Annotated in this window: 106 protein-coding genes and 2 pseudogenes (2 of these 108 running past the window's edge); 44 read left to right on the top strand and 64 right to left on the bottom strand. The window is 67.2% G+C overall.

Translation table 11 applies throughout. From position 1 onward, the window contains the following. Positions 1-17: the final stretch of a TetR/AcrR family transcriptional regulator gene (locus ON22_RS13700; protein WP_033241807.1), read on the top strand. 577 nt of this gene lie to the left of the window's left edge; only the last 17 of its 594 coding nucleotides appear in the window; its start codon lies beyond the left edge, outside the window; it ends in the stop codon at positions 15-17. Positions 18-32: 15 nt separating this feature from the next. Here the strand turns inward: ON22_RS13700 and ON22_RS13695 are convergent, their stop codons facing one another. Then, positions 33-998 (bottom strand): phosphatase PAP2 family protein, encoded by a 966-nt coding sequence (locus tag ON22_RS13695; protein WP_033241808.1) that lies wholly within the window; start codon positions 996-998, stop codon positions 33-35. A gap of 112 nt (positions 999-1,110) precedes the next feature. Between ON22_RS13695 and ON22_RS13690 the strand changes: the two genes are divergently transcribed. Beyond that, on the top strand, positions 1,111-1,962 hold the full coding sequence (locus ON22_RS13690) for a hypothetical protein (protein WP_033241809.1): 852 nt from the start codon (positions 1,111-1,113) through the stop codon (positions 1,960-1,962). A gap of 34 nt (positions 1,963-1,996) precedes the next feature. Here the strand turns inward: ON22_RS13690 and ON22_RS13685 are convergent, their stop codons facing one another. Then, positions 1,997-2,230 carry a metallothionein gene (locus ON22_RS13685; RefSeq protein ID WP_033241810.1) on the bottom strand — a complete coding sequence of 78 codons (234 nt, stop codon included), beginning with the start codon at positions 2,228-2,230 and terminating at the stop codon, positions 1,997-1,999. A gap of 292 nt (positions 2,231-2,522) precedes the next feature. On the opposite strand from ON22_RS13685, the gene ON22_RS13680 reads away from it, so the two are divergent. The 5 genes from ON22_RS13680 to ON22_RS13660 all read left to right on the top strand — a co-directional run bounded on the left by ON22_RS13680 (position 2,523) and on the right by ON22_RS13660 (position 5,392). Next, complete coding sequence (locus ON22_RS13680) at positions 2,523-3,488, top strand: DUF389 domain-containing protein (protein WP_033242389.1); 966 nt, start codon at positions 2,523-2,525, stop codon at positions 3,486-3,488. Between the two features lie 87 nt (positions 3,489-3,575). Further along, positions 3,576-3,989 carry a DUF7144 family membrane protein gene (locus ON22_RS13675; protein WP_033241811.1) on the top strand — a complete coding sequence of 138 codons (414 nt, stop codon included), beginning with the start codon at positions 3,576-3,578 and terminating at the stop codon, positions 3,987-3,989. A gap of 104 nt (positions 3,990-4,093) precedes the next feature. Beyond that, positions 4,094-4,522, top strand: a complete 429-nt coding sequence (locus tag ON22_RS13670) for a DUF6325 family protein (protein ID WP_033241812.1) — start codon at positions 4,094-4,096, stop codon at positions 4,520-4,522. Positions 4,523-4,532: 10 nt separating this feature from the next. Further along, complete coding sequence (locus ON22_RS13665) at positions 4,533-4,871, top strand: SHOCT domain-containing protein (protein WP_033241813.1); 339 nt, start codon at positions 4,533-4,535, stop codon at positions 4,869-4,871. Between the two features lie 32 nt (positions 4,872-4,903). Then, positions 4,904-5,392, top strand: coding sequence for a DUF1269 domain-containing protein (locus tag ON22_RS13660; protein ID WP_033241814.1), 489 nt, complete (start codon positions 4,904-4,906; stop codon positions 5,390-5,392). A 12-nt stretch (positions 5,393-5,404) separates the two neighbouring features. On the opposite strand, the gene ON22_RS13655 is transcribed toward ON22_RS13660, so the two are convergent. Then, positions 5,405-6,154 (bottom strand): MHYT domain-containing protein, encoded by a 750-nt coding sequence (locus tag ON22_RS13655; protein WP_231507994.1) that lies wholly within the window; start codon positions 6,152-6,154, stop codon positions 5,405-5,407. Between the two features lie 466 nt (positions 6,155-6,620). Here ON22_RS13655 and ON22_RS13650 point away from each other — a divergent pair, with 466 nt between their 5' ends. Beyond that, positions 6,621-7,322 (top strand): class I SAM-dependent methyltransferase, encoded by a 702-nt coding sequence (locus tag ON22_RS13650; protein ID WP_033241815.1) that lies wholly within the window; start codon positions 6,621-6,623, stop codon positions 7,320-7,322. A gap of 708 nt (positions 7,323-8,030) precedes the next feature. Beyond that, entirely contained in the window at positions 8,031-9,128 is a 1,098-nt protein-coding gene (locus ON22_RS13645) for a DUF4185 domain-containing protein (protein WP_033241816.1), read from the top strand. A gap of 9 nt (positions 9,129-9,137) precedes the next feature. Here ON22_RS13645 and ON22_RS13640 read toward each other — a convergent pair whose 3' ends face one another. After that, complete coding sequence (locus tag ON22_RS13640; protein WP_033241817.1) at positions 9,138-10,736, bottom strand: GMC family oxidoreductase; 1,599 nt, start codon at positions 10,734-10,736, stop codon at positions 9,138-9,140. 20 nt (positions 10,737-10,756) lie between these two features. After that, positions 10,757-12,472, bottom strand: coding sequence for an aldehyde dehydrogenase family protein (locus ON22_RS13635; protein ID WP_051157598.1), 1,716 nt, complete (start codon positions 12,470-12,472; stop codon positions 10,757-10,759). 168 nt (positions 12,473-12,640) lie between these two features. Between ON22_RS13635 and ON22_RS13630 the strand changes: the two genes are divergently transcribed. Continuing rightward, positions 12,641-13,840: a PucR family transcriptional regulator gene (locus ON22_RS13630; protein ID WP_033242392.1), complete on the top strand. Its 1,200-nt coding sequence runs from the start codon at positions 12,641-12,643 to the stop codon at positions 13,838-13,840. A 16-nt stretch (positions 13,841-13,856) separates the two neighbouring features. Here ON22_RS13630 and ON22_RS13625 read toward each other — a convergent pair whose 3' ends face one another. The 16 genes from ON22_RS13625 to ON22_RS13550 all read right to left on the bottom strand — a co-directional run bounded on the left by ON22_RS13625 (position 13,857) and on the right by ON22_RS13550 (position 31,942). Then, complete coding sequence (locus ON22_RS13625) at positions 13,857-14,936, bottom strand: phosphotransferase (RefSeq protein ID WP_033241818.1); 1,080 nt, start codon at positions 14,934-14,936, stop codon at positions 13,857-13,859. 78 nt (positions 14,937-15,014) lie between these two features. Then, on the bottom strand, positions 15,015-15,365 hold the full coding sequence (locus ON22_RS13620; RefSeq protein ID WP_033241819.1) for a hypothetical protein: 351 nt from the start codon (positions 15,363-15,365) through the stop codon (positions 15,015-15,017). Between the two features lie 144 nt (positions 15,366-15,509). Further along, positions 15,510-17,132, bottom strand: coding sequence for an NADH-quinone oxidoreductase subunit NuoN (gene nuoN, locus ON22_RS13615; RefSeq protein WP_033241820.1), 1,623 nt, complete (start codon positions 17,130-17,132; stop codon positions 15,510-15,512). Beyond that, entirely contained in the window at positions 17,122-18,744 is a 1,623-nt protein-coding gene (locus ON22_RS13610; protein ID WP_033241821.1) for an NADH-quinone oxidoreductase subunit M, read from the bottom strand. The genes nuoN and ON22_RS13610 overlap by 11 nt, the downstream gene beginning before the upstream one ends. Then, positions 18,741-20,627, bottom strand: a complete 1,887-nt coding sequence (gene nuoL / locus ON22_RS13605) for an NADH-quinone oxidoreductase subunit L (RefSeq protein ID WP_033241822.1) — start codon at positions 20,625-20,627, stop codon at positions 18,741-18,743. The genes ON22_RS13610 and nuoL overlap by 4 nt, the downstream gene beginning before the upstream one ends. A gap of 1 nt (position 20,628) precedes the next feature. Next, positions 20,629-20,928 (bottom strand): NADH-quinone oxidoreductase subunit NuoK, encoded by a 300-nt coding sequence (gene nuoK, locus ON22_RS13600; protein WP_033241823.1) that lies wholly within the window; start codon positions 20,926-20,928, stop codon positions 20,629-20,631. Beyond that, complete coding sequence (locus tag ON22_RS13595) at positions 20,925-21,821, bottom strand: NADH-quinone oxidoreductase subunit J (RefSeq protein WP_051157597.1); 897 nt, start codon at positions 21,819-21,821, stop codon at positions 20,925-20,927. The genes nuoK and ON22_RS13595 overlap by 4 nt, the downstream gene beginning before the upstream one ends. After that, positions 21,818-23,629, bottom strand: a complete 1,812-nt coding sequence (gene nuoH, locus ON22_RS13590; RefSeq protein WP_033241824.1) for an NADH-quinone oxidoreductase subunit NuoH — start codon at positions 23,627-23,629, stop codon at positions 21,818-21,820. Before nuoH ends, ON22_RS13595 begins: the two co-directional genes overlap by 4 nt. Beyond that, positions 23,622-26,105, bottom strand: coding sequence for an NADH-quinone oxidoreductase subunit G (locus tag ON22_RS13585; protein ID WP_051157596.1), 2,484 nt, complete (start codon positions 26,103-26,105; stop codon positions 23,622-23,624). Before ON22_RS13585 ends, nuoH begins: the two co-directional genes overlap by 8 nt. Then, positions 26,102-27,430, bottom strand: coding sequence for an NADH-quinone oxidoreductase subunit NuoF (gene nuoF, locus ON22_RS13580; RefSeq protein ID WP_033241825.1), 1,329 nt, complete (start codon positions 27,428-27,430; stop codon positions 26,102-26,104). The genes ON22_RS13585 and nuoF overlap by 4 nt, the downstream gene beginning before the upstream one ends. After that, entirely contained in the window at positions 27,427-28,146 is a 720-nt protein-coding gene (gene nuoE, locus ON22_RS13575; RefSeq protein ID WP_033241826.1) for an NADH-quinone oxidoreductase subunit NuoE, read from the bottom strand. The genes nuoF and nuoE overlap by 4 nt, the downstream gene beginning before the upstream one ends. After that, the gene (locus tag ON22_RS13570) at positions 28,143-29,525 is read right to left on the bottom strand and encodes an NADH-quinone oxidoreductase subunit D (RefSeq protein WP_081595552.1); all 1,383 of its coding nucleotides are present in this window, start codon (positions 29,523-29,525) and stop codon (positions 28,143-28,145) included. Before ON22_RS13570 ends, nuoE begins: the two co-directional genes overlap by 4 nt. Then, on the bottom strand, positions 29,525-30,250 hold the full coding sequence (locus tag ON22_RS13565) for an NADH-quinone oxidoreductase subunit C (protein WP_033241827.1): 726 nt from the start codon (positions 30,248-30,250) through the stop codon (positions 29,525-29,527). Before ON22_RS13565 ends, ON22_RS13570 begins: the two co-directional genes overlap by 1 nt. Next, the gene (locus ON22_RS13560; RefSeq protein WP_033241828.1) at positions 30,247-30,801 is read right to left on the bottom strand and encodes a NuoB/complex I 20 kDa subunit family protein; all 555 of its coding nucleotides are present in this window, start codon (positions 30,799-30,801) and stop codon (positions 30,247-30,249) included. Before ON22_RS13560 ends, ON22_RS13565 begins: the two co-directional genes overlap by 4 nt. 68 nt (positions 30,802-30,869) lie before the next feature. Beyond that, the gene (locus ON22_RS13555; RefSeq protein WP_033241829.1) at positions 30,870-31,250 is read right to left on the bottom strand and encodes an NADH-quinone oxidoreductase subunit A; all 381 of its coding nucleotides are present in this window, start codon (positions 31,248-31,250) and stop codon (positions 30,870-30,872) included. A 281-nt stretch (positions 31,251-31,531) separates the two neighbouring features. Then, positions 31,532-31,942, bottom strand: coding sequence for an Rv3143 family two-component system response regulator (locus ON22_RS13550; RefSeq protein ID WP_033241830.1), 411 nt, complete (start codon positions 31,940-31,942; stop codon positions 31,532-31,534). A gap of 84 nt (positions 31,943-32,026) precedes the next feature. Here ON22_RS13550 and ON22_RS13545 point away from each other — a divergent pair, with 84 nt between their 5' ends. Continuing rightward, positions 32,027-32,431 carry an NUDIX hydrolase gene (locus ON22_RS13545; protein WP_051157595.1) on the top strand — a complete coding sequence of 135 codons (405 nt, stop codon included), beginning with the start codon at positions 32,027-32,029 and terminating at the stop codon, positions 32,429-32,431. 110 nt (positions 32,432-32,541) lie between these two features. Here ON22_RS13545 and ON22_RS13540 read toward each other — a convergent pair whose 3' ends face one another. The 6 genes from ON22_RS13540 to ON22_RS13515 all read right to left on the bottom strand — a co-directional run bounded on the left by ON22_RS13540 (position 32,542) and on the right by ON22_RS13515 (position 37,496). Next, positions 32,542-33,162 (bottom strand): GTP-binding protein, encoded by a 621-nt coding sequence (locus tag ON22_RS13540; RefSeq protein WP_051157594.1) that lies wholly within the window; start codon positions 33,160-33,162, stop codon positions 32,542-32,544. Next, positions 33,143-33,517, bottom strand: coding sequence for a DUF742 domain-containing protein (locus ON22_RS13535; RefSeq protein ID WP_033241831.1), 375 nt, complete (start codon positions 33,515-33,517; stop codon positions 33,143-33,145). Before ON22_RS13535 ends, ON22_RS13540 begins: the two co-directional genes overlap by 20 nt. A gap of 16 nt (positions 33,518-33,533) precedes the next feature. Further along, entirely contained in the window at positions 33,534-33,953 is a 420-nt protein-coding gene (locus ON22_RS13530) for a roadblock/LC7 domain-containing protein (protein WP_033241832.1), read from the bottom strand. After that, complete coding sequence (locus tag ON22_RS13525; protein ID WP_033242398.1) at positions 33,954-36,299, bottom strand: sensor histidine kinase; 2,346 nt, start codon at positions 36,297-36,299, stop codon at positions 33,954-33,956. A gap of 182 nt (positions 36,300-36,481) precedes the next feature. Next, the gene (locus ON22_RS34635; RefSeq protein WP_156052198.1) at positions 36,482-36,874 is read right to left on the bottom strand and encodes a DUF779 domain-containing protein; all 393 of its coding nucleotides are present in this window, start codon (positions 36,872-36,874) and stop codon (positions 36,482-36,484) included. A 313-nt stretch (positions 36,875-37,187) separates the two neighbouring features. Beyond that, positions 37,188-37,496 (bottom strand): hypothetical protein, encoded by a 309-nt coding sequence (locus ON22_RS13515; protein ID WP_033241833.1) that lies wholly within the window; start codon positions 37,494-37,496, stop codon positions 37,188-37,190. 122 nt (positions 37,497-37,618) lie between these two features. Between ON22_RS13515 and ON22_RS13510 the strand changes: the two genes are divergently transcribed. From ON22_RS13510 to thpD, 11 genes are all read left to right on the top strand, one after another. Next, positions 37,619-38,500 carry a TIGR03621 family F420-dependent LLM class oxidoreductase gene (locus tag ON22_RS13510; protein ID WP_033242400.1) on the top strand — a complete coding sequence of 294 codons (882 nt, stop codon included), beginning with the start codon at positions 37,619-37,621 and terminating at the stop codon, positions 38,498-38,500. 229 nt (positions 38,501-38,729) lie between these two features. Continuing rightward, on the top strand, positions 38,730-40,271 hold the full coding sequence (locus ON22_RS13505; RefSeq protein WP_033241834.1) for a flavin-containing monooxygenase: 1,542 nt from the start codon (positions 38,730-38,732) through the stop codon (positions 40,269-40,271). Positions 40,272-40,330: 59 nt separating this feature from the next. Further along, positions 40,331-41,704, top strand: a complete 1,374-nt coding sequence (locus ON22_RS13500; RefSeq protein ID WP_033241835.1) for an FAD-dependent oxidoreductase — start codon at positions 40,331-40,333, stop codon at positions 41,702-41,704. 133 nt (positions 41,705-41,837) lie between these two features. Beyond that, positions 41,838-42,947: a PP2C family protein-serine/threonine phosphatase gene (locus ON22_RS13495; protein ID WP_051157592.1), complete on the top strand. Its 1,110-nt coding sequence runs from the start codon at positions 41,838-41,840 to the stop codon at positions 42,945-42,947. Between the two features lie 211 nt (positions 42,948-43,158). Beyond that, positions 43,159-43,464: a hypothetical protein gene (locus ON22_RS13490; RefSeq protein WP_033241836.1), complete on the top strand. Its 306-nt coding sequence runs from the start codon at positions 43,159-43,161 to the stop codon at positions 43,462-43,464. A gap of 160 nt (positions 43,465-43,624) precedes the next feature. After that, the gene (locus ON22_RS13485) at positions 43,625-44,338 is read left to right on the top strand and encodes a response regulator transcription factor (RefSeq protein WP_033241837.1); all 714 of its coding nucleotides are present in this window, start codon (positions 43,625-43,627) and stop codon (positions 44,336-44,338) included. A 3-nt stretch (positions 44,339-44,341) separates the two neighbouring features. Next, positions 44,342-45,436 carry a sensor histidine kinase gene (locus tag ON22_RS13480; protein ID WP_051157591.1) on the top strand — a complete coding sequence of 365 codons (1,095 nt, stop codon included), beginning with the start codon at positions 44,342-44,344 and terminating at the stop codon, positions 45,434-45,436. 72 nt (positions 45,437-45,508) lie between these two features. Next, positions 45,509-46,120: a diaminobutyrate acetyltransferase gene (ectA, locus tag ON22_RS13475; protein ID WP_081595551.1), complete on the top strand. Its 612-nt coding sequence runs from the start codon at positions 45,509-45,511 to the stop codon at positions 46,118-46,120. Next, on the top strand, positions 46,120-47,379 hold the full coding sequence (gene ectB, locus ON22_RS13470; RefSeq protein ID WP_033241838.1) for a diaminobutyrate--2-oxoglutarate transaminase: 1,260 nt from the start codon (positions 46,120-46,122) through the stop codon (positions 47,377-47,379). Before ectA ends, ectB begins: the two co-directional genes overlap by 1 nt. Positions 47,380-47,393: 14 nt before the next feature. Next, positions 47,394-47,789, top strand: coding sequence for an ectoine synthase (locus ON22_RS13465; RefSeq protein WP_033241839.1), 396 nt, complete (start codon positions 47,394-47,396; stop codon positions 47,787-47,789). An 18-nt stretch (positions 47,790-47,807) separates the two neighbouring features. Continuing rightward, the gene (gene thpD / locus ON22_RS13460) at positions 47,808-48,677 is read left to right on the top strand and encodes an ectoine hydroxylase (protein WP_033241840.1); all 870 of its coding nucleotides are present in this window, start codon (positions 47,808-47,810) and stop codon (positions 48,675-48,677) included. A 68-nt stretch (positions 48,678-48,745) separates the two neighbouring features. Here thpD and erm read toward each other — a convergent pair whose 3' ends face one another. The 6 genes and pseudogenes from erm to ON22_RS13420 all read right to left on the bottom strand — a co-directional run bounded on the left by erm (position 48,746) and on the right by ON22_RS13420 (position 60,028). Next, the gene (gene erm / locus ON22_RS13455; protein WP_051157590.1) at positions 48,746-49,588 is read right to left on the bottom strand and encodes a 23S ribosomal RNA methyltransferase Erm; all 843 of its coding nucleotides are present in this window, start codon (positions 49,586-49,588) and stop codon (positions 48,746-48,748) included. 393 nt (positions 49,589-49,981) lie between these two features. Beyond that, complete coding sequence (locus tag ON22_RS13450; RefSeq protein WP_081595550.1) at positions 49,982-51,535, bottom strand: MFS transporter; 1,554 nt, start codon at positions 51,533-51,535, stop codon at positions 49,982-49,984. 414 nt (positions 51,536-51,949) lie between these two features. Further along, complete coding sequence (locus ON22_RS13440; RefSeq protein WP_033241842.1) at positions 51,950-54,478, bottom strand: hypothetical protein; 2,529 nt, start codon at positions 54,476-54,478, stop codon at positions 51,950-51,952. Between the two features lie 54 nt (positions 54,479-54,532). After that, positions 54,533-56,898: pseudogene (locus ON22_RS38695) on the bottom strand (protein kinase domain-containing protein). 390 nt (positions 56,899-57,288) lie between these two features. Next, complete coding sequence (locus ON22_RS13425) at positions 57,289-58,548, bottom strand: cytochrome P450 family protein (RefSeq protein WP_033241843.1); 1,260 nt, start codon at positions 58,546-58,548, stop codon at positions 57,289-57,291. 181 nt (positions 58,549-58,729) lie between these two features. Next, on the bottom strand, positions 58,730-60,028 hold the full coding sequence (locus ON22_RS13420; protein ID WP_033241844.1) for a PucR family transcriptional regulator: 1,299 nt from the start codon (positions 60,026-60,028) through the stop codon (positions 58,730-58,732). 230 nt (positions 60,029-60,258) lie between these two features. On the opposite strand from ON22_RS13420, the gene ON22_RS13415 reads away from it, so the two are divergent. The 7 genes from ON22_RS13415 to ON22_RS34615 all read left to right on the top strand — a co-directional run bounded on the left by ON22_RS13415 (position 60,259) and on the right by ON22_RS34615 (position 66,226). Next, a complete protein-coding gene (locus ON22_RS13415) occupies positions 60,259-61,017 on the top strand; it encodes an ABC transporter ATP-binding protein (RefSeq protein WP_051157588.1) in 759 nt (252 codons plus the stop codon). Positions 61,018-61,085: 68 nt separating this feature from the next. Then, positions 61,086-61,907: an ABC transporter ATP-binding protein gene (locus ON22_RS13410; RefSeq protein WP_033241846.1), complete on the top strand. Its 822-nt coding sequence runs from the start codon at positions 61,086-61,088 to the stop codon at positions 61,905-61,907. After that, entirely contained in the window at positions 61,904-62,791 is an 888-nt protein-coding gene (locus tag ON22_RS13405; RefSeq protein ID WP_231508002.1) for a branched-chain amino acid ABC transporter permease, read from the top strand. Before ON22_RS13410 ends, ON22_RS13405 begins: the two co-directional genes overlap by 4 nt. After that, a complete protein-coding gene (locus ON22_RS13400; protein WP_231508004.1) occupies positions 62,788-63,846 on the top strand; it encodes a branched-chain amino acid ABC transporter permease in 1,059 nt (352 codons plus the stop codon). The genes ON22_RS13405 and ON22_RS13400 overlap by 4 nt, the downstream gene beginning before the upstream one ends. After that, complete coding sequence (locus tag ON22_RS13395; protein WP_033241847.1) at positions 63,836-65,089, top strand: ABC transporter substrate-binding protein; 1,254 nt, start codon at positions 63,836-63,838, stop codon at positions 65,087-65,089. The genes ON22_RS13400 and ON22_RS13395 overlap by 11 nt, the downstream gene beginning before the upstream one ends. A 73-nt stretch (positions 65,090-65,162) precedes the next feature. Next, complete coding sequence (locus ON22_RS34620; protein WP_051157587.1) at positions 65,163-65,897, top strand: DUF8020 domain-containing protein; 735 nt, start codon at positions 65,163-65,165, stop codon at positions 65,895-65,897. A 134-nt stretch (positions 65,898-66,031) separates the two neighbouring features. After that, positions 66,032-66,226, top strand: a complete 195-nt coding sequence (locus ON22_RS34615) for a hypothetical protein (protein ID WP_051157586.1) — start codon at positions 66,032-66,034, stop codon at positions 66,224-66,226. A 117-nt stretch (positions 66,227-66,343) separates the two neighbouring features. Here the strand turns inward: ON22_RS34615 and ON22_RS13380 are convergent, their stop codons facing one another. Continuing rightward, a complete protein-coding gene (locus ON22_RS13380) occupies positions 66,344-67,408 on the bottom strand; it encodes a YeiH family protein (RefSeq protein WP_086007724.1) in 1,065 nt (354 codons plus the stop codon). A gap of 57 nt (positions 67,409-67,465) precedes the next feature. On the opposite strand from ON22_RS13380, the gene ON22_RS13375 reads away from it, so the two are divergent. The 3 genes from ON22_RS13375 to ON22_RS13365 all read left to right on the top strand — a co-directional run bounded on the left by ON22_RS13375 (position 67,466) and on the right by ON22_RS13365 (position 70,569). Beyond that, entirely contained in the window at positions 67,466-68,371 is a 906-nt protein-coding gene (locus tag ON22_RS13375; RefSeq protein ID WP_033241848.1) for a LysR family transcriptional regulator, read from the top strand. Positions 68,372-68,541: 170 nt separating this feature from the next. Next, positions 68,542-69,393, top strand: coding sequence for a crotonase/enoyl-CoA hydratase family protein (locus tag ON22_RS13370; protein ID WP_033241849.1), 852 nt, complete (start codon positions 68,542-68,544; stop codon positions 69,391-69,393). 126 nt (positions 69,394-69,519) lie between these two features. Continuing rightward, positions 69,520-70,569 (top strand): hypothetical protein, encoded by a 1,050-nt coding sequence (locus ON22_RS13365; protein ID WP_051157585.1) that lies wholly within the window; start codon positions 69,520-69,522, stop codon positions 70,567-70,569. 178 nt (positions 70,570-70,747) lie between these two features. Here the strand turns inward: ON22_RS13365 and ON22_RS13360 are convergent, their stop codons facing one another. Next, positions 70,748-71,596, bottom strand: a complete 849-nt coding sequence (locus ON22_RS13360) for an alpha/beta hydrolase (RefSeq protein WP_033241850.1) — start codon at positions 71,594-71,596, stop codon at positions 70,748-70,750. 642 nt (positions 71,597-72,238) lie between these two features. On the opposite strand from ON22_RS13360, the gene ON22_RS13355 reads away from it, so the two are divergent. Continuing rightward, positions 72,239-73,459 (top strand): MFS transporter, encoded by a 1,221-nt coding sequence (locus ON22_RS13355; protein WP_373280860.1) that lies wholly within the window; start codon positions 72,239-72,241, stop codon positions 73,457-73,459. Between the two features lie 112 nt (positions 73,460-73,571). Here ON22_RS13355 and ON22_RS13350 read toward each other — a convergent pair whose 3' ends face one another. The 5 genes from ON22_RS13350 to ON22_RS13330 form a co-directional block, all read right to left on the bottom strand. Continuing rightward, a complete protein-coding gene (locus ON22_RS13350) occupies positions 73,572-74,021 on the bottom strand; it encodes a DUF4440 domain-containing protein (RefSeq protein WP_051157584.1) in 450 nt (149 codons plus the stop codon). A 154-nt stretch (positions 74,022-74,175) separates the two neighbouring features. Beyond that, a complete protein-coding gene (locus ON22_RS13345; protein WP_033241852.1) occupies positions 74,176-75,531 on the bottom strand; it encodes an FAD-dependent oxidoreductase in 1,356 nt (451 codons plus the stop codon). A gap of 29 nt (positions 75,532-75,560) precedes the next feature. Further along, a complete protein-coding gene (locus ON22_RS13340; protein ID WP_231508006.1) occupies positions 75,561-76,388 on the bottom strand; it encodes an SDR family NAD(P)-dependent oxidoreductase in 828 nt (275 codons plus the stop codon). Beyond that, a complete protein-coding gene (locus ON22_RS13335; protein WP_051157583.1) occupies positions 76,385-77,428 on the bottom strand; it encodes an extracellular solute-binding protein in 1,044 nt (347 codons plus the stop codon). Before ON22_RS13335 ends, ON22_RS13340 begins: the two co-directional genes overlap by 4 nt. A 105-nt stretch (positions 77,429-77,533) precedes the next feature. Beyond that, positions 77,534-79,477: an oxidoreductase gene (locus tag ON22_RS13330; protein WP_033241854.1), complete on the bottom strand. Its 1,944-nt coding sequence runs from the start codon at positions 79,475-79,477 to the stop codon at positions 77,534-77,536. A gap of 122 nt (positions 79,478-79,599) precedes the next feature. Here ON22_RS13330 and ON22_RS13325 point away from each other — a divergent pair, with 122 nt between their 5' ends. The 5 genes from ON22_RS13325 to ON22_RS13305 are packed head-to-tail and all read left to right on the top strand — an operon-like array spanning position 79,600 to position 85,133. After that, entirely contained in the window at positions 79,600-80,637 is a 1,038-nt protein-coding gene (locus ON22_RS13325) for an ABC transporter substrate-binding protein (RefSeq protein WP_033241855.1), read from the top strand. Between the two features lie 40 nt (positions 80,638-80,677). Further along, positions 80,678-81,460 carry an SDR family NAD(P)-dependent oxidoreductase gene (locus ON22_RS13320; protein WP_033241856.1) on the top strand — a complete coding sequence of 261 codons (783 nt, stop codon included), beginning with the start codon at positions 80,678-80,680 and terminating at the stop codon, positions 81,458-81,460. A 1-nt stretch (position 81,461) separates the two neighbouring features. Next, entirely contained in the window at positions 81,462-82,625 is a 1,164-nt protein-coding gene (locus ON22_RS13315) for an ABC transporter ATP-binding protein (protein WP_033241857.1), read from the top strand. Continuing rightward, on the top strand, positions 82,625-84,322 hold the full coding sequence (locus tag ON22_RS13310) for an ABC transporter permease (protein WP_033241858.1): 1,698 nt from the start codon (positions 82,625-82,627) through the stop codon (positions 84,320-84,322). The genes ON22_RS13315 and ON22_RS13310 overlap by 1 nt, the downstream gene beginning before the upstream one ends. A 46-nt stretch (positions 84,323-84,368) precedes the next feature. Then, a complete protein-coding gene (locus ON22_RS13305; protein ID WP_033241859.1) occupies positions 84,369-85,133 on the top strand; it encodes an SDR family NAD(P)-dependent oxidoreductase in 765 nt (254 codons plus the stop codon). Positions 85,134-85,290: 157 nt separating this feature from the next. Here ON22_RS13305 and ON22_RS13300 read toward each other — a convergent pair whose 3' ends face one another. The 14 genes from ON22_RS13300 to ON22_RS13235 form a co-directional block, all read right to left on the bottom strand. After that, a complete protein-coding gene (locus ON22_RS13300) occupies positions 85,291-86,310 on the bottom strand; it encodes an MBL fold metallo-hydrolase (protein WP_033241860.1) in 1,020 nt (339 codons plus the stop codon). Further along, on the bottom strand, positions 86,307-86,642 hold the full coding sequence (locus ON22_RS13295) for an EthD domain-containing protein (RefSeq protein WP_033241861.1): 336 nt from the start codon (positions 86,640-86,642) through the stop codon (positions 86,307-86,309). The genes ON22_RS13300 and ON22_RS13295 overlap by 4 nt, the downstream gene beginning before the upstream one ends. Positions 86,643-86,781: 139 nt before the next feature. Then, complete coding sequence (locus ON22_RS13290) at positions 86,782-87,405, bottom strand: TetR/AcrR family transcriptional regulator (protein WP_033241862.1); 624 nt, start codon at positions 87,403-87,405, stop codon at positions 86,782-86,784. 44 nt (positions 87,406-87,449) lie between these two features. Then, the gene (locus ON22_RS13285; RefSeq protein WP_033241863.1) at positions 87,450-88,967 is read right to left on the bottom strand and encodes a class I adenylate-forming enzyme family protein; all 1,518 of its coding nucleotides are present in this window, start codon (positions 88,965-88,967) and stop codon (positions 87,450-87,452) included. Between the two features lie 71 nt (positions 88,968-89,038). Further along, complete coding sequence (locus ON22_RS13280; protein WP_033241864.1) at positions 89,039-90,079, bottom strand: NAD(P)-dependent alcohol dehydrogenase; 1,041 nt, start codon at positions 90,077-90,079, stop codon at positions 89,039-89,041. Then, on the bottom strand, positions 90,079-90,849 hold the full coding sequence (locus ON22_RS13275; RefSeq protein WP_033241865.1) for an SDR family NAD(P)-dependent oxidoreductase: 771 nt from the start codon (positions 90,847-90,849) through the stop codon (positions 90,079-90,081). Before ON22_RS13275 ends, ON22_RS13280 begins: the two co-directional genes overlap by 1 nt. Positions 90,850-90,861: 12 nt before the next feature. Then, on the bottom strand, positions 90,862-91,617 hold the full coding sequence (locus tag ON22_RS13270; RefSeq protein ID WP_033241866.1) for an SDR family NAD(P)-dependent oxidoreductase: 756 nt from the start codon (positions 91,615-91,617) through the stop codon (positions 90,862-90,864). Beyond that, entirely contained in the window at positions 91,614-92,816 is a 1,203-nt protein-coding gene (locus ON22_RS13265; RefSeq protein WP_033241867.1) for an acyl-CoA dehydrogenase family protein, read from the bottom strand. Before ON22_RS13265 ends, ON22_RS13270 begins: the two co-directional genes overlap by 4 nt. Positions 92,817-92,844: 28 nt before the next feature. Continuing rightward, the gene (locus tag ON22_RS13260; RefSeq protein ID WP_033241868.1) at positions 92,845-93,795 is read right to left on the bottom strand and encodes a phosphotransferase family protein; all 951 of its coding nucleotides are present in this window, start codon (positions 93,793-93,795) and stop codon (positions 92,845-92,847) included. Continuing rightward, complete coding sequence (locus ON22_RS13255) at positions 93,792-95,000, bottom strand: acyl-CoA dehydrogenase family protein (protein ID WP_033242415.1); 1,209 nt, start codon at positions 94,998-95,000, stop codon at positions 93,792-93,794. The genes ON22_RS13260 and ON22_RS13255 overlap by 4 nt, the downstream gene beginning before the upstream one ends. A 10-nt stretch (positions 95,001-95,010) precedes the next feature. Next, positions 95,011-96,162, bottom strand: coding sequence for a thiolase family protein (locus ON22_RS13250; protein ID WP_033241869.1), 1,152 nt, complete (start codon positions 96,160-96,162; stop codon positions 95,011-95,013). Then, entirely contained in the window at positions 96,159-96,533 is a 375-nt protein-coding gene (locus tag ON22_RS13245) for a Zn-ribbon domain-containing OB-fold protein (RefSeq protein WP_033241870.1), read from the bottom strand. Before ON22_RS13245 ends, ON22_RS13250 begins: the two co-directional genes overlap by 4 nt. 35 nt (positions 96,534-96,568) lie before the next feature. Further along, positions 96,569-97,357, bottom strand: coding sequence for an enoyl-CoA hydratase/isomerase family protein (locus tag ON22_RS13240; RefSeq protein WP_033241871.1), 789 nt, complete (start codon positions 97,355-97,357; stop codon positions 96,569-96,571). A gap of 100 nt (positions 97,358-97,457) precedes the next feature. After that, the gene (locus ON22_RS13235; RefSeq protein ID WP_033241872.1) at positions 97,458-98,600 is read right to left on the bottom strand and encodes an acyl-CoA dehydrogenase family protein; all 1,143 of its coding nucleotides are present in this window, start codon (positions 98,598-98,600) and stop codon (positions 97,458-97,460) included. 92 nt (positions 98,601-98,692) lie between these two features. On the opposite strand from ON22_RS13235, the gene ON22_RS13230 reads away from it, so the two are divergent. The 4 genes from ON22_RS13230 to ON22_RS13215 all read left to right on the top strand — a co-directional run bounded on the left by ON22_RS13230 (position 98,693) and on the right by ON22_RS13215 (position 102,372). Then, on the top strand, positions 98,693-99,076 hold the full coding sequence (locus tag ON22_RS13230) for a nuclear transport factor 2 family protein (RefSeq protein ID WP_033241873.1): 384 nt from the start codon (positions 98,693-98,695) through the stop codon (positions 99,074-99,076). Then, entirely contained in the window at positions 99,073-99,444 is a 372-nt protein-coding gene (locus tag ON22_RS13225) for a hypothetical protein (RefSeq protein WP_033241874.1), read from the top strand. Before ON22_RS13230 ends, ON22_RS13225 begins: the two co-directional genes overlap by 4 nt. A gap of 34 nt (positions 99,445-99,478) precedes the next feature. Next, positions 99,479-100,501: an NADP-dependent oxidoreductase gene (locus ON22_RS13220; protein WP_033241875.1), complete on the top strand. Its 1,023-nt coding sequence runs from the start codon at positions 99,479-99,481 to the stop codon at positions 100,499-100,501. Between the two features lie 68 nt (positions 100,502-100,569). Continuing rightward, positions 100,570-102,372: a multicopper oxidase family protein gene (locus ON22_RS13215; protein ID WP_033241876.1), complete on the top strand. Its 1,803-nt coding sequence runs from the start codon at positions 100,570-100,572 to the stop codon at positions 102,370-102,372. Positions 102,373-102,531: 159 nt separating this feature from the next. Here the strand turns inward: ON22_RS13215 and ON22_RS13210 are convergent, their stop codons facing one another. The 7 genes and pseudogenes from ON22_RS13210 to ON22_RS13180 form a co-directional block, all read right to left on the bottom strand. Beyond that, positions 102,532-103,305: a MerR family transcriptional regulator gene (locus ON22_RS13210; RefSeq protein WP_033241877.1), complete on the bottom strand. Its 774-nt coding sequence runs from the start codon at positions 103,303-103,305 to the stop codon at positions 102,532-102,534. Positions 103,306-103,364: 59 nt separating this feature from the next. Further along, complete coding sequence (locus ON22_RS13205) at positions 103,365-104,885, bottom strand: flavin-containing monooxygenase (RefSeq protein ID WP_033242416.1); 1,521 nt, start codon at positions 104,883-104,885, stop codon at positions 103,365-103,367. Positions 104,886-104,896: 11 nt separating this feature from the next. Next, a complete protein-coding gene (locus tag ON22_RS13200; RefSeq protein WP_051157582.1) occupies positions 104,897-105,820 on the bottom strand; it encodes a reductase in 924 nt (307 codons plus the stop codon). 1 nt (position 105,821) lies between these two features. Beyond that, positions 105,822-106,712, bottom strand: a complete 891-nt coding sequence (locus tag ON22_RS13195) for an SDR family NAD(P)-dependent oxidoreductase (protein ID WP_033241878.1) — start codon at positions 106,710-106,712, stop codon at positions 105,822-105,824. A gap of 126 nt (positions 106,713-106,838) precedes the next feature. After that, a pseudogene (locus tag ON22_RS13190) lies at positions 106,839-107,252 on the bottom strand (DUF475 domain-containing protein); the annotation flags it as partial. A gap of 106 nt (positions 107,253-107,358) precedes the next feature. Next, positions 107,359-108,003 (bottom strand): HD domain-containing protein, encoded by a 645-nt coding sequence (locus tag ON22_RS13185; protein WP_033241879.1) that lies wholly within the window; start codon positions 108,001-108,003, stop codon positions 107,359-107,361. A 154-nt stretch (positions 108,004-108,157) separates the two neighbouring features. Beyond that, positions 108,158-109,174, bottom strand: a complete 1,017-nt coding sequence (locus ON22_RS13180; RefSeq protein ID WP_197039610.1) for a GlxA family transcriptional regulator — start codon at positions 109,172-109,174, stop codon at positions 108,158-108,160. 221 nt (positions 109,175-109,395) lie between these two features. Here ON22_RS13180 and ON22_RS13175 point away from each other — a divergent pair, with 221 nt between their 5' ends. Beyond that, the gene (locus ON22_RS13175) at positions 109,396-110,214 is read left to right on the top strand and encodes a dienelactone hydrolase family protein (protein ID WP_051157581.1); all 819 of its coding nucleotides are present in this window, start codon (positions 109,396-109,398) and stop codon (positions 110,212-110,214) included. Between the two features lie 321 nt (positions 110,215-110,535). Here ON22_RS13175 and ON22_RS13170 read toward each other — a convergent pair whose 3' ends face one another. Further along, on the bottom strand, positions 110,536-111,714 hold the full coding sequence (locus ON22_RS13170) for a macrolide family glycosyltransferase (RefSeq protein WP_063820586.1): 1,179 nt from the start codon (positions 111,712-111,714) through the stop codon (positions 110,536-110,538). A 280-nt stretch (positions 111,715-111,994) separates the two neighbouring features. Between ON22_RS13170 and ON22_RS13165 the strand changes: the two genes are divergently transcribed. Next, the gene (locus ON22_RS13165; protein ID WP_033242422.1) at positions 111,995-112,453 is read left to right on the top strand and encodes a CBS domain-containing protein; all 459 of its coding nucleotides are present in this window, start codon (positions 111,995-111,997) and stop codon (positions 112,451-112,453) included. A 186-nt stretch (positions 112,454-112,639) separates the two neighbouring features. On the opposite strand, the gene ON22_RS13160 is transcribed toward ON22_RS13165, so the two are convergent. Beyond that, positions 112,640-114,736, bottom strand: coding sequence for a neutral/alkaline ceramidase (locus tag ON22_RS13160; RefSeq protein ID WP_051157580.1), 2,097 nt, complete (start codon positions 114,734-114,736; stop codon positions 112,640-112,642). 117 nt (positions 114,737-114,853) lie between these two features. Continuing rightward, positions 114,854-115,343: the 3' end of a DNA polymerase IV gene (gene dinB / locus ON22_RS13155; protein ID WP_081595548.1), read on the bottom strand. Its footprint extends 782 nt past the window's final position; only the last 490 of its 1,272 coding nucleotides appear in the window; the start codon falls outside the window, past its right edge — the gene reads right to left on this strand; it ends in the stop codon at positions 114,854-114,856.

Raw genomic sequence — 115,343 nt, 5'->3', positions numbered from 1 at the left:
GGGCCGGACAGGAATAGGGCCCGCCGGGTGGTTTACGGCGCCGGTTGCGCGTCCGGCTCGGGCTCGGGCTCGGCCGGTGGTCCGGCCGGTTTACGCCGCCGCTCCCAGGCGCGGGCCAGCAGAATCGTCAGCCCGACATACGCCCAACCCGCCAGCACATCGACCACATAGTGTTCGCCGCCGTAGACAAGCGTGAAAGCCATTGCCAAGGGAAACAGCGCCAGGGGGATCTTCCACCACCAGTTCCGGGCCAAGGGCCACAGCGCGACAGTCACCAGCAGGGCGAACGCGGAGTGCAACGACGGCAGGGCCGCCACCGGATTGCCCTGTGCCGCAAGCCAGTCCCCACTGACATCCACCGACACCAGATGGAACCCGAACCCGGTTCCCCGATAGACCTCGGCGCCGAGCACGCCCTCGCGGGCCGCGTACCACGGGGGAGCGGCGGGCAGCAGCACATAGGTCAGCAACCCGAGATAGGACAGCAGCACGATCCGGCGCATGTACTTCGACCAGCGTTCGCGCGCCTGTACGTAGAAGATCGCCGCGATAAGCCAGGGAAGAACGAAATGGCTGGTGTAGACGATCCCCGTCAACAGGGTCCACCACGGTTGCACACCCTCGTGGATCAGGTGGTTCTGTAACCACACCGTCGGGATCGTGCCACCGAACAACCAGTTTTCCGCCGTCACCAATTCCTCCACCCGCACCGGCATTCCGAGGGTGTTGGCGATACCCCGGGTGTGGTCGTAGACCACCAGCGCGGCGATGAGCGGAACCCAATCGATCAGCGTGCGCACGTGGTCGCGCCACGGTCGATCCGGATTGAACGCGGCGATTCCGACGATGATCCAGACGGCCTGATATATCCGGTCGGTCGGCAGTCCGAACACGACGGTGACAACCGCCAATGCCAGCAGATAGGCCGACCACACACTGCTGCGCAGCAGCCAACGCGGCCGTTGCCCGGTCGGCGCCTCGATTGCGGGGGCACCCATCTCACCAGTTTTCCATCAGTCGTCCGCGGGGTGAACGGGCGGCCGCCGGGAAATGACATCCACCGCCCATCCGCGGCCGTTCCCGCCGCCGCGCGCATTAGGCTCGGGCGGTATGAGCCTGGGCGAAGTGGCCGCGGATCTGTACGGGCGAACGCCCGCGGAGTTCGTGGCCGCGCGCAACGAACAGGTACGTGCCGCGAAGGAGGCGGGGAACAAGGAACTGGCCGCCGATATCGCAGCCCTGCGCAAACCCACAGTGGCCGCGTGGACGGTGAACATGCTGGTGCGCGCGGCACCCGACGAAATCGCCGCACTGCTGCGGCTGGGTGCGGATCTGCGTACCGCGCAGCGGGAACTGTCCGGGAAACAACTGCGATCCCTCACCGCGCAGCGCCGGCAGGTGGTCGACGCGCTCGCCGCCCGGGCCGCGACGGTCGCCGACGAGCACGGACAGCCGGTGGGCGATACCGTTCTCCGCCAGGTCGGCGAGACCCTCACCGCCGCCCTCGCCGACCCCGAGATCGCCGAACGGGTCCGCACGGCGACGCTGACCTCGGCGGCGAACTACTCGGGTTTCGGCCCCGTGGGGCCGGATCTCACCGTCGTGCGGGAGGACGAAGACACCGCCGAGGCGCAGAACGAGCCCCGCAGTCGGAAAGTGTCCTCGAAGCGCTCGGGCGGTAAGCGTCCCGATGACGGTGAGGCGCGCCGCCGGGAACGCCGAGCGGAGGAGCTACGGGCCGCCGAGCAGCAGGCGCAACGTGCGCTGGACGCCGCCGAAAGCGACGCCCGGCAGGCCGCCGAGGAACTCCGGCGCAGCGAGGAGCGGCTCGCGGAACTCCGGGCTGACCTGGCCGCCGTCGAAGAACAGCACCGTTTCGCGCGGCGAGCCGAACGCGCCACCCGCCAAGAGGTCCGCAGCGCGACGACCGAACTGGAACGGGCACGCCGGCGGCTGGAGTGAGCGCTGCCCAGGGGCGCTCTCGCACGGCGCTGATCTACGCGTGATCGGCCAGGGCGCCGTGCCCGGCCCGGCGCGCACAGTGCGCACAGCAGAAGATCTGTTCCGCCGCCTCGACACCGTGGCCGAGGACCCGGCAGCCGCAATGCGCGCAGACCGGTGCGAGTTCGCTCGCGGCACATTCGAAACTGTCGAATATCCACGACTGTCCGTCGCGGCTGACAGTGAACGTCTTGTCGTAGTCGTTGCCGCAGGTAACACAGATGGCCATCATCCACACCTCCCAGGCGTTGTCGGCCGGCGCGGGACCGTGCCACCGGCCGGGTGTCATCGGCGCCGTACCCGGCCCGGTGCCCGGCAAACACGCCCTGAACGGGCATGCCGAGGGCTGCGTCGTCGACCCGACCATGGTTGATCACCCCGCGCGTCGCGCGCTGGTTTCACCCTTCCTGGATGAGGCTGTTCCGCGGCCCGCTGGGCACAATCGACGGATATTCGAGCAGGCCGAAGGTCGGACACGACGCCGCTCGTGCGCCGCGCGGAACCGGATCGAGGTCACGCCCATGTCACTGCTGGTCCCCGCAAGCCAACGACGGACGCTCGACGAACTCACCGACCGGCTCGACCTGGGTATCGGGGAAACGACCACGAAGCGTTCCGCGTTCTGGATCATGCTGACCCTGTCCGGCATCATCGCCGCGTCCGGGGTGGTCGGCGATTCGACCGCGACCGTGATCGGCGCGATGATCGTCGCCCCGTTGTCGGTGCCGATCCTGGGTGTGGGGCTCGGTATCGCCACCGGCCGCGGGGAGCTCGTCGCCCGTAGCCTGCTGCTCGTCCTGGCCGGGATCGTTCTGGTCGTTCTCGTGGGTTTCCTGTTCGCGCAGGTACTGCCGAACCCGACGAATGTGCTGTCGAACTCGCAGGTGATCGGCCGTACGTCACCGAAACTGATGGATCTCACGGCAGCGCTGGCCACCGGGCTGGTGGGTGTTGTGGCAATCATCCGGCGCGATGTCGGCGATGTTCTGCCCGGGGTGGCCATTGCGATTTCGCTCGTTCCGCCGCTGGCGGTGGTGGGGGTGTGCCTGGGGTCGAATGCTCCGGGTCTGGCGCTGGGTGCTTTCGTCCTGTTCGCCTCGAATATGGTTGCCATGGTCATCACCGCCACCGTGGTGCTGGTGATCACCGGGTATCCGGCCGAAGCCGGTGCCGGTGCCCGGCGGCGTGGACGTGCATACGCGGTGCTGGCGGCCGGGCTGATCGTGGTCGCCGTCCCGATGGTGGTGAATTCGCTGTCCTCGCTGTGGGCCGACCAGATCGCCGACGCGGCCCGGAACTGGCTGGCGGATATGCCCGGCGCGCAGGTCACCGATGTCAGCCTGCAATCGGATACCGCGACGATCCAAGTGCTGTCGCCGGGCGAGCTACCTCCTACCGGAAGCCTCGAACGGTCGGTGCACGATCTGGTGCCCTGGCATCCCGACGTCGTCATCGTGCACACGGTCGGTAGCCGGATCGCGAATTGAGGCCCGGCGACTTCATCCGCCCCGGGTGACGCGCCGCCGTCGCGGATACGGCATATCTGTCCATGGGGGATCGGATGAGGAGGACTCATGACGCAGACGACAGGTTCGTCCCGTAATCCGGTCGTACAGGGGGTGGCGGCCGTGACCTCCCTCGGGGTCGCGGTGCTGCTGCTCACGGTGGGGGTGCTGTCCATCCTCGCCGGCGGTTCCGCCGTCGCCGCCGACGACCTTTTCGTCGAAGGCCGGGATTACCTGTACCAGCTGGACACCACGACCTGGGGCTGGGTACATATCGTGGTGGGCGCGCTGATCGTGATCGCGGCCGTCGGCTTGCTGGCGGGGGCGGTCTGGGCGCGGGTCACCGCGGTCTTCCTGGCCGCTCTGTCGATCATCGGGAACTTCCTGTGGCTCCCGTACTACCCGTGGTGGTCGATTCTCGTGATCGCCCTCGACGTCGTGGTGATCTGGGCCGTGACCACCTGGACCCCGGATCGCCGATGAGCCGGGGCCGCGCGACCCGGGTGCGCGAGAGCCGTCGCCCGGCCGGGCGACCTCATCCGCGGCGGGTGATGCGTCTGCGGTGGCCGGAGCGCCACCATGACGTCATGACCTACACATCGGATCTCGGCCCGGTCGAATTGGTCGTTCTCTCCTTCCCCGGCGCACGGATCGACCGGTCGGTGACCTCCGCGCTCGCCGAGGTGGTGGACCGCGGCTATGTCACGGTCCTCGACCTCATCTATCTGGCCATGGACGAGAAGGGCGAACTCGGCCAGGTGGAAGTGGACGAATCGCTCACCGATATCGGGCTCGACGGGCTCACCGTGGATTCCCGGGGCCTGGTCAGCGACGAGGACCTCGACATTGTCCGGGCCGCGATGGAACCCGGAACATCCGCCGTCGTGATCGCCTACGAGGAGACCTGGGCCCGCAAGCTGGCCGGCACGGTACGCGGTGCCGGTGGCGAGGTCGCGCTGCATGTGCAGATACCCCGGGATGCCGTGGCGGCGGCATTGTCGGCGGCCACTCGATAAGGAGAATCCCATGGTGTTCCGTGCAGGACGTATCGGCCGGCCGGGGTTGCTCGGCACGGTGGCCCGCACCGCGGTGGTGGCGGGTACTGCCCGTGCCACGGCGAACGCGGTGGATCGGCACGCGCAGCGGCGGGCCGTGGAGAGCCAGGCCTACGCGGCGCAACAGGCGCCGCCGCCCCCTCCGCAGCAGTACGGTCAACCGGATCCGTACGCCCGGCCGGCTCCGTCGCCGGCGGCGGCGGAATCGGAGGATCTGGTCGACAAGCTGCACAGACTGGGTGAACTGCACGCCTCGGGTGTCCTCACCGAGGACGAATTCGCCGCGGCGAAAAGGCAATTGCTCGGCTGACGGCTGTGCCCCGGTGACGTGAGGAGGCTGCTATGGCCGGAACATTGACCGTATGGAAGTTCCCGACCGAGACCGGAGCCGATACCGCTGTCGCCACGCTGCAGGATCTGCGCCGCCGCAGACTCATCATGCTGCACGATGCCGCTGTTGTGAGCTGGCCACCGGAGGCTGCTAAGCCGAAAACACGGCAGCTGCGCAGCCTCGCCGGGCCCGGCGCACTGGGTGGCGTGTTCTGGGGGCTGCTGTTCGGGATCGCGTTCTTCGTCCCGTTGATCGGGGCCGCTATCGGCGCGGGGGTGGGCGCGGTGGCCGGTGCGCTGGCCGATGTCGGTATCGACGACAAGTTCATCAAGGAAGTGACCACCCGGATCACGCCGGGCACGTCGGCGCTGTTCGTCCTCAGCTCGGATGCCGTGATGGATCGGGTCCGGGACGAATTCCACGGGCAGAGCCCGGAACTGGTATCCACCAACCTGTCCCATGAGCAGGAGCAGAATTTGCGCCAGGCGTTCGCCGAGTGAATCCGAGAGGTCTCAGCGCTCCTGTGCCGACGTCCGGTGCGGATCCGTCAGCGTCATACTGATGCCGATGAGGAGCCCGACGGTGACGACACTGAGCGCGCCGATCAGCGGGCCGAGTACCTCCAGCGCTTCGGCGCCCTGCGGCTCCGCGGAGTGGGTCGAGGCATGGGCGTGCATCGCGGACATGCCGGTGTAGTGCATGATCGCCACGCCCGCCGCCATCACCAGGGCCGCACTCACCGTGGAGACCGCACCCCAGGAGCGCAGGCTGAACCACAGGGTGGCGGTGGCCGCGCCCATGGCGATCAGCAGGGAGAGGGCGATACGAACCGGGTCGTAGTCGATCTGCGCGTCGGTCTGCATCGCCGCCATACCCGTGTAGTGCATGGCACCGATTCCCAGGCCGGTGATCACTCCGCCGGTGAGCAGGGTGGCGAGCCCGGAACCGGGTGTGCTCACCAGGTAGAGGCCGACGCCGACGACCCCGATCGCGAGGGCCGCGCTGAGTACGGTGAGCGGGACGTCGAAGCGGATCTGGGCGCCGTCGATCGAAAAACCGAGCACCGCAACGAAATGCATGACCCAGATACCGGTACCCCCGATGGCGATCGAGGCCATGATCAGCCAGCCGAGCCGGCGACGGCCCCGGCGGGCCTGTTTGGTGCACTGAAGTCCGATGGCGCAGCCGGTGGCCGAGAGAAAATACGCCAGCGCCGGCGTGAGCCAGCCCAGCGCGAAGTGTTCCAGGTGAAGCATGTCCATCCAATTTTCCGCCGGAATTCCCGGTCCTGTTGTGTGAGATAGACAGTACGACAGGGCGATCGGAGGAGTGTGCTGATTATTTGCCGATTTGCGGTGTCATCCGTCACACCTGCTGCTTGCGCATTGTGAATACGCAATATTGCGTTCCCTGAACGAGGTTGCCGGAACGCGGGATTGCTGATCCACGGAAAGGGGTTGTGGCGAAAACTGGCTATTCGTCGGATGATTCGCGCCCCCCCGGTGGCCTATCTGTTCGGTCCGGGGGCGGCGCGGGCGCCCGGGGGTTCGACACAGGAACCTGTCAGTCGATCCGACGCCTGAGGTAGCCATTGCATAACCAGAGACTCTCGAACTGCGTCGGAGCCTCGTAACGGCCGGCCTCCTGTGGGGGCCTGTCGGTGAGTATCGGCGGATATCGCCGAATGGTTACATGTACACCGGCAGGCTTGGCTGATAGTCATTGGGTATGACTACTCCGGGTGGGTTCGAATTCGAGGACATCTACCGCACCGGCGGGCCGTTCGGGCAGGGTGCCGCACCACCCTGGAGTATCGGGGAACCACAACCCGCGCTCGCGGCGCTCATCGAACAGGGGCGGTTCCACGGCGAAATTCTCGACGCCGGATGCGGTGAGGGCGCAATCTCGCTGGACCTCGCGGCCCGCGGCTACACCACCGTGGGGCTGGACCTCGCGCCGACCGCGATAGAATTCGCCCGCGCCGAGGCTCGCCGCCGTGGACTGGGCAATGCCACGTTCGAGGTCGCGGATATCACCTCGTTCACCGGCTACGACGGGCGGTTCGGCACCGTGGCCGACAGTACGCTGTTCCATTCGATACCGGTCGAGGCGCGAGACGGCTACCTGCGTTCGATCGCCCGAGCCGCCGCGCCGGGCGCCTCCTACTTCGCCCTGGTCTTCGACCGGGCCGCCTTCTCCGAGGTCTCGGGGCCGGGACCGGCGCCGGTCTCCGCCGACGAGCTGCGAACGGCGGTCTCGAAGTACTGGGTGGTCGACGAGATCGAACCCGCGCGGATTCACGGCAAGATCCCCGCCGCCGCGCTGGAGGCCCCGGCCGGCACCCCGGGCTTCCGGCCGGAGGCCATGCGCGACGAACCGCACGGCCGCAAGTCGGTGCCCGCCTGGCTGCTCTCGGCGCATCTGGGCTGATCCGGCTCCTTCAGGGCTCGGCCAGGGGTCGGGTCGCTCGGGCGCTTCGAGGTTGCGGGCGGGCGCCCGAGCGGTGGCGGCGGGAGGGCGGCAACAGGCTCCTGTCGAACGACCGGGGCCGCCACCTTCTGTAGTGGAAGGTGCCGGTGATTCGCGCTGCCGCCTGGCGGCGGGTGCGGGTGGACTCGTGGCTCGAGGGCTACAGATTTCGGAAATATCCGTTATTTCCGTAATTATCCGAGTGTTCGGCGCGCGCAGGATAATTCGGTGTAATACACTCGTGTAATTCCATGGATCGAATTCGAATCGCGCTCGAATTTGATTTCTATTAACCTCGGTTTCGTATCACGTTTGCAAAACGGAGCGGGTACGTTTGTATTACGGCACTACCAATGTGGACGGCGCACAGGGCGTCATCGGTTGGATGATTGATTGGAGAAGGAAATGGGTTCTGTCGACCTGGGAAACCTCGGGACTCTGCTGGGTGCGTTCGGGAGCATCTTCAGCGGATTCGGCGATCTGACGAGCTTCTCCGCCGAGTGACAAGTGGCTCGTGTACGCAGGTAGACCTGCATGAACAGCCCGCCGGATCGGAAATCCGGCGGGCTGTTCTTTTATCTGCCGAAGTCGCCTGGGATATTCCCGATATCAATACCGTTGGGGGCACCGGATATTCGGCCACCGACCGTACCGGCTATCCTGGGGCAGATGTCCGAAATCGACGATTTTGCTCTGAGCGGTACGCCGCTGTGTGACGAACCCGCCGACTCGGCGAGCAGATGCGGACTCGGGTCCGGCGACCTGTGTATCCCGTATCGGCGCGTCCACGACGGCACCTGGGGTTATCTGTGGGGCGACTGCTGGCGCGGGCCGGGACAATCGGGTGATTACCTCGGTTCCCCGCTTATCCTGGTCGAGGACGATTTCGACCCGTCCGGCGCCCACCCCATCGAATTCACCCGCCCGCTGCCGGGAGACCGGCCGGCCGGACAGCTGTTCGACTACCGGCACCGCGCGGACAACGGGTTCGGTGTCACGGAGGTCTCGCGTATCCCGAACGATGCCATCGAATTCGGCGGTCGCACCTTCGTCCAGTACACCTCCGTCCACACCTGGGTCCCGCCGAACTCCGATACCGACGGCTCCGCGTTCTCGGGAATCGCCTACTCCGACGACTACGGCGTCACGTGGCGGGACTTCCCGCACCACTGGCACGGCGCCGCGCTCGGTATCAACGGGAATCCCTACGGTATGTGGACATTCGCCGGTATCGACCCGGACGGCTACCTGTACATCTTCGCCAAGCCCTGGAACGGCAGCCACCATTTCCGCCACGACCGCGGCGGTATCCAGCTCTTCCGCTACGACCCCGCCGACTTCTTCCACGGCGATTTCGCCGCCCAGCAGAACTGGGCGCATGTCGACGGAGAGTGGGGCTGGTATCCCGCTGCCCAGCACGCCCCGACCCCGATCTTCGGCCCCGGGAACAACCTGGGCGAGTTCTCTGTCAAACGTATCGGTCCGGTCTATGTGATGTCGTACTTCGACTGCACCGACCTGAGTGTGCGTACCCGTACCGCGCCGCGCCCGGATGCGCCGTGGTCCGCTGCGAAAACACAGGTCGTGCACGACGCCACGGCCTCGCCGGCGCACGCGGGCCGTCCGCAACTGCCGAACCTCTACGGTGGTTATCTGCACCCGGGGTCGTCCTCGCCCGACAACCTGACCGCGGTGATCAGCCGGTGGACCGGTATCGCCGGCTCCGGCCCGTACACCGCCACGCAGTGGACGGGCCTATCGGCCTGAACGGCGGATTCAGCGAGCGGCTGCGAGCAGATCGGCCGCCTTCTCGCCGATCACCACCGCGGGCGCGTGGGTATGGCCCCGGATGATCGCCGGCATCACCGAGGCGTCGGCCACCCGCAATCCCTCGACGCCGCGCACCTTCAGCTCCGGTGTCACCACACTTCCGGAATCGCTGCCCATCCGGCACGTACCCACCGGGTGATACAGGGTGTGGGAATACCAGGTGAGTGCCTCTTCGAGGGTTTCTTCGAGGGTTTCGCGCTCCCGTTTGGGCTGCAGGAACGCGCCGAGCGAGGGCCCCAGCGGTGAGGTGCGGGCGATCCGGTGCGCGATCCGCAGCCCCTCGAGCATCGCGGCACGATCGGCGCCCTCGCTGTCGGACAGGTACTTCGGGTCCACGAGGACCTTGGCGGCGGGGTCGGCCCCCGTGAGGGTGACCGTTCCGCGGCTGCGCGGGCGCAGCAGGATCGGCCCGAGTGCGACGGCATGGCCCGGGGCCACCCCGATCCCTTCGTCGAAGAACGGTGCGGGGCCGAAAATGAGTTCGAGATCGGGCAATTCGAGATCGGACCGGCTGCGCACGAAACCGTACGCCTCACCGACATTCGAGGTGAGAAATCCGCGGCGCCGCAGCAGATAATCGAGCAGCTGGCGCGGTTTCTCCGCATCGAAGAGGGTCCCGGAATCGACACCGAAACCGATGAGTGAAACCAGGTGATCGCTCATATTGCGGCCGACATCCGGAATATGGTGCAACACCGGAATATTGTGCTTCCGCAACTGCTGTTCGTCACCGATACCGGAGAGCATCAGCAATTGCGGGGTATTGATTGCGCCGCCGCAGAGGACGACCTCTTTCCGGGCCCGGACAGTGAAAACTCGATTATCTTTGCGATATTCGACACCGACGGCGCGGGCCCCCTCGAAGAGGACCCGGTTCGCCTGCGCCTCGGTGACGACGGTCAGATTGTGCCGGCGCCGCGCCGGTTTCAGATACGCGTCGGCGGTGCTCCACCGCGCCCCGCGTTTCTGATTGACCATTGTCTGGGAGAAGCCTTCCGGCTGGGCCGTATTGGCCCGCTCGTTCTTGAATCCGGCGAGCTCGGCAGCCGCCAGGAACTTCCCGGTCCACGGGTTCGCGGTGCGCTGGTGCGAGACCCGCAGCGGCCCGGACCGGCCCTCGTCGGGTTCGGACGCACCCTCGACGGCTTCGATCTTCTTGAAATACTCGACGATATGGGCGAACGACCAGGTATCGTCGGCCGCGGCCGCCCACTCGTCGTAGTCGGCGGCGAAACCGCGCACCCACATCATGGCGTTCATCGACGACGAGCCGCCGAGCAGCTTCCCGCGCGGATACAGGATCTGGCGGTTGCCCAGTTCGGACTGCGGGGTGGTCAGATATCCCCAATCGCATTCGCCCCCGAAGAGCTTGGAGAACGCGGCCGGGATATGTGCGAACCGGTTGCTGTCCTCCGGGCCCGCCTCGAGCGCGACGACCTCGTTACCCGGATCTTCGCTCAGCCGGGCGGCCAGGACCGCGCCGGCCGAACCGGTGCCGACAACGACGTAATCGGCGGTGGACGGCAGAGCCGTATCTGCTTTCATCGGTGTGCTCCAGTCGTGGGTCAGCCGCGCAGGGCGGATGCGAAAATGGCGGGCAGCCGCGACCAGCGCGGTTCGGCGGCGAAGGCGGTGAGCAGGCGGCCGGTCTGCGCGGCGGTCCGGTTGGTGACGAACCACGGCGGTTTCGGGGTCAGCGCAAATTCCCGGTTCAGCAGTGAACGCGGCGCGGGCCGGAACGGCCCCCGGACGACGGTGCGTTCGATCCGATCGATCAGCCAGGCGTTGTGTACGACGCCGATACCGCTCTGGACATCGTCGAGGGTATGGCCGGGGTAGGCGCCCCAACTCGCGGTCGGGGTCAGGTAGCCGACCGCGGTCCACGCGTTGACCGCGACGGTGCCGTAACGCAGCCGTTCGATCAGGTCCTCGAACTCGGCGCCGAGGTCGGCGATGGTGTCCGGATGCGCGACGATATTGACCCCGAGAGTGCCGGTGAGCCGTTCGTTCGCGGTATCCACCGCCGCACCGGCGAAGGCGGCACCGGTTCCCGGCAGTTCCACGACGCCGAGAACCGGTGCGAAATACTCGGTCGAGTACAGCGCCTCCGCGGCGGCGGGATCGAGTCCGGTCACCAGCGCGCGCTCGCCCTGGGTGCCCAGCCGCCGGGCGTCGGGATAAGTAGCGCGCGCCCCGGCCACCCGGTCGTCGCTGCCGGGGTAGTAGGCGCGGCGGGCCGGCGCCCGGTCCAGGGCAGCGGCCAGCGCCTTCAGGAATTCATCCTTCTGCGGCCACTCGGCGGAGACGATCACCGCCTGCGCTGCCACACAGTTGTAGCCGCCGTTGTGCAGCCGCTGGGTCGCGATATGTTCGGCCTGGAACTGCAGATCGGCCGCACTCCACCGGCCGGGCAGCACGATCGTCGGGGAGACGCCGCCCAGTTCACTGCTGATCGGCTTGTCCAGCAGCGGTGTTCCGGCGGCCTTCCGGGCGGCGGCGTCCGGGCCGGTACCCCAGACGATCGCGTCGTGGGTCGCGGCGCTGCCGGTCATATGGACGTGGGCGACCTTCTCATGGGCGATCAGGCGTCCGCCGATATCGGCGCCACCGGTGAGGATGCGCACCACCCCGAGGTCGATCAGCGGCGCGAAGATCTTCTCGAAAACCGGCAGCAGCGGATCGGTGATCGGATTCAGTTTCAGCGCGACCACCCGATTGTGCGCGATGAGCTCGTACACCGTGTCCAGCGGTGCGATCGAGCTGATATTGCCCGCGCCGAGCACGGCGCCGATACCGTGCGTACGGGTCGGGTCCAACTGAGCGAGACCCGCATTGGCCCGCGCCGCGGCCGAGCTCACGCCGCGCTGCAGCCAGATCTCGGCGCTGAAGCCGCTGAGCAGCAGTTCGTCGTAGAGGCCCGTGGGCAGTACCTGGACGGTCACCTGATTACCGGCGGCACCGAACGTCGCCTTCGCGAGCGGGCTCACGCCCTGCTCCAGCGATTCCAGAGTGTGCGAGACGGCGGCGAGAGCGGTCGCGAACGCATAGGGTCCGGACATCCATTCCTCGCCCACCAGCGGTGACGAGGTATCCAGTCCCTTGATCCGTGCGGCGGCATCGACCCATTCCTGGGCATGCTGCCCGGTCAGCGCGCGGATCCGGTCGAGCAGGGCGCGTCTGCCGGCGAGCGGTAGCCGGGACCATTTCTGCTCGCCCCGGGCAAGGTCGGAGACGGCGTCGTCGATCACGGTATCGGCCGCGGCGGCCTGTTCTTTCTGCACGGTGCACTCCGTTGATGAGAATCGCGCGGTTATCCGGACACTGATGAGTGTGACTGTGCTCACGACCGAAGGGTATGTGTCGCTGTTGCGGACCTGACCCTTCGGATTTGTGCCTGCGCACAATTACGGCGTGGTGTGGGTCACTCTCTTATGCGTACACTGCCAGATATGACGATGCCTGCACCCGTGACACCCGCACCCGAAGCGTCGGCCTTGGCCGCCCGGCTGTCGGATGCGGTCGAGGTGCTGACCGGTATTCTCGTGGGCCGCATTGCCGCGGCAGACCCTTCCTACAGCGAATCCGGGCTGCTGACCGAGGACCAGTTGGCGCACACCTGCCGGGAAAACCTGGGATCGGTGATCGGCGCCCTGGCCGGTACGCACCCGTTCCGATTGCAACCGGCCCGTGCGGCCGGGCGCCTGAAGGCCGAACAGGGCATTCCGATCGCCGCCCTGCTACATGCCTACCGGCTCGGCGGCCGGCTCATCTGGGAAGAACTGACCGCGCGCTCGGACGGGCCCGGCGATCCGCGGCTGCACGATCTCGCCACGCATCTGTGGGAACTCATCGATCTGTACTCCGACGCGGCCGTCGAGGCCTACCGCGATACCGAGGTCCTGCTCGCACATTCCGACGCCCAGATCCAGAGCCGGCTCATCCGGACCCTGTTCGACGACCATTCCGGAAACCCGGCCCGGGTGCTCGACGTCCTGCGGACACTGGGGTTCCCGGAACGGGGTGCGTTCGCCGTCGTCGCCATCGATACCGAACCCACCGCACCCTTACCGGCGAAGCTCGCCGCGGCGCTGGACGGCCTCGGTATCAGGTCGGTCTGGGATGCGCAGATCGACGCGTATATCGGATTGCTGTCCGCGGCCGCACCGGCCGCGATCGATCGCGCGGCCACGACGATCTCCTCGATCGTGGCCGACCGAGTCGGTATCAGCAGCGTGTTCTGGGCATCTCAGGCCATTCCCGCGGGGCTCACCGAGGCACGGCTGGCCGCACGGTCGGTCCGCGCCGGCGCGACCGGTGCGGTGCGCTTCGGTGACGAACCCGTCGGCCACCTGCTCATCGCCGTGCCCGCGGCGGGGCGGCGGGCAGCCGCGCAGATCCTGGGCCCCGTCCTGGAGCTGCCCGCTCCCGAACGTGACGATCTGATCGCGGCCCTCGATGCCTGGTATCGCTGCGGCGGTTCGGCCGCGGCGGTGGCGGAAACCATGCACTGCCACCGCAATACGGTGCGTTACCGGCTGCGGAAGATCCGCGATCTCACCGGTCGGGACACCACCGATCCGCGCCAGTCTGCCGAGCTGTATCTGGCGCTGGAGGCCTGGTCGCTGCTGGGGACCGACCGGGAAGCCTGAACCGCGGGCGGGCCGGTCAGCCCGCGTTCGTGCTGCCGGTGATCAGCAGGGGTAATGCGCCGGTATCGAGGATATGGTCGCAGTGCCGGGACAGGGTGGTCAGGAACAGCTCGTCGCCGCGGTCGGTACGTTCCACCACGACCGAGGCGGCGATCGACATGATCACGCCCATGAAACTCTGCCGGCGCACCGCTTCCCGGATCTGCTTCGGGGTCCGTGCCGGTTCCGGGCCCAGCGCCGCGTGATAGGCCCGCAGAAGTTCGTCGTAGTGGGTCCGGCGGAGCTCGGGGGGCAGGGCGCCGCCGAGGAAATAGGCCAGGTCGGTGAGCGCGGGTCCGACCATCACCCCCTGCCAATCCACGACCGTCAGCGACCGTGCCGACCCCGGCGCCCCGAACAACATATTGTCCAGGCGATAGTCACCGTGCACGAGGCCGCGCTGCTCTGCATTCATCAGCTCGAGGTAGTGGTCGAACGCGGTGACCAGTGAATCGCATACCGAACGCTGTGGGCCCGAGAGGTATTCGCGGTACCGAGCGAGGAACAGCGTGTACAGCTGCGCCAGCAGTTCGGCGTTCAACAGGGAACCGCGTTCGAGCCAGCCGGCTTCGGTCAGCGACGGCCGCGCCGCGGCGAGAGTATGCAGCCGGCCGAGCTCGGTCACCGCGCGCAGCGCCTGCTCCACAGTGGCGCCACGGATCTCGTCACCGGCCACGGCGGGCGCCGCATCCTCGAGTACGAGATCGAAGGCACCGGAACCGGCGTCGATGGCGGCGTGATAGCAACCGGGAACCGGACCGGAGCCGAGGTGCGGCACCAGCTCGCGGTAGAAGCGCACCTCGCTGTCGTACAACCCCATCGCCGCCCCGGTCTGCCGGCTGGTCGGATCTGCCGAGGCGACTTTCAGGATCACCGATGCGGGCCCGGCCGAGCCGGGTGCGTAGTGGACGGCGATTCGATAGCAATCGCTGACCTGACCGGTGCCGATACGTTCGTACGAAAAGCCGAGAACGGCGGCGCCCAGCACGGTCGTCAGCCAGGCATTCGTGAGATCGGCCGGCTGCGAGACGACCGCGAGGTCCGGAGGATCCGCCATGGCCGAACGCTACCGCGCGACCGGCCGCCGCACTCGCCGTTCGAAGATATTACTGTTGGTGTTACTGCACAGTCGGAATCAGGTCCACAGCGCCGCGATCAGCACATTGACGATCGCGAGCCCGCCGGCCGCATCCGGCATCCAGGCCGCGTCCTTGCCCTTTTTCAGATCGGCCCGTGCCATTTCCGCGAACGCGGCCACCAGTACCGAGATCACCAGTTTGATCCCGATCTTCATCATGTCCAGGTCCTTGTCCAGCGAGGACACCGATTCGGCGAGCCCGACCAGGACTATCCCGGTGATGAGCTGGGCTCGTGCGCCCCAGACCATCACCTCGTTGACCGCGGGCCGCCCGGAGGCGTATCCGCCGACCACGGCCGCCATCCCGAGTAGATGGGTGACGACCACAACGTTGTAGACGATTTCCATACGACGGAACGCTACTCGATCCCGGGGCCGGCTACTACATAGAGTCGTAAATAGGTATCGACTCCCGCCGGCCGCGGACCGTATGCGCCTGCCTTCCTGTCACCTTGTCCCGCAAGACGGGCAGATACCGCCTCCGCGGCCGGATCACCCGACGAACTCCGCGGCGCGACCGGCCATGTCCAGCAGCGGTTGTGGCGCAATACCCAGCGCCAGTGTGACCGCCGCGGCGACCACGATCGACGCCATGGTGGCCGGTGGCCGGACCACGACCGGCGCATCCGCAGGCGGGTCGGTGAAGAACATCAGCACGATCACCCGGATATAGAAGAACGCGGCCACCGCGCTGGCCAGCACACCCACGATCACGAGCAACCCGGCGTCACCCGCGGCCGCTGCCTGGAATACCGCGAACTTGGCGACGAAACCGGCAGTGACCGGAATCCCGGCGAACGACAGCAGGAGAAGGGCGAATACCGTCGCGAGCCAGGGCGCGCGGCGGCCGAGACCGGCCCAGCGCGCCAGTGCGGTGGCTTCGGTACCGTCGGGTTCTCGCACCAGACTCACGACAGCGAATGCGCCCAACGTGCCCAATCCGTAGACGAACAGATAGAACAGCGTCGAGGAGATACCGCGGTCGTTCGCGGCGACCAGCGCGGTCAGCAGGAAACCGGTATGCGCGATCGAGGAATACGCGAGCATACGTTTCATATCCGTCTGGGTGATGGCCACTACGGCACCGACCACCATGGTGGCCACGGCGACGGCGGCCAGTACCGGACGCCAATCGTCGGCGATCTCGGCGACCCCCACCTGCAGCACCCGCAGCAGCGCGCCGATCGCCGCGATCTTCGTGGCCGCTGCCATGAACGCGGTGATCGGCGTGGGCGCGCCCTGGTACACATCGGGCACCCACGCCTGGAACGGGACCGCGCCGATCTTGAACAGCAGACCCACCGCCAGCATCGCGATACCGAGCAGCGCCAGTGTGGGCGAACCGGATTCGGCCGCGAGCGCCTCGGCGATACCGGTCAGCCGGACGGTCCCGGCCTGGCCGTAGAGCAACGCCACCCCGTACAGGAAGAACGCCGACGAGAATGCCCCGAGCAGGAAGTATTTCAGCGCTGCCTCCTGCGAGAGCAACCGGCGCCGGCGTGCCAGCCCGCACAGCAGGTACAGCGGCAACGAGAGCACCTCGAGCGCAACGAACATCGTGAGCAGATCGTTCGCGGCCGGGAACAGCAGCAACCCGCCCAGGGCCAAGAGCAGCAGCGGAAACACCTCGGTGGGTGTGACCCCCGCTGTCGCCGCGGACCGTTCGGTGCCGCTACCGGGCACCGCGGATGCCTGCGGGGTGAACGCGTCCATTCCGTAGTCGGGGACGGCGGCGGCACGACTCCAGGTACCGGGGCCGGACCGCGGCCGGGGCAGCGGTCCACGTTCGGCGACGAAGAGCACCGCCAGAATGCCGACGACCAGCAGTGTGCCCTGCAGGAACAGTGTTACCCCGTCGACGGCGACCGCATCGGCGACGGCGGTCATCCTGGTTCCGGACAGCAGCACCACCGCGATCAACGCGGCGACCAGCGCGGTGAGGGTAAGCGCCAGCTGGGTGGGATACCGGCGTGAGCGCGGAAGGAACGCGTCCACGAGAACGCCCAGCACGGCAGCTCCGAAAACGATCAGAATCGGGGCCAGTGCGTGGTATTCGATACTCGGCGCGGGAATCGAGGCGGCCAGGATCTCACTGCCGCGTGGATCAGCGCTCATGGGGCACACCTCCGGTATTCGCCGCCTCCGGTTGGACCGGGACCGGCGGTGGGGGATCGACACTGCCGATGGTGGTGAGGGTCTGATGCACCGCCGGATCGATGAAATCGAGTACCGGCTTCGGATACACCCCGAGGAAGATCAGGGCACCGACCAGCGGCACCACCACGACCAGTTCCCGGGGCACCAGATCGCGGATCCCCTCGTTGCCCTTCGCCACCGGCCCGGTCATCATCCGCTGGTAGAGCCACAGCACATAGATCGCGGCCAGCACCAGGGCCCCGGTGGCGAGGATCGCGGCCACCTGGTAGCGGCTGAATGTGCCGATGAGCACCAGGAATTCACTGACGAACGGTGCGAGACCGGGGAGCGACAGCGTGGCCAGGCCGGCGATGAAGAACGTTCCGGCCAGCACCGGCGCCACCTTCTGCACACCGCCGTAGTCGGCGATGAGCCGGCTGCCCCGGCGGGACACCAGGAATCCGGCCACCAGGAACAACGCCGCCGTGGAGATACCGTGGTTCACCATGTACAGGGTGGCGCCGGTCTGGCTCTGGCTGGTCATCGCGAAGATACCGAGCACGATGAAACCGAAATGGGAGATCGATGTGTAGGCGATCAGCCGCATCACATCGGTCTGCCCGATGGCCAGTAGCGCACCGTAGAGGATGCCGATCACGGCGAGGGCGATCACCAAGGGCGCGTAGGTATCCGAGGCGGCCGGGAACAACAGCAGGCAGTAGCGCAGCATGCCGAAGGTGCCGACCTTGTCCACCACCGCCATCATCAGCACCGCGCTGGCCGGTGTCGCGGAGACCGCGGCATCCGGCAGCCAGGTGTGCAGCGGCCACAGCGGCGCCTTCACCGCAAACGCGAACATGAAACCCAGGAACAGGGCATTGAGCACGGCCGGCCCGGCGCCGAGCTCGCCGGCGTTCGCGGCCGCCACCACCGTGCGCAGATCGAACGTGCCCGCTCCCTCGGCGCCGAGACCCTGCTGGACGGTGAGAACGTAGAGACCGATCACCGCCGCCAACATGATCAACCCGCCGAGCAGGTTGTACAGCAGGAACTTCACCGCGGCCCGTGAACGCTGCTGCCGGGCGGGCGCGCTGTCGGTACGGGGCCCGAACCCGCCGATGAGGAAATACATCGGAATGAGCATGGCCTCGAAGAACACATAGAACAGCAGGATGTCGAGGGCGAGGAAGGAGACCAGCACCATGCCTTCGACCAACAGCGTGAGGGCGATATAGATATGCGCCGCGCGTTTTCCGGAGCCCACTTCGCGGTCGTCGTGCCAACCCGCGATGATCAGCAGCGGTACCAGGCCGGCAGTGAGCAGCGTGAGCACCAGCGCGATTCCGTCGACGCCGAGGGTATAGCCCGCGCCGAACGCCGGTATCCAGGTATGGGATTCGACGAACTGGAATTGTTCCCCGCCCGGCTGGAAGGCCATGGCGACGCCGAGCGCCACGGCCAGGGTCGCCACTGCGAACACCAGTCCGGTCCAGCGGGCCGGGTTCGCTCGGCCGGCGGGCAGCAGGAGCACAACTGCCGCGCCCACTACGGGGAGCAGCCAGAGCACGGTCAACCAGGGCACGGCGCTCACCAGATCCTTACGGCCAGCAGGGCGGCGGCCACCAGGGCCGCGCCGGTGAACATGGACAGGGCATACGAACGGACGAACCCGGTCTGGATCCGTCGGGCCCGTGCGGACAGTCCGCCGATGAGGGCGGCGCAGCCGTTGACGAGTCCGTCGATACCTCGGTTGTCGAGATAGACCAGTGCCCGCGTGAGATGCCGCCCGGGCCGCATGAACGCCGCCTCGTTGACCGCGTCCCCGTAGAGGTCCCGACGGGCGGCCACGGTCAGTGCGGAAACCGCGTCCGGTGCGGTGGCGGGTACCTTCGCGCGACCGTACTGCCGGTAGGCGAGCCCGATTCCGACCGCGACCACCCCGAGCGCGAGCGCGGTGATCACGGGCACCGGCAGCGCGGGTTCGCCGTGATGTTCGCCGACGACCGGGGCCAGCCAGTTCTGCAGTGACGAACCCCAGACGAAGACCGCACCGGCACCGACGGAACCGAGCGCCAGCAGAATCATCGGGCCGGCCATTACCCCGGGGGATTCGTGCGGGTGGGTATCGGGTTTCCAACGGCGCTCACCGAAGAAGGTGAGCAGCATGACCCGGGTCATGTAGAAGGCGGTGAGCCCGGCGCCGATCAGGGTGACGGTGCCCAGAATCGGTCCCGCGACCCCCTCGGCGGCGAACGCTGCCTCGATGATGCGGTCCTTGGAGAAGAACCCGGCGAACGGCGGTACGCCGATGATCGCGAGATACCCCAGTCCGAAGGTGATATAGGTGATCGGCAGCAGTGTGCGCAGACCTCCGTAGCGGCGCATATCGGTTTCGTCGTCCATGGCGTGCATGACCGACCCGGCGCCCAGGAACAGGCCGGCCTTGAAGAAGCCGTGGGTCAGCAGATGCATGATGGCCACCGCGTAACCGGCGGGGCCGAGGCCGACGGCCAGCACCATATAGCCGATCTGGCTCATGGTCGATGCGGCGAGCGCCTTCTTGATGTCGTCCTTGGCGCAGCCGATGATCGCGCCGAACAGCAGGGTCACCGCACCCACCAGCACCACCGCGACCTGCGCGGTGGGCGCGAGGTTGTAGATCGGATTGGAGCGGGCGATCAGGTACACGCCGGCGGTGACCATGGTGGCGGCGTGGATGAGCGCCGACACCGGGGTAGGGCCCTCCATCGCGTCACCGAGCCAGGACTGCAGCGGTACCTGGGCGGATTTACCACAGGCCGCCAGTAGCAGGAGCAGCCCGATCGCGGTGAGGGTGGTATCGCTCGCGGCGGAAGCGGATCCGAAGACCGCGTCGAAATCCACCGAGCCGAAGGTGGCGAACATGACCATCATGGCCAGCGCCAGCCCCATATCACCGACCCGGTTCACCACGAACGCCTTCTTGGCCGCCGTCGCCGCGGTCGGCTTGTGATACCAGAAGCCGATCAGCAGGTAGGAGGCGAGACCGACACCCTCCCAGCCCAGATACAGCACGAGGTAGTTGTTCGCCAGCACCAGCAGCAGCATGGCCGCGAGGAACAGGTTGAGATAGGCGAAGAAGCGCCGGCGGCCGGGGTCGTCGCTCATATAGCCGACGGAGTAGATATGGATCAGCGAGCCGACGCCGGTGATGAGCAGGGCGAAACAAATCGACAACTGGTCCAGTGCCAGCCCGAAATCGACCTGGAGCCTGGCCACCGGAACCCAGCTGAACAGATCCGCCGCCACCGCGCGGTCGGGATCGGCGCGGCCCAGCATCCCCACGAACGCCACGATCGCGACGGCGAAGGAGGCGAGCGCGGCGAAGGTCGCGAGCAGATGGCCCCAGGCATCGGCGCGACGGCCGGTGAGCAGCAGTACGGCGGCGCCGGCGAGGGGCAGGGCGGGCAGCAGCCACAGCGTTGCTGTATCCATATCAGAACTTCAGCAGGTTGGCGTCGTCGACCGAGGTCGAGCGGCGGGCGCGGAAAATGGTGATGATGATGGCCAGTCCCACCACGACCTCGGCCGCGGCGACCACCATCGTGAAGAAGGCGAAAACCTGACCGTCGAGGTTCGCGTGCATCCGGGCGAAGGTCACGAACGCGAGATTGACCGCATTGAGCATCAGCTCGATGCACATGAACACGATGATGGCGTTGCTCCGCAACAACACTCCCGCGGCGCCGATCGTGAACAACAGCGCGGACAGGAACAGATAGTTCTCGGGATTCACCGGGTACCTTCCTCGTCGGCCGGGCGATCGGTGGGATGCCCGGCGCCGGGGGCCGGGGTATCTCCGGTACCGGGCGGCGCGGTATCGCCGGCGGGACGTTCCGCGGTCGGCGCACCGACCGACAGGATCGCCGCATCGGTCAGTGCCCGGGTGCGGCGATGCCGCAGGATGGTCGAGACGGACAGTTCCTCGAAGGAGCCGTCCGGGAGCCGGGCGGGGATATCGACGGCGTTGTGCCGGGCATAGAAACCGGGTGTCGGTAGCGGGGTCGGCCGGTGTCCGGGAACGCGGAACCGCCGCCGGGACAACTCGCGCTGGCCGAGTTTGGGGACGAACTGTTCGCGGTGCGCCAGCAGCATGGCGCCGATGGTGGCAGCGATGAGCAGGGCTCCAGTGAGCTCGAACGCCCACACATAGCGTACGAAGATCAACTCGGCGAGCGCGCCGATCACGTCCTGACCGGGGAAACCGGTGGCGGGGAAGGCGATATCGGACCGCCGGATACCGTGCGCGATCCCGGTGCACAGCAGGATGCCGAAGCCGATACCCACTACGGCGGCGGCGATACGCTGCCCGCGCAGGGTTTCTCGCAGGGATTCCGCGGAATCGACGCCCACCAGCATGAGGACGAACAGGAAGAGCATCATGACGGCGCCGGTGTACACGACGATCTGGACGACACCGAGGAACAGCGCATCCTGGGCGATATAGAAAACCGCCAGGCTGATCATGGTGGCGGCCAGGCAGATCGCCGAATGTACGGCCTTGGCCGCGAAAACCATACCCAGCGCGCCGACTACCGCCAGCGGTGCCAGGATCCAGAACTGGACGGCCTCGCCGGTTCCTGTCTCGGTGAGCGGAGCGGCTGCCAGGAATGCGGTTGCCGGACTCATCGGGTGCCTCCCTGTGCCGTGCCGGCGACGGGCCGCTCCGTATCGCCGTGTACCCGGCCGAGGTAGTAGTCGGCCTCCGTGGTGCCCGGCTGCATGGCGTGTGGCGGGGCCTGCATATCCGGTGCCAGGGGCGCGAGGAGCCGGTCTTTTTCGTAGATGAGGTCGGCCCGGTTGTCGTCGGTGAGTTCGTAGTCGTTGGTCATGGTGAGCGCCCGGGTGGGGCAGGCCTCGATGCACAGGCCGCAGCCGATACAGCGCAGGTAGTTGATCTGATACACCTGGCCGTAGCGCTCACCGGGGGAGTAACGCTCCTCCTCGGTGTTATCGGCGCCCTCGACGTAGATCGCGTCGGCCGGGCAGGCCCAGGCGCACAGTTCGCAGCCGATACATTTCTCCAGCCCGTCCGGGTGCCGATTGAGTTGGTGCCGGCCGTGATATCGCGGCGCGGTGGGCACCTTTTCCTCGGGATAGAACTCGGTATTGGGCTTCTTGAACATGGTGCCGGCGGTGACCGCGAAACCCGCCAGCGGTTCGAAGAACCCGGGCGAGAGGGTGATGGTGGAGGTGCGTTCGGGAAGCGGCGGGGTCGGGAAGCCGAGGAAAACCTCGGAACCGCTCGGCTGCCCCGTGGTGGGGGCGGCGATACCGTCGTCCGGCGGGAACTCCGGAGCCGGGGCGGGTACGCGGCCGGCGCGCAGGAACAACCCGACCAGCAGTGCGGTCACCAGCAGACCGGCGATCACCAGGATCGGCGTGGCTGCCGTATAGCCTTCGAGATCGAGAACGCGGGCGGTGGCGACGACCATCACCCATGCCAGCGAGGCCGGAATCAGCAGCTTCCAGCCGAGGTTCATGAACTGGTCGTAGCGCAGCCGCGGCAGGGTGCCGCGCAACCAGATGAAGACGAACAGGAATATCCACACCTTGGCGGTGAACCAGAGCAGCGGCCACCAGCCCGAATTGGCGCCCTCCCAGAGGTTGATCGGGAACGGGGCGCGCCAGCCGCCCAGGAACATGGTGGTCGCCAGCGCGGACACCGTCGCCATATTCACGTACTCGGCGAGCATGAACATCGCGAACTTCAGCGACGAGTATTCGGTGTGGAAGCCGCCGACGAGTTCGCCTTCGGCTTCGGGGAGGTCGAACGGGGCGCGGTTGGTCTCGCCGACCATGGAGATGCAGTAGATCAGGAACGACGGCAGCAGCAGGAACACATACCAGGTGGGTTGCTGCGCGGCGATGATGCCCGAGGTCGCCATGGTGCCGCCGAGCAGGAATACGGCCGCGAAACACAGCGCCATGGCGATTTCGTAGGAGATCACCTGGGCGGTCGAGCGCAGGCCGCCCAGTAGCGGGTAGGTCGAACCGGAGGCCCAGCCGGCCAGCACGATTCCGTACACCCCGATCGAGGTGATCGCCAGAATGTAGAGCACACCGACGGGCAGGTCGGTGAGCTGCAGCGCGGTGGGATTCCCGAGGATCGACACCTCCGGCCCGAACGGGATCACCGCGAAGGCCATCACGGCGGCGATCACCGAGATGATCGGGGCGAGAACGAAAATGGGTTTATCGACGATCGCGGGGACGATGTCCTCCTTGAACGCCATTTTCACCCCGTCGGCCGCGCTCTGTAGCAGACCCTTGGGGCCGACCCGGTTGGGTCCCACCCGCATCTGCATCCAGGCGACGACCTTGCGTTCCACCAGGACCCCGAACAGGACGGTCAGCAGCAGGAACACGAAAATGGCGACGGCCTTGGCGGCGACCAGCCACAGCGGGTCCAGGCCGAAAAGGGACAGATCAGTCATGGTCGGATGCCTCCGTCCGTTCGGCGCGCCGTACGGTGACGACGCTGCCCGGTCCGGCGCCCAGATCGGTGTGTACCGAACAGCCGGGTGAATTCATCGGCAGCCACACCACCCTGTCGGGCATGGGCGTAACCGCCAATGGCAGAGTGACCGTGCCTTTCCCGGTGCCGACCGTGACCCGATCGCCGTCGGCCACGCCCGATTCCGCAGCGGTGGCCGCCGACATACGGGCGACCGGCGCCCGGGCGATACCCGCGAGATTCGGCTCACCGTCCTGTAGCCGGCCGCGGTCGAGCAGCATCCGCCAGCCGGCCAGGACCGCGGATCCGGCAGGGGGCGCGGGCACCCGGCCGGCCGGATACGCGGGCGCAGTGGTGGTGGCTCCGGACCAGCCGGTGAGCCGGTCGAGTTCGGCGCGGGCGGCAGCGGTATCGGCCAGGCCGAGCGCAACACCGAGTTCCGCGGCGAGGCTGTGCAGTACCCGCTGGTCCGACATGGGCGCCGCGGTACGGCGCACCGTGCTGTCGGTCAGTGCCGCGGCGAACGGCCGTGGGCGACCCTCCCAGGTGCGGTAGGTACCGGATTTCTCCATCGCGGTCGCCACCGGGAACACCACATCGGCGTACGCGGTCACCTCGCTGTGGCGTTGTTCCAGGGAGATCACGAAATCCGCCCGGTCGAGCGTGGCCCGGGCCGCGGCCGGATCGGGCAGGTCGGCGAGTTCGACACCGCCGACGACGAGGGTGCCGACCCGGCCGGTGCCGTCGAGGATCGTCCCGGTATCACGCCCCGGCCCGGCAGGTATTTCGTCGACGTTCCAGACCTGACAGACCTGACGCCGGGCGTCGGAGTCGGTGACGGGCCGCCCGCCCGGGAGCAGGCCGGGCAGCGCACCCGCTTCCACCGCGCCGCGTTCACCCGCCCGGCGTGGCACCCACGCGAGCGCGGCACCGGTATCGGCGGCCAGCCGGATCGTCGCCGACAGCGCCCCGGGGACCGCGGCCAATCGTTCGCCCGCCAGGATCACCGCGCCGGGCTCGCGCAGCAGCCGCACCAGGTCCGCCGAAACAGGCTCCGGTACGGCCGCGGTCGCCGGCTCGCCGGCTCCGCAGAGAGCGGCGAGCGTCTGGGCTTCGGCACCCGGCACCGTCGGTAGCAGAGTGCCCGACATCCGTTCCAGACCGCGGGAGGCATACGGGGCGACGGAGTAGACGGGCATGGCCCGGGTGCGTGCCTGCTTCCGCAGCCGCAGGTAGACGATGGGTGATTCCTCCTCGGGTTCGAAACCTGCGAGCAGCACCACCGGTGCGGTGTCGAGACTGTCGTAGGTGACGGCGTCGGGATGGCCGGCGACCCACGCGCCGAGGAACTCGGCCTCCTCCGCGGAATGGGCGCGGGCACGGAAATCGATATCGTTGGTGCCCAGGACCACCCGGGCGAACTTCGCGTAGGCGTAGGCCTCCTCCTCGGTGACCCGTCCACCCGGCAGCACCGACGCATTCCCCACTCCGGCACGCAACCCGCGCGCGGCCGCGGCCAGAGCCTCCGACCACGAGCAGGGCGCCAGTTCGCCGTCCGGCCCCCGCAGCAGCGGCGTGGTGATCCGGTCTCGTTCGGTGGCGTAGGCGAATGCCCACCGGCCCTTGTCGCAGTTCCATTCCTCGTTGACCTGCGGGTCGTCACCGGCCAGCCGGCGCATCACCTTCCCGCGCCGGTGATCGGTGCGCTGCGCGCACCCCGAGGCGCAGTGTTCGCAGACACTGGGGCTGGACACCAGATCGAAGGGGCGGGCGCGGAACCGGTAACTGGTCCCGGTCAGTGCACCGACCGGGCAGATCTGCACGGTGTTCCCGGAGAAGTACGAGTCGAGCGGTTCGTGCTCAGCGGTGCCGACCTGCTGCAGCGCGCCGCGATCGAGTAGTTCGATGAACGGGTCTCCGGCGATCTGCTGGGAGAAACGGGTGCAGCGCGCACACAGCACACAGCGTTCCCGGTCCAGCAGCACCGCACTCGACAGCGGAATGGGTTTGGGGAACGTCCGCTTGACGCCTTCGAACCGGGATTCGGTACGCCCGGTGGACATGGCCTGGTTCTGCAGGGGGCATTCGCCGCCTTTATCGCAGACGGGGCAGTCCAGCGGATGGTTGATCAGCAGCAGTTCCATCACACCCTGCTGCGCTTTCTCCGCGGCCGGCGAACTCAGCTGGGTGTGGGCCACCATGCCCTCGGTCACCGCCATGGTGCAGGACGCCACCGGTTTGCGCTGACCCTCCACTTCCACCAGGCATTGCCGGCAGGCGCCCACGGGCGCGAGCAGCGGATGGTCGCAGAATCGCGGAATCTGGACTCCGATCAGCTCGGCGGCGCGGATGAGCAGTGTCCCCGCCGGAACGCTCACCGTGGTGCCGTCGATGGTGAGGGTGACCAGGTCGGCGGGTTGCAGATCGGCGGAATCGGAACGGACGGTAGATGTCATCGGATTACCTCTCCGGCCGCGGTGGAGGCCCAGGCGGTGGCGCGTGCCGGGTCGAAGGGGCAGCCACCTCGCTCCAGATGGGCGATGTATTCGTCGCGGAAGTACTTCATGGAGGACACGATCGGGCTGGCGGCGCCGTCGCCGAGCGCGCAGAACGATTTACCGTTGATGTTGTCGGCGATATCCAGGAGTTTGTCCAGATCGGCCGGGGTGCCGAGGCCGGCTTCGAGCCGGGTGAGCAGCTGCACCAGCCAGTAGGTGCCTTCCCGGCACGGTGTGCATTTCCCGCACGATTCGTGCGCGTAGAACTCCGTCCAGCGCAGGACGGCCCGGACCACACAGGTGGTGTCGTCGAAGATCTGCAGCGCTTTGGTGCCGAGCATCGACCCGTGCGCCATCACATTCTCGTAATCCAGTGGTACGTCGAGGTGTTCGGCGGTGAACAGGGGAGTGGAGGAGCCGCCCGGTGTCCAGAACTTCAGCTGGTGGCCTGCCCGGACGCCACCTGCGTATCCGAGAAGTTCCCGCAGCGTCACGCCGAGCTGTGCTTCGTACTGACCCGGCCGGGTGACGTGCCCGGACAGCGAGTACAGCGTGAAACCCGGCGATTTCTCGGTGCCCATGGCACGGAACCAGCTCGGTCCGTTCCGGAGGATCGGCGGCACGCTGGCGATCGACTCGACATTGTTGACGACCGTCGGGCTGGCGTAGAGCCCGGCGACGGCGGGAAACGGCGGTCGCAGCCGGGGCTGGCCGCGGCGACCCTCGAGCGAATCCAGGAGCGCGGTTTCCTCGCCACAGATATAGGCGCCGGCGCCCGCGTGGACGGTGAGTTCGAGATCGTATCCCGACCCCAGGATGTCGGTGCCCAGCAGTCCGGCGGCGTAGGCCTCGGCGACCGCGGCTTGCAGCCGGCGCAGCACCGGCACGACCTCACCACGCACGTAGATGAAGGCATGCGCGGCCCGGATGGCGTAGGCCGCGATGATCACGCCTTCGATCAGCGAATGCGGGGACGCGAGCATCAAGGGGATGTCCTTGCAGGTGCCCGGCTCGGATTCGTCGGCGTTGACCACCAGATAGTGCGGTTTCATCGTGCCGTCCGGCTCTCGGCCCTGCGGGATGAAACCCCATTTCATTCCGGTAGGGAAGCCGGCTCCGCCACGGCCGCGCAGCCCGGCGTCCTTGACCGTGGCGATGACCTCGTCGGGCGTCATGGCGAAGGCAATCGGCAGGGCGTCGTACCCCTGGTGTGCGCGGTAGGTGTCGAGCGTCCAGGAGTTCGGCAGATTCCAATATCTGGTCAGTACCGGAGTCAAGGTCATCGCGCACCGTCCGCACCGGTCTCCGGGACCTCGGGGGCACGCATTCCCTGTTCACGCGCGATATCCAGGCCCGCCAGTGTCGGGCCGCCCGGATCACCGTCCAGTACACCGGGGCGGGTGTCGGGGAATCCGGCCAGCACGCGCGCGGTCTCGCGGAAAGTGCACAGCGGTGCGCCCCGGGTCGGCCGGACCGATTGGCCGGCGCGGAGATCGTCGACCAGGGTCTTCGCCGATTCGGGTGTCTGGTTGTCGAAGAATTCCCAGTTCACCATCACGACCGGTGCGTAATCGCAGGCGGCGTTGCATTCGATGTGCTCGAGGGTGATTTTGCCGTCATCGGTGGTGTCGCCGTGCGCGATTCCCAGATGCTCGCGCAGGGTGGCGAGGATGGCATCGCCGCCGAGAACCGCGCACAGCGTATTCGTGCAGACACCGACGTGGTAATCGCCGGTGGGTGTACGCCGGTACATGGAGTAGAAGGTCGCCACCGCCGTCACCTCGGCGCCGGTGAGACCCAGGAGTTCGGCGCAGAAATCGATACCGGTGCTGCTCACACAGCCCTCTTCTGCCTGCACCAGATGCAGCAGCGGCAGCAGTGCCGATCGCGGTTGCGGGTACCGCGCGATGATCTCCTTCGCCTCCGGTTCCAACCGGGCCCGGACCTCGTCCGGATAGGGTTGCGGCCGCGTGCTCAGGCGCAGCAGGATCTCGGTCATCGGTCCACCCCACCCATCACCGGATCGATACTGGCCACGGCAGCGATCACATCGGCGACCATGCCGCCCTCGCACATCGCCGCCACCGCCTGCAGGTTCGTGAAGGACGGATCGCGATAGTGCACGCGATACGGCCGGGTTCCGCCGTCGCTGACCATATGCACCCCCAACTCCCCGCGCGGCGATTCCACCGCCGCGTAGACCTGCCCCGGCGGTACCCGAATACCCTCGGTGACCAGCTTGAAATGGTGGATGAGCCCCTCCATGGAGGTGCCCATGATCTTGCCGATATGCCGCGGTGAGTTGCCGAGGCCGTCGGGGCCCAGCGTGAGATCCGCCGGCCAGGCGATCTTCTTGTCCGAGACCATCACCGGCCCGGGACGCAGCCTGTCCAGGCACTGTTCCACGATCTTCAGCGACTCCTTCATCTCCTCGATCCGGATGAGGTAGCGGCCGTAGCAGTCACAGGTATCGGTGGTGGGGATATCGAATTCGTAGTTCTCGTATCCGCAGTAGGGCATGGCCTTGCGTAGATCGTGCGGGAGCCCGGTGGACCGCAGCACCGGTCCGGTGACACCGAGCGCGATACATCCGGTGAGGTCCAGATAGCCGATGCCCTGGGTGCGGGCCTTGAAGATCGGATTATGAGTGAGCAGATGTTCCATATCGCGGAGCCGTTTCGGCATCAGCTCCAGCAGTTCCCGTACCTTCGTGACCCCGTCGTCGGGGAGGTCCTGGGCGATACCACCGGGCCGGATATAGGCGTGATTCATCCGGAGGCCGGTGATGGCCTCGAATACATCCAGAATCAGTTCCCGCTCCCGGAAACCGAACAGCATCGGGGTGAGCGCACCGAGTTCCATACCTCCCGTGGCGAGCGCCACCAGATGTGAGGAGATGCGGTTGAGCTCCATGAGCAGTACCCGGATCACGGTGGCGCGCTCGGGGATATCGTCGGTGATCCCGAGCAGCCGTTCCACGCCCAGGCAGAAGGCCGTCTCGTTGTAGAACGGGGACAGATAGTCCATCCGGGTGACGAAGGTGACGCCCTGGGCCCAGTTCCGGAATTCCAGATTCTTCTCGATCCCGGTGTGTAGGTAGCCGATTCCGCAGCGGGCCTCCACCACGGTCTCGCCCTCGATCTCCAGAATGAGCCGCAGCACGCCGTGCGTGGACGGATGCTGCGGTCCCATATTGACGACGATGCGTTCTTCCCCGGCGCCCCGGAGCGCATCGGCGACCTCGTCCCAATCCTGGCCCGCGACCGTCACCACCGGCTGATCGGAATCTGTGCTCGGCGCGGCCGGGGTGGTACCGGTTCCGGAGTCGTCGTGGTCCGGCCCACCGGAAACACCGGGCCGGATATCGATTTCACTCATCAGCTGTAGGCCCTCCGCTCATCGGGCGGCGGAATGCGCGCGCCCTTGTATTCGACCGGTATCCCGCCGAGCGGGTAGTCCTTGCGCTGTGGGTGACCGCGCCAATCGTCGGGCATGGTGATCCGGGTCAGCGAGGGATGTCCGTCGAACCGGATACCGAAGAAGTCGTAGGTTTCCCGTTCGTGCCAGTCGCAGGTCGGGTACACGCGGTACAGCGAGGGAATATGCGGATCCGTATCGGGTGCCGCCACCTCGAGGCGCAGCCGCCGGCCGTGGGTGATCGAGTTCAGGTGGTAGACGGCGTGCAGTTCGCGGCCCGTCTCGTCGGGGTAGTGCACGCCGCTCACGCCGAGGCACAGTTCGAAACACAGTGCGGGATCGTCGCGTAACGCCCGTGCCACCGCCACCAGATGTTCCCGGCGCACATGCAGGGTGAGTTCGTCGCGGTCCACGACCACTTTCTCGATCGCCGCGTCGAAACCGGCACCGGTGTTCAGCGCGGTGCGCAACAGGTCGACGACCGTATCGAAATAGCCCCCATAGGGTGGGGGAGTACCGCCCGGCAGGGCGACCTCGTGCACGAGACGCCCGTACCCGGAGGTGTCACCGCTACCGGAGATACCGAACATGCCGCGGCGGCGGCCGATCACCTCGTCGTGAGGTCCGATGGGCTGTTCCGGTTCGACGGCTCGGCTGTCGGTGGATTCGGGACGGTCGGTGCTCATCGCAGCAAACCCTCCATCCGGATCGTCGGGGTCGTGGCGAGGGCAGCCTGCTCCGCCGCCCGGATCGCCTCGGCGCGATTCACCCCCATCGGGGTGTGCTGGATCTTGTCGTGCAGGGCGATGATCGCGTTGAGCAGCATTTCCGGGCGCGGGGGGCAGCCCGGCAGATAGATATCGACCGGCACCACATGATCCACGCCCTGCACGACCGCGTAGTTGTTGAACATTCCGCCCGACGATGCGCAGACCCCCATGGCCAGTACCCATTTCGGCTCGGTCATCTGGTCGTAGACCTGTCGCAGTACCGGTGCCATCTTCTGGCTGACCCGGCCCGCGACGATCATCAGATCGGCCTGCCGCGGCGAGGCGCGGAAAACCTCCATACCGAAACGAGCCGAATCGAACCGGCCGCCGCCGGTCGCCATCATCTCGATGGCGCAGCAGGCCAGACCGAACGTGGCCGGCCACAGCGACCCCTTACGCATGTACCCCGCCATGGCCTCGACCGTGCTGAGCACGAAACCACTGGGCAGTTTCTCTTCCAAACCCATATCCGACTACTCCCTGGGCTATGGGCCCGCGCCGGAACGCGGACCGCGGCTGATCGGAGGTTCGCGGCTCAGTCCCAGCCGAGGCCGCCACGCCGCCATTCGTAGGCGTAGGCGACCGAGACGTTGACGATGAACAAGGCCATCGCGACCAGGCCGAACACCCCGAGCGCATCGATATGGACCGCCCACGGGTAGAGGAACACGATCTCGATATCGAAAATGATGAAAAGCATCGCGGTGAGGTAGTACTTCACCGGAAAACGTTGTCCGGTAGTGCTTCCCGCGCCTCCGGCTACAGCATGCGGGGTCGGTTCGATACCGCATTCGTAGGCTTGTAGTTTCGCGCGGTTGTAGCGTTTCGGGCCGATGAGGCCGGCGATCAGGACCGAGATGATCGCGAACGCGGCGGCAACCGCGCCGAGGACCAATATCGGCAGTTCGGTGTTCACGACTGCGCTTCCCCTCCTTGCGAACTCCGGACCCGGCGGTTGTGCCGCGGGGCCCGCGTACGGGGCCGGGCGGTCGATGGGTACGGCCCGCGCCGCCGGTTCCGCCCCGGAATCAAGAATGGGCTGGGGGCAGATTTCAACGTCGCGGGTTATATATCATCTCCCGCGCTCATGTGAGCTACAGCACAGCCTACAACTGTCGCGGCAGGAAGAACGCGGATTCACAGACCGGTTTGATCGAATTCGGGACTGAGATTTATGAGCGAATGAACCTAATCGGCTCAGGCGGCCGGGCGTCGCCGCAGGAGGTCGACCACGATCTCGGTGAGCCGCAGCGGATCGATGGGATGGGACGCGACCGCCTCGGCGCGCGACCAGTTCGCCAGCCAGGCATCATCGGCGCGACCGGTGAGCACGATCAGCGGCGGGCATTCGCCGAGCTCGTCCTTGAGCTGTTTGGCCAGACCCATCCCGCCGACCGGCGCGGATTCACCGTCCAGAACGGCTAGATCGGCCGCGCCGGCGTCCATCCGCTCCAGTACCACCGGGGCGGTGGCGACCTCGAGATATTCGAGCGGGGGTAGATCCGGATGCGGGCGGCGCCCGAGCGCCAGCATCACCTGACTCCGGGTGTCGGCGTCGTTGCTGTAGACCAGGACCCGCAACACGGCGGGAGGATTCGCATCGGCCACGTCCGCATGGTACGTCCGCGACCGGGCGGTTGGGGGCAGCTTGGCCGAGATGGTCCGCGCGCGGCGCTGGTCTAAGCTGCCGGCGTGACGGACGAATTGGTCGGTGAGCTCATCGATACGGTGGCCTGGGTGCTGATCGTGGACGGGCGGATCCTGTGCGCCCGCCCGTCGGGTAAGGAGGTCTTCTACATCCCGGGCGGAAAACGCGAAGCGGGCGAATCCGATGAACAGACCCTGGTGCGTGAGATCGCCGAGGAGCTCACCGTCGCGCTGGTCGCCGAAACCGTCGAACCGGTAGGCATCTACGAGGCCGTCGACGGTACGGCCCGGGTACGGATGAGCTGCTACCGCGCGGAGTACCGGGGACAGCTGACCGCGAGCAGCGAAATCGCCGAAATCGCCTGGTTCGGCTACGCGGACCGACCGCATGTACCGCCGGTGGACCAGTTGCTGTTCGACGAACTGCACACGGCGGGTGCGTTGCACTGAATATCGGCGGTGTCTGTTGCGTCTGAGCACGGGCCCCTGGGGGGTACGCTGCGCTACCGTTCCGGGCCTGACGCGCTCAGGCGGAGCCGGCGAGCGGCTCCGCCGGCGGATCACCCGGGATTCGCCGTCAGATCGGGCCGGGTGGCCCGGTCGATCAGGTACTCGATCAAGCTGAGCAGCACATTCTTCGCCGATACCCGATCGCGGGCATCGCAGAGCATTACCGGCATCGAGCCGTCGAGATCGAGGGCGTCACGGACCTCGTCCACGGTGTAGCGCGGTGCCCCGTCGAAACAGTTGACCGCCACGAGGAACGGCAGCCCGCGGCGTTCGAAATAGTCGATGGCGGCGAAGGAGTTCCCGAGCCGGCGCGTATCGGCCAGAACCACCGCACCCAGCGCGCCCCGAGCCAATTCGTCCCACAGGAACCAGAAACGGTCCTGGCCGGGCGTGCCGAACAGATACAGCACCAGATCCTTGTCGATGGTGATCCGGCCGAAGTCCAGCGCCACCGTCGTGGTGGTCTTGGATTCGACACCCGACAGATCATCGATCCCGGTACTGAGTTCGGTGATCATCTCCTCGGTCCGCAGCGGCGGAATCTCACTGATCGAGGCCACCATGGTGGTTTTACCGACGCCGAAGCCGCCGGCGATGAGGACCTTGACCGACGCGGCCAGGGCCGGCGCCGCGGGGTCGATCCGGGCAGGGTCAAATTTTTCGGATTCCATCCAGTACCGCTCGCAATATGTTGAAGTCGCCGGGGCCGGACTCCATCTGCACCGGAGTCCGGAAGATCAGATGGCTGTCACCGATCAGATCTCCGACGAGAATCTTGGTCACCGCCAGCGGCAGTTTCAAGGCGGCTGCCACCTCCGCCACTGTCTGTGGTTCCGTGCACAACTGCACGATATCGAGATATTCGGGTTCGGTACGACGTAGTGGTGGGGCTCCGCGAGCTCTGACCACGATCGTGAGCATATCCAGATCGTGTCCGGCACCGACGGTCCGGCCCCGGGTGATCGCATACGGCCGCACCAGCGGTCCGGCATCGTCGTCGAACCAGGAATCCCGTGTACCGGTCATCGCCGTATCGCTGTTCTCACGGTTGCTGTGGTCGGTCCCCGGTTCCGCTGCGGGAACTGGTCGAGAGATGGGTACCGACGCGCTGTACGGTCAGGTTCATCTCGTAGGCCACCATGCCGAGGTTGGCGTCCGCTGCGGCCTGGACCGCGATACAGGCGTTATCGCCGGCGGAGGTCACGAACAGTACGGCTCGATCGAGTTCGATCACCGCCTGCCGGACGTTACCGCCCTCGAATCGTGCGCCCGCGCTGCGCGCCAGCCCGTGCAGGGTCGACGACATCGCCGCGAAATGCTCTGCTTCGGTGCGGTCCATTTTCGAGGAGTGGCCGAGCAGCATTCCGTCGGTGGACAGTACGACCGCCAGCCGGACCCCCGCGAGTCGCTCGACGAGATCGTCGAGCAGCCAGTTCAGGTCACCTTGAGTGGAAGTTGACACTTAGCCTTCCTGTTCATCCGGGGATGCGCCGTCCGGCGCCGGGGTCGCGGTGCCGGAATCCGTGGCGGGCAGAGGCCTGCGGCCCTGCCGGGTACCGTTCTCGATCGCTGCCATCAGATCTCGGGCTTGTTCGGCCGAGCGGGGCCGCGCCGTTGCGGCCTGCTGGGCGTCCGAAACTTCCGGTCGCGGTGCGACTTTAGCCTGCCTGCTGCGGCGTGGTAAAGCCGGACGACCGTCGGGCAGGACCTCCGGCTCGGCGGTGGACTCGCCGGTCTCCGCCGGCGCGGCGTCCGGAGGCGCCGGATCGGGGCGGGCGGCAGGCCGCGGGCGGTCCTCGACGAGGGTGGCCGCCGGGGCTTCGGCGCGCTCCTCGGGGGCCGGGGGCGGGACCGGGGCGGCCGGCCGCGTCAATCCCGGCAGCGGCGCGGTCTCCTCCGCGGGGTCGGTGAGCAGGGCGGACGGAACGATCACGACCGCGCGTACCCCGCCGTACTCCGATTCCCACAGCCGTACCGAGATACCGTGCCGGTGGGCCAGCTGCGCGACCACGAAGATTCCCAGGCGCGAATCCCGCTGCAGCGACGCGACCTCGAAATCGGGCGGGCTTTCCAGGATCTCGTTCAGCCGGTCGCGGCTGTCGGCCGGGATCCCCATGCCCTGATCGGCGATCTCGACGGCCACGCCCTTACCGATGACCGACCCGGTCACCTGGACGCGCGACTGCGGCGGCGAGAACGAGGTCGCGTTGTCGACGAGTTCGGCGAGCAGGTGGATGAGATCACCGACCGCGCTACCCGCCACCCGCAACTCGGGCAGCCGGGCCAGGCGCACTCGCGGGTAGTCCTGGGTTTCGCCGACAGCGCTGCGTACCAGGTCCACCAGTGGTACCGGGGTGCGCCACTGGCGGCCCGGTTTCCCGCCGCCGAGCACGATGAGGTTCTCCGCGTTACGGCGTTCGCGAGTGGCCAGGTGATCGAGTTTGAACAGTACGTCCAGCATGGCCGGATCCTCTTCGCGCCGTTCGGCCTCGTCGAGGATCTCCAGCTGTTTGTGCACCACGATCTGGCTGCGGTGCGCGATGTTCAGGAAGATCGATTTGACGCCTTCGCGGTTGCGGGCCTCGGTGACGGCGGCCGTCACGGCGACCGCGTGTGCATGCTCGAATGCGGTGGCCACCGCACCGAGTTCGTCATGGCCGAAATCGAGTGTCGCCGCGGCCGCGGCATCGTCGACTTCCTCTCCGGCGCGGAGCCGGTCGAGCATATCCGGCAGTCGCTCGTCGGCCAGGGCCAGCGTATGGTCGCGCAGCCGCACCAGGCGGTGGATGAACCGGTTGGCCAGTACCAGGGAAATCCCGAACGCCGCCGCGGAGATCACCAGGACAGCGAGGCCGATCAGCAGGGATTGCGTGGTGGTGCGGGCCGCGGCGTCCAGCGAGGCCTGCTGCATGACCACGTTCTGCTCGTCCCATAGTTCGAGCATTTCGTGATCGAGATGGTCGGCCGCGTCCTGCCACGCGGCGAACTGGGCGGGCGGCAGACCCGAGGAGTCGTCGTCCGCACTCGGGAGGCTGCGGGCGATGAGGGTGTTCTCGGTGCGGGTCAGCAGCTGCCACTGCGGGCTGCCGGTCAGATTGTTCAGCCGCTCACCGAGTTCCGGGGCGAGCTCGCGGGCCAGCAGTGCGGTTTCGGTGTGGTAGAAGCCGGTCTGCTGGATGTATTCCGCGGGCAGCGCCACCGGCCGGCCGGACCGCAGCGCCGCCCCGGCCAGCGCATGGCTACGGGAGGTCGCCTCGAGCGTATGCATGATGCGGGTGGCGAGGGTGAGTTGCGTGGCCGAATGCGCATCCGGCGCGAAGGACTGCGAGATCTGCGCACCGACCGCGAGCGCGTCGAGCAGGCGCGCGTAGAAGGTGTAGGCGTCTCCCGCGGAGACCGCGCGGCTGTCGACGGCGCCCCGGATATTTCCCAGTTGCTGGATGAGTGTGGCGAACGAGCCGACATCATCGCTGATCTGGTCGGGTTGCAGGCTGCGCAGCTGCTGCGAGGCGTCGAGGAGGCCACGTAGCGCCTGTTCGCTGTCGGGCCGGACGGCCTTCAGCGCATCGGCCGCGGCCGAATCACCGGCGAGGTAGGCCAGGGTGAGCCGGCGTTCGTTCTGAACGATCTCGTACACCGTGCGGGTGGGCCCGGAGGCCGCCCGCATCGCTTCGGTCACCTGACGGTCGTGCTGGCCCTGGTCGATCAGGTAGCCGGTCGCGCCCACACCGACCACCAACAGGGTCAAACTCGGGATGAGCGCGATCGCCAGGATCCGGGCGCGGACACCGAGCCTCGCTCTGAACATCGCCACAAGGTAACCTCTCGACCCGCTTCCGGCACATCGGATCCCATTGAACAGGACTTCCTTCGACCTCGCGACCGGCAGCGGTGTACGCCGCGCGGGCCGGCCCGGGATCGAGCTGTGGCAGCGGCTGCCGAGGACCGTCCGTGGGGGCCGGAATTCTCGCCCTGCCGCAGGAGGAGGGGTCAGCCCCGGCTACGTTTGCGGGTCTCGGAGGCGGCGGCCTCGGCGGCGCTGAGCCGGCGGGCGCGCAACAGGAAAACCGCGGTATCCGCCGGGGGTTCGTCACCGCCCGCCGGTGGCCCGGTATCGGCCGGGACGTCCACGGTCAGGTGGTCGCGTTCGAAATGCTTGTATGTCTGCTCGCTCATCCACAGTTCGGTATGCCAGGCCAACCGGCCGAAGAGGATATCGTCTTCGGCCGCCCGGAAATCGCGGATGGGCAGCCAGTCGGGCGCCGGTTCGCCCGTTTCCCGATGCGGCAGGTAGAGCAGGATGGGGCCGTGCTGTTCGATCAATTCGCGTAACGCGTTGCGGGCCCTGTCGGTTACCGCTACCCGGTCGCTGCGATACGCCATCAGGAACTCCGTGCCACGCCACGGCACCGCGGCGCTACCGATCCGATCCGATGAAACATTGCGCGCTCCTTGCACCTAGGTTTCCGGCGCCGGCACCGGCCGGACGCACCGATTCCGGCTCGCCGCAGCCCGGTATCCGGATCGCTACTTCGCCAGCACTTTTGCGAACACATTCTTGCGTATCCCGTTTTCCGGGGCGAGGGGGCGTGGGTGGTTCGCCGAAAATGCTTGTGGTATGAGGCAAATGGTCGCGCGGAAGCGATCGGCTGCGCGATTTTCCCGGTGCCGGGGAGGTGAAGGCCGTGGCAGCCGACTATTTCCGGATGAAGATACCGGCCAGATCGGCCCGCTCGATGGGGGTATCGGCATTGGCCTGGACCGTGCACAGGCCGTCGACGGCGGCCATGGACAGGTCCACATTGGTGCCGGTCGGCGCCTGCCCGTGCTGCTCCTCGAGGAACTTCGTGATGGTGACGCGTTTGGTTTCCTGGTCCTGTCCGATGTACTCGCGGCAGGGTGTGTCGCCGCCCTTGTTCAATGCCTGCTCGATCTCGGTGCACCCGGTCAGGGCGAGTGCGGCGGCCGCGATCAAGAGACCGAACCGGGCTTTCGTGGCGTTCATCGACAATCCTCCTGGTGGCTCGGACCGGCGCCGCGCCTGCCCGGGACGTGTACCCACCCTATGTCCGCCGACTCGCCGGTGTGGAGGCGGCGCGGTGCACCTGTGCGGGGTATGCAGAAGGTATGAGCTCACGGACGGAGTTCCGGTTCGGCGTCAACATGGTCGTGCCGGATTCACGCCACGACTGGGTACGCAAATGCCGCCGGGCCGAGGAACTGGGGTACGACGTGATCGGTGTAGCCGACCATCTCGGCCTGGCGCCGCCGTTTCCGGCGCTGGTACTGGCGGCCGAGAACACCGAACGGGTACAGCTGAACACGTTCGTCCTGAATGCGCCCTTCTACAACCCTGTGCTGCTGGCCCGGGAGATCGCCGGGACGGATCGGTTCGTCGAAGGCCGGCTGGAACTGGGTCTGGGCGCGGGGTATGTGCGCGAAGAATTCGATACCGCCGGTATCCCGTTCGGTAGCGGTGCGAGCCGGGTGGCGTATCTCGAGCAGACCGTGCGCACATTGCACGATCTGTTTGCCGATCCGGGCTACGAACCGCAACCCGCCCGGCCCGGCGGCCCGCCGTTGCTCATCGGCGGCTGGGGTGATCGGATGCTCACGCTCGCCGCCCGCTACGCGTCGGTCGTCGCGCTGACCGGGGCGGCGACCACGGGCGCCGGGACGCTGCGGCTTGCCGGGCCGCCGGCGATCGATGAACGGGTCCGGTTCGTCCGCACCGCGCTGGGGGAGCGTGCCGGTGAAGTGGAGTTGAACATCCTGGTCCAGGCGGTGGTGCCCGCCGGACGACGCGCCGAATTCCTCGACAGATACGGCCCGTTCGTGGACCCCGGGGTGCTGGCGGCGGTGGACGAACTGCCGACGGTGCTGCTGGGGAGTCCCGGGCAGATCGCCGACCGGCTGCGGGCCAACCGGGAACGATTCGGATTCGGCTACGTCACCGTGCTCGAACCCGATCTGGAGACTTTCGCGCCGGTCATCGCCGAATTCCGGTGATCGGGGAAGGTGGGTTGGGGCACCGGTGCCTGCCCCTTATAGGACGAATCGAGAAGTGAGGTAAGTATCACGTTCACCGGGTCTGCCGGCGGGGGAAATGCCGGGACTTCTCGGCCTGATGCATGACACATATCGGCACCTCCGCTGATATCGGCTACTCTCGGTTACAGGTAAAAGGTGCGTCTGTCATGATCGACGGCGAACCCGGCACGAACAGACGAGGAACGCAATGACGCGGCATATCGACGTACTGATCATCGGAGCCGGTCTGTCCGGTATCGATGTGGCCTGTCACCTGGAGAAGGAGAACACCGGGCGCAGCTACGCGATCCTGGAACGGCGGACCGCCATCGGCGGAACCTGGGATCTGTTCCGGTACCCCGGGATCCGCTCGGACTCCGATATGTATTCCTTCGGCTACGGCTTCCGGCCCTGGCGCGGCACCAAGATGCTCGCCGACGGCGCCGGTATCCGCCGCTATATCGAGGAGACCGCCGACGAGTACGGGGTTACCCCGCATATCCACTTCGGCCGGAAGGTGGTTTCGGCGAGCTGGTCCAGTACGGACAACCAGTGGACCGTCCGGGTAGCCGAGGAAGCAACCGGCGCCGAGGAAGTGTGGACCGCCGGGTTCCTGGCCGGCTGCACCGGCTACTACGACTACGACAAAGGCCACCGGCCGTCGTTCCCCGGGGAAGAGAACTTCACCGGGCAGATCGTGCATCCCCAGCACTGGCCCGAGGATCTCGACTACCGGGGTAAGAAGGTCGTGGTGATCGGCAGCGGGGCCACCGCCATCACGCTGGTGCCGTCGATGGTTCCCGATGCCGGCCATGTGACGATGCTGCAGCGTTCGCCCACCTATATCGCCTCGATCCCGGCCGACGATCCGGTCGCGATCGGGCTCACGAAGGTCAAATCCCCGGCCGGTCTCACCTACCAGGTCGGTCGCGCGCGCAATATCGCCGTCCAGCAGGCCAGCTATCAGCTCTCGCGCAAACAACCGGCCCTGGCCCGGAAGATGTTCCTGAACTGGGTCCGGATGGCGGTCGGATCGGGTATCGATATGCGGCATTTCAGCCCGGATTACGCGCCCTGGGACCAGCGACTGTGCGTGGTACCGGACGGTGACCTGTTCAAAGCCTTGCGCCGCGGACAGGCGTCCATCGTCACCGACACCATCGACACGTTCACCGAGAACGGTATCCGCCTCTCCTCGGGGGCCGAGATCGACGCCGATATCGTCGTCACCGCCACCGGCCTGACCATCCAGATCCTGGGCGGCGCCACCCTGGACGTCGACGGGGAACCGGTGGTGACGCGGGAGCGGGTCATGTACAAGGGATCGCTGCTCGACGGTGTACCGAATGCCCTGATGGTCCTCGGGTACACCAACGCCTCGTGGACCCTGAAAGCCGACCTCGCCGCGGAATACTTCTGCAAGGTGCTCAACCGGATGCGGGACCACGGCTACACCCGGTTCGTGGTGAACGCGCACGACAGCGACCGCTCCGAAGTCTCGGTGATGGGCGGCGCCCTGAAGTCCGGCTATATCCAGCGCGGCGACGCGGTGATGCCGCGACAGGGCACCGGCGGACCGTGGAAGGTGGTCAACAGCTACTTCCGGGACCGCGCCTACCTGCGTAAGAGCCCGATCGAGGACGGCATCCTGACCTTCACCGACAGCAACGGCCGGTCGACCACCGGTTCCCGCCGCCCCACCCGCACCGCCATGGACCGGCTCCCGCTGATCGGCTCGCGCACCGCCTGACGCCGGGGCGACCGCCGGTGGTACCGCGGGAAGCGCGGCCGACTGGGTAGGTTGATCGTATGACCGAGCGGTTGGTGATCGTCGGCGGTGACGCGGCCGGAATGTCGGCGGCTTCCCAGGCGCGCCGGTACCGGGAGGCCGGCGCCCTCGAGATCGTGGTGTTCGAACGCGGGCATTTCACCTCGTACTCCGCCTGTGGAATCCCGTACTGGGTCGGCGGGCAGGTCCGCGACAGAGACCAGTTGATCGCGCGCACACCGGCCGAGCACCGGGCGCGGGCGATCGACGTGCGATTGCGCAGCGAGGTGGTCGAACTCGATATCGAGGGCGGCCGCGTGCGTAGCCGTGATCTTGCGACCGGTGTCGAAACCTGGACCGGCTACGACCAACTCGTGCTCGCGACCGGCGCCCGGCCCACCCGGCCGCCGCTGCCCGGCATCGACGCGCCCGGTGTGCACGGGGTGCAGACCTTGGACGACGGTGAGGCACTCATCGCGACCCTGGCCGCGACGAGTGGTCGCCGCGCCGTGGTGGTCGGTGCGGGGTATATCGGAGTCGAGATGGCGGAGGCACTGATCCGCCGCGGTTTCGAGGTCACCGTCCTACACCGCGGGGCCGAACCGATGTCGACGCTGGATCCCGATATGGGCGCCCTGGTGCGCGAGGCGCTGGTCGGGCTGGACATCGTGGTGGCCGGCGACCGGGAGGTGACCGGCATACGGACCGGTGCCGACGGCCGGGCCCGCGCGGTGGTCGCCGGCAGCAGCGAATATCCCGCGGATGTGGTGGTTCTCGGGATCGGGGTAGCCCCGGAGACCGAACTGGCCCGCGCGGCCGGATTACCGATCGGCGGGCACGGTGGGATCCTGACCGATACCGCGCTACGGGTTCTCGGGTACGAAAATATCTGGGCCGGCGGTGATTGTGTGGAGGTACTCGATCTCGTCTCCGGGATGCGCCGCCATATCCCCCTGGGCACCCACGCCAACAAGCACGGCCAGATCATCGGCGCCAATATCGGTGGCGGTTACGCAACCTTTCCCGGTGTGGTCGGCACCGCGGTCAGTAAGGTGTGCGATCTCGAGGTGGCGCGAACCGGTCTGCGGGAGAAGGACGCCCGTGCCGTCGGCCTGCAATACGTCACGGCAACGATCGAATCCACCAGTCGCGCCGGTTATTACCCCGACCCGGCACCGATGACGGTCAAGATGCTGGCCGAACGCCTCACCGGACGCCTGCTCGGTGTGCAGATCGTGGGCCGGGAAGGCGCCGGTAAACGGGTCGATATCGCGGCGGTCGCGCTGACCGCTGGAATGAACGTTACGCAGATGACCGCACTCGATCTGGGGTACGCCCCGCCGTTCTCACCGGTCTGGGATCCGGTGCTGGTGGCGGCCCGCAAAGCCGTTCGCGCGGTTGGGGAGCGCGGATGAATACCTCCGCCCGGTCACCGCGTACTATCGTCGATCGTCAGAACGGAACGGGTCGAATGAAGGGGGGCGGTGTGCGGACTCGCGGTATCCGGGTCGGGGGGCGCCGGGAACTAGTCGACTGTGTGGTGGCCGGATGAACCCGGAGACGAATCCCGGGGGCGCCGAACCGGGCGATATCCTCGACGCAGTGACCGAACCCATGCCCGCGGTGCGCGATACCTTGGACACCCGCCGCCGGGCCGCGGCCGCGGAACGAACAGTTCCGCGTCAGGCGGTCACGCCGGGAATCCACCGGGTGGCATTACCGGACGACGGCCTGGCGGAAGTGGTCTGCGTGCACTGCGGGACCCAGGGGCGCGGCCCACGCTGCCCCGCCTGTGACCATCCGCATCGGCTTCAGGATCGGTTCGAGGCCGATCTCGGGGTGGCCGGGCTGGTCACCGACCGCGGAATCGTGCATGCGCGGAACGAAGATGCCGTGGCCGCGGCGGTTGTGCCCGACGACAGCGGGCAACCGGAGACCCTCGTCCTGGTGGTGTGCGACGGCGTGTCGTCGTCGCCGGATCCGCAGGCCGCCTCCGGGACCGCCGTTCGCACCGGCGTGGATGCCTGCCTCGCCGCCCTCGCCGAGGACCGGACTGCCGAGGAGGCCACTGCCGCGGGAATGGCGGCCGCGTCGGAGGCGGTGCGCAATCTGGCCGGGCCGGACGGGGACGCTCCGTCGTGCACCTATGTGTCGGCGATCGTGCGCACCGAGGCCGACGGCCGGGTATCGGTCACCGTGTCCAATATCGGCGACAGCCGTGCCTACTGGCTGGCGGCCGGAGACCGGGTTTCCGAACAGCCGGCGCAGCCGGGGCATCCCGGTCCACTCGCCGGTCCGCAGAAGCTGACGGTCGACGATTCGTGGGCGCAGGCGCTGATCGAAGCGGGTGCGATGGACGAGCAGGCGGCCATGGCCGATCCGCGGGCACATACCCTGATGCGCTGGCTGGGTGCGGACGCCGGGCAGCAGCCCTGGTCGGGCGACAGTATCCGCTCCTACTACGTGGACGGTCCGGGTTCGCTGCTGCTGTGCAGCGACGGCCTGTGGAACTATCTGCCCGGACCGGTCGAGCTGTCGCAACGCGCACTCGGGATGCCGACGAGCGACGGCGCGCGGGCGCTCGTCGACTACGCGGTGGTATGCGGGGGGAGCGATAACATCACGGTGGCTCTGGCGCCGATTTCCGGCGGCAGGTGACCGTTTTCCAGCCTCGGCGAATCTTCGGCAAACCCGACGGGGTTGCTGGGGTGGGGTCTTCGGTCGCCGGATCGGCGGTGCGGACACATGGGACATTTGCCTGTCCGCTGTGTTTGCAAGAGTGCGAAGTCGGGTACAAGTCCGGAAAGCCGGTGTGACCACCGAGGGTCGCACGGTGAGCACGTACGCACCTACCGCAAGGAGGTTCGTCATGAAGGGTGGCCTTTCCGCCGCTCCCGGAACAACCATGGTCACCACGAATCATGAGATCATCCGCCAGTGGGCCCAGCGGCGCGGTGCTGATCCGGCGACGACGCCCGGCAGTCAGTACAACGGCGAGGTGGGGGTCCTGCGCCTGGACTTTCCGCACTACGGTGGCGCGGTTCTCCAGCCGGTCAGCTGGGCCGACTGGTTCGCCACCTTCGACGCACGCAAGCTGAGCTTCCGTTACCAGGAACTCCGTGCCGACGGCACTCCGAGCAACTTCTTCCGTTTGGAGCATGCGCGCGACATCTGACAGTGAGTCATTTCACTCGGGGGGTTTACTTCGCAGGCATTGCGGCTACTCGTATAACCGGAAGGTTGCTCGAGTAAACTGAGTAGCGGGCTGTCGCGTCGGTTTGGGGATGCGAAACCCGCGCCGCGGCACGCCACGTGCGTCTGCAAGGGATTGAAAATTGAGCGCGAACCTGATGATCGTGGAAGACGACGACCGGGTCCGGGGTGCTTTACGCCTGGCCATGGAGGACGAAGGCTACGACGTCGCGGAGGCCGAGGAAGCCGAGGCCGCGCTCACCCATCTGCGGACGATCGGTGTACCCGATGTCATGATCGTCGATCTGATGCTCGGCGGAATGGACGGATTCACCTGTATCCGGGAGATCCGCCGCGATCACGACGTGCCGATCATCGTGGTGAGCGCGCGTGACGATACTCACGATGTGGTGGCCGCCCTCGAGGCCGGCGCCGATGATTTCGTCACCAAACCGTTCGAGATCAAAGAGATCACCGCGCGGATGCGCGCCCTGCGGCGCCGCGCGCGGCTGTCGGTGGAACGCGAGACGGCGCCGATCGAGGTCGTCCTGGACGCCGACCCCGTCACACCCCTGATCCTCTCGCCCGAAGGCGGCGCGGTACGCCGCGGCGACGAAGAAATCAACCTCACCATCACCGAATTCCGGCTGCTGTGCGAACTCGCAGATGCACCGGGCCGGGTCCTGAGCCGCGATGTCCTGCTGGAACGCGTCTGGGACCGGGGATTCTTCGGGGACGAGCGCATCGTGGATGTCCATATGCGCAGGTTGCGCACCAAAATCGAGCGCGACCCCTCCGATCCGCAGATCGTGGTCACCGTCCGTGGCCTCGGTTACCGGCTGGACGTGCAGCGCTGAACGATGGTCGGCACAACGAATGCGGCCCGGGTCGAACGCGATCCGGGGCGCTGGAGCCTGCGCAGCCGGGTGACGACCGCGTTCGCGGCGTCCTCCGGTCTGATGGCGCTGGTCCTGGTCTTGGCGGTGTTCGCTGTGGTCAGCGATGAGAGCCGCACCTTCAGTGAACGGCTGCATCACCGTCCGGCATTGCTGGTGGGATGCGCCGTCGCCGCGGCGCTGGTCGGCGCCGCGGTCGGGGTCGGGGTGAGCCGGCGCATGCTCAAACCGCTACGCGACGTCGCCGAGGCGGCCGCTCTCATCGCCTCCGGCGAACTCGGCACCCGGCTGCCGGACAGCAACGACCAGGATCTCGCCAGTACGGTCGCCTCCTTCAACCGGATGGTCGATTCGCTGCAACGCCGGATCGATCGCGAACACCGGCTCTTCGGCGATGTGAGCCATGAACTCCGCACCCCGATGACCACCCTGACCACCGCGGTGGGAGTGCTGGAACGTTCGCGTGCGGAGCTCCCCCCGCGGTCTCAGCAGGCCCTGGATCTGGTGAGCGCCGAGGTGGAACACTTGCGCCGGCTGCTCGACGACCTCCTCGCCCTGGCACGGGTGGAGGCGGGTATGCATCACGGTGACGCGGATCCCGTTTCGGTGGGAGATCTGCTGGTACACACGCTGCGCGACAGCTACCGGCCTGCCGAACTGCTCACAGTCACCGAGCCTGTCGCGGTTCTGGGCCGTAAACTGGAACTGGAGCGCGCCCTGCTGAATGTGCTGAAGAATGCCGACCGGCACGGCGGGGGCGCGGTGGCGGTGACAGTTCGCCGCGACGGCGCGGAGGCCGTCATCGAGATCGACGACGCCGGACCCGGGGTCGCAGTCGCCGACCGCGACCGAATTTTCGAACGTTTCGCGACTTCCCGTAACAGCCGCCGGTCCACCACCGGTGGCACCGGAATCGGTCTGGCGCTCGTCGCCGAGACCGTGGCCACTCACCGTGGCCGGGTCGAATGTACGGAACGCCCCGGAGGGGGCGCCCGGTTCGTCATCCGGCTTCCTGCCATCGATCGAGAGGGGCGTCATCAGCCTGTAACACAATCGTAAAGAACTCGACCAGGCTACCTCAAAGTTGATTCGTAAGCCTGGGAAAGTACTGCAAGCAGACATCGGAGTTGTATGTCTTTACACACTGAGTCCACGCAGACCGCCGGTCCGACCGGCACCGGCTCGACCACCTCGTCCGCCGCGACCGATGCGGAGCCCGCCAGTACCGGCGTGAGCTTGCGCGCACCGCGGATCACGGACGCCGCGCGATTGTGGCAGATCGCCGACGAGTCGCAGGTCCTGGACGTCAATTCGAGCTATTCCTATCTTTTGTGGTGCCGAGATTTCGCCGCCTCCTCGGTGGTCGCCGAGAGCGACGGTCGCGTCGTCGGCTTCGTCACCGGCTACCTGAGACCCGATGCGCCCGGCACCCTGTTCGTCTGGCAGGTCGCTGTGGACGCCGACCAGCGTGGCCGCGGAACCGGGGTCGCCATGCTGGACTGGTTGGTCGCCACCGTCACCGCGCCGGACCATCCGGCCGGCGGTGCCGTAAACGCGCTGGAGACCACCGTGTCCCCCGATAATCCCGCCTCGATTGCCATGTTCGCCTCGCTGGCTCGCCGCCGCGGCGCCGAAATGGTGCGAAGCGTTCTGTTCGAACCGGATGTGTTCCCGGACAGTCACGCCGCCGAGGACCTCTACACCATCTCCCCGATCGCCCGTATTAACGAAAGGGATCACTGATGATTACCCCTGAAACGACGATCTTCGACGACCTGGAATCCAACGTTCGCGGCTACTGCCGCTCCTGGCCCGCGGTGTTCGAAACCGCCCAGGGTGCCTGGCTCCGCGACGAGAACGGCCGGGATTTCCTCGATTTCTTCGCCGGCGCGGGCGCGCTGAACTACGGCCACAACAACCCCGTGCTCAAAACCGCGCTGATCGATTACCTGACCGGTGACGGTGTCACCCACGGCCTGGATATGTCGACCGTCGCCAAGCGCAAACTGCTGGAAACCGTCCGCGATACCCTGCTGGCGCCGCGTGGCCTGGACTACAAGGTGCAGTTCCCCGGCCCGACCGGCGCCAACGCGGTGGAAGCCGCGCTGAAGCTGGCTCGTAAGGTGACCGGTCGCCAGTCCATTCTCAGCTTTACCAACGCGTTCCACGGCATGACCCTGGGCGCCCTGTCGGTGACCGGTAACGCGATGAAGCGAGCCGGTGCCGGTGTGCCGCTGCACCATGCGACCCCCATGCCCTACGACGGCTATTTCGACGGCACCACCGCGGACTTCCAGTGGATGGAGCGGGTGCTCGACGATTCCTCCTCGGGCCTGGACCGCCCGGCCGCCGTGATCGTGGAAACCGTGCAGGGCGAGGGCGGGGTGAACCTGGCCCGCGCCGAATGGTTGCGGCATCTGGCCTCGCTGTGCGCCGCCCGCGGCATTCTGCTCATCGTCGACGATGTGCAGATGGGCTGCGGTCGCACCGGCCCGTTCTTCTCCTTCGAAGCGGCCGGTATCACCCCCGATATCGTGACCCTGTCCAAGTCGATCGGCGGCTACGGCCTGCCGATGGCGCTGGTGCTGTTCAAGCCGGAGCACGATGTGTGGTCACCGGGCGAACACAACGGCACCTTCCGGGGTAACAATCCGTCCTTCGTGACCGCGCAGGTGGCGCTCGAGCATTATTGGTCCGATGATGTATTGGAGAAGTCCACCGGCACCAAGGGTAAGCGGGTGGCCGCGGCGTTGAACGATATCGCCGTGGCCGCACCGGGAATCTCGACTCGGGGCCGCGGTTTGGTGCACGGCCTGGTCTTCGACGATGCCTCGCAGGCCGGGAAAGTCTGCCAGGTCGCGTTCGAACGTGGCCTGCTGGCCGAGACCTCCGGGGCATCGGATGAAGTTGTGAAACTGCTGCCGCCGCTGACCATCGCCGACGACGAACTGGACCACGGTTTGCGCATCCTGGGCGATGCCGTCGAAACCGTGTGCAGCTGAAAGGAACTACATCAATGATCGTGCGCACCACCGACGAGATCACCGGCACCCACCGCGATGTCGGTGCGGAGGATTGGCGTAGCAAACGGATCGTGCTGGGCGGTGATGGTGTGGGGTTCTCGTTCCACGAGACCACCATCGAGGCCGGCACCTCCCACGTCTTCCACTATCAGAACCATGTGGAAGCGGTCTGGTTGGTCGAGGGTGAAGGCACCCTCACCGATCTGACCAACGACCGCACCTACGATCTCGCCCCGGGCACCATGTACCTGCTCGACGGGCACGAGAAGCACGAGGTGCGGACACGGACACGGATGCGGATGCTGTGCGTGTTCAATCCTCCTGTCACGGGGCAGGAGGTGCACGACGAGAACGGCGTTTATCCGTTGATCGCCGTTCCGGCCGACTGAGAGGAAGGACGAACGACGTTGGTTGACAATCGGATCGATCGCTATCCGACCAGAACCGCCGAGCGGCTGGCGCTTCAGGAGCGACACGACGCGACGGTGTGGGGCCGGATCGGTAACGCGGAGCTGGCTGCGTTCGATACCGACGGTTACGCAATTCTGGATCGTTTGCTCAGCCCCGAAGAGGTGGCCGAGTTCGCGGCCGAAATCGATCGGCTGGCAAACGATCCGGATTTGCGGGGTGACGACCGGCTCATCGTGGAGAAGACGTCGCAGCAGGTGCGCTCGGTATTCGATGTGCACACGCTGAGCCCGGCGGTGAAGGAGCTGGTACGCGAATCGCGGGTTGTGGACTTGGCCCGACAGGTTCTGGGTTCGGATGTGTACATCCACCAGAGCCGGGTCAATTATCTTCCCGGATTCGGTACCGGCTTCTACTGGCATTCCGATTTCGAGACCTGGCACGCCGAGGATGGAATGCCCACGCCGCGGGCGGTGAGTCTGTCCATCGCGTTGACGGACAACTACCCGTACAACGGCAGCCTGATGGTGATGCCCGGATCGCATCGCACTTTCGTCCCCTGCCAGGGCGAAACACCGGCGGACAACTACCGCGAATCACTGCGTGAGCAGGAGATCGGAGTACCGAGCCGGGCCGATATCACCGAACTGGCCTATAAGTACTGGATCGAGCAGTTCACCGGCCCGGCCGGGTCGGCGCTACTGTTCGATTCGAATATCATGCACGCGTCGGCGAACAACATCACGCCGTTCCCGCGGTCGAATATCTTCCTCGTGTTCAACAGTGTGGAGAACACGCTGGAGGAGCCGTTCGCGGCACCGGCGCGTCGACCGGAATATATCGCGAGTCGCGACTTCACGGCGGTGTAGAAGGGACTTCTCGCCCATGGCGACGGGGACGAATCCCGCAGGGTTCGTCCCCGTCGTCGTGTCCGGGGTCAGCGGCGTCGCCGGGGTGCCGGTCGGTCGTATCCCGGCGATGCGGTCTCGTGCAACCGGTGGTACAGGGTGAGCCATGCTGCCGGTGGAACCAGTCCCACCGGCAGGCCGGTCGCGATACCGGCCGCCGCACAGGCCCGGGTTACCGCCCGGGCCGGATGCGCGCGCCGGAGTGACGCGGCGAGTGACCCGCCGACTCCCGAGAAGCCCAGTTCCACCATTTGCCGGTAATCACCGCGGGCACCGGCCGATAACAGCGGGACCGGGCGGCGCACTATCCGCAGTATCGCGCCGTCGACCCGGGGCACCGGGAAGAATTCACCGCGAGCGATGCGTTCGCCCAGGACCGGTACCCAATCCGGCCAGTGGGTGACGGTCGTTTTTGTCCATCGTCCGTAATCGCCGCTGTATTTCCGGGCGAATTCGTATTGGGTGAGCAGCGTGGCCGCGGTGAGCCGGGGCGCCGCCAGGCACCAGCGCAGAATATCCGTGCTCGCACCGAATGGAATGTTGCCGACGACGGCGAACGGCTGTTCCGGCGATTCCGCGAAGCGGAAATCCTTGTTCACCACACGGATTCGGTCGTTTCCGGCGTGCCGCAGGGAAAGCCGGCGGGCATAATACGGATCTTTTTCATAGGCCACTACCTGTCCCGCATATCGGACGAGGTGACGGGTGAGCATACCGTCGCCGGATCCGATCTCCAGGACGAGGTCGGATCGGCCGATATCGGCGGCGGCCACGATGCGGTGGGCGGTGGCGGATTCGGTCAGGAAATTCTGTGACAGCCTTTTGCGGGTCGCAGGTGTATGGGTACGCGGGCGTGCCGTCGAGCGGGACATGGGGGTCCTCCGGAGAAGTGGGCCGAATCGAGGTGCGCTGATTCGCCCGGACCCATGCCGGTGCTGTACGCGGCGCCGAAGCGCCGGATGATCGCGACGAGAAACCGGCCGGATGGACCGGAATCTATTACGGCCGAGAGGTCCCTTCAGCGGGACCACCCGGCGGCGTCAGCGGAGTGCGAGGTGCGCCGGCAGAGTCCGAGCTGCCGTGCGCAGGCGGAGGTAGTACGCGCCCGCGCACACTCCGCTGGTGCACAAAGTTCCCATGCCGCTCACTTTAAGATGGCTCGTGGAGACCCGTCCAACGGTTTTCGGGCGGATTCGAAAAGGATTCCGCGGTCGGCGCTGGTCTCACCGGCGATCTTGCCGGCGACACCAGCACCCTTCCGTCGCTCACCGCACTCCCGCGGGTTCACATCCCGTCGTGTCGCATCGCTGGTCCGGTGTCAATCCGGTCAGTTCGGCATCGAGATCGTCCGTGGGCAGGTCGGAAAAGGGTGAATCGGCGCCCGGGGCACCAAGGGGCGCCGCGATATCCGGATCTGTCTTCTCCATGCCGGGTGCCGAATCCTCCACGCTCGGGCCGCCCGTGCGGTAGCTGCGGCTCAGGTAGCGGTAATGCCTGCTGCCGAGGGCATAACCGGTGAACAGCACGCCGAGCACGCCCAGCAGGACGAAAACCAGCGCCATACCGCGAGCTTCGCCGGTGCCGAACCAGCCGCCGATCCAGCGGGCACCCGACCCGTCGGTCATGAACGGAATGAAGAAGAACTGCGCCAGCGGGCTGATCAAAAAGGCGGTCAGCGGGGAGGCTGCCTGTTCCACACTCTGCGCGAAACCGAACACCCGGCCCTGTCGTTCGTACGGGACGACTTTCTGCAGCACAGTCTGTTCGGCGGCCTCCGTGAACGGCATGAGCACCATGAACACTGCCATTCCGGCCACCAGCAGCAGCACCGAATCCCGCAGCGGGAAGATCAGCATCACCGCCCACAGCGCCAGATTGATCAGCAGGATCAACCGCACCGGATTCGACGAGGTACCGGTTCTGGCCACGAGCAGACCGCCGACGATCATCACCGCGCTGAGCGCGCCCCAGATGATGCCCCAGGCCTGCACCGACATCATCGACAGGGCGTACGGGTCCATCAGGGCCATCAACCCGCCGAAAAGGAGGTTGTTCAACGCCGCGAAGGCGATCAGCGGGATCATGCCCGGAATTCCCCGGATGACCCGCACCGTCCCGCGCAGATCGACCCGTTTGGGTTCGCCCGCGGCGGCGGCATGGGACAGCGCGTCCGGGAGGGTGAGACGTTGCAGGTGCAGGACGGCGCCCGTGAGGACGACGACCGCCATCACCAGCACACCCAGCATTCCGTTCCAGCCGACGAGCAGCGCACTGGCCACCGATGTCGCCAGCTGCGATATACCGGTGGTCGTACCGACCAGGCCGTTGGCCCGATCGCGGATACGGGGATCGAACATGGCGGTGACCACGGTCGGCAGGGCGATCGTGCGCAGACCGCCGGTGATCACGCCCGCCATCACCAGCACGATGAGCACCCACAGGCGGATCCCGGCCGGATCGCGCCATTCCTCGGCCGGAGTGGCCAGGTAGAACGCCAAGGCGACCACATAGATCGCGAGGGACACCAGCGCGGACGCCTGCATCACCGACTTCTTGCGATGGTGGTCGACGATACTGCCGAACCACACGCCGGTGCCGGCCATCGCGACCAGGAAGATCCCGGCGATCATCCCGGTCGCGAAAACGGAGCGGGTCTCCAGGTAGACGAAGAAGGTGATGCCGAACCAGACCGTGAAGTTGATGAACGATACGAGCAGCACATTCACCAGCAGCTGAGCGAAAGTCCGGACGGTCGGGTCGGCGAGGTCGAGGCGGGTGCCGGTCGCGGCGGCAGGCCGATTCGGGGCTTCCATACTCATGAACTCAACAACCTCGACAATGGTTTAGGTCAAGTGGCGACCGGGTGGGCATCACCACCTTGGACCGTCGTCGCGCCCGAAACTCATCGGACCTGCCTCCGCGTGGAGTCGCACGGCAACCCGGCCGGTGTCGTTCCCGGTAACTGCATCCGCCGGCCGCGCAGTAGTGATCAGCCGTCGAACAACCGCACACTCAACCGGCTCCCGGTACGAATCATCCGATTCCGGAGCCGCCGGCAGACTGCCGAATCCGTCGCCGATACCGACCGCGACAACCGCTCTGCCGTCGGCGAAGACGGTGGTGCAACGATCGGCGGCACAACTTGGCGGCCGTATCCATGGTGGTAGAGATATCGTTGCCGGAACCGGTCGCGCCTTCAAGTGATTTTCGGGCCCCGACGGCCTGGTGCCGCCTCAGTGCATGCCGGTGAGTATTTCGCCGGCGGCCGGGCGACGCGTCGCGGTGGCGATCACCTCTTCGGCCACCGCTTGGGTGCGCCACATATGAGCCTCCGCGACGGCGCCGCGCTGTTCCAGGAGCACCGCGAGTTCGGCCATGGCGGGGATCATCCGCCGGCCGGCCGCGGCCCGCCACCAGCGTTCCGCGGCGCGGGGATCGTTCCGATGCAGCGATAACGCGCCGAGATCGTAGGTGGCGCCCAGGTGCCCGGCCCGCGCGGCGCGGGTCCACAGCAGGTGTGCGCGGTCGTCGTCACCCTGGGCGTGCGCCACCGCGCCGAGCGAATGGAGGCGAGCCGGGTCGATCTCGTCGTCGGTATACGGCAGATCAACGGGCGGCACCGGCGCGAGCGAACCGTCGGCGAGGGTATCCACCATCGAATGATCGTCGCGCACAGCGTATTCCGTGCCCATGTCGTCTCCGGAAAGCAGTGGTGTGCAGTACGGGGACGTACTGGCGATGGAATCGGTCGCCGCGGGGCGGGACGGCTCGGGGCCGTAGTCGGTGAATCCGGCATCACGGATGACCGGTACGAGGCCTGTGAGTTCCGGGTTCTCGGCCCATCCGTACCGCCCGGTGTCCGGAGGGGAATCCGCGTCGTCCGAGTAGCGGCGGCCCGCCTCTGTTCCCGTGAGCGGATCGTCGTAGCCGGTGAAATCGTCGGCCAGTGCGCGGTGCGGTGCGGTGGCCTCCAGGTCAGCGGTGTGGTCCGGTTCGTCCGCGTATGCCGGGGCGGACAGTTGGATATCGGCGAAACTGCAGGGATAACCCTGTATCTCGGCATCGTCCTCCGCGGATTCGGTCACGGAATCGGCTGCGCCGGATGTCCACACAGTTTTGCCGACAGGTGATTCGGTCGGAGAATCGGGTGCCGGGGGCGTCGTCAACCGTTTCGCTGCGCTGTGTGCCGCCGGTGAATGGCGGGCGATTGCAGCGGACTCGACTGCGGGTGTGCCCGAATGGTCGCTGTCTGCGGGGGCCGTCAGCGAGTTGTGGATTCTCGGTGCCGGCGGGGAGTTGCGGGTTGTGGTCGCTGTCAGGGGGGCGAGTGCCTGAGGTGCGGAGGCGAGGTCGCCGGTGGTGGGCGTCGATACCGTGGGTGCGGCCGCGGGGTTGGTTGTGGCCGGTACCGATACAGCCGGCGCGCCGACTGTGGTGTGCTCCGGCGCGGTAAGTGGAGGGACAGCGCCGATCGTGGTGTGTGCCGAGGTGGTGGGTGTGGGCAGCGGGTCGGTTGTGGTGTGTGCCGACGAGGTGATTTCGGACAGAGCACCGATTGTGGTGTGCGCTGCCGCGGTGAGTGCAGGCAGAGAACCGATCGTGGTGTGTGCCGATGGGGTGGGGGTGGGCAGCGGGTCGATTGTGATGTGCGCCCATACGGTGGGTGGGGCTGGAGGGTCGGCTGCGCTGGGCGTCGACACAGCGGGCGTGGACACAGCGGGCGCCGACAGGGTGGGCGCCGACGTGGTGGGTTCGGGCTCGGAATCGGCTGCGGTGGGCTTCCACTCGGGCTCGTGTACAACCGGTGCCGGCCCGGATTCGGGTGTGGTGGATCCCGTTGCAGGATCGTCGGTGAGCGGTGCCGCGGGGGAGTCGTCCACGGCCGATATCGCCAGGGCTTCGACTGCGGTCGGCTCGATGGGGGATTCGTCGGCAGACGGCGCCGAGTCGTCCGCGGCGGGTTCGTAATGCGCTGCCCACGGGTCGAATTCGGGATCGTCCGAGTCGGGATCGTCGCTTTCCATCCAGTGGTGCCGATTGCTCGGGCGCTCCGGGGGCGTGGCCGTGGATACGGTGGGAATGGCCCCGGACATGAACAGGTGGGGGTGCGGGTCGAGCGGAGTGCTGCGTACCTCGATCACCAGATCGGCGAAATGGGGTGGGCCTTCGCCCATACTGCACCACAGGACGGTCCGGCCCGTTTCTGTGCGTTCGACGACGATTCCGTAGTTACCGGACCACGATTGGGGTTCGCCCGCGGCATTCGACCACACCGGCGTGAGCGCGAACAGGGCGTCCGGGGAGTCCGCCGCCAGGTCGAAGGTGATCCCGCGTTCGAGTGCATCGCGCCAGATATCGACGCCGGCCAGGTGCCGGTCGTCGAGGTCGATATAGCCGTCGATCACCGACAGGCCGATACCGACGGCGGCCAATCCGGCCGGTGGTGTCGCCGACAGCAAGGTCATCGTCAGTGCCGATGCCGGAGTCGGCAACTGTTCGCTGTACATGGGATATACCGTGGCGCCGTCGAGATCGATCGGATCGGCGCTGCGGTAGCGCGCGGCGAGCGTGCGGCGCTGCGGTGCCGGTTCCGCGCTGTGCCGCGGTCCCGTAGACGGCCGCGGGGCGCCCGTCAGCAACGGTGTGGCATCGCGATATCCGCCGCGTAGATACCTGGGCAGCTGACCGGCACCCGATACCGGTGCGGACCTATCGGCCTGCGATGGAACGAATCCGATACCCGGCGATCCCGGATCGTGCATATCCTGTGCCCCGCCTTTCCCACCGCTTCGATTCACCCCGCAGCAATGCGGTGGCTATACCGTACTCGCCGAATCCGCGGCGTGTGGGGCGATTCCGCGGGCGACCACACGTTCGAGTGTGGCGATATCGCGTTCGAGCGTCCGGAACAGCAGGTACGCCCCCGCGAAAGCGAGTGCGCTACCCAGCAACAGCACCCGCAGTGCGGGCCGGACCTCAGCGATATCGGCGGCCGGCAGGAAGGTCGCACCGGCCGCACCGAGTAGCGGGACCGCCGCGGCGAGCAGCAGGAAATAGGTACTGCGCCGATCCAATGCGCGCAACTGTCCCACATCGCTGCCGAACGCACCACCCAACGGCAGGAACGCCGGATACAACGACCGCACCGCATAGCTTCCGACCAGGAAATACGGATATGCCATGGCCATCGCGCCGCAGACGATCTGGGTCCCGAAGAAATGCGCGGACGCCGCCACACCCAGCGTGCTACCGGACGCCTGCACCGTGATCGGAACGGCGATTCCGGTGATCGCCCAGAGCAGGAAACAGGCAAGCACGGTACGACTGCTCAGCAGCAGGGTATCGCGGCGGGCGCGGGCCAGCGTGGCGTTGTCGTAGCTGCGACTGTTCCGGCCGCTCCCGCCGCGGCGGAGGCCGCGCAGCACGGAACCCAGATGCGCGGTGAGCACGGTGGTGACAACGAAACCGGCCAGAAATGCGAGACCGTAGGTGATCGGCGCGACCCGCTGGAAGATCTGGTGCGCCCCGGTATCCAGATCGTCGATGATGAGGACTCGATTGTGATAGTAGCTGTACCCGATGGCGAGTGCGTTCGGTACCGCGATGGACAGGAACATGATCGGATGCAGGAGCGCGCGGGCCCGGCGCCGGAGGCTGCCCCGCGGCGGGTCCACCAGATCTCGTGCGCGGGGGTCCAGGCAGATCTGCAGTTGCCGCGCCATATCGGCGCCGTGGTCCCAGCGCCCGACCGGATCGGGATCGAGGGCTCGCACGAGCGTGCGGCGCAGCGCAGCGGGACATTCCGGCGGAAGGTCGGAGTAGGGGAGGGCCCGGGCGCCGCGGCGCCGCAACGAGAGCATGGCTTCGAGGGTGGTCCGGTCTCCAGGGGGCGGCTGCGGGGGCGATTCGGTGGGCGCGGGGCCTGCCGGTGCGGGTGGCGCTCCGGCGGCCGTGTCTTCGGGAACGGCCGGCTCCGATGAATGCAGGACTGGTCTCGCCGCGGTGGTTTCCGGGTGGTGTGTGGCGGGATCGGTGGCGGTGGCGGTGTCATCGAACGGCCGGCGCCCGGGAGGCCGGGGTGGATGACGGCGAGTTGTTCGGGCGACATATAGGCGAGTGACCCGCCGAAATACGCCACCGGACTCGACCCCGCCACAGTTGCCCCGAAACTGATGTTGAAGTCGGCGAGCTTCGGTATTCCTTCCGCGGTGAGCAGGACGTTCGCCGGTTTGACGTCGCGATGCAGGACACCGGCCCGGTCCGCGTGGTCCAGGGCCCGGGCCAGCCGGGTGCCCAGCCAGGCCACGGTCTCGGGCCAGGTCGGCGCCGACAGTTCGGTGCGGGCAGCGGATTCGGCGGGGCGGATCTCGCCTTTGTCCTCGAGGACTTCGTCGATCGCGGTCAGCAGGAGTGTCCCGGTGCGATCGGGCGGCGGGGTGTCGCGGACTTTGCCGAGTACGGTCAGCAGGGTCCCGCCGGGGATGTACTGCATGTACAGGAGTCGAAGCCGTGGTGCGGGCAGGGTGTGCCGATCGAAGACCCGCACGATGTAGTCGTGGTCGAGCTGGGTGAGCGTCTGCGGTTCGGTGCCGGAATCGGCGGAGATCTTCACCGCGACCAGCCGCTGCATGGTGCGCTGCCGGGCCAGGAAGACCTGGGCGAAGGCGCCGCGGCCGAGCAGGGTGAGCAGATCGAAATCGTCGATCCGGGTACCGGCCTCGATATGGTCGACGGTTGCCGGTTTTTCGCCGGTTGCGCTTCCGAACAGCGTGCTGCGGTACTCGCCGGTCGCCAGGAGTTCGGACAGCTCCGCGGCCTGCTCCGGGTACTCGGCCGTGTATTCGTCGGGGTCGACCGATTTTCCCGCGGCGCGACGCTGGTGGTATTCCTCGTAGACGAGATCCGGGGGTAGCGGCCGATCGCCCAGTTCCGGGATTTCGGCCAGATACTCGGCGAGGCGTTTGTCCTGTCCGGTGCATCGCCGGCGCTGGACGAGGTCGATCTTGATCAATTCGATGAGTGCCACGCGCCGGAGGGCGGTGGGCCCGGGCAGGTACCGGGCGAGATCGGGAGGTGGGGGCGAATCCTGCCACGCCGCGGTGAACCGGCGCAGGGTTTCCGCGAGCTGATCGCCGTGCAATCGCCCGAGGGTGTCCGCGCGTGGTGTGGCGGGTTGCCCCATCTGCGCATGGTAACGCTGGGAGAGGCCCGGAAACAGGTGGATCGGCGAGTGCGAAACTCCAGCAGTATCTGTAACTGGCGGTTACAGATACTTTTGGGATGCGGAGGAGTTGCCGAACGGCGACTTCGCCAGCTTACACCAACCCCCTACCGGCCCGGCCGCCTACATGATGACCATGCAACCCTCGCCCGACGACAGAGTGCACAACAGCCGGCTCAGTTCCATGATCAGGCCTTGAACGGGGTTGGACGGGACGACGGCCGGAGTGAGCATCGGTAGCCTCCATACAGCTGGATCGACGAGCACCTACACCGGGATAATCGCCGACCGGGTGCCCGGCGTTAGGGGCCGGTGTCCTGTCGCCGGGACCGGTGCGCCCGCTGCGGGTGATCAGCCCAGCGGCATCCCCGGTGCGGGCGGGAACCGAACCGGGAGCGCGATGAGCGCGCGATGGAACGGGCCCGGCCGCCAGATCGTCCGGCCCGGGTCGAACGCGGGACTCAGATCGGGGAGCGCGTCGAGTAGTTGATCGACCGCCTCCTCGGCGAGCAGCCGGGAAATCGTGCGGGCCTGCACCGGGCACGCGTGCGCTCCGCGGCCCCAGGCCAGGTTCCGGTCCTCATCGGGAACGGGTGTGGTCGACCGGTCGGGGTCGCCGTGGCAGGCGGTCGCGCCGATGAGTACCGGCTGATCCGCGGGTAGCAGGACATCGTCGACCATTACGGGAAGCGGGGGATAGCTGATGCTGTGATTCGCCAGCGGCGGGTCGCTCGCCAGCACCTCGTCGAGTGCGTCGCGCGCGGGTGGCGCGAAACCGGTGTGATCACTGGTGAACCGCGGGTCGGTGAGGGTCAGCAGCAGCGTATTGGCGATCAGATTGCGGGGCGGTTCGATCCCGGTCCAGTACAGGCCCAGTAGTTGGTGAACGAGCTCCTCGTCGGACAGGTTCGCCGGGTGCCGGATCAGGCGGCTGGTGACATCGTCGCCGGGTTCGGCACGTTTGACCGCGATCAGCTCGCCGAGGAGCCGCTGGATCCGGGGCTCGGAACCGTCGTCTGCGGCGCCGTCGATCATCTCGGTCAGTGCGAGATACAGCCGGTCGCCGAGTTCGGGCGGGCAGCCGAGGATATCGTCCATCGTCCGGAACACCAGTGGCACCACGTACCGGTCGAGCAGATCGGCGGTGCCTTCGGAGCAGAACCGGTTGATCAGATCCATGGCGATACGCGAAACAGTGGTACGCAGCGAATTCGGGTCCACGCCGGCCAGTGCGTCCACCGTGGCGGCCCGATAACGGTCATGGTCCGGGCCGTGCGTGCGCAGCGGATTGGGCCGCCAGTGCATCATCGGCACGATCGGCAGTCCGGCCGGTGCTTTCTGCTGCCAGGCGCGGGGATCGGACGGGAAATGGCCGGGATCGTCGAGGATTCGCCGCGCCGTCCGGTCGTCCACCACGAGGGTGGCGGGCACCCCGGGCGCGAGGTCGACCGGGACCAGCGTGCCGAAACGCCGTCGCATCCACTGGTAGAACCCGTGTGGGTCGGTCGCGAATTCGCGAGAGTAGAGCGGGATTCGGGAACCGGTGGAATCCGCCGGTGTGACGGTGCTACCGCGACGTTGCGTGGACGCCGGTCGGGACTGCCCTGTCACCTGATACCCCCTGCGGTTGTGCGCCGGCACTCCGGGCGCAGTCCGGAACGGCCGGAACTACCTGCTCGAAAATGCTCGGCCGGTACACGTTTCGCGTACGGCCGCAAATGATACCCACGTGTGGGGTGGCCGTGCGGGACCTCGGCGCGCTGCGGGTCGCCACGGGATAGGCGGGGGCGGATCAGCGTTCGTGTCGTACCGGGACCGGTACCTGCCGGAGTTCGATCGCAACCAGGAGCTCGACGAGATCGGTGACGGTGCGGATATTGCGGCCGGTCAGTTGCTGGATTCGGCGTAACCGGTATTTGGCGGTGTTGTGGTGGATGCGCAGGGCGTCCGCCGCCTCGCGCAGATTCGTATCGGCAGCGATGAAGGCCCGGATGGTATCGGCGAGTACCCCGCCCTTGGCCTGGTCGTCGGCGAGGGCGCGAGCGATTCGCGGGTCGACGAGGCTGCGTGCGGTCTCGTCCGAACTGAGGACGAGATACCGGAACGGGGTGAGTTCGGGCAGCGCCAGGACGCCGCCGCTGTCGGGCAGCAGGTCCAGTGCCGAGACCGCTTCCTGCCGGCCGCGGGGGAGTTGTTCCACACCGGTGACTACTGTGCTTATCCCGAACGCGGTGGTGATGCCTTCCGCGAGGAGGGTGTCGCGGGTACGTCGCAGTCTGGAGCACAGTTCGCCGGCCGTGGCGCGGCCGAGCCCGGCGACGGCGACGATATCGGTATCACGGGCGACGGCCAAGGTGCGGTGCCCGTTGACCCCGGTGCGTGCCAGCGCCGACGAAACGATATGCGGCGCTTCGGTAGCGGAATGCGCACTGCGTTCACTGCTGTCCAGGACGGCCGCCGCGATGACGACGAAGCGTTCCCCGGGGGCAGGGCCGATACCGTGGGCGGCCGCGGCCGCCGGGAGCGGCCCACGTTCGGGGAGCGTGCCGCCGAGCAGCGCTTGGGCCAGATCGTGCTCCTCGCGACCGGCTTCGGCCGATTGATGCTGCTGGAAATCCAGGTACGCCTGCGTGGCTTCGGTGCTGATCAGATCGCAGTACCGGGTGAGCGGGAGTACCAGCGACAGTGTCGCGTCCCGGGCGGTGGGTGAATCGCCGGCGTGCGCGATCAGGTTCTTCCAGACGGTCTGCTGGCCGAGCCGGAACGCGGTGATGTAATCGGCCAGTGGGAGTCCGGATCGGGCGCGCCGCACCGCCGCCCGGCGGGTATGGGCGAGATCCGTCGCGGTGACCCGGCGCTGGTCCAGTAGTGCGCCCAGTCCGGTGCGGCACAGCCGGGCCACCTGGTCGTGGACGTCGGCGCGGAATTCGCTGTCGCGGCCGGCGTAGCCGGGGACCTGGGCGAGGATGGCGGTGCTGCCCTGTTCGGCGATTTCCTCGGCGCGGTCGTAGACGATGCCGGCGACCCGGGTGCGCGCGAGCTGTACCGGTTCGGGAAGCGCTGCGGCGAGCGGATGTGATCCAGCAGACATAGTCGGATGGTCCACGCCCTGACGAGCAATGTCAACATTCGACCGTGTATGTATCAAATTATGACCTGCTCGCTTGTACTCCGGGGACAAAGATGGTCGCGATAATTGGGACGCATGGGCTGATGTGTTTCATTCGTACCGCTCTTACGCTGGCCTGACCCATAGCCGGTACGACGGACTGTGCGCTGCCCCACAGCATTTCGACCGCGACGACGCGACCCGGAGGATTCATGCTCGAGATATCCGGCCTGACCGTTCGATTCGGCGGTATCACGGCCCTCGACGATGTCGGGTTCGCCGTGGCGTCCGGCGAAATGACCGGTCTGATCGGCCCCAACGGGGCAGGTAAGACCACGCTGTTCAACTGCCTGACCAGGCGCTGCGTCCCGACCGCCGGCGCGTTGCGCTACCTCGGAACCGATCTGCTGGCGGTACGGCCCGATCTCATGGCCCGGCTCGGAATCGCGCGGACCTTCCAGAATCTCGGCCTGTTCACCGGTATGTCCGTCCGGGACAACGTACTCGTCGGCGCGCACCACCGGGCGCGCGCCGGATTTCTCGCGGCAGGCCTGTTCCTGCCGCCGGTGCGCGCCGAAGAACGCCGGCTGCGCACCCAGGTCGACGGCTTGCTCGAACGCCTCGACCTGGTCGATATCGCCGACCACCCGGCCACCGGTCTGCCGTTCGGCACGTTGAAACGGATCGAACTGGCGCGGGCCCTGGCCGCCGGACCCCGCCTGCTGCTGCTCGACGAACCGGTCAACGGGCTCAGCCACGGGGAAGTCGGCGAATTCGCCGAACTGCTCGCCGGCCTGCGAGTGGATTTCGATCTGACCGTGGTGGTGGTCGAACACCATATGGGCTTCGTCATGGGCCTCTGTGATCGCGTGGTCTGCCTCGAATTCGGCCGGGTCATCGCCGATGGGACGCCCGACGAGGTTCAGCGCGCCCCCGCCGTGATCGAGGCCTATCTGGGGACGGCGGCATGAGCACCGGATCTACCGGCAGGCGGGCCCTGGAAGGCGATGGGCCGGCAAGTCTTTCGAAAGGACGTCTTATGAGCGGTGAACCTCTGCTCGCCGTAACCGGTCTCACGGCGGGGTACGGCGCCGGCGAGGTGCTGCACGGGATCGATTTCTCCGTGGCCGCCGGCGAGATATGCGCTGTGCTCGGTCCCAACGGTGCCGGTAAGACCACGCTGCTGCGGGCGTTGAGCGGTCTGGTCCGGGTGCGCGGATCGGTCACCCTGGCGGGATCCGAAATCGGCGGGCGCGCACCGGAGAAGATCGCCCGGGCGGGGGTTGCGCATGTTCCGGAAGGCCGCGGCACCTTCGCGCCGCTCACTGTCGAGGAAAACCTGCGCTTGGGCGCCTACTCCCGCGGTAATGCCCGATTTCACCGTGAGGGCGGCAGAAACGGATTCGGCCGCGGTCGCGGAGGGGGAGACAGCCGCGGAGACGGTAGCGCGGGACATCGACATGCCCGCGGTGGCCTCGATACCGACCTGCGCCGCGTCTACGACTACTTCCCGGTCCTGCGCGACAAACTGCACGAAAAGGCAGGCCGGCTCTCCGGCGGTGAGCAGCAGATGCTGGCTCTCGGCCGGGCACTGCTGTCCCGCCCGCGGCTACTGCTCCTGGACGAACCGTCGCTGGGGCTCGCGCCGATGGTCACCCGGGAACTCTTCCGCATCGTCCACGCCATCAACTCGGAGGAACACACCACCGTGATCGTCGTCGAGCAGAACGCTCAGCTGGCGCTGCGCACCGCGCACCGGGCACATGTGCTGGAAAGCGGGCGGATCGTCCTGTCCGGAGCCGCGGCCGATATCGCCGCCGACGAACAGGTCGCCCGGTCCTACCTCGGATACCGGGTGTGACCGTGTCCGGATTCGCGCAGCAGATCATCGAGGGCCTCAGCGCCGGTGCCCTCTACGCCGGTATGGCTCTCGCTCTCGTGCTCATCTACCGGTTCACCGGGATCGTCAACTTCGCCCAGGGCGAGCTGGCCATGTTCTCGGCGTTCCTGGCCTGGCAGCTGGTGCAGAGCGGAACACCGTTCTGGCTGGCACTCCCGGTGACCCTCGCCATCTCCTTCGCCGGCGGCATGCTGATCGAGCGGATCGTGATCCGGCCGGTCGAGGGGGCTCCGGAACTCACGCTGGTCATCGTCACCGTCGGTTTGTTCTTCTTCGTCAACGCGGCCGCGGGCTGGATCTGGTCGTATCAGTTGAAGAGTTTCCCGAACCCCTTCCCGGAAGGTGCGTTACGGGCCGGTGGGGTCACCGCCGGATACGGCAATCTGGGCATTCTCGCCGTGGTCGCGGTCGTGATGGCGCTGCTGTACGTGCTGTTCCGTTACACCCGGACAGGGTTGGCGATGCGTGCGGTGGCCGCCAACCCGCAATCGGCGCGGCTGGTAGGGATCGGTGTCGGCACCGTGCTCGCGCTCGGCTGGGGGCTGGCCGCCGCCGTGGGCGCCGTCTCCGGTGTCCTGTCGGCGCCCCTGCTGTTCCTCGAACCCAACATGATGGGCGGGGTACTCATCTACGCCTTCGCGGCGGCCACCCTGGGCGGTTTCGACAGTCCCGGTGGTGCGGTGGCCGGGGGGCTGATCGTCGGGGTCGCGGAAACTCTGGCCGGCGCGTATCTCGACGTCATCGGCACCGAACTGAAGATCGGTGTGCCACTGGTGATCATCCTCGGCGTGCTGCTGATCCGGCCGCAGGGCCTGTTCGGCACGCCGGCGGTGGAAAGGGTATGAGCGATATGGGAATCCCGGACACCAGGACAGCACCGGAAAAGCACCCTCCCGCCGCCGAATCGGTCCGGCCACGAGCGCGGTTCCGGCGGTTCGACCGGTCGTGGGCCGCGGTGGCCGTGTTACTGGTCGTGGCCTGCTGGGCGCCGTTCGAACTGGCGCCCTTCCACACCTTCCAGCTGTCGCTGGCAATGATCTACGCGGTCGCCCTGCTCGGACTGAACCTGCTCGTGGGGCATACCGGGCAGATATCTCTCGGACACGGGGCATTCTTCGCGGTGGGTGCCTACACCACGGCGATCATGATGGACCGCTGGGACACGCCCTACCCGATGACCCTGCCGGTCGCGGCGGCGGTCGCGTTCGTACTCGGCATCGGCCTGGGTATCCCGGCCTTGCGGTTACGCGGGCTCTATCTCGCACTGGTGACCCTGGCCATCGCGATATTCCTGGTGCCGCTGCTGAAACGCTTCGAATCCGTGACAGGCGGCTCCATGGGCCTGACCCTGGACAAACCGGAGCCACCGGCCTGGACCGGGCTGGCCGAGGATCAGTGGTTGTATTTCCTGGTTCTCGCGGTCACCGCGGTGAGCTATCTGCTGGTCGCCGGGCTGCTGCGGTCGCGGGTGGGGCGGGCGCTGCACGCGGTGCGGGACAACGAGGTCGCCGCCGAGGTCACCGGTGTGCGGCCGGCGTTCTACAAGACCCTGGCCTTCGCCTGGGGTGCCATGTTCGCAGGGGCCGCCGGCTGCATCTACATCTGGGTGATCGGGTACGTGTCCCCGGACTCCTTCACCCTCACCTTCTCTATAACCCTGCTGGCCGGACTGGTCGTCGGCGGACTCGGCGGACAGTGGGGCCCGCTGCTGGGCGGCCTGTTCGTCATGTACGTGCCGACCGTCGCCCAGGACATCAACCAAGCCGCACCGGGGGTCGTCTTCGGGCTCCTCATCATCGCGGTCATGTACCTCGCGCCGAATGGATTGGCCGGACTCGTCGGCCGGGCGGCGCACTGGCTCGGACACCGGGCCCGGAAAGGAAGAACCGATGTGCACTAGAGCGATACAGGCGGCGTTCGCCGCCGCCGCGGTTGTCGTCGCCGCCGCCGGCTGCGGGGGTCGCGACGACGCCGCCGGCGATACGGCCTCCGGCGACTGCCAAGGCCAGCAGACGACCGGACTCACCGACAGCACGATGAAACTGGGCGGCGTATTCCCGCTGTCCGGCCCGGCATCCGCCTACGCCGAACTCCCGAAGGGGATGCAGGCCTACTTCGAATACGTGAACAATGAACAGGGCGGTATCGACGGCCGTAAGGTCGAGTACCTGCTGCGCGACGACGGTTATCAGCCCCCGAAAACCGTGGAGGAGACTCGTCGGCTGGTCGAACAGGATCAGGTGTTCGCCGTCCTGTCCACGCTCGGCACCCCCACCTCGGCGGCGGTCTGGGACTATCTGAACCAGCGCGAGGTGCCCCAGATCTTCGTCGCCGGTGGGGCGACCCAGTGGGGTATCGGCGACGGACATCCGTGGACCATCGGCTGGCAGCCCAGCTACCACGCCGAGGGGCAGGTGTTCGCCCGGTACGTCACCGAGCAGAAACCGGACGCCACCGTCGCGGTCCTGTACCAGAACGACGATTTCGGCAAGGATCTGCTGGCCAGTTTCACCGAGGCCACCGCCGGCAGCGGGGTACGGGTGATCGCCGAACAGAGTTACGAGGTCACCGACCCCACAGTCGACCCCCAGTTGCGCAACCTGGCCAACTCGAAAGCCGATGTGCTGCTGAACTTCGCCACCCCGAAATTCGCCGCGCAGACGCTGGCGGCGGATGCCCGCAATCCCGAATGGAATCCGCTGCATATCCTCACCCAGGTTTCCAGCACCATGAGTGTGCTCGAGCCGGTCGGGTTCGAGAACGTGCAGAACGTCGTCACCTCGGTCTTCGTGAAGGACCCGGCCGACCCGCAGTGGACCGACGATCCCGGGATGCAGCTCTACCGCGACAAACTCGCACAGTACGTCCCCGGCGCCGACCCGTCCGACGGATACACCCTCGTCGGCTGGGCGATGGCGCAGAGTTTCCACAAGACCTTCGACGCCGCGACGTGCAAAACCCGTGAAGGGCTGCGCGATGCGATGCGTTCGCTCGACGGTGTGGAGATCGATCTGCTGCTGCCCGGGATCACTCTGCAAACCGGTGAAGGCGACGGCTATCCGATGGAGGCCATGCAGATCCAGCGCTTCGAAGGAGACCGCTGGGTGCTCGCCGGTGACCTGGTCGACACCTCCGGCCGGTGACTGCCCCCGAAAACGTCCGCGGCGCATTCCGGCGCCGACGGCCGCCTCGATATCAACCGATGAGGACACAACCATGAAACTCCGAACCAGTGTCGCTACCGCGGCGCTCGCGGTAGCGGCCCTCGGTGCCACCGCCGCCCCCGCCTCCGCGGAACCCGCGCCCGCACCGCGGGAACTCACCTACGAGATCACGCACTCCGGTGACAGCGCCGTGGTCGAGACGAACGGAAAATGGCAGGTGGCGGGTGATCAGCTCATCCTGCAGGCCATCGACGACACGCTGCTCACCACGGTGCCGCTCACCTATCGCAAGGACAATATCGCCTTCCCCATCGCCGCGAAGATCGACGGTGGCACGGCGGTACTGACCCCGCAACGTGCGGGTGGTGTGCCGGTCGCGCCGGTCAGCGCACCCGTGGTCACGCCCGAGCAGGCGGCCCAGGAAGTGGCCGAACAGTTCACGCCACGCGATATGCAGGCCCTGGGGGTGTTCGCGCAACGGGCGACGATGAGCGCGGCGATCGCGGGCGCGGTCGGCGCCGTGATCGGCGGCGGCCTGGGCTGTGTGCTCGGCGCCGCGACCGGTGCGCTGGTATCCAGCCCCATCGCCCTGCTGCTGGTCCCGTTCGTCGGCGCCACCATCGGCGGCTGTGTCGCCGGTGCCGCGACGCTGGGTGCGGCCGGTGGCATCATCGGTGCGTTCCTGATCGGTGGACCGGTCGCTGTTTTCGCGGCCTTCCAGTACTTCTCGACCATCCTGTCCCCGTGCCCGCCGGAACATCCGGCGTGCCGGCCGACGACCCCGTAATACGAACAGTGCGCGCTGCCCGTCCCGGTCCGCCGGGACGGGCAGCGCCTTGTCGGCGGTGTGGAACTTGTCCTCGCACCGGACCAGGATTCCGGAATGCTCTACGGCATCACCGAACCCGCGGACTCGCGTGGATGGCCGAACGGCTCACGGCGCATCCATGGCGCTGTTTCGAGGACAAACTCGAGCTGCGCGACGAGGTGGCTCTGTGGGCGATACCGCAGTTCCGCATCGTCTGCACCGCCACCCTCGCTACCAGAGACCCGGCGTTGATCGCCGAAGCGCAAAGCGCGAGCCGGCTGTGGGATATCGACACGGCCACGACCTGATGATCACCGAACCGGCAGCCACCGCCGACGCGCTTCGGCAGGTCGCAGCAGCCTGAATCGGTTTCGTCACACGGCCGCTGCTCGGGGAGCCGGTTCGGCGATCGGCCGACGGTGCGCTCAGCGCCAGCCGGTGGACCACTGGAGGGCCAGCGCCGACAGGGCGAGGGTCACCGCGAGCACGCCGCCGAACAGTAGTGGCCGCGAGCCGGCCGACCGTAGTCGCCGCCAGGTGAGCGATGTGCCGATCGCGGCGAGTACGGCGGCGACCAACCAGGAACTGAGGTCGGTGAGGTGTGCGGTCCAGGACGACGGCAGGACGCCGGTTCCGGCGACGACCGAGGCGGCGAGGAACAGCACGACGAACAGGGGGATGGTGCGCCACAGGGGAGTCCTGGCGAGATCGCCGGTGCCGGCGCGGTGGCCGGCGAAATGCAGGCCGACGCACAGCGGGACGATCATCAGGCTCCGCACCAGTTTCACGATCACCGCGAAACTCGCGGCCGCCGGCCCGAAAGCGATACCGGCCGCGAGTACGGACGAGGTGTCGTTGATCGCGGTCCCGGCCCACAGTCCGAATGCCTCCTCCGACATTCCGAGGGCCCGGCCCAGCGGGGGATAGGCGAGGACCGCGACGATGTTGAAGACGAAAATGGTCCCGAGCGCATAGGCGACGCGTTCGCGGTCCGGTTTCAGCACCGCCGTGGTGGCAGCGATGGCGGAGGCGCCGCAGATCGTGGTCCCGGCGGCGATCAGGATCACCGATTCGCGATGCAGCGCCAGCAATCGGCCGACGACCAGCGCTGTCACCGTGCCCACGCACAGGGTCCCGAGCAGGACCACGGCGGTTTCGCGCCCGACTGTGAATACCGCCCCCATCGGGAGTCCGAGGCCGAGCAGCACGATCGCCGCGCCCAGCAGATGCTGCCGCGCCCAGGTCAACCCCGGACCGAACCGGCCGGAATCCGCCACCTGGGCCTCGGCGCGCATACCGACCGCGGCGCCGGCGACCAGGGCAAGGACGGGCGCGCCGGCGACCGGCACGAGCGTGCCGAGCAGCGTTGCCACGGTCGCGAGGACGGCGGCGAGGCCGAGGCCCGGAATTCTGCGATACACCTCGTTCACCAGTCCGACCTTGTCGGACCCTGCCCGGTCCCGGTAGCGAGCAAATCGGGAGGAGGTCATAAGCGGAGCTGATGGGTGCTGGTCGGGTCTATTCGCCGGCAGCCCATAATCGACCCTGTGACCCTGCCACCCGGAACCCCCGACCTCGCCGTGCTGGACCTGCTGGTCTCGGTCGCGGATACGGGCAGTCTGGGTGCGACGGCACGCCGTCACGGCATGAGTCAGCCCGCAGCGAGTATGCGGATCAGTGCGCTCGAACGGCGGCTGCGCATCCAACTGCTCGACCGCGGCCCCACCGGTTCCACCCTCACCGACTCCGGCCGCACTGTGGTCGCCGCCGCGCGGATGGTGCTGGAGGCGGCCCGGTCGTTCAACGACACCGTCGCCGCGCTGCACAGCACCGACGCACCGCGACTCCGGATCGCTGCTTCGAAAACCATCGCCGATCACCGGATCCCGCAATGGCTGGCGGCGCTGCGCGGCATCCGGCCGGATATCGCGGTATCGCTGGAGGTGGACAACACCACCCATGTCGAAGCCATGGTGCGCGCGGGTGACGCCGACCTCGGCTTCGTGGAAGGCCCCCATCCGCCGCCGGACCTCGGTGGCCGGGCGCTCGGCGCCGACGAGTTGTTGCTGGTGGTGGGATCTACGCATCCGTGGGCGGACCGGGCCGAGCCGGTTTCGTTGCGTGAGCTGGTCGCGACACCGCTGCTGTGGCGCGAACCGGGATCCGGTACCCGCGACACCGTCTGGGAAATCCTGAGTGGGTACGGACCGCCCGCCCCGCCGGCCGCCGAACTGGGTTCCGCGGTCGCGATCGTCGCGGCCGCCCGGACCGGAATGGCCCCGGCGGTGCTCAGTTCGCTTGTTGCCGCGCCCGAACTCGCGACCGGTGCGCTGCGCCGGGTGGCGCTCGCGGACGCGGTGGTCCTCGATCGGCAGTTCCGGGTGATCTGGCGTCGAGCGACGCCACCGGCCGGCGCGGCGGACCTACTCGTACAGTGCGCCACCAGGACCTGAGCCCCCCTACGTGGCATGGGCCGTCGCGGCGTCCCACGAGTTCGGGTGGGCGTGAACTCTGCCGGACGTGACGTGCGTCCAGAGCCGGGATCTGCGCCGTGGTGTGTCGCGTATGACGAAGCAATCCATTGGAGCGGACTGTCCGGGACACACGTGGCATGCTGTCGCCTATGGCCGATATCCGCCTCGCTGTTTCCGATTCCGTTGCCACCATCACCCTGGACCGCCCGGCTCAACTCAATGCGTTCACCACCGCAATGGGAGAGGAGCTGATCGAGGCGTTCGACACCTGCGACCGCGACGACGGTGTGCGCGCGATCATCGTCACCGGCGCCGGCCGGGCTTTCTGCGCCGGCGCCGACCTCTCCGCCGGTGGACAGACCTTCGTCGCGCCGGAGGACGGGGACCCGGAATCCTTCCGCGACGGCGGTGGGGAAGTGGTGCTACGGATGTTCGAATCGCGTAAACCCATCATTGCCGCAATAAACGGGCCCGCCGTGGGCGTCGGTATCACCATGACCCTCGCCGCCGATTTCCGGCTGGCGGTCGAGGGCGCCCGGATCGGTTTCGTCTTCAATCGGCGCGGTATCGTCCCCGAATCCTGTTCCAGCTGGTTCCTGCCGCGGCTGGTGTCCATGCAGAAGGCGCTGGACTGGGTGTATTCCGGGCGGCTCGTCGATGCGGCGGAAGCGTACGAGGCGGGGTTGTTCTACGGGCTGTATTCACCGGAAAGCCTGCTGGACGAGGCCGATACCCTGGCCCGCCGCATCACCGAGCATTCGGCGCCGGTGTCGGTGGGGTTGTCGCGGCAGATGCTGTGGCGCGGGTTGGGCGCCGATCATCCGATGATCGCGCACCGGGTCGAATCCCGGGGTATCCGCAGCCGTGGGGCAAGTGCCGATGCGCAGGAAGGTGTTTCGTCGTTCCTGGAGAAGCGGGCGGCGCAGTTCCCCGACAGTGTGCTGCGTGATACCCCCGATATCTTCGGTACGGATCTGCCGGTGCCGCCGTTCCGGGAATGACCCGGATTCGCCAGGGCGAGTGTACTTTCGGTACCAGTTAACTCTGGAATAGTGAGTTCGCAAAAGTGCGCGGACACGGTGTCTCTTGTCTAGGATCTGTGGCACAACGATTTTCGGAGGTGCTGCATGCCGGACGAAGTCCTGGCGCCCAATATCGAGCTCTTCTCCCGTAACGGTTTCGCGGGTCCGAACACCACCATCGTCCGGGCCCAGTACCGGCCTCGTTTCCTGCGTGCTCGCGGCGAATACCTACCGCGTCGTTTCCACACCTGGGACCTGCCGGCCGAGGTTTTCGCCGAACCCAAAGCCCTCCCCGTGCCGATCCTGGAGGGCGAGGGTATCGGTCTCGAGCTGAACCGCCGCGCCGCCGCCATGTCCTTCGGCTACGTCAACGTGTGGGCCGATGAACTGCACTACATCGTCTCCGGGCGCGGCCAACTCGATACCGAGGTCGGCACACTCGAGGTCCGTACCGGCGATTTCGTGCTCATTCCGCGCGCCGTGACCTACCGCTGGGGCGAAATCGCCGAAGAGATCAACGAATTCATCGTGGTCACCACCAGTGAACTACGCCTGGACCCCGAGGGTGCACCCGCCACATTCAACCCCGACCTCCACCTCGATCGCCCCACCCCGCACGGCCGGCCCGGGCAATCGGTGGACGACGAATACGAGGTCGTGGTCCGCACCGGCGACAGGTTCACCTCCTACTTCTACGATGTCGACCCGATCCCGTGTCTCGATGTCATCGGTGCCCCGCTCGTGGTCCGGTTCAATATCGAGAATGTGCAGGGGCTCGCTGTCGCCGAGGGCGGACTGGCGCCCGCCCAGCTGATGAGCAGCACCTCCGGCCGTGACTACATCTTCGGCGTCGGTAGCCGCCACAGCGCCCGGCCCCCGGTTCATCACAACGCCGATTTCGACGAGGTCATCTGCTACGGCATGGGCCCCTCGCCGTGGGGGTCGGTCGATACACCCGGCACGGTCACCTGGACCCCGAAGGGCATCCTGCACCAGGGCCCGGAAGAGAACGTCCAGCCCGGCTACCGGGCGTGGCTACTGGAAACCCGGTCCTCGTTGACGATGACACCGGCCGGCCGGGATATCGCACATCTGATGGAAACCGACCGATACGGGGTCCATCCGGCCGAAGGGCAGCCGGTTACCGCGCGCTGAGTGGGGTTCCGGCCGGAGCGTGGCTGTGCGCCGGCGTGTATTCGGCGCGCCGCTGCAATTCGGTCCGGAGCTTCCCGGGTTGCTTCCTCACGTTCGGTGGCCGACCGTTGTGCCCGCTCCGGAGCGCGCTCGGATTCGGCGGCCGATCGACAGCCATCCGCTGTCGCTGCGTTTGTGGTTATCCCGGCCGACCGTTGCCCGCGGTCCGGCCGAGCCAATCGAGGATCGCATCGGTTCCGGCCCGGAATCCGGGCGAATCGGGGCGGTCGAGGAAACCGTGCCGCGTGCCCGGGACCACGCGATGTTCGGCCGGCACCCCGGCCTCGGTGAGTTCACCGGCGAAAGTGGTACTCGAGGCGCTCAATGTGTCGTAGGCGGCATCGAGCAGCAGTACCGGCGGCAGGCTGGCGAGTTTACCGCCGCCCGGGAACACCTCCGGATCCGCGAGCAGTTCCGGCGACCCCACATAGTTGAGGTTCATCCTTCGGATCATGTGCGGCGTGTAGGTGGCGATCCGGCGCCGGCCCCGCACCCGTGCCCGGACGGAATCCGGTAGCGGCGGCAGTTCGGCGTGCAGGGTCGCGTACGCGAGGATTATTCCGACCGGCACCACCGCCGACCGGTCACGCAACCGCAGCGCGCCCGAGGCGGCCAGGCAGGCGCCCGCGCTCGCACCACCGATCACGATCCGTCGTCCTCCCGCCATGAGGTCGGTGGCGGCGGCGAGGACATCGTCCAACGGCGCCGGATAGCGGTTGCCCGAGGGCCGCAGAACCGGCGGACCCCAGAGCCGGAACCGCGGCACCAGCGCATAGTCGACGGTGCGTACCCGCCGGCCGGCCGCGGCCACCCGCAACGCCACCGCATGGGATTCGTGCTGATCGAGCCCGCCGGAAACGAACGCACCCCCGTGGATCCACAACAGCGGGTCTGCCGCCGGATCGGGGTCCGCGGGCAGATATTCCCGGATCGGGACCGCGCCGCGGCGCCCGTCGAGCGTCCGGTCCCAGACCTGTGGGTCGTTCATCCGCCATCCTCATCTATGGATCTATGGCGTGCGAGCTTCGGGCAGGCCGGGAGGCACCCGGGATATTCGCCGCTCGGCATCGGAGTCGGCAGGTGCCGGATACCTCGCAGACCACGGCGATGGTATCGCGCCGACAGCGGAGCGGCCGGTGAGGTCGGTCAGCTGGTCGACGCCGCGGCGAACCCGGCCGATCGCCCTCCGGCCTCCGGGCGAGCCACGTGACGGTGACCGTGGTGCCGTCCTCCGGCCAGGACCTTTCATAGGAGAAGCCATACAGCGTGGGACTGCCCGCGCACCGCCGGCTGCCGCTCGTGCCGCGACCGGTCGGCTGCGGATTGCCGCCGGCGGACCACCGACTGCGGATCACGGAGAGCGCGGCCCCGCTGGAACTTCGTATCGGAACGGCCGGCTGCTCGCCGAGTCCGTTCACAGGAGGAGCGCCACGCCAAGCTCCGACCTCGCGGTCCGTGCGGGACCGGGACCAGCCGCGGCCCGGTTCCGTGCCGGTGCTGTCGAGTCGCGCAGATCACTGTGCACCGGGGAGGTGACTCGGCGGGCCGGTGATCGGCCGGACGGCTCCGGTGGGCGAGCTCACAGCCCGGATCAGGAAACCTGTTCCCGGCCCGCCTGTTGCACGAGAGCGTGACTTCTACCGCTACCGGCACAGCCACGACTCCGGGACCCGCCGCTCGCACAACCTGGCATATCCCGGCGATGCTGGCGCTGGCGCTGGGCGGCTTCGGGATCGGCACCACCGAATTCGTGACGATGGGGCTGCTGCCCGATATTGCGGATGCGTTCGCGGTGTCCGAGCCCGCCGCCGGGCATGCCGTCTCCGCTTATGCGCTCGGGGTGGTGGTCGGTGCGCCGGTGATTGCGGCGGCCTGTGCGTCGGTGGCGCGCAAACGTCTCCTGGTCGTGCTCATGGTGGCGTTCACGGTCGGCAATCTGGCCTCGGCTTTCGCGCCGAACTTCGCGACCCTCGTCGGCGCACGTTTCGTGGCCGGCCTGCCGCACGGCGCGTATTTCGGGGTCGCATCGCTGGCCGCGGCGACGCTGGCGCCGGCAGGGCAGCGGGCGAAAGCGGTGGCGGCGGTGATGCTCGGGTTGAGCACCGCCAACGTTGTGGGCGTTCCCGCCGCGACCTGGCTGGGGCAGCATCTCGGCTGGCGCAGTGCGTTCGTTCTGGTCGGGGTGATCGGAGTGGCCACTGTCGTGGCCCTGGTGCGCTACGTGCCGGTGCTGACCGGGATCGCGATCACCAATCCGCTCACCGAACTGGGTGCGCTGCGCCGACCCCAGGTGCTGCTCACGCTGGCCGTGGGCGCCATCGGGTTCGGTGGCATGTTCGCGGTCTACACGTATGTGAGCACGACCCTCACCGATGTGGCCGGCTTGAGCACCGGGCTGGTGCCGGTGGTGCTGATGCTGTTCGGGGTCGGCATGGTGCTGGGCAATATCGTCGGCGGTGTCCTGGCCGATCGTGGTGTGGACCGGTCGATCTTCCTGGCCATGGGCGCGATGATGGTGATCCTGACGGTGTTCGTGGCCGCCGCGCACAATCCGGTCACCGCCGGGATCGGCGCGCTGCTGGTCGGGGCGGCGGGGGCCGCCCTGGCGCCCGGATTGCAGACCCGGCTCATGGACGTGGCCGCCGACGCGCAGACCTTGGCGGCGGCGCTCAACCACGCCGCCCTGAATATCGCGAACGCGGCCGGCGCCTGGCTCGGCGGGCTGGTGATCGCCGCGGGCTACGGCTACACGGCACCTGCCGTCGTCGGTGCCGGACTCGCCCTCCTGGGGGTCCTGCTCTTCACCGTCACGGTGTGGGCCGCCCGGCGCGGAGTGGCTTCACGCGTCTGACACCGGCCCACTGTTTCGCGATCTTCTCCGAGGTCCTGCCAGCGGCTCGGATCCGCGCGATCGGTGCGCCGATGGCTCCGGCCGTCTTCGCGAGCGGGATTCCGATGGTGTCTCAGTCGTCAGTATCGGAAATTCCTTCCGGATCGGTCACCGCGGTCTCTTGCAGTGCCAGCCACTGACAGGATTGTTCCGGATCGATCCGGACGACTGCGGTCGTCCGCTGGTACTCCGGCCCTGACTCGTCGCGCTGGTATTCGACGAAGCGGACCACGGCAGTATCTCCTGTCGCGCACAATGTTTCGACCTCGGAGATCTCGATCACCAGGCCGGGCCGGCTGTTACGTGCCCGGTGCAGCCCGGTCAACAGTTCGCGTTTACGTACCACCGTGCCGACGGCCGTGACCATCGAGAAATCCTCGTCGTGGGCGGCGGCGAATGTATCCAGGACTCGCGGCGACGCGGCCGAACCCAGCCAGGTCGCCAGCAGGTCGTGGACCCGCTCGATTTCGGCCGCGATATCGATGTCACCGGTGCGGCCGGGTGACCGGGGAGATTCCGTCATCCGTGCAGGATAGTGCCGCGACGGCCCGGAAGAGCCCAACGAGCCGGTTTGCGCGCGGCGGTCGACGTGGAGGCTCGCCGTTGGCAGAGGGTTGTCGATCGACAAGGTGCCTGTGCTGAACCACCCCTCATCGGTGGCCCAGCACAGGCAGTGCCTATCCGATGTTTGCCGCGGTAACGTTCGAACCGGCCGGCCGGTCCCCGGCCGCGGCCTCGGCGGCCGCCAGACCGAAGACGAGCGCGGGCGCGATCCCACCGGCATAGGCGTAGTCGTAGAGGCCCCCGATATCGGATCCCGCGGCGAAAAGCCCGGCAATCGTGCCGCCGGTCGCGGACCGGACCCGTGCGGTGGCGTCGATGCGGATGCCGTGGAACGGGAAGGTCAGTGCGGGGCAGGTTTCGATGAGGTAGTACGGGCCCTTGTCCAGGGGCTGGTCGTCGTGGGTCCTGGTGGGCCGGACCGCGGCCCCGGCGGCGTTGACCTGCCTGATCTGTTCGGCGACGGCCGCCCCGTCGTAACCCCACTCCGGCGGCAGATAGGCGAAATCCTCCAGGGTCTCCGCGACCCCGCAACGGCCACCGCGGCGCTGGGTGAGCTCGAACTTGTCCACCGCGATCGCCCCCTCGACATAGCTGCCGAGGACCCATTCCTGGTAGACCCGTTCGTCGGCGACGAGCAAACCGCGGGATTCCGGCTGGTCGAGTAGGTGCATCGCGGTGAGGTGATCACCCTGGGTCTCATCGGTGAAGCGCTGGTTGTCGAGGTTGAACAGCAGTGCGTGCTCGCTGTAGTACAGCGACAATGCCACGAAATCGGCGGGATCGCGGAACGGTACCTGCGTCGGCACCAGGTGTCCGTAGAAACCGGAGCATGTATTCCCGGTCGCGGCGCCCACGCTTTCGGCCAGGCGCAGACCGGCTCCCGCGCTCACCGGGTTGGCCCGCACCTGTATTCCGGCGGCGCGGGGATGGATGTGCTCGGCGACGAGTGCGCTGTCGGCCTGGAATCCGCCGGTAGCGAGAATTACGGCGGCACTGTGTATCTCGAGTTCGGTGCCGTCCGGCCTGCGTACTCGGGCACCGGTTACCGCACCGTCTGCGGTGTGCAGGGCCAGAGTTTCCGTGCCGGTGAACAGTTGCCCGCCGGCACTTACCCGACGCCGGCATTCGTCGAGGTACTGATTGGTGTCGAACTGGTGGCCGCGGCCGTAGCGCAGGATCGGAACCGGATCGGCGCAGTGCACGCCGAGCGCTCGGATCCATGCGATACCGTCGGCGAATCCGTCCACGAGTGCGTTGCGCAGCACCGGGTCGCCGTTCGGGTTGATCTCGTCCATCACCGCCCGGTCGGGTGCGGTCCAGGCGTATCCGGCAAAGCGCGCCGAGCCGCCGACGGTATCGGCCTGCTCGATCACGACGACCGAAGCCCCGCGGTCGAGCGAGCGGGCCGCGGCGGTGAGGCCGGCCATCCCCGCGCCGATCACCAGGACATCGGTTTCGATCCTCTGCATTCTTGCTCCCTTGTTGCTGATCCGGTGATTCAGACCGTGAACCGGCCGCCGTTGCTCAACAGCACCGCGCCCACGACATTGGCGGCGGACGGTGCGGCGAGATACAGGATGTTGTCGGCCAGTTCCTCGGCGGTGGCGTAACCGCGGGTGGTGCCTTCGGACATGGCCGCGCGCAGATGCGGCGGCGTGCGCTGGGCCATCCCCGTATCGACCGGGCCCGGCGCGACGGTGTTCACCCGGATCCCGAGATGGGCCACCTCTTTCGCCACCGACTGGCTGAGCGCGTGCACACCGGACTTGGATGCCGCGTAGTGCGGATAGCCGGCCAGGGTGTCGAACGCCGCGGACGAACCCACGGTGACGATGGCGCCCCCGCCGGTGTCCTGCATCGCGCGGACCGCGGCGCGCAAGACATGGAATGTGCCGTCCAGGTTGATGGACAGGATCCGCCGCCAGTCGGTGTCCTCGAGATGGGCCAGTACTTCCGGCGGCCGGTTCTGTTCGGCGGCCTCGTAGATGCGCTGTTTACTGCGCGGATCGTCGACACCGGCCGCGTGGACCACGATATCGACCCGGCCGTGCTCGGTCAGAGCTGCGGCGAAGGCCTGATCGACCTGAGCCGAAACGGCCACATCCAGTTCGACCGGGACGCCGCCGACGATATCGGCCGCCACCGCGGCCGCCGCCCGCCCGTCGATATCGCAGAGGTACACGGCCGTCGCCCCGCGCTGCGCGAGCAGCCGCGCGGTGGCGGCACCGATTCCCGATCCGGCGCCGGTAACGAGCGCCACCTTCCCGTCGAACTGCTGTTCCGGCACGGTTGTCTCCTCTTGTGTGGTGGTGGGCTCGGTGCTCACTGGAAGATGTTTTCCCAGTCGTTGCGGTACTTTTCGGCGCCTTCGCCGATGGTCACCTCGAGGTTCTGGTCGGGAATGTCCTGCGCCACTGCCAGCGCACCCTCGATATCGGGCAGGACAGATCCGTATCCGGGTGATGTCGCCTGCTGGCCCGGCCGGCTCACCATGAAATCCGCGAGTACCTGCGCCGCGTTGGGGTGGGGGGCCGAACCCAGCGCCAGGCCGTACCAGCGGGCGCCCCAGAGCGCGGGTCCGGCGGTCCAGCCGACGGGCGCGCCGGCGGCCTGTTCCGGCAGCATCGGGTTGCACATCAGCGCGGCCACGATTTCGCCCGAAGCCAGTGCCTGCCCGAGTGGTTGCGAGCTCGGGTAGATACGCGGCGCATTCTGTGCCAGTCGGTCGAGGAATTCGCGGCCGCCGTAGTGCTCCTCGATGTGGTCGTAGTAGTCGATGTAGGTCGGCGAGGTGGCCGGCGTGACGATCCCGACCTTGCCTTTCAGTGCCGGGTCGAGCAGATCCTGGGCCGTCCGGATGCCTTGGGGATAGGCGGTGGTGTTCCAGCCGAAGCCGAGGACCACCGCGCCCTCGAGGAAGAACTTCCCGTCGACCATGCTGTCGGCGCGCCGGTACTCGGGCGCGTCGAACGCGGGACCGATCACCTCCACCGCCTTGTCCGTATCTGCGGCCGCCTGCATCCAGGCCGCATCGGTGATCACCGCGACATCCCCGGCGCCCTTGCCCGTGCGGGCTTCGATATCCACACGGAAGAGCAGGTCGGAGTCCACGCCTCGAACCACGGTCAGATCGATACGGGGATAGGCCTTTTCGAAATCTCGTTCGAGCTCCGCGAGCACCGGTTGGGCTTGTGTCGAGTAGAGCGTGACGGAGCCTTCTTCGTTCGCCGCCGCCACCAGTTCGTCCCACGATCCGGAGACCGGCCGGGATATCGCGGTGGAACCACCGCATCCGGCGAGAGTCAGGGTGATCGCCCCCAGCACCGCTACCGTCCCCAGAACCCTCGTTCGAAGGGGTTTCCGCATACTTACCTCATCCTTTCCGTGGCGAACGGCCCGCGCCCGATCTGAGACATCCGGGCCTGCCCGCCGATCACGCCGGTGGCCGGCGCAGTTCTGTGGGGGCGCCGGTCACCCGACTTGTACGGGCACTCCCACGCTGCCGAGAATCGTTTCCGCGGCCGCGTAACCTTCGGCGACGGCGTGGGACACCCGCCGGGGGACGAGGGCGTCACCGATGACCTGCACCCTTGTCTGCGGCAGTCGCTCCGGAAAGGGCCGCCAGTCGGTGGCGATCCGTTCACCCGTGACGACCACTCGATCGCAGGCCAGCTTGCGCAACTCACCCGACAACGCGTTGCGGTAGCCCACGACGGTGCCCGGTCCGCCGTCGTGCACCTCGACCGACGCGGCCTGGACGACGAAATCCACCGGGCGGCCCGCCAGCCGGCGCAGCAATTGCACCCGGCTTTCCGCCGGTACCCCCGCCGCGATCGCCGGGCCGGGGACGAGCACGGTGACCCGGCAGGCACCTACGGTCAGCGCCGCTTCCACGGCGCCGAGGGCGGGCCAGTAACCGAACCCGTCGTCGACCACTACCACGTGGTTACCGGGCCGGATCTGCCGCGGATCGGTCAGGATCGAGGTGGTCGTCACGGCGCGGGGAGTTTCGGTTTCGGTGGCGCCGGTCGCCACGATGACCTCGTCGAAATCGGCGAGGTCCGCCGGAGCCACCCGGTGTCCCAGTTCCGTCCGGACACCGTCCAGGTTGTCCTGGTAGTAGCGCAACAGTGCCATCCAGCCCGCCCGGTTCGGTGCCTGCGCGGCAGTGCGCAGCTGGCCGCCGATCCGAAACTTCGCGTCGAAGAGTGTGACATCGTGCGACGGTGTCAGCCGGAGGGCGGCTTCCAGGCCCGCCGGTCCGGAGCCGACGACGGCGACCCGGCCCGCTCGGTCGCGCGGCCGGCCGAAGCGCATGGGCCGCGCCGGGCGGGCCGAGTGGCCGGGCGGCGCCAAGACCGGGTTCACCGTGCACAGCAATACGGGGGTGAACGAACGGCAATCTTCGTTACAGGACACACAGGGCCGTATCCGGGAGTCCTCGCCACGCAGGAGTTTCGCCGCGATATCCGGGTCGGCGATGAAGGGTCGCGCCATCCCGACCAGGTCCGCGCCGGCGGCGAGGGCGCCTTCGATCTCCGGCCGCGACCGGAACGCCTGGGATACCAGCAGCGGGCGGGTGGTCGCCGCGCGCAGCCGGTCCAGTAGCGGGAGCAGCGGCGGCTCGGCGGTGGCCATATCGCGGACGTAGGTGGTGCGCACGCCCGCCGTGACATTGACATACCCGAACATGTCCAGCAGCGGTAGCAGTTCGCAGAGGCCATCGCTATCCAGTCCCGCTTCCTCGGCGCCGTCGAGCGAAAGTCGCACGCCGACAACGAGTCCGGGGCAGGATTCGGTGATCGCGGCGTGTATCCGGTGCAGGATTGCGACCCGGCCGGCGGAAGTCGTGGCATCGGCCCGGAGATTCGTGATCGGGGAGAGGAATTGCGCCAGCAGATATCCGTGGGCGGCGTGCAGTTCCACGGCGGCGAAACCTGCCTCGGCGGCGTGGCGGGAACTGCGGACGAAATCGGTGATCACCCGGTCGATATCGCTGTCCGACAGTACCCGTGCGCGGACCGGTTCGCGCGGTGACCGGACCGCCGACGGCGCGATCGGATGTTCCCAGATCTCGGCGCCCAAGGTTTCGCGTCCCAGATGGACGAGCTGGCAGGCCGGTATCGCGCCGCCTTCGGCGATCGCCCGTGCGCGCCGGCGCAGACCCGGGACGGCATCGGGTAGCGAGGCGTCGGTGATGTTTCCTGTCCGGTTGCCGGAGTCCGATCCGACCACCGTTCCGCCCGCGATCACCATGGCCGCACCTCCGGCCGCGCAGCGTCGCCAGTAGTCGTCGTCGCCTGGCTGAGCGGCTCCGGCGCTGACTACGCCGGAGCCGTGCGCGGTCGCGACCAGGCGATTACGCAGCTCGAGGCCGCCTATCCGCAGCGGGGTCGACAGGCGAGGGGAGACCAAGAGTTCCTCCTTGAACTGGATTCACTTCATATTATTGCCACAAGGTGATTGACACCACAATGGGTATGGCATAGTTTCAAACTGACATCAGTTCAGTTCTGCGGGATGTGGGTATTCGCACTATGAAGTTGCTGTTCCAGGCCACGGCCGCCGTCGCGGCCCTCGCTGTCACCTCCTTCCTCACCGCCTGTGGCGCGAGCCCCGGAACCACGGCCCCGGTCTCGGGAGCCTGGGCCGAAGTGGTCGCCGCCGCCGAGAACGAAGGCAGCGTCCTGCTCTACTCGAGCCAGAAACCGGCCAATCTCGAGCAGCTGGAAATGGCCTTCGAAACGGCGTATCCCCGCATCGAACTCGAATTCGTCCGGGGCACCGACGCCGATATCAATCCCCGCGTGGAAACCGAGAACCGGACCGGGCGCGGTACCGCGGACGTCCATATGCTCACCGACGCCACATGGATCACCAATGCCGCCCAATCGGGAAACTATTCGACCGAACTGATCGGTCCGAATATTCGGGCACCAGAATATCGACCGGAGACCAGCGTGCTGGAGAACCGATTCGCGCTCAGCAGCGCGGCCGTGTTCGCCCTGGGCTGGAACACCGAAGCAGTGCCCGCCGGCCTGACCTCACCGCGCGATATCCTCGACCCGAAGTACACCGGCAAGATCGGCATCGTCAATCCCACCGGTATCGCGTCGTATGTCGATCTCTATCGGTATTACGCCGACACCTACGGCGCCGACTACTGGGAGCGGATGGCCGAGTTGAAACCTCGGATATATCCGAGCGCACTCGGTATCGCACAGGCCCTCACCTCGGGTGAAATCGCGGTGACCCCGTCGGTGCAGCCGCTGGTGACCGAAGTGGCTGCGGGTGCTCCGGTCGGCTGGTCCCTTCCGTCGCAGCCGTGGGGAACACCCTGGTACAGCCACGTGGTGAGTGTTGCGCCGCATCCGAACGCCGCTCAGGTGCTCGTCGATTTCCTGGCGACTCGCGAGGGGCAGACAGCGCTCAACGACGGGTACGCCGCGGCGCTACCGGATATCCCGGGTGCCGTTGTGCGGGCGCAGGATATCGCCGTGCCCGACACCCGTGACCTGACACCCGACAAGGTTGCGCAGTACTCCCAGGAATGGGCCCGGCGTTTCCAGAGCTGATCCGGCTCCACCGTTCCCGATACATCGACGAAGGATAGGCATGGACGATACGGCCGAGCCCTGGCACGGCACCCACGTACTGGTGACCGGGGCATCCGGGGGGATAGGCGGGGCAACCGCCGAACTGTTCGCCGCGAAGGGCGCGACGGTCTACCTCACCGATATCGACGATATCGCCGGCCGGGAACGGGCGCGGGCGCTGGGCCCACGCGCCCACTACCGTCACCTCGACGTCACCGACGAAACCGCCTGGTACGCGGTGACCGACGCAATGCGGCAGTCCGGGCATCGGATGAATGTGCTGGTCAACAGTGCTGGGACTGCTATGAAAGCGACGTTGGCGCAGACCACGCTCGACGAGTTCCGCCGGATGATCGACCAGCATCTGGTCGGGACATTCCTCGGATTGCGAACCGCGGCCGCGGCGATGACCGAGGGCGGGTCGGTCGTGAATATCTCCTCGCTACGCGGTGTGCTCGCCACCGCCGAACTCGGCGCGTACGGCGCCGCCAAATTCGGTGTGCGCGCGCTGACCAAGGTCGCCGCACTGGAACTGGCCGAAAAGGGCATCCGGGTGAATTCGGTATGCCCCGGCAGTATCACCACCGAGATCACCGCGGCCCCCGGTTTCGCCGCCGACGACGTAGCGGCATATATCCGCAGTATTCCGATGCAGCGCCGCGGCGCCCCCGCCGAAGTGGCCTCGGTGATCGCTTTTCTGGCCGGCGCCGAGAGCAGCTATGTCACCGGAACCGATCTTCTCGTCGACGGCGGAACCGCCGCCGGCGTCCGCACTCCGAAACTATCGACCCAGAAGGCATGAGATGACGTCGCAATTCACCGTTTCCGGCCTGACCAAGACCTATGGCAGCAACGTTGTCGTCGACCGGCTCGACCTCACCATCGAGGAGGGCGAATTCCTGGTGCTGCTCGGTCCGAGCGGGTGCGGGAAAACCACGACGCTGCGTTGTCTCGCCGGGTTGGAAACACCCCAGGGCGGTGCGATCGCATTCAAGGACCGGCCCGTTTTCGACGCCGACGCACGGCTGAATATGCCCGCGCACAAACGCAATATCGGGATGGTGTTCCAGTCGTACGCGCTGTGGCCGCATATGACCGTCCGCAACAACATCCGCTACCCGCTGAAGGTGCGGAAGATGAAGGAAGCCCTCGCCGAGGGCGCAGTGGAGGCCGCCGCCGATATGGTCGACTGCGGGCAGTTGCTCGACCGGTATCCGTCGCAACTCAGCGGCGGGCAGCAACAGCGCGTGGCTGTGGCCCGCGGTCTGGTGGCGCGGCCCGATCTGGTGTTGTTCGACGAACCACTGAGCAATCTCGACGCGCGGTTACGCGATCAGGTGCGCACACAGATCCACCAGCTGCATCAGAAGCTCGGGTTCACGGCGGTATTCGTCACGCATGACCAGTCCGAGGCCTTCGCCCTCGGCGACCGGCTCGCCATCATGAAGGCCGGCAAAATCGAACAGTACGACGCGCCCGAACAGGTCTTCGAGAACCCGGTATCGGACTATGTCGCCGCCTTCATCGGGATGAGCAACAAATTATCGCTGCGGCGTGGACACGACGGCTGGGAGACCTCCGCCGGCGACCCGATCGACCTCACCCATGCCGTGGTCCGCGATTCCGCCGACCGGCACACCACCGCGGTGGCCCGGCTACGGCCCGACGATGTGCTGTTACACGCCGGGGCCGATGAGGTGCCGCTGGGCAATGTCGCCCTGCACGCCGAACTGGTGACCTACGAATACGGTGGGCGGTACTTCGATGTCACCGTCGAAACCGGTGGTGAGCAACTGATCCTGCGGGCACCGGCCGCCCAGCACAGTGCGGCCCTGCGTGGCAGCCGCCCGGGTGCGCCGCTGGTCGTGAGCTTCTCCCCGGCGAGCCTGCGGGTCTTCGCGATTCCGGGGGACGAGCCCGCCGCCGCCCAGGAACCCGTTGCCGTGAGCGCGGGAGGTCATGCCTGATGGCCACCGTCACCACCGCCGTGAACCGCACCTTCGCCATACCGGCGCAATGGCGGACCCGGCTCGGGTATTTCGCCCTGCTGGCCGTGCTGGCATATCTCGTGGTGCTGCCGATGATCCGGTTGCAGTCGCTGGCCTTCGAGGACGGTGCCCGCGGTTACCGGGCGCAGTACACCCGCTTCGATATCGGCGAAACCATCGGGACCACCATCGCGCTCGCGCTGGGGTCGCTGGTGATCGCCATGGTGCTCGGCACGCTGCTCGCGTTCGCGGCGAGCCGGCTGCCGCAACGATTCGGGTTCCTGCGGATCATCCCGATCCTGCCGATCGTGATGCCCGCGGTCGCCAACATCGTGGGCTGGGCATTCCTGCTCTCACCCGGGCCGGGCTACCTGAACGTTCTGCTCCGGAAGCTGCCCTGGTGGAGCGGCACGGATTCCGGGCCGATCGACGTGTACACCGTGCCGTGGATCATCATCCTGACCGGTTTCGGGCTCACCTCGTTCGTGTACCTGTTCGTCAGCGCCGGCATGCAGAACATCGGTGCCGAACATCTGGAGGCCGCGCAGGTCAGCGGATCCTCCACCGTCGGAGTGTTCTTCCGGGTCGTCCTGCCGCTGCTGCGGCCGTCACTGATCTACGGCGGCGGTATCGCGCTGCTGCTCGGGCTCGGCCAGTTCACCGGCCCGCTGCTGCTCGGCCAGAACTACGGCGTGAAAGTGCTGACGACCGAGATGTATCGGCGGGTCTCGGAATCACCGTCGGATTTCGCCGCGGCGGCCGCCGCCGGTTCACCACTGGTGATCTTCGGGTTGGTGCTGGTGCTGATCCAGAAAGGTCTGCTGGGCAACCAATCCCGCTTCGTCACCCATGGCGGGAAATCCTTCGCTCCGGCCGGGGGCCGCTCGCTGTGGGCCACGGTGACCATTGTGGTGTACGCCCTGTTGGCGCTGATCATCCCACTGATCGGACTGATCATCGTCGCGCTGACCCCGTACTGGTCCGGGTCGCTGTCCTGGGATCTGCTCACGCTGGACAACTTCCGTGCCCTGGCCGCCGACAGCGCCATCGTGAGCTCCGTACTCACCAGTGTGTCGACCTCGCTGGCCGCCGTGCTGATCTGCGTACCGCTGGGCTACCTGATGGCCACCCTGCTGGTCCGCGGCCGGCAGTTCAAAATCATGGCGCTGCTGGCCGATCTGATCACCGCGCTGCCCCTGGGCATTCCGGCGGTCATCTTCGGTGTCGGCTTTCTGCTCACCTATACCGAGCCGCCGCTCATCCTGTACGGCACCCAGGCCGTGATCATCCTGGTCTATATCGTGCTGATGCTGCCGTACGCGACCCGGATGCAGATGACCGCCATGCTCTCGCTCGGCAACACCTACAGCGAGGCGTCGGCGACCAGTGGCGCGTCGCCGCTGGTGACGAATCTGCGGGTGATGCTGCCGTTGATGCGGCCCACCATCCTCAGCGCCGTCGCCCTGATGTTCATCCTGCTGACGCACGAATTCGCCGCTTCGCTGCTGGTGCGCGCCTCGACCACCCAGGTGATGGGCACGCTGTTGTTCGATCTGTGGCAGAACGGCTCCTATCCGCTGGTGGCCGCGATGGCGCTGTTGATGACCGCGGTCACCACCGTGGGGGTGGGTGTTGCGATGCTCGTCGGCGGCCGGAATGTGCTGAACAAGTTGTGAACGGCGGCCGGCCCGCACACTTTCCCTCGAAACAGAAAGGCCTGCCATGGCTACGGGTCCCTCGCGGTTGAGCGACAAGGTGGTTTTGGTGACCGGTGCGACCGGCGGTATCGGAGTGGAGATCGTGCGCCGCCTCGCCGCCGAAGGCGCCGTGCTGGTGGTGACCGACCTCGGCGAGGCAGCCTGCGCCGATCTCGTCGCCACCCTGGACCGGCCGGACAACCATCTCGCCCGGCCCCTCGATATCGCCCGCGAAGAAGAATGGGGCGCCACGGTGAGCGCGGTGCGCGACCGCTACGGGCGCTTGGACGCCCTGGTCAACAACGGCGCCATCGGCAGCCTGGCCTCGGTGGTCGACGAAGACCTCGACCGCTACAACCGTGTGATCGAGGTGAGTCAAACCGGCACCTGGCTGGGTATGAAACATGCCGGAGCCCTGATCGAGCAGAGCGGGGGCGGCGCAATCGTCAACCTCTGCTCGATCCTCGGCACAGTCGGCGGATTGGGTAACAGTCTCGCCTACGCGGCCGCCAAGGGCGCGGTACGGACCATGACGAAGAACGCCGCCCTGCACTGGGCGGCGAAAGGCGTGCGGGTCAACTCGATCCATCCCGGCTTCATCGAAACCGGACAACTGCTCGAACGCTACGAAGGCACCGACCGGTATCGCGCGATGCTGGCGAACACCCCGATGGACCGGCTCGGCCGGGCCGAGGAAGTAGCCGCCGCGGTAGCGTTCCTGGCCGGAGACGACTCGACATTCGTCACCGGCAGCGAACTCTACGTGGACGGGGGCTGGACCTGCGCCTGACGGCGCGGAAGCCGGGGTTGTCTCCACTGGATGAGGGCGGAGACAACCCCAGCAGTCTGTTCATCCCGACCGGGCCCGCAGCCACGGCATGGGCGGTAGTAGCGCGCCGGTACCGGCCCGTGGACGGGCTGGGTCCTGTCGGGCAGGCGCCGGGAGGTCAGTGCGCGGGGGCGAAAATATCGATGCCGGAGTCTGTTTCGCCGGTCAGAACGTTCCGGGCGACCAGAACGTCGAGGTGTGCCATCGTTTCGCAGGTGGCCACCATCTGATTGAACGTATCGAGGGTGTCGAACGGGCGCTCCCGGCGCGTCCAGGTCAGCGCGCGGGCGACCTCGAGGCCCGTGCAGGGGGCGAGTTCGGTGACGGCAGTGCGGATCTGCTCGAATCGCCGATCGTGGTGATCCAGTAGGTCCCGGGCTCGCCGGCCGGCGTTGCCACCGTCCGGGCCGTGGGCGGGCAGCATGGTCTGATCATCGTCGTCGCGGAGCAGCGCGAGCGAGTTCAGGAAATTGTCCAGCGGGAGTTCCCAGGTGCCCAGTTCGAAGCCGATGGAGGGTGTGATGGTCGGCAGCAGATGGTCGCCGGTGAACAGCAGGCGCCGGGCGCGGTCCTGGAAGACCAAGTGTCCCTTGGTGTGCCCGGGTGTGGCGCGGACTTCGAGTTCGTACCCGCCGAGGGTGAGTGTCCCGGGCTGCAGCCAGCGGTCGGGGGCTGCCCAGTCGGCGAGGTCGAAGGGTTCGCCGATACTGTCGGCGTACGCGCGCGCCGCGAGACCGGTGGCGCCGGCGCGGCGTAGTTCGCGCAGGGAACTGGTGGGCACATTGTTGCCGAGTGCGCGGATCGCCGCGAGCCCGGCGGATTCGGCGGCGCCGAGATGAACGCGGCAGCCGTGGCGGCGCCGCAGTTCCACCGCGAAGGTGTAGTGGTCGCGGTGGATATGGGTGACCAGGACATCGTGGATATCGTCGGGGGAGCGGCCGATCCGTGCGAGACCGGCGGTGAGCTCGCGGTAAGTGTCCGGGCGGTGCCAGCCCCCGTCGATCAGGACGATGCCGGTATCGGTTTCCAGCGCGTAGACGTTCACCGCGCGTAATCCGTCCTGCGGTAGTTGCAGCGGAATACGGTGGATTCCGTCGGCGACGGGGTAGCAGCCGGGCTCGGCCCAGTGCGTGCTCATTCGCCGCTGCCGCCCAGGGGCACCATGGTCTGTTCTTCGCCGAACCAGATCATGCGGCGGCCGCGCATCGCGCCGACATGCTTTACGGCCGCTTTCCACTCGGGACTGGCCAGTGCGGCCTCGAGCGCCTCGCGGGATTCGAAGCTCAGGATCGACAGGCCGTCCCAGCCGGCCGATTTGTCGTCGAAGGTGTCGAGGAGTTCGGTGTGCTGCCAGCGCAGCAGGCCGGGCAGCGGGTAGGTCACCTCGGCGTGTTCGCCGCGCCACCATTCGATGAACTGCTCGTGCGACCAATCGCTGGGCCGGGATGCGAGCACGATGAGGTTGTACACGATCTCTCCTAACTGAATTCTGTTCGGTTATGTAGGGTAAGCGACGGCGCCGGCCGGGTGCCGCCCCGGAGGCCAGGCGTAGATACGTCCCCACCCGGGTGTGCGGAACCGGTGGCCCGGCGTCGTGCCGGAGCCTGCGTCAGGCGCGCACCATCCGTACCGCGGTATCGGTGACGGTTTCGGTGATCTCGGCCAAGGTCAGCGTGCCGTCCGGGCGATACCAGCGCCAGACGCTGATCACCACGGCCAGCACCATCCGGCCGAGGATCTTGGGATCGCCGCCGGTGAAGACGCCCGCCTCGATACCACGCTCGATCAGCTCGGTCCAGTTCTGTTCGATCTCCTGGACCAGTTCCCGCGACCGCAGCCGTTCGGCTTCCTCTTTCTCCGATTGGCGCGGCTGGGCCAGCAGATCCATATGGTTCTGCAGAATGCGGCGTTGCAGTGCGTCGATCGGCTCCGCGCGCAGGGCGGCGGCCACCGCGGCGCGCAGGGCCTTCTCGGGATCTGTCTCGTTCTCGGTTGCCGAGACGAAACGATCCACCGAATCGGCCAGTTCCAGGCGCATGATCGTGAGCAGGCAGTGGGCCTTGGACTCGAAGTAGTGGTAGAGAGCGGTCTGGCCGATACCGACCTCGTCGGCGATGGAGGCCCATTTCGTATGTTCGTAACCGATTCGCCCGAACTGCTCGATGGCAGCCGTGAGGATGCTGCTGCGTTTCGACCGCGGGCTTTCGCGCCGGGCTCCCGTGTCAACGGTCATGAGTTACGTGCCCCCAATATCGGCTGTGTGTGGATCGGTCAACTCTACAACCCGACCTGAGATGAATTCGAGTCAGCTTCGGCGAGTCGGGTGGCGAGTCGGATCGCGTCGGGGCGGGACAGTTTCCCGACCCGGTTCTGCGGCAGGTCGGCGACCGGGAAAAGATATTCCGGCCATTTGAACTTCGGAAAATCCGCCGCGGCCAGCTGGTCGGTCACGCTGTCCAGCGTCGGCGCGCTGCCGTCGGCGACAACGAGCGCCGCCGCGCGCTCGCCCAGTATGTCGTCGGGGACCGGGACCACGCAGACCTGCACGATCCCGGGCACCGCCGCGATCGCCGACTCCATCTCGTTGATATCGATATTGCGGCCACCGCGGATGATGATCTGTTTCTGCCGGCCCATCACCCGGATGGAACCGTCCGCGGCCACCTCCACGAGATCGCCGGTGGGCAGGAATCCGTCCGCGGTGAGATCGGGCATGACCGGGACACCGCCGCGGGCGTAACCCACGAACAACGAAGGCCCCTTCACCTGCGCGTCGCCGATCGCCCCGGTGGGCAGCCGGGCACCCGATTCGTCGACCGCGCGGACGACAGTGCCGGGGAAGGGGCGGCCGTCACGCCCCAGCCGGATTTCCGGGGAGTCGTCCGGTCGCGGGGTGGTGTGGCCGAGACATTCCGACATCCCGAAGACTCGGAGGAAGGTGGTGCCCAGCTTGGTCTCGGCCTCGGCCAGGGCCCGCTGGTTCATCGGGCCGCCGCCCACGGTCATGGCCCGCATAGCGGCCAGTCGCCCGGCGCTGTCGCCGGTGACCGAGAGCTGCAGGGCCATGGTCGGCACCAGCATGGTCCACGCGACCCGGTGTTCGGCCATGGCGTCGAGCGCCGCGGACGGGGTCCATTTGCCGATGGTGACCATGGTGCCGCCCAGGAAAGCCGGCAGATACATACCGAAGCAGAACGCGGCGACCGACGACAGCGGTACGAACGCACCCACCGATTCACCCGGCCGCAGGCCGACGGTATCGATGGTGCTGCGGCAGGCGTAGCGAATGGCGTCCTCGGATTGGACCACGCATTTGGGCCGGCCGGTGGAGCCGGAGGTCATGGCGATGGCGTTGCCGCCCCGCCACCGCTGTACCGGGCCGAACGGCATGCCGCGAGAACGCAGCAGATGGTCGCCGAAGGCGGTGGCGGCGACGGGGAATTCCGCCGCGGGCACATCCCATCGACCCAGGGCAGCGGGTTCGCCGATCACCAGATCTGGGTCGATATCCTCGACCGCGAGCCGGAACTCCGATTCGGTGGCATGCGGGCTGAACACGGCGACCACCCCGCCCCGCAGGCCGACCGCCAGCGCCGCGGCGAGCGTATGCCAGGTGTTGTCCGCCTGGATGATCACGGTCGGGCCCCGGCTGTCGATGGCCGCGATACGTTCGGCGAGCGCGTTCGCCGTCGCCATGATTTCGCCCACGGTGTGCTGTCCGAGCTCGTCGATGACGGCGATGTCCGCCGGTGCCCGCCCGGCTCGTTCGAGCATCTCCTGCGCCAGTGCTTTCATTCACCCGTTCCTCGTGCCGCTGTGCTCTCTGTTTACTCCCTGCCCCTCCGCCGCGGGGCGGTTTGTGCCGGTCACGGTGGTGGGACCAGAACTGCGCGGCCGGTGATCGCGCCCGACCGCAGCTGCCGGTAGACCTCGATCGCCGCTGTCAGGGGGTAGGTCTGCGCGGTGACGTGCAGCGCGCCCCGCCGGGCCATATCGACCACCGCCGCCAGGTCGGCGCGTGGTCCCCAGAACGGGGCCGTCATCGTCCAACCGGCCGCCAGGCCCACGTCCTTACCGGCCTCGAGCCGTCCACCGGCGCTACCGACCACCGACAGCCGACCGCCGGGCGCCAGGGCGGCGGCTGCCGGGGCGACCGTATCCGGCGCACCGGCGAAATCCAGGATCAGATCCGCGCCCTCACTCAATGCCACGGCTGCGGAACCGATATCGCCGAATACGGCGTCGGCGCCCAGCCGCCGGGCCATATCCCGCGCGTCCGAGCGGGTATCGACCGCGACGATGCGTCCGGCGCCGAAATCGCGCAGTATCTGGAGCGCGAGATGTCCCAGGCCACCGACCCCGATCACCACGCAGACACTGTGCGCGTCCAGGAGATCGCGATGTTCGCGGACCGCGTGATAGGCGGTCAGGCCGGCGTCGGCCAGCGGGGCGCAGAGCACCGGGTCGACACCGGCCGAACGCACCAGGAACCGGGCCGCGGGGACGATCACCGCTTCGGCCAGGCCGCCCGGATAACCGAGTCCGTTGCCGATCGGTGCGCCGCGACCGTCGCGCGGTCGCAGGCGCAGGCAGTAGTTCTCCCGGCCACGCAGGCAGTTACGGCAGCCGCCGCAACCCCAGATTCCGTGCACGACAACGTGTTCCCCGAGCCAGTCGCGGTCGGCGGCCGGTCCCGCGTCCACCACGGTCCCTGCCACTTCGTGGCCCAGGGTGAGCGGCAGCGGATAGTCGAAACTGCCCGCCGCGGCGTCCATGACGTGGAGGTCGGAACGGCACAGACCGGCCGCCGTCACCCGGACGAGCAGTTCTTCGCCCCGCGGCCGGGGTGTGGGGATCTCGCGGAGCTCGGGTTCGGCGCCCCAGGCAGTGAGTTGAACGGCCAGCATCAGCGTGCCGTCCAGCCGCCGTCGACGACGAGCGCCTGTCCGGTCACATACGAGGACGCGTCCGAGGCGAGGAAAACCACGGCCCCGTCCACCTCACCCGCCCGGCCGCCCCGGCCGAGCATGGTGTTGCGCCGCACCCAGCCCGCGGATTTCTCATTGGTGAACAGTCCGTCGGTCATCTCGGTATCGAACCAGCCCGGGACCACGGCGTTCACCCGGATACCGCGGCGGCCCCACTGTCCGGCCAGTTCGCGGGTCAATCCCAGGGTTCCGGCTTTGGACGCGGCATAGCTGGCGCCACCGATCGGCGCGGTCGATACGAGACCGATCACCGAGGAGATATTGATATACGACGCGCGTTCCCCCTCAGGGAGCCTGCACGCCGCACAGGTCGCCAGGTGGAATCCCGCCAGGAGATTCAGGTCCAGGATGGCGCGGAACTCGGCGTCGGTCTCTTGCTCCGCATTCGGCGGCCCGGCCCGGCCCGCGTTGTTGACCAGGATGTCGAGGCGTCCGGACTGCTCGTAGCAGCGGTCGACGAGTTCGGCGCGGTCCCCGGGGTCGGTGACATCGCAGCGTACCGGGATGATTCGCGGTTCGTCCGCGGCGAGCGCCTGTACCCGGTCCACCCGGCGGGCGGCCGCGTAGACGGTGGCTCCCGCCCCGGCGAGCGCCCGCGCGAAACCGGCGCCGAGACCGGAGGATGCTCCGGTGACGACGGCGACCCGGCCGTCCAGTCCGAAAAGATCCTGCAAAACCGGTGTATTCATCTGCGCTGCCTCTCAGTACACCGCGGTACGGCCGCCGTCGACCGGGATCAGCGCACCCGTCGTATACCCGGCGGCATCGCTCGCGAGATGGGTCACCAGCCCGGCGATCTCGGCCGGATCGCCGAGCCGTCCGGCGGGCAGCCGGTCGATGATCTTGCCCACGAATTCGTCGTCCCAGTGCTCGGACATATCGGTGGCGAACCCGCCCGGCATCACACAGTTCACCCGCACCGACGGCGCGTACTCCTGCGCGAAAGCCATGGTGAGGGCATTGAGCCCGTTCTTGGCCGCGGCGTACATCGCCTCCGGCGGACTCGGCCGCACCGCGCCGATACTCGAGATATTGATGATCGAACCCCCGCCGGCGGCGGCCATCCGGGCCCCGGCGACCGCCATGAGGCGGAACGGGCCCTTCAGATTCACCTCGATGGTCTTGTCCCACAGTCCTTCGGTAACCGACGCGAGATTTTCGGCGAGCGGGGCGATCCCGGCATTGTTGACCAGGATGTCGAGACTGCCGAAGCGCTCGATGATCCCGTCGACGGCAGGTTCGAGGGTGTCCCACCGGCCCACATGCAAGTCCAGCGGGTACGCGTTTCCGGGGCCGTCGCCGAGCGCGGCGACCGCCTCCTCGCAGGCCGCGAGTTTGCGGCTGGAGACGATTACGGTGGCGCCCGCGTCGCGTAGTCCGCGCGCAATGGCCAGGCCCAGTCCGCGGCTCGCGCCGGTCACCAGCGCAACTTTGCCGTTGAGATCCGTTGTGCTCATCGGTACTTCTTCACCTCGAGACGCGCGATGGTGCGCAGATGTACTTCGTTGGGGCCGTCGGCGATCTGCAGGGCGCGGGTGATGGCGTGCATCCGGGCCAGGACGGTGTCGTTGCTGACCCCCGCCGCGCCGAAGGTCTGGACCGCGCGGTCGACCACCTTGTGTGCGACCTCCATCGCCGAGACCTTGATGGCCGCGACGTCCGAACGCGCCGCCGCGTTGCCCTTGGTATCCATCAGCCAGGAGGCCTGCAGGGTCTGCAGCCGGATCTGATCGATTTCGATCCGGCTGCGCGCGATCCATTCGCGTACGACCCCGCGGTCGGCCAGCGGTCCGCCGAACGCGGTCCGTTCCAGCGACCGCCGGCACATGAGTTCCAGTGCGCGTTCGGCCATTCCGATGGCACGCATGGCGTAATGCATCCGGCCGGGCCCGAGCCGACCCTGGGCGATCGCAAAACCGTCGCCTTCGGCGCCCAGCATGTTCTCTGCCGGGACACGCACATCGGTGAACTGCACCTCGCCGTGACCCAGCCGGTCGTGGAATCCGAACATCGGCAGATCCCGCAGCACCTCGATACCCGGCGCGTCGGCGGGCACCAGGATCATGCTCTGCCGGCGGTACGCCGGGGCGTCCGGATCGGATTTGCCCATGAAGATGATCAGTTTGCAGTCCGGATCCAGGATTCCGGAGATGTACCATTTGCGGCCGTTGAGGACATAGTGGTCCCCGTCGCGGCGGATGGTGGAGGTGATATTGGTGGCGTCGGAGCTGGCGACGGCGGGTTCGGTCATGGCGAACGCCGAGCGGATCTCGCAGTCCAGCAGCGGTTTCAGCCACCGGTCCTGCTGCTGTTCGGTGCCGAACATGGCCAGGATTTCCATATTGCCGGTATCGGGCGCCGAACAGTTGATCGTCTCGTTGCCGATGATCGAACGGCCCACCATCTCGGCCAGCGGGGCGTATTCGAGATTGGTGAGCCCGGCACCGAGGCCGTCGTGGGTCATGAACAGATTCCACAGCCCCTGCCGCCGGGCCTCGGCTTGCAGTTCGCGCATGACCGGCGGTTGAACGTGCGGATTGTCCGCGGCGGCGATCTGTTCGTCGTACACCCGTTCGGCGGGGTAGACGTGCTGTTCCATGAACTGTCCGAGCCGGTCGAGCAGCTCTCGAGTGCGGGGGGAGTAGGAGAAATCCACGATACGGCTCCTGAATCGGGGGAGGACCTCAACCGGCGAGGAGCGCGGTTCCGGTCTCGATGAGGCGATTGATGGTGGCGGGCAGCTTTTCCTGATCCGGATCGTGGTGCCGGCCTTCTCGGTGCCGTCGCAGATTGTGGCCCATGATGGCGGCCATCTTGAGCCGTCCGAGCGCGTCGAACCACGGCAGGTCGGACAGTTCGGGGCCACCCGCGCGGTAGCGGTCCACGAGTTCGGCGGGATCGGGCAGGCCCGGTACGGTGCGGCCCACCTCCGGGAAATTCGTGCCGTCGGCGAATACCAGGAACCAGCCGAGTTCCACGCGCGGATCACCGGCGCTCCAGATCTCCCAGTCGATCAGCGCGACCGGTTCCGTACCGGCGGCAATGATATTGCCGAGCCGGTAGTCACCGTGGACGAGCGTGGGGGGCACGGGTTCGGGGATCCGCTTGCCCAGCAGGCCGAGCAACCGGTCACCGCCCGCGACCAGCTCGGGCGGCACCGCGCCCAGTGTCCGCGCCCAGCGGGCGAGTTCATCGGCGGGTGTCAGTGCGGCTTCCACGCCCGGCACCGAGCCCGGGTCGATCGCGTGCAGCCGCGGCAGCACCTCGGCGGCCCGCCGCATTCTTGCGGCCGCCAGGCCGGGTTCGACGGCGGGGTCGTCCAGGACCGGTTCGAGCGATTCCCCGGTCACGAATTCCATGGCGAACCAAGCGGGTTCGGCCTCGTCGACGGCCACGATCCGTGGCACCGGCACATCGGTATGGGCCAGCGCGCGCATCACCCGCGCCTGCCGCAGCATATCGTGGCGGCCGACCGGCTTACGGCCCTCGGGCACCGCCTTCGCCACCAACTCCGGGCCGGTGGTGGCTACCCGGTAGGTGAGGCCCGAATGTCCGCCGGGCAGTGGTTCGAATCCGGTGACCTCGATATCCAGGTCGGTGCGCAACCGGTCACGCACACGCTGTTCCAGCGTCATGGCCGCGGCTCCTTGGGTAGGCCGAGCACCCGCTCGGCGATGATGTTGTGCTGGATCTCGTCGGTCCCGCCCGCGATCCGGTACCCGGGCGCGCCCAGCACGTGTTCGGTCCAGGCGTAAGTACCCCAGCGTCCGGAATCCGCGGTGAGTTCCCGGCCGAGCAGTAACCGCACGACCTCGGAGGTCCGGGCCATGGTGTCGGTGGCGAGCAATTTGCCGACCGACGCCTCCGGTCCGGGATCGCGGCCCGCGACCACCGCCGCGGCCACCCGCATTCCCGCGATCCGCTGCACATAACTGCGGGTCACCAGATCCGCGACCCGGTCGCGTTCGAGTTCCGTCAGTTCGCGGCCCAGGTGACGGGCCAGCTCCACCGCCTGATCGGCATTCGCCAGCCCCAGCCCGGCGCCGTCGAGCCGTTCCGCGGCGAGCACGGTGAGCGCCACCGGCCAGCCCTTTCCGACCGGCCCGAGCCGTAGCCCGTCGCCGAGCACCACACCGTCGAGATAGACCTCGTTGAACGAAGTACCGCCGGTCATCTGCCGGATCGGCCGGACGGTGACGCCCGGTGCATCCATCGGCACCAGGAAGACGGTGAGTCCCGCGTGCTTCGGTGCCGCGGAATCGGTCCGGCAGACCGCGACCCCGAGGTCGGCAACCCGGGCCCCGGAGGTCCACACCTTGTGCCCGTCGAGGGTCCAGGTGCCGTCGGCGTTGTGGGTGGCCTTGGTGCGTACCGCGGCCAGATCCGATCCGGCCTCGGTTTCGGAGAAGAGCTGGCACGCGATGAGATCGGTACGCAGCATCGCCCGCACATACCGTTCCCGCTGCTCGTCGGTGCCCCACTGCTCGATGGTCGGTGCCACCAATTGCTGAGTGACCGAGAACATCTCGGTCCGCCGCGGTATTTCGAACTCTTCCTCGGTGCGGCGGAAGGCCAGCGTGTAGGACATCGGCAGTCCCCGGCCGCCGTATTCGGCGGGCCAGGTGAGCGCACCCCAGCCCGCATCGAATTTGGCCTGTTCGTAGGCGCGGATGCGATCGGTGTGCCGGCGTTCTTCCGCGGCGGTCCAGTTCTCGAAAACCGCCACCGAATCGTCCCCCGCACCCCAGGTGGATGCCGTCCGTGGTGCCGCCGTATCGGCGAGCCAGGCGCGGGCCTGCTCGGTGAATTCGGTGAGGTCGGGAAGCTGCTGTGTTGTCACTGTGTCCACCTCAGACCGACAGAACCGTGCAGGCGCTGATCCCGGGGGCGCCGTACACATGGGTGAATCCGGTTTTCGGCGCGCCGGGCACCTGTCGATCGCCGGCTTCGCCGCGCAGCTGGGTCACGATCTCGTGCACCTGCCGCAGCCCCGAGGCGCCGATGGGTTCGCCGTTGGCGATACACCCGCCGTCGGTATTGATCGGCAGCCGGCCGTCGATCTCGGTGGCGCCCGCCGCGATCATCTCCTCCTGTGCCCCGGGAACGCAGAACCCGCATTCGGCCATATGCATGATCTCCGCGCCGCTCTCGGTGTCCTGGAGTTGCGCGACACCGATCTCCGCCGGTCCGATACCGGCCTGTTCGAACGCCGCCGAGGCGGCATCCGCGCTGACACTGGTCGGTTCACCGGTGCCCTGGACAGCGGGACTGAACACCTCGAAGGAGCCGAATCGACGGGTGCGATGGCTGATGGCCCGCAGCCGGACCGGCCGGCCGCCGAGACGGCGGACCGCGGCCGCACTCGCGACCACCACGGCCGCACCGCCCTCACCGGGAGAGCAGAACATGAACTTGGTGAGCGGATCGTTGACCATCTCGGCCGAGAGGATCTGCTCCGCCGAGATCGGATCCCGCCGCCAGGCATTCGGATTGCGGCTGCCGTTGCGGTAGGCCTTCTCGGCGACCATGGCCAGCGTCGCCGCGGAGATACCGTGCTCGCGCATATAGCGGCCGATCTTGGCGCCGAAGAACTGGGTTGTCACCATGAGCCCGGCCGAACCGTACCCCTCGGGCAGGCCCCAATCGGCGGGGGCGGGATCGAACGCGCCCCGCGGGTGTTTGTCGAAACCGACGGCCAGGGCGATCTCCGCGGCGCCGGAGCGGACCGCGTTGACCGCGGAGAACAATGCGCTACCGCCCGTGGCGCAGCCGTTCTTGACATTGGTGAACGGGATGCCGGTGAAGCCGAGTTCGGCCACCAGGGTATCGGCCAATCCGGACCCGTCGCTGCCGCCGTAGGCAACCTGGATATCGGGCCAGGTCAGCCCGGCGTCGGCGAGGGCATTACCGATCGCGTGGACAGCGAGTTGCCTTCCGGTGACCCCGGGCTGCCGGCCGAAGCGGGACAGCCCGCTGCCGATGATCGAAACCTGCTGGGTCACCGGACCTCACTCTGCTGACGGGTTGTGGTGGCGAACCGCGGCACCGGCGCTACCGCGACGAGGTGTACCGGTGCCCGGTCCAGATCGGCGAAATCGTCGCAGTCGAGGATCGCCTCGACCCGGATTCCCTCGGGAAGTTCGACATAGCCGACCGCGTAGGGCGTGAAGCCTTCGGCGGGAACGACATACGGCGGCGATTTCGGTGCGAACCGTTGCACGGTATGCGCCCACACCACGCCCTCGGTGCTCAGCGCCAGCGGTTCGGCGGTCGGTGCCGCGCAGCGCGCGCAGTTCGTGCTCGCCGGATAACCCACCGTGCCGCATCCCGCGCACCTACTGCCTTCCAGCACCGGTTTCACCTGCTCACCCATGTCGTCCCTTCCGATTCGTCGCTGCTATCCGGAATTCAGCGCCCGACCCACTTCGGTTCCCGCTTCTCCAGGAAGGCGTTCACGCCTTCGCGCGCGTCCTCGGACTGCAGGGCATTGCCGACGGCGAGGTGTTCCATCACCATCAGCGACTGGATATCGGCATCCAGACCGCGATCGATGGTCATCTTGGTGAGTTTCATGGCGAACGGGCTCTTGTCCACGATCGGGGCGATGAAATCGGCGACGAGCTGATCCAGTTCCGCGGCGGGGGCGGAGGCATTGATCAGATCGAAGTCGGCGGCTTCACGGCCGTTCAGCAGCTTGCCGGTGAGCATCAGTTCCTTGGTTTTGCGGATACCGATCATCCGGGGGAGCCGGTAGATCGGGCCGGCGCCGCCGAAGAGGGCCCGCCGGATGTGGAAGTCGCCGATCTTGGCGTCCTCGGCGGCGACCGCGAAATCGCAGGAGATCATGAGCTCGAACCCGCCCGCGGTGACATAGCCTTCGAGTACCGCGACCGAAGGGGTGTTCATCGAGTAGAGCCGGTCGCAGACCTTCGCGGAGAGCACCGCGACGTCCATGGCGTTGGTCTTGCCGACGTAGTTCTCGCGCAGTTCGTCGAGGTCGAAACCGGAGCAGAAGGTGTTGTTGCGACCCCGCAGTACCAGCACTTTCAGTTCGGGATCGTTGTCGACCTCGACGATGATCTCGTCGAGCCGGTGCAGCAGTTCCACCGTGACTGCGTTCTTCTTGTGCGGGCGGTTGAGCCAGACGCGTGCGATATCGCCGTCTTTTTCCAGGACGATGTGGTCGGTGTCGATCATCGGAGCCTCTTTCGGATCAGTTCCTGAACTGGATTCACTTCAGTTGTACTCGACGGCGCGAAGCGCGTCAATACGGATTTCCGGAGAACGTCGCGGCTGGTCACACGCCGATCAGTGCACCGATACGGGCGCGGTGCGTGCGCGCATCACCCTGCGCCGCTTCGTTTCCCAATGCCCGGCGGAAATAGGAGTGCGCGGGATGTTCCCAGGTGAACCCCACTCCGCCGTGTAGCTGCACGGCCTCGGCCGCCGCGTGAACGGCGGCGTCGGTGCACACCGCACCGGCCACCGCGACGGCCAGGCGGGCTGAATCGGGGTCCTCGGCATAGAGTGCGGCCGCATACCGCGATGCCGAGCGCGCGCGTTCCAGCGATACCAGCAGATCGGCCAGCCGGTGTTTGACCGCCTGGAACGACCCGATGGCCCGGCCGAACTGGTGCCGGGTACCGGCGTACTCCACGGTCATTTCCAGCAGGCGTTCGACGATTCCGGTGTTTTCGCAGGCGAGGGCGAGCGTCGCCAGGTCGCGCAGGCGGGAGCGCACCGCCGGGGTGGCCTCGGGCGCGGTGAGTGCCACGGCCGGGCAGTCGCGCACGGTCAGATCGGCTTGTCGCCTGGTGGGGTCGAGTACCCGCAGGTCCGTGCGCACCGCATCATTCGGTGGTCGCAGTGCGAACAGTCTCTGGCCGCCGGCCGTCGCGGCCGAGGCGATGACGATATCGGCGCTGCGCCCGCCGACGAGGTGGGTGACCGTGCCGTCGACCCGCCAACCGTGCGGGCTCGACGTGGCCCGCAGATCGTCGGTGGCCGGATCGAGCGAACTCATCGTGGCGACGAGGTTCCCGGCCAGAACGTCCGGAAGTGGATTACCTTCGGCTTCCGGTGCCGTCAGCAGCGCGTGTGTGCCGAGGACTGCCGAGCTGTAGACGGGTTCGCAGATCAGTGCCCGTCCGCATTCTTCGAGGACGACCGCCAGCTCGGCCGTTCCGTAGCCGAGGCCACCGTGGTGTTCCGGTGCGGCCAGGCTGGTCACCGACATCTCGTCGACGAGTGTCCGCCACAGTTGCGGTGAGTAGCCGAGGCCGGTGTTCGCGGCTGCCCGGACCTGTTCGATATCGCTGTATTTTCCGAGCAATCCCCGCAGCGATTCGCGCAGCTGAACCTGTTCGGGATCGGGGGACAATCCCGGCGGTTCCGAGCCCGGCCAGGGATGTTCGACGAGTGCTGCCGAGGTCGGAGGCATAATCTCCCCTTGAGTTGAGTTCAATTCGATAACGCCGACCCTAGCGGCTGAACCTCTCGACAAGAAGAGGTGGGCTGAACTAAGTTCATTTCATGACCCACGTGATCGAGGACTACTACGCGACGGTCGACAGCGGCAGACTGCGGGATGCGACGGCCATGCTGGCCGAGGATGTCGAGTTCGCGATGATCCTGCCGACCGGAGCCAACCAGGACCGCGGTCGTGCGGCCATGTTCGACTACCTGAGCGGCAGGCCGAAGGTGAACCGCAAACACCGGATGCTGCGGGTAGCCGTCGACGGCGATATGCAGTTCGCGCACGGTGCGGTCACCGAGAACGATTCCGTGACCACCGGCTGGTTCGTCGCCGCCATGCATATCGGCGCCGACGGCCTCATCGACCGGTATCAGGTTTCGTTCAGCGCGGATTTCGCGCTCTTACCGGCACAGTCCTCGACCGAAGGAGCGCGGGCATGACGACGGCAGTATCGGTGCTCACCCGGTGGTTCGGCTATATGGATTCCGACGACCCGGACCGGGTGCTCGGCATGATCGCCGACGATTTCACCATGTCCGTGCAATTCTCCAAAGGTGGCGGCCAGAGCGCCGAATTCGTCGGCGATCGAGCAGGATTGGTGGCCTACCTGGCGCAACGCGAAAAGAGCACGCTGATCCACCACATCGATATCGGCACCGTGGCCGGTGAATACGAGCTGGTCGTGGGTCGCACCACCCGCGACGGCGCGTTCGAGGCCTCCTTCAACGCAACCGCGCAGCTCGACGCCACCGGCGCGGTGCGCCGCCTCCTCATCGCCCGGACCCCCGAGATCGCGTTCGTGCGCTGAAACGCGTCGCGGACCGTAGTGGAAGGAACCGTCGTTGAATCGTCACGTGCGGCTGGCCCGCCGCCCGGCCGGGAAACTGGTGGCCGCCGACCTCGAGCTGGCCGAGGCGCCGATCCCGGAACCGGGCCCGGGGGAGGCGCTGGTTCGCAACACCTGGTTATCGATCGACCCATCGATTCGGATCCGGCTCGCCGAAACCACTCCGAACGGGTATCTCCCACCCTTACGACCCGGCGACGAATTGTCCGGACTCGCCCTCGGCACCGTGATCGACTCCCGGTGCCCGGGGTTCGCCGTCGGTGACCTGGTTTCGCATACCCTCGGTTACCGGGAGTATGCGCTGGTCGGCGCTCGAACGCAGACCATCGGCGGCTACGGCGCCGCATCCCGGATCGACACCGGAGCGCTACCGCCCCAGTGGTTTCTCGGTCCCCTCGGCAGTGCCGGGCTCACCGCCTATGTCGGACTGTTCGAAATCCTGCACCTCGAGGCAGAGGACACTCTGTGGGTTTCTTCCGCCGCGGGAGCTGTCGGTGTGCTGGCCGCGCAACTCGCGAAGATCCGCGGCGCCACCGTGATCGGGTCTGCCGGAAGCCCCGCGAAGGTCGCGTTCCTGCGCGACGAACTCGGCATCCCCGCCTTCGATTACCACGACGGCCCGCTACCGGAATCGCTGGCAGCGCTCGCGCCCGCCGGTATCGACACCTATTTCGACAATGTCGGCGGTGACCACCTCACCGCCGCCTTGGACGCCCTCCGTCCGTCCGGCCGGATCGCGCTGTGCGGTGCGGTCTCCGGTTACGACGGTGCCGCGCCGCAGGGGCCGCCGAACCTGTTCACCATGGTGTCGAAGGGTCTGCGAATGCGCGGTTTCCGTGCGGGGTCCTTCCCGTACCTCGAGGAAGCGATGCGCCGGGAAGTGGGCAGTTACCTCGCGGACGGCCGGTTGGTCTACCGGGAAACCGTGTTCGACGGGATCGAGTCGGCGAGCACAGCACTGCCGGCCATGTTGTCCGGGCTCACCATGGGGAAAACGCTCTGCCGGCTCGCCTTCTGACGATTCTGCGGTCACCACACCATACTCGATGGTATGGTCAGCGCCCGGTGCGAGCGGGAGGCACGACCATGAACAGGCCGATCGGGCGGCGCGCGGTACTGCGCGGGGCGGTGGCGGGTGCGCTGGGCGGACTCGCGGCGGGCAGGGCGGCAGCGCAACCGTTCGACAGTCCACTGCTTTTCCATTCACCGGAGCTGGCGAAGTTCGTCGACGAGATGCCGCGGATTCCGGTGGTGCGCGGTCAGCGGCTGGATCTTGCTGCCACGACAACAATGCATCGGTTCCATCGGGATCTGCCGGCGGCGCCGGCGTTCGGCTATCACGGGCAGACCTACTTGGGGCCGACCATCGATCACCACCGCGACCAGGAATTGCATGTACGGTTCGCCAACAATCTGGGCGCGCATCCGTTCGCGGCCGATCTGGACACCAGCCTGCACGGCGTGCAGGAAAGCTACCGGAGTGTCCCGCCGGCCTCGCTGCACCTGCACGGTGGAGTGACACCGCCGGACAGTGATGGGCATCCCGAACAGCTGGTCATGCCGGGGCAGAGCGTGGATCACCACTATCCGCTGCGGCAGGACGCCGGGACCCTCTGGTACCACGACCATCCGATGGCGATCACGCGCGCCAACGTCTACGCAGGCCTGGCCGGGATGCTGCTGTTACGTGACGATTTCGATACGGGGGAACAGGGTAATCCGCTCGGCCTGCCTTCCGGTGAGTTCGAAATGCCTCTGGTGCTGCAGGAGAAGATCTTCCGACCCGATGGGCAGCAGAGTCTGCGATCCACGATCGTGGTACCGGAAGGGCGCTGGGAGGGCGGTGGCGCCGGCGATACCGGGCTGGTGAACGGGAAGGTCTGGCCGGAACTGCCGGTCGCGCGGGGGCTCTACCGTTTCCGGACGATCAACGCCTCGTCGTTCAGCACCTGGAACCTGTTCTTCGGCAACGGGATGCGGTTCTGGGTGATCGGCAACGAACACGGCCTGCTCGATGCGCCGGTGCCGGTGCAGAACTTCCGGCTGGCAGCGGGGGAGCGGATCGACCTGCTGGTCGATTTCTCCGGGCTGGCGCCGGGGGAGACGGTGGAACTCTGCAACGACGAGCAGCCGGTCTTCCAGGCGCGCCTGATCGGGCAGGTGGCGATGCCGGTGTTCTGCCGGTTCCGCGCCGAACCGCGGCGTGGGTTCACCGGCCCGGTGCCGCAGGGGTTACGCGGCGGGTCTCGGCAGCCCGCGGTGATACCCGCTCCGCTGACACCGACGGTCGTCCGCAACATCACTCTCAGCCAACCCTACGATTTCACGCGTCTGCCACCGGCAATCATGACGCTCAACAATCTCCGCTATTCCGATCCCGATATCGAGATGCCGCGGCAGGGCACGGTCGAGCAGTGGAATATCGTCAATATCACCCCCGACCCCCATCCCATCCATATCCACCTCGTCACCTTCCGGGTGCTGGACCGGACCCCGCTGCGTACGCTGGAATATCAGGCCGCCCACCCGCAGCCGCCGGTCGGTACCCGGTGGACGCCACCGGCCGACGGGTTTCTCGCCGGCCCCCCGGTTCCGGCGCCGGCGTGGGAGCGGGGTTGGAAGGATATCGTGCGGGCCGACGGGGGAACGGTCACCCGGATCATCGTGCGCATCCCGACGGCGGAGGAACTGGGATTCGATCCCGACGCCGCATTCCCCCGACTCAACGCCCCACCGGGGAACGGCCACGGCTCCCGGCATCACCCCGGCCGCCACCAGGTGCACGACGGCCACGACCACTCCACCGACCTACGCGGGTACGTCTGGCACTGCCACATCCTCGACCACGAGGACCACGACATGATGCTGCGCTTGCGGTTTCCGGCCTGATCGCGCACGCCGGAAACCACAGATCGGCCGGAAGTGGACGCTCGATGCCGGGCAGGCAGATGAACTCGCCCAACAGCTCTCGGGGTGGCACAGACCTACACACCAGGGCTCGGCTCCGAACATTCCGGACTGCTCGTACGGTGGCGATCGACGGCGGGATCAGCGTCCGCGATGGGCGGGATCTGCCTTACGTTCGCGTTCGCGTTCGGCGGCGGTGGCGAGATAGTCACCGAGTTCGCGGGCCAGCGTCGCGTCCAGTGAACGGGCCAGGCTGCTGTGCACGGCGGCGACGCCGAGTTCGCGCATGGTGTTGAGCATGCGGGTGGTTTCGGCGATTTCCTCGTTGGTGTCGGGGAGCCAGCCCGGCCCGTGTTCGTCGACGATATGTTTCTTCGCGGCGCGGATCAGGATCCCGCTGATATCGTCGATCCGGGTCGCGACCTCGGCGTATACCGAGATCAGCGTGCCCAGGTCGATCCCGTACTCGTGGAGTTCGGTGAACGAGGTGAGCAACTGGGTATCGGTGATCGTCACGGTATCGCCGTCGGTGCGGACCAGGTCCATCCGGCGCAGCTTCTCCACCAGTTCCTCGGATTGTGCGCCGAGAATGGTGGTGAGCAGTTCCCGGGAGACCTCGAACGGTTCCTCCTGGGACCAGTTGGCGGTGACGGCGTGCTGCAGGCCGAGTACCTCGGTGAGGTCCTTACCCGTCTCCCAGCTGGTGATGAAATCGGAGATATGTGCGGTGGTGAATCCGCGTTGCAGCAGCGCGTCGATGAGGCGTAGCCGTTCGAGGTGGGAATCGTCGTAGATACTGGCGCGGCCGTCCTTGGCCGCGGGCGGCGGGAGCAGACCGCGCTCCTGGTAGGCGCGGACATTGCGGGAGGTGGTGCCCGCGGCACGGGCCAGATCGTCGATCCGATACCTCGGCATATCCGCCGCACCTCCTCGCCCGCCTACCGCCCGGTTGCCCCCGGCTCGAGTGATCGAGTCTAGCCGCCGCTCAGAACGCGGGGACCGACCTCCGCGGAATGCTCGCCCCGGGCGCTCGTCACCGTGTAGTCGTCGAGGTCGATATCGCGCAGCTGGTGGCGGTACTGGGTGGCGAAACCCGGGTACATGGTCGGGTTGAAACCGTCCTCGGTGAGATACCAGCTCCGGCAGCCCGAATTCCAGGTGGTCGCGCCCAGCCGGCGCTGAATTTCCGCGTTGTAGCGTTCCTGGCGATCCGGGCGGACCTCGAGCGTTTTCAGATCGCGGTCCAGGATTATCCGGACGGCGCGGACCAGATAGTCGATCTGCGATTCCATATACACCAGCGCCGAATTGTGTCCGGGGCCGGAATTGGGACCGAAGGTGAGGAAGAGGTTCGGGTAGCCCGATACGGTCACACTGCGGTATGCGAACGCGCCGCGCCGCCATTCGTCGGCCAGAACCCGGCCGTCACGTCCTGTGATCGGTATCGGGGTGCCTTTTTTGGAGACATCGAAGCCGGTCGCGAACACGATGCAGTCGGCCCGGTGCTCGATTCCCTCGGCCGTGCGGATACCGTCCGGGGCTATTCGCGCGATCGGCCACGTGATCAGCTTGCAGTTGTCGCGCTGCAGTGCCGGGTAGTAGTCGTCGGACATGAGCAGGCGTTTGCAGCCGGCCCGGAATTCCGGGGTGAGCTGGCGGCGCAGCCACGGGTCGCGTACCTGGCGCCGCAACTGCGCGCGCCCGACCAGTTCGACCACCCGGGTGAGCGGGGTATTCCAGACGACGCCCAGCGCCACCGATTCGTGGCCGTAGAACCAGGCCTGCCGGGCCAGCGTTTCCGCCCCCGGAACCTGCCGGTAGATCTCCTTGGCCAGCGAGCCGGTGCGGCGGTTGACCCGGGGCAGCACCCAGCCGGGCGTGCGCTGGAAAACCTTGACCGAACCGGCCTCCCGAACCAATTCGGGGATGATCTGTACCGCGCTCGCGCCGGTACCGACCACCGCGACCCGTTTACCCGTGAAGTCGTAATCGTGGTCCCACCGCGCACTGTGGATTCTGTGCCCGGTGAAGGTGTCGATCCCCGGAATATCGGGGAAACCGGGTTCGGTGAGCGGCCCGGATGCCAGCACCACCGCCCGCGCCCGGACAGGCTCGCGGCCCTCGAACGTGATATTCCACAATCCGGCTTCTTCGTCGAACGACATCCCGGTGACGTTGTGCTGCAGTCGAATATGCGGCGTGACCTCGTACTTCGTCGTGATCGACTCGATATAGCCGAGGATTTCGGAACTCCCGGAGTAGGTGTGCGACCACTCCGGATTGGGTGCGAAACTGTAGGAATACAGCCGCGACGGAATATCGCACGCAGCGCCCGGATAGGTGTTGTCACGCCAGGTGCCGCCGATCGCGGAACCCCGTTCGAATACGGCGAAATTCCCGATACCGCTCTGACGTAGACGAATTGCGGTGCCGATTCCGGCGAAGCCGGCACCGATCACGGCGACGTCGAGCGGCGCCGCATGGTTGGTGGTCATGATGTCCTCGTTCACGCAGCGGGGGTGTAGGTCAGCTCTTTTGACCAGGTCGGATCCTTGCGCAGCAGCTGCCGCGGGATGGCCCCGGTGATCTTCACCAGCGCGTCGGCGAGGAGGTGATAGGGGTGGCCGCGGTCGACAACCCAATTCGCTTGCAGTTTCACGATCTGATACATCGGGAGGCGGCGCACGAATTCGCTACGCTCGCCTACCTTGCGGTAGCGCTCCATGGCCGTATAGAGCTTCTGCTCGTCCACGCCCATCGCGACGATATTGTCGCGCATCTTGTTCAGCAACGGCACATAGCTGAGCACCCCGATGAGAAACGTCGGTTTCACCCAGCCGCCGACCAGATCGATGAGCAGTTTGCGCAGTTCCGCATGCCCGAGCACATCCATGACCGCGAAATCGACAGCGAGATGACGGGATTCGTCGGCATTGATCCGGCGGAACGTCTCCTGGCAGACCGGGTCTTCGATCTCGTCCATGATGAACTTCACCAGGGCGCCGTCGAGTGCGACCTCCAGCATCGGGATCACGGTGCCCAGGAACGACAGTGACATATCGTCGGAGTATTTGTCCAGGAAGTCGATGACGAGTTTGACATTGATATTCGGCTGCGGGATCTCGTCGCCGTCCAGCATTCCCCAGCGCCGCATCAGGGCGAGTTCGGCATTGGCGTGCCGCTGTTCCTCGGCGTGGAACCAGCGGTAGATCTCCCGCAGGGTCTCGGTGGGCGCTTTCTTCGCCATCGCCGCGAAACCCCGCGCGCCCACATTCTCGATCCACATCAGATCCGCCATGAACGGTTTCAGGCGGGCGTGCTGTTCGGGAGTGAGCGTTTCCGCGCCCGGTGCGTCCCAATCGATATCGGCCAGCGCCCACTGCCGGTCCTTGATCTTGCCGAGCATATCGTCGAAGTCCATGGTCGCCATATCAGACTCCAGTTCTTTCCGGGGTGGTGGACGCTGCTGCTTCCTCGGCGGGCAGCAGTCGCGCGAGCAGGCCGGCCACAGCTGTGTATTGGCCGGGGAACAGTCTTTTCAGTAACCAGAGGAGTTGCGCGTCGGGCTGTGGGACGACGTGTAACCGGCCGCGGTCGTGTGCGTCGAGCGTGGTGCGGGCGATGCTTTCGGGGGAGAATCCGGTCCAGCGCATCAGGGTGTCGGCGAGTTCGCGGGGCCCCGCGGGGACCGGTGCGTCGCGCGCGATATTCGTGCGGACAAACGTCGGGCACAGGACGGTCACCGCGATATCGGTGCCGCCGAATTCCGCGGCCATCGTCTCCGACAGCGCGAGCACCCCGGCCTTTCCGGTGTTGTAGGCGGCCATCCGCGGTGCGGTGCCGAACGACGCGGCCGAGGCGACGTTGATGATCCCGCCGTGGCCGGCCTCGCGCAGCCGCGGCGCGAAGATCTCGCACCCGTGGATCACACCCCACAGGTTGATACCCAGGGTGCGCTCCCATTCGGCGAAACCGATTTCGCCGACGGGCAGCCCGCCCGATCCGACTCCCGCATTGTTGATCACCAGAGTCGCGGGGCCGTCGAAAACGGATTCCGCATAGCGCGCCAGCACCTCGACATCGTCGCGTTTCGCCACATCGCAGCGGAACGGGTAGGCAACGCCGGGATACTCGCGTCCGATCGATGCCACCGTTTCGGCCGCGCGATCCTCGTCGATATCGGCACACACGATCCGGCCGCCGCGAGCCGCCAGTTCATGGGCGAATGCCCGGCCGATACCGCTGCCCGCGCCGGTGACGACCGCCCGGGCGCCGCGGCTGCGCGGCGGCCCGAACGGCCGGAAGATATCGAGTCCGAGCATGTCAGCCCACCTTCCGTGCCGTGGACACCGGCGGTGAGGTCCTCGTCGACCTGTTCATACCCGTAAGAATCAGTTATGAATGTGCCATTTGTCAATGGCGGATATCCGGGGTCGTTTCTATCGGAGTCAGCTCACGGTTACGGGCTCCGAGGTCAGCGTCTTCTCCGATTCGCCTTCGTTGCGGTTGCGGCGGATGCTGGAGATTACGGCGGCGCCGATGAAGGCGACACCGATGAGGCCGGTGACGATCTCGTTGACGTGCACGCCGATGGAGACCATCAGGATCAGTGCCAGGGCGCCGATCGCCCAGTGGGCGCCGTGCTCGAGGAAGACGTACTCGCTCAGTGTGCCCTTGCGGACGAGGTAGATCGTGATCGACCGGACGAACATTGCGCCGATGAGGCCCAGGCCCAGGGCGATGATGATCGGGTCGGAGGTGATGGCGAATGCGCCGATCACGCCGTCGAACGAGAAGGAGGCGTCGAGGACTTCCAGGTAGAGGAACAGGAAGAATCCGGCCTTACCGGTTGCCTTGGCGAGGAGTTCGATGACGTTGATGAAGGTGACACCGGGATCGGTCACGGCAGACTCCTGACTGTTCTGAACAGTGGGGAAGGGGAGACGAAGGATTCGTGCTGGGGCGTCGCTAGTCGCCCCAGCCGCCGGCGGCGATGATGTCCTGCCAGGTGGGGACGAGTTCTGGATGGGTGAGGCGGACGATTTCGCCGGGTAGTGAACCCGGTTGTGCCTTGGCGGGATTCGCTACGGCCTGCTCTTCGACGAGACGGGTCAGCGCGCGGATTCCGCCGAGTCGCGGATAGTCCATGTGTACGCGGTCGGCGTATCCCGGGGGGAGCATGTCTGCGTTGCCGCCGATATCGATGGCGATACCGTCGACGGCGACCCAGATGGCGGCGGGGCGGCGGCGACGGTAGACGGGGGAGTCGCTGAGGCCGGTGGTGTGGGCAGCGATGGCATCCCAGACGATATCGACGCGCTCGTCGGTCACGCCCTGGGACTCCAGGAATTCGGCGGCGTAGTCGGCGCCGTCGATCTCGAAACGCTGATCGCCGTTGGCGATTTCGGCCAGGCCGATATCGTGCAGAGCGCAGACGAGGTACACGATTTCCTCGTCGTAATCCGTGCCTGCCCGTATACCGCGGTCGGCGGCCGCGGCCCGGGCGAACAGGAACGAGCGGACGCTGTGATTGCGCAGGGCCGGGGTCAGTTCGGTATCGATCACGGTCTGCGCCGCGCGCGCCAGGGGCGTGGCCGGTAGGTCAATAGACATGGGAACTCCTCGGGGTGAAAGCACATGCGGCAGAGGTGCGTTGTCGCATGCCGGCGGACGGCCGGGGGCCGGTGTGGGCCGGGGCCGGACTAGATCGCTGAGCTGGGAGAGGGCGGGGCTGGTCGAGGTCGTCGAGCCGACAGGACGGTGTCGGTCAGGCGGTTGCGGCGGGTTGCGCCGTGGTGGCAGTGGTGGAGCGGAAGCGGTCCCGGTACTCCGCGGGCGAAACCCCGAGTCGGCGGTGGAAGGCGCGGCGCAATGATTCGGCGGTACCGAAACCACACCGACGGGCGACGGCGTCCACCGGATCGCCATCGATCAGTGCGGTCTGGGCTGCTTCGATCCGGACTTGCTCGACATAGGCTGCCGGGCCGACGCCGAGTTCGGCGGTGAAGCGGCGCTGGAAGTGACGGGGACTCAAACCTGACCGTGCCGCGAGATCGCCGATACTGTGCTGCTCCCCAGGTTCGGCGTGGATCGCGGCCACCGCCGACCGCACGGGGTCGGTCGCGGGCTGCGGTCGCCATAGCGCCGTGCTGAACTGGGTCTGCCCGCCGGGACGGCGCAGGAATAGCACCAGGAAGCGTGCTAATTCGAGGGCGGCCCGGCGGCCGAGGTCATCTTCCACGAGCGCCAGAGCGAGATCCATCCCGGCGGTCACGCCGGCCGAGGACCAGATGTTTCCGTCCTGCACGAAAATCGGGTCGCGGTCGACGCCGACCCGGGGATACTCGCGGGCGAGCTGTGCGGTGAACGCCCAATGCGTGGTTACCCGTTTCCCGTCCAGTAGGCCCGCGGCCGCGAGCAGGAACGCACCGGTGCATACCGAGGCGACGCGCCGGGCTCGGGCGGCCGACCGGATCCATTGCCTGAGGCGGGGATCGTCGCGGGCGGCCTCGACACCGGGCCCGCCGACGACTACGAGCGTGTCCACGGTAGCCGGGTCCAGATCGTCCACGCCGCAGTCGACTCCTACCGGTAAACCGCTGTCGGATCGCACGCCGCCCGGACAGGAGGCCACGACCCGGCAGTCGTACTCGCCGGAACCTCGGAAGACCTCGTAGGGACCGACCAGGTCGAGCGCTTGGAAATCGTCGAAGACGACGAATACGACGCGGCGTTGCTGCACACTTCCCACCTTCGGCCCTGCCGAGGATGGCGTCAACGACATACATCCCACAGATCGCGCCATTGGCACAACATTGCTAAGGTCGGCGGTGATGACTACCGGGACGGCGATTCGCCACACACGGATGGGTTACCCGGCGCTGTTCTGAGCGCCCCGCGGGCCGATGCAAGCCCGCTGTGTCGTCGAGGATCCCGCGGTAGTGCCCGTGCTCCGCCTTCGTCGAGTTGATCGCAGAACATCGACTACGACAGAAGGATTCAACGATGGTTGCAATACACGGAATGCCGGTAGACGTGCGGACAGCCGATGGTGTGGCCGACGCGTATCTCGCCTGCCCGGACGACGGCGCTCCCCATCCGGGCGTGCTGGTGATCCAGGACGGGTTCGGCCTGCGGCCCGGTCTGTGGTCGCTGGCCGACCGTATCGCCGCCCACGGTTATACGGTTCTGCTGCCGAATGCCTACTACCGGCACGGACGCGCGCCGGTGATCGAACTGCCGGAATTGATCGACCCGGCGCAGCGGCCGGAGATCTTCCAGCAGGTATTCCCGATGATCCGCGAGCTCACACCGGATCTGCTGCGTTCCGATGCGGCGGCCTACCTCGAGTGGCTGTCGGCAGCAACGCAGGTGGCCGAGGGTAAAGTCGGCGTCACCGGTTACTGCATGGGTGCGCGCCTCGCGGTGCTGATCGCCGCCGTGTTCCCCCATCGGGTCGCGGCGGTCGCCGGATTCCACGGCGGGCCGCTCGTTACCGATACGCCGGACAGTCCGCATCTGACGGTCGGAAGTATCTCCGGGGAACTGTATTTCGCCCACGCCGGCGAAGACGACCATATGACTCCGGACCATATCGCCCGATTCGACGAGGCCTTGGCCACCGCCGGCGTCCGCTTCCGTACCGAGGTCTACGAGGGCGCCCAGCACGGCTTCACCCAGGCCGATACCTCCGCCCACGACCCAGCGGCCGCCGAACGGCACTACCGTGAGCTGTTCTCGTTGTTCGACCGCACCCTGCCCGTGGGACGCTCTCCGGGCGTGTCCGACAACTCGGTAAGCGGAGACGGTTCCGTAGTCGGCTGATCGGCCGCCCGTGTATCGGCGTGCACGGGTGCGGTTCTCAGGAGTGTTCCGTCGGCCCGTGCCGCCCAGCAGAGTGTGGCCATCGATCCGGACGACCCGTGGATGCCGACCACAACAGGGCTCGCGGACGCACGGTCACGGGATTCTCTGTCGTTCGGCGACCGACTGCCCTCGCCTACCTGCTTCCGGCGCAGACAGGGCAATCGGTCTCACCGACTCGTCGTCGACCCTGGAACGTGGCACGCGGTGGCGGATGCGGGCAATGCTCCCGTACCTGCCGGTGGGGCTTCGTGCTTATGGACCGGCCCCGATCGATGCGGATCACGCGAGCAGGTTCTCGATCAAGTCGGTGGCCCTGCCCGTACCGCCCTCGGCGAGGGCTTGTGCACGGAGCCGAGCAGACCGGCGACTCACGTCTTCGTCGGTGAGGAGATCGTTCAAGGCTGCGCGCAGTGTTTCGGCGGTGGCTTGCTCGGTATCGATGCGCCGGGCCACACCCAATTCCACCAGCCGGTCGGCATTCACCGACTGTTCGGCCCCCTGTGGCACAGCGATCATGGGCACTCCCGCCGCCAGCCCCTCCGCACTGCCACCCATACCGGCGTGCGTGACGAAGGCGTCGGCCTGTTCCAGGATCGCCCGCTGCGGAACCCAGGGGTGCACTTCGACATTCGCCGGGATGGTGCCGAGTTCCTGCGGGTCGGTGTATTTTCCGATCTGCAGCACCACATGCCAGCCCGGTAGATCACCGAACGCGGCCAGGCATTGCCGATAGAACTCCGGCCGGTGGGTATATGCCGAACCCAGTGAGATCAGCAGCACGTTCTCGGCTGTGGCGGGACGGGCCCAGGTTCCGGAATCGCCCGACGGCAGACAGGGCCCGGTGTAGGTCACCGTTTCGCTGTCGACGCGTTCGGCATTCGGTTGCATCGCACGCGGAATGAGAGCCACGGTCCGGGCAGGACGGCCGGAGAAGGAGTCGACATCGGTGGTGGTCGCTCCGCAGCCGGCGAGCCATCGGGCGAATCGTGTCCGGTAGTCGTCGGCGCCGGGTAGCTGCCACAGGTGGGTGGCCACATCCTCGTCATAGCCGTCCCATGCCACGAAGGTCGGGGACAACAGCAGCAGCGGGCGTCGCTGCTGCTCGGCGAGGGCGCGTGCTGCGTAGGCGCCGATGTCGTACAGGTAGAGGTCGGCCGGGTCGCGGTCGTAGTGGGCCTGCAACTGCGGCAGTGCCGCGACGGCATCGTCGAGGAACAGGCTCGCGGCGGCGATCGGGTCGTCGGGCCAGTTGTTGTCGGCGACCGGTAAAGCCGAAGTGCACGGGACGAACTCCGCCCCGGTGGCGGTGATCAGCTCGGCCACGACCGGGTCGTTGGCGTAGGTCACGCGGTGGCCCCGGTGTACGAGTTCGCGGATCACCTCGAGGCTGGGCAGGACGTGGCTGACGATCGGGATACCGATCATCGCGATATGTGCGGGGTGGCGGGTGGCGGGCATAGCTCGTTTCCGGTCGGTCCGGGTGGTGTCCGGTGATACAGCGGCTGGGAACCTCGGCCACTATAGCGACAACTGTTGCATTTATATGCTGTCATGCGTCGATCCGGTGAGCAATCAGGTTTCCGTCATGGCGGTCGCGGCCCCGGCACCGGATCGCCGTACGCATCCGGCCGGATCCCGGTCGAGTCTGGACAGCGATCACACCGGCGCGGACCATGGGTTAGAGCATTCGCAGCGAGGAGGACCCCGGCAGGTTGCATCCCGGTGGAAGGAGAGCACGATGATCACAGCACGCGAGCTCATGCACACCGATGTGGTGACCATCGGTGTACGCGACACCATGGACACCGCGGCTCAGCAGATGCGCCAGCGCGATATCGGGGCGCTGCCGATCTGCGACGGGGAAGGACATCCGGTCGGTATCGTCACCGACCGGGACATCGTGGTGAACTGCCTGGCCCTGGGACGTAATCCCGCGACGGCGACCGCCGGGGAATTCGCGCAGGGCGACGAACTGCGCAGCGTCGAGGCGGATACGGAATTCGGGGCGATACTGGCGCTGATGCAGCAGTACCAGATCCGCCGCCTGCCCGTTACCGAGCGCGGCCGGCTGGTCGGGATCATCACCGAGGCGGATATCGCCCACGGTATCCCGGAGGCACAGACCGGCGAGTTCGTGGAGGCGGTCTGTGAACAGCAATTGCCGGCCCGGGTCGGTGAGCCTGCTCTCGGAGGGTGATCGTACCTGCGGAGATCCGGATGACCGGCACCGCCGAACCCGGACCTCACATCCACCGATCGGATCCGTGGATTGCGTGAGAGACCGGACTTGTTCCGCCTGGGACGCCGGTAGGAACGATCGGGGCGGGCAGATGGCCGTCCGGCTGCCGTCGGAAGGGCGCGTGAGCCGCCTGGTAGCGGGTGATCAGCGGATATCGAACTCGTTGCTGGTGCCGGTGATCGGGTGCAGGGTCCCGCCGGGGGACAGGCGGTCGGCCCAATGGACAAATCGATACCGCCCGGCCGGGACGTCGCCGGGGATGTCCCAGGTGAAGGTGGCGATGGAGGTAGCCGGTGGGCGTCTACTCCAGTGGAAGCGCACATTCCATTCGCCTTCGTTGGCGATCCGGGTCCAGCGGCCGTCGATCAATCGCTGCACTTCCAGGAAAGTGCCGTTGCGGCGCGGGTTGTGCTTGGGATGGGCGGAGACGAACTCGACGATCGCCCGGCTGCCCGCCGTGTAGGAGGGCGCCGGCTGGGTGAGCACCGCGCCGAAATCGGATCCCGGCGGTGCGGTATCCGGGCCTGGCGCGGGAACGAAATTCGGCTGCAGATGCGAGATATCGCGCGGTGCCGGACCACGCCCGACGGTCGAGCCAGTGGCGAGCGCCGTGGCGAGTCGGGTGAATTCCTGCTGGTAGGCGGGCAGTGTGTAGCGACCGAACAGCGTGGACGCGCCTTCGTACTGCTGGGCGTCGTATTCCTCCGGGGTCGTGACGTACTCGTGGTATGCATTGGCATAGCCCTGCAGCAGGACCTGGGCGATATCCACGCCGAGTGCGGCCGCCACGGCCCGGCGCACCCGCAGGCCCGCGACGATGGTGAATTCGCCCCCGGCCGCGGCCAGATACAACTCACCGATCCGCACGATCTGGATCGGCACGATATTCGGCACCCACGGCGCCGGTGGTAGCAGGCTGAACGGCACCGCGATCGCCTTGGGTGCCTGGGCATCGGCAAGCCAGCCGGGCGCGGGTAGGTGCGGATCGCCCAGTGCGTCGACGAATGGATTGCGGACACCCTCGGGAATCGGCGCGCCGGGCAGGCCCGGCCCGTCCTCGATACTGCCCGCCAGCAGGGAGACCCCGGCAGCGGCGGGTGCTGTACGGCGGGCCACACCGTCCGGGGTGAACCGGCCGTCCACGGCGATATCGGCCAGATCGATATAGCAGAACACCGATCCCACCGGACCCGACAGCGGACGGGGCGCGGCCAGTGCCGTGCGGAAGGCGTTGTACTGCCGTTCGCCGATGATGCGGGTGTTGTCGAATTCGTTGTCGGTGGGCCCGGAACCCGGTCGCAGGTTCAGGTTCGGCGACATGTCACCGGCATTGGTCTGCGCGAAGGCGGCGACGAAATCGGGTGGTCCCTCATCGAGGTAACGGACACCGTGCTGGGTGTGTTCGCAGGCGTAGGCCGCATACCCCTTGTTGTCCGAGCTGATCAGCCGGTTCTTGTTCGTCATCGACGTGTTGTGGGTGGCGAACCAGGTGATCGCGCCCGCCGGTCGGCCGCCCCGGTCGATCGACAGCACGGTGACGGCCGGATCGATGGCGCCGGGGAAATGTTCCTTGTCCGCGGCGGGGTTGCGGTCGAAGGCGACTCGGGACCGGTTCACACTCGCGTCGTGCAGTTCGGCGCGGCCCAGTGCCAGGGTGCCGGGCGCCAGATCGGCGTGCGCCGCGGCGATGGCCTCGACCAGCCCGTCGACCTCGGCATCGTAGACCTGCTGCTGGAATCCCAGAATGGACAGGTTGTAGGCGTAGTCGTGGGCCGAGCCGCCGCAGACGGCATGCGAATGCGTGGAAGTGAGCAGCACATTGCGCTCGGTGTAGAGATCGCCGAACCGCCGCGCCAGTTCGGTGAGCACGCCCCGGTGCACCGACTGGAAGATCACCGCGTTCTCCGCGACCGCGAACACCACCCGTTCGCTGCCGGCGGCGATGACGAACGCGCGGGCGCGGGGTCGCAGATGGATTCCGGCCGTGGTCTGGTCCTGCTGGGAGTACCCCATCATGCCGCATTCGGCGGCCGGTCCGGTGATATCGGAAATCCCCATCCCGATCAGGTATTCGCCGGATCCGGGTGCCGCTGTCGCGGGGGCGCCGGAGATCGATGTGGTGACCGAGCCGAGAGCGAGGGTCCCCGCCGCGGCGCCTGCCAGCACGGTCCGGCGCGGAAGCGCCGCGGGCCTGTCGCCGGACGAATCGGTGGCGGTGCGGGATTCGGGTGTCGCTGCCATCGCGGTTCCTTTCCTGTCGAGTGGCAGCGAACCACACTGTTGAACGTTCGTCCAGATGTGGTTGGTCAATTGTTCAGTTCGTGGTGCCGGTAACGCGCACGCGGGCGGGAGCCTCGATCAGTCGGGCAGTAGCGGCACCGAAAGCCCTTCGCCTCGGCCGAGGAGCGCGGCGCGGGTAACCGCGCTCGACCCGAATCGGGTGCGGACCTCGTCGAGTGCCGTATCCAATTCCGGGCCGGGTCCGTGATCGAACGGCAGCGTGAGCTGGCGCGGGTCCGCGTCGTCCAGGTTGGTCAAGGCCAATCCGATGAGAGTGAGCCCGCGCTCGTGAATCAGCGGTGTAGCGGCGCTCAGCAGGCCACGCGCTGTCCGCAGGATCGTTTCAGTGTGATCGGTGGAATCGGGCAGGGTGTGCGAACGGGTGGCACGGGTGAAATCGTCGAAACGCAGACGCAGCACCACCGTCCGGCAGACCCGGTCCGCATTCCGGAGCCGCCGGCCGAGACGATCGGTGAGACCATGGAGATACGCCTCGATTTCGTCCGGTGTCCGCGCCCGGCGCCCGAGCGCCCGCTGCGCGCCGATCGACCGGCGCCGCCGCCCGGTT

The sequence above is a fragment of the Nocardia carnea NBRC 14403 genome (genome assembly GCF_000308515.1).
In the GTDB taxonomy this organism is placed as follows: domain Bacteria; phylum Actinomycetota; class Actinomycetes; order Mycobacteriales; family Mycobacteriaceae; genus Nocardia; species Nocardia carnea.
This window is presented reverse-complemented; position numbering and strand designations above follow the sequence as displayed.

Excerpts from the sequence above, each read along its gene's own strand:
- ON22_RS13540 (WP_051157594.1), bottom strand. The coding sequence starts at position 33,162 with ATGGAATCCGAAAAATTTGACCCTGCCCGGATCGACCCCGCGGCGCCG.
- ON22_RS13680 (WP_033242389.1), top strand. The coding sequence starts at position 2,523 with ATGTCACTGCTGGTCCCCGCAAGCCAACGACGGACGCTCGACGAACTC.
- ON22_RS13585 (WP_051157596.1), bottom strand. The coding sequence starts at position 26,105 with ATGACATCTACCGTCCGTTCCGATTCCGCCGATCTGCAACCCGCCGAC.
- ON22_RS13215 (WP_033241876.1), top strand. The coding sequence starts at position 100,570 with ATGAACAGGCCGATCGGGCGGCGCGCGGTACTGCGCGGGGCGGTGGCG.
- ON22_RS13665 (WP_033241813.1), top strand. The coding sequence starts at position 4,533 with ATGGTGTTCCGTGCAGGACGTATCGGCCGGCCGGGGTTGCTCGGCACG.
- ON22_RS13595 (WP_051157597.1), bottom strand. The coding sequence starts at position 21,821 with ATGAGTCCGGCAACCGCATTCCTGGCAGCCGCTCCGCTCACCGAGACA.
- ON22_RS13640 (WP_033241817.1), bottom strand. The coding sequence starts at position 10,736 with ATGAAAGCAGATACGGCTCTGCCGTCCACCGCCGATTACGTCGTTGTC.
- ON22_RS13200 (WP_051157582.1), bottom strand. The coding sequence starts at position 105,820 with ATGGCGACCATGGACTTCGACGATATGCTCGGCAAGATCAAGGACCGG.
- ON22_RS13225 (WP_033241874.1), top strand. The coding sequence starts at position 99,073 with ATGACGACGGCAGTATCGGTGCTCACCCGGTGGTTCGGCTATATGGAT.
- ON22_RS13650 (WP_033241815.1), top strand. The coding sequence starts at position 6,621 with ATGACTACTCCGGGTGGGTTCGAATTCGAGGACATCTACCGCACCGGC.
- ON22_RS13400 (WP_231508004.1), top strand. The coding sequence starts at position 62,788 with ATGAGCGATATGGGAATCCCGGACACCAGGACAGCACCGGAAAAGCAC.
- ON22_RS13360 (WP_033241850.1), bottom strand. The coding sequence starts at position 71,596 with ATGAACGACCCACAGGTCTGGGACCGGACGCTCGACGGGCGCCGCGGC.
- ON22_RS13235 (WP_033241872.1), bottom strand. The coding sequence starts at position 98,600 with ATGCCTCCGACCTCGGCAGCACTCGTCGAACATCCCTGGCCGGGCTCG.
- ON22_RS13515 (WP_033241833.1), bottom strand. The coding sequence starts at position 37,496 with ATGAACGCCACGAAAGCCCGGTTCGGTCTCTTGATCGCGGCCGCCGCA.
- ON22_RS13165 (WP_033242422.1), top strand. The coding sequence starts at position 111,995 with ATGATCACAGCACGCGAGCTCATGCACACCGATGTGGTGACCATCGGT.
- ON22_RS13495 (WP_051157592.1), top strand. The coding sequence starts at position 41,838 with ATGAACCCGGAGACGAATCCCGGGGGCGCCGAACCGGGCGATATCCTC.
- ectB (WP_033241838.1), top strand. The coding sequence starts at position 46,120 with ATGATTACCCCTGAAACGACGATCTTCGACGACCTGGAATCCAACGTT.
- ON22_RS13675 (WP_033241811.1), top strand. The coding sequence starts at position 3,576 with ATGACGCAGACGACAGGTTCGTCCCGTAATCCGGTCGTACAGGGGGTG.
- ON22_RS13440 (WP_033241842.1), bottom strand. The coding sequence starts at position 54,478 with ATGCACGATCCGGGATCGCCGGGTATCGGATTCGTTCCATCGCAGGCC.
- ON22_RS13160 (WP_051157580.1), bottom strand. The coding sequence starts at position 114,736 with ATGGCAGCGACACCCGAATCCCGCACCGCCACCGATTCGTCCGGCGAC.
- ON22_RS13670 (WP_033241812.1), top strand. The coding sequence starts at position 4,094 with ATGACCTACACATCGGATCTCGGCCCGGTCGAATTGGTCGTTCTCTCC.
- ectA (WP_081595551.1), top strand. The coding sequence starts at position 45,509 with ATGTCTTTACACACTGAGTCCACGCAGACCGCCGGTCCGACCGGCACC.
- ON22_RS13315 (WP_033241857.1), top strand. The coding sequence starts at position 81,462 with ATGACGTCGCAATTCACCGTTTCCGGCCTGACCAAGACCTATGGCAGC.
- ON22_RS13195 (WP_033241878.1), bottom strand. The coding sequence starts at position 106,712 with ATGCTCGGACTCGATATCTTCCGGCCGTTCGGGCCGCCGCGCAGCCGC.
- ON22_RS34635 (WP_156052198.1), bottom strand. The coding sequence starts at position 36,874 with ATGGCGTATCGCAGCGACCGGGTAGCGGTAACCGACAGGGCCCGCAAC.
- ON22_RS13300 (WP_033241860.1), bottom strand. The coding sequence starts at position 86,310 with ATGAGCACGCACTGGGCCGAGCCCGGCTGCTACCCCGTCGCCGACGGA.
- ON22_RS13245 (WP_033241870.1), bottom strand. The coding sequence starts at position 96,533 with ATGGGTGAGCAGGTGAAACCGGTGCTGGAAGGCAGTAGGTGCGCGGGA.
- nuoE (WP_033241826.1), bottom strand. The coding sequence starts at position 28,146 with ATGACCGAGATCCTGCTGCGCCTGAGCACGCGGCCGCAACCCTATCCG.
- ON22_RS13420 (WP_033241844.1), bottom strand. The coding sequence starts at position 60,028 with ATGTCTGCTGGATCACATCCGCTCGCCGCAGCGCTTCCCGAACCGGTA.
- nuoN (WP_033241820.1), bottom strand. The coding sequence starts at position 17,132 with ATGAGCGCTGATCCACGCGGCAGTGAGATCCTGGCCGCCTCGATTCCC.
- ON22_RS13210 (WP_033241877.1), bottom strand. The coding sequence starts at position 103,305 with ATGCCGAGGTATCGGATCGACGATCTGGCCCGTGCCGCGGGCACCACC.
- ON22_RS13620 (WP_033241819.1), bottom strand. The coding sequence starts at position 15,365 with ATGGAAATCGTCTACAACGTTGTGGTCGTCACCCATCTACTCGGGATG.
- ON22_RS13325 (WP_033241855.1), top strand. The coding sequence starts at position 79,600 with ATGAAGTTGCTGTTCCAGGCCACGGCCGCCGTCGCGGCCCTCGCTGTC.
- ON22_RS13205 (WP_033242416.1), bottom strand. The coding sequence starts at position 104,885 with ATGACCACCAACCATGCGGCGCCGCTCGACGTCGCCGTGATCGGTGCC.
- ON22_RS13335 (WP_051157583.1), bottom strand. The coding sequence starts at position 77,428 with ATGCGGAAACCCCTTCGAACGAGGGTTCTGGGGACGGTAGCGGTGCTG.
- ON22_RS13395 (WP_033241847.1), top strand. The coding sequence starts at position 63,836 with ATGTGCACTAGAGCGATACAGGCGGCGTTCGCCGCCGCCGCGGTTGTC.
- ON22_RS34615 (WP_051157586.1), top strand. The coding sequence starts at position 66,032 with ATGGCCGAACGGCTCACGGCGCATCCATGGCGCTGTTTCGAGGACAAA.
- ON22_RS13345 (WP_033241852.1), bottom strand. The coding sequence starts at position 75,531 with ATGCAGAGGATCGAAACCGATGTCCTGGTGATCGGCGCGGGGATGGCC.
- ON22_RS13350 (WP_051157584.1), bottom strand. The coding sequence starts at position 74,021 with ATGACGGAATCTCCCCGGTCACCCGGCCGCACCGGTGACATCGATATC.
- nuoF (WP_033241825.1), bottom strand. The coding sequence starts at position 27,430 with ATGACCTTGACTCCGGTACTGACCAGATATTGGAATCTGCCGAACTCC.
- ON22_RS13505 (WP_033241834.1), top strand. The coding sequence starts at position 38,730 with ATGACGCGGCATATCGACGTACTGATCATCGGAGCCGGTCTGTCCGGT.
- ON22_RS34620 (WP_051157587.1), top strand. The coding sequence starts at position 65,163 with ATGAAACTCCGAACCAGTGTCGCTACCGCGGCGCTCGCGGTAGCGGCC.
- nuoL (WP_033241822.1), bottom strand. The coding sequence starts at position 20,627 with ATGGATACAGCAACGCTGTGGCTGCTGCCCGCCCTGCCCCTCGCCGGC.
- ON22_RS13645 (WP_033241816.1), top strand. The coding sequence starts at position 8,031 with ATGTCCGAAATCGACGATTTTGCTCTGAGCGGTACGCCGCTGTGTGAC.
- ON22_RS13310 (WP_033241858.1), top strand. The coding sequence starts at position 82,625 with ATGGCCACCGTCACCACCGCCGTGAACCGCACCTTCGCCATACCGGCG.
- ON22_RS13240 (WP_033241871.1), bottom strand. The coding sequence starts at position 97,357 with ATGATCGACACCGACCACATCGTCCTGGAAAAAGACGGCGATATCGCA.
- ON22_RS13285 (WP_033241863.1), bottom strand. The coding sequence starts at position 88,967 with ATGAAAGCACTGGCGCAGGAGATGCTCGAACGAGCCGGGCGGGCACCG.
- ON22_RS13415 (WP_051157588.1), top strand. The coding sequence starts at position 60,259 with ATGCTCGAGATATCCGGCCTGACCGTTCGATTCGGCGGTATCACGGCC.
- ON22_RS13655 (WP_231507994.1), bottom strand. The coding sequence starts at position 6,154 with ATGGACATGCTTCACCTGGAACACTTCGCGCTGGGCTGGCTCACGCCG.
- ON22_RS13305 (WP_033241859.1), top strand. The coding sequence starts at position 84,369 with ATGGCTACGGGTCCCTCGCGGTTGAGCGACAAGGTGGTTTTGGTGACC.
- ON22_RS13180 (WP_197039610.1), bottom strand. The coding sequence starts at position 109,174 with ATGTCGTTGACGCCATCCTCGGCAGGGCCGAAGGTGGGAAGTGTGCAG.
- ON22_RS13170 (WP_063820586.1), bottom strand. The coding sequence starts at position 111,714 with ATGCCCGCCACCCGCCACCCCGCACATATCGCGATGATCGGTATCCCG.
- ON22_RS13370 (WP_033241849.1), top strand. The coding sequence starts at position 68,542 with ATGGCCGATATCCGCCTCGCTGTTTCCGATTCCGTTGCCACCATCACC.
- ON22_RS13660 (WP_033241814.1), top strand. The coding sequence starts at position 4,904 with ATGGCCGGAACATTGACCGTATGGAAGTTCCCGACCGAGACCGGAGCC.
- ON22_RS13270 (WP_033241866.1), bottom strand. The coding sequence starts at position 91,617 with ATGAGCACAACGGATCTCAACGGCAAAGTTGCGCTGGTGACCGGCGCG.
- ON22_RS13625 (WP_033241818.1), bottom strand. The coding sequence starts at position 14,936 with ATGGCGGATCCTCCGGACCTCGCGGTCGTCTCGCAGCCGGCCGATCTC.
- ON22_RS13380 (WP_086007724.1), bottom strand. The coding sequence starts at position 67,408 with ATGACCTCCTCCCGATTTGCTCGCTACCGGGACCGGGCAGGGTCCGAC.
- ON22_RS13230 (WP_033241873.1), top strand. The coding sequence starts at position 98,693 with ATGACCCACGTGATCGAGGACTACTACGCGACGGTCGACAGCGGCAGA.
- erm (WP_051157590.1), bottom strand. The coding sequence starts at position 49,588 with ATGTCCCGCTCGACGGCACGCCCGCGTACCCATACACCTGCGACCCGC.
- ON22_RS13185 (WP_033241879.1), bottom strand. The coding sequence starts at position 108,003 with ATGTCTATTGACCTACCGGCCACGCCCCTGGCGCGCGCGGCGCAGACC.
- ON22_RS13365 (WP_051157585.1), top strand. The coding sequence starts at position 69,520 with ATGCCGGACGAAGTCCTGGCGCCCAATATCGAGCTCTTCTCCCGTAAC.
- ON22_RS13510 (WP_033242400.1), top strand. The coding sequence starts at position 37,619 with ATGAGCTCACGGACGGAGTTCCGGTTCGGCGTCAACATGGTCGTGCCG.
- ON22_RS13320 (WP_033241856.1), top strand. The coding sequence starts at position 80,678 with ATGGACGATACGGCCGAGCCCTGGCACGGCACCCACGTACTGGTGACC.
- ON22_RS13290 (WP_033241862.1), bottom strand. The coding sequence starts at position 87,405 with ATGACCGTTGACACGGGAGCCCGGCGCGAAAGCCCGCGGTCGAAACGC.
- ON22_RS13685 (WP_033241810.1), bottom strand. The coding sequence starts at position 2,230 with ATGGCCATCTGTGTTACCTGCGGCAACGACTACGACAAGACGTTCACT.
- ON22_RS13450 (WP_081595550.1), bottom strand. The coding sequence starts at position 51,535 with ATGAGTATGGAAGCCCCGAATCGGCCTGCCGCCGCGACCGGCACCCGC.
- ON22_RS13630 (WP_033242392.1), top strand. The coding sequence starts at position 12,641 with ATGACGATGCCTGCACCCGTGACACCCGCACCCGAAGCGTCGGCCTTG.
- ON22_RS13465 (WP_033241839.1), top strand. The coding sequence starts at position 47,394 with ATGATCGTGCGCACCACCGACGAGATCACCGGCACCCACCGCGATGTC.
- ON22_RS13275 (WP_033241865.1), bottom strand. The coding sequence starts at position 90,849 with ATGAATACACCGGTTTTGCAGGATCTTTTCGGACTGGACGGCCGGGTC.
- ON22_RS13525 (WP_033242398.1), bottom strand. The coding sequence starts at position 36,299 with ATGTTCAGAGCGAGGCTCGGTGTCCGCGCCCGGATCCTGGCGATCGCG.
- ON22_RS13260 (WP_033241868.1), bottom strand. The coding sequence starts at position 93,795 with ATGACGCTGGAACAGCGTGTGCGTGACCGGTTGCGCACCGACCTGGAT.
- ON22_RS13500 (WP_033241835.1), top strand. The coding sequence starts at position 40,331 with ATGACCGAGCGGTTGGTGATCGTCGGCGGTGACGCGGCCGGAATGTCG.
- nuoH (WP_033241824.1), bottom strand. The coding sequence starts at position 23,629 with ATGACTGATCTGTCCCTTTTCGGCCTGGACCCGCTGTGGCTGGTCGCC.
- ON22_RS13695 (WP_033241808.1), bottom strand. The coding sequence starts at position 998 with ATGGGTGCCCCCGCAATCGAGGCGCCGACCGGGCAACGGCCGCGTTGG.
- ON22_RS13490 (WP_033241836.1), top strand. The coding sequence starts at position 43,159 with ATGAAGGGTGGCCTTTCCGCCGCTCCCGGAACAACCATGGTCACCACG.
- ON22_RS13280 (WP_033241864.1), bottom strand. The coding sequence starts at position 90,079 with ATGCTGGCCGTTCAACTCACTGCCTGGGGCGCCGAACCCGAGCTCCGC.
- ON22_RS13480 (WP_051157591.1), top strand. The coding sequence starts at position 44,342 with ATGGTCGGCACAACGAATGCGGCCCGGGTCGAACGCGATCCGGGGCGC.
- ON22_RS13410 (WP_033241846.1), top strand. The coding sequence starts at position 61,086 with ATGAGCGGTGAACCTCTGCTCGCCGTAACCGGTCTCACGGCGGGGTAC.
- ON22_RS13560 (WP_033241828.1), bottom strand. The coding sequence starts at position 30,801 with ATGGGTTTGGAAGAGAAACTGCCCAGTGGTTTCGTGCTCAGCACGGTC.
- ON22_RS13570 (WP_081595552.1), bottom strand. The coding sequence starts at position 29,525 with ATGAGTGAAATCGATATCCGGCCCGGTGTTTCCGGTGGGCCGGACCAC.
- ON22_RS13565 (WP_033241827.1), bottom strand. The coding sequence starts at position 30,250 with ATGAGCACCGACCGTCCCGAATCCACCGACAGCCGAGCCGTCGAACCG.
- ON22_RS13535 (WP_033241831.1), bottom strand. The coding sequence starts at position 33,517 with ATGACCGGTACACGGGATTCCTGGTTCGACGACGATGCCGGACCGCTG.
- ON22_RS13690 (WP_033241809.1), top strand. The coding sequence starts at position 1,111 with ATGAGCCTGGGCGAAGTGGCCGCGGATCTGTACGGGCGAACGCCCGCG.
- ON22_RS13175 (WP_051157581.1), top strand. The coding sequence starts at position 109,396 with ATGGTTGCAATACACGGAATGCCGGTAGACGTGCGGACAGCCGATGGT.